Source organism: Nocardiopsis xinjiangensis YIM 90004, from assembly GCF_000341145.1.
Classification (GTDB): domain Bacteria; phylum Actinomycetota; class Actinomycetes; order Streptosporangiales; family Streptosporangiaceae; genus Nocardiopsis; species Nocardiopsis xinjiangensis.
The window spans coordinates 1-99,510 of the sequence record NZ_ANBE01000022.1 but is presented as its reverse complement, the minus strand read 5'-3'; the positions used below and the strand labels follow the sequence as shown (position 1 = coordinate 99,510).

Annotated in this window: 98 protein-coding genes and 4 pseudogenes; 42 read left to right on the top strand and 60 right to left on the bottom strand. The window is 70.1% G+C overall.

Translation table 11 applies throughout. The features are described from left to right. Nucleotides 1-68: 68 nt before the first annotated feature. The 3 genes from ispF to phoU all read right to left on the bottom strand — a co-directional run bounded on the left by ispF (nucleotide 69) and on the right by phoU (nucleotide 2,075). Nucleotides 69-548: a 2-C-methyl-D-erythritol 2,4-cyclodiphosphate synthase gene (gene ispF / locus D473_RS0111920; protein ID WP_193373272.1), complete on the bottom strand. Its 480-nt coding sequence runs from the start codon at nucleotides 546-548 to the stop codon at nucleotides 69-71. 152 nt (nucleotides 549-700) lie between these two features. Further along, nucleotides 701-1,183, bottom strand: coding sequence for a CarD family transcriptional regulator (locus D473_RS0111915; protein WP_026126868.1), 483 nt, complete (start codon nucleotides 1,181-1,183; stop codon nucleotides 701-703). Between the two features lie 229 nt (nucleotides 1,184-1,412). Then, on the bottom strand, nucleotides 1,413-2,075 hold the full coding sequence (gene phoU, locus D473_RS0111910) for a phosphate signaling complex protein PhoU (RefSeq protein WP_017609296.1): 663 nt from the start codon (nucleotides 2,073-2,075) through the stop codon (nucleotides 1,413-1,415). A 123-nt stretch (nucleotides 2,076-2,198) separates the two neighbouring features. Here phoU and D473_RS0111905 point away from each other — a divergent pair, with 123 nt between their 5' ends. Further along, on the top strand, nucleotides 2,199-3,407 hold the full coding sequence (locus tag D473_RS0111905) for a sensor histidine kinase (RefSeq protein ID WP_026126867.1): 1,209 nt from the start codon (nucleotides 2,199-2,201) through the stop codon (nucleotides 3,405-3,407). Beyond that, a complete protein-coding gene (locus tag D473_RS0111900; RefSeq protein WP_017609294.1) occupies nucleotides 3,404-4,102 on the top strand; it encodes a response regulator transcription factor in 699 nt (232 codons plus the stop codon). The genes D473_RS0111905 and D473_RS0111900 overlap by 4 nt, the downstream gene beginning before the upstream one ends. A 75-nt stretch (nucleotides 4,103-4,177) precedes the next feature. Here the strand turns inward: D473_RS0111900 and dtd are convergent, their stop codons facing one another. Both dtd and D473_RS0111890 read right to left on the bottom strand, forming a co-directional pair. Next, nucleotides 4,178-4,603, bottom strand: coding sequence for a D-aminoacyl-tRNA deacylase (gene dtd / locus D473_RS0111895; RefSeq protein ID WP_017609293.1), 426 nt, complete (start codon nucleotides 4,601-4,603; stop codon nucleotides 4,178-4,180). Between the two features lie 16 nt (nucleotides 4,604-4,619). Beyond that, complete coding sequence (locus D473_RS0111890; protein WP_017609292.1) at nucleotides 4,620-6,461, bottom strand: DUF2207 domain-containing protein; 1,842 nt, start codon at nucleotides 6,459-6,461, stop codon at nucleotides 4,620-4,622. Between the two features lie 153 nt (nucleotides 6,462-6,614). Here D473_RS0111890 and D473_RS0111885 point away from each other — a divergent pair, with 153 nt between their 5' ends. From D473_RS0111885 to D473_RS0111875, 3 genes are all read left to right on the top strand, one after another. After that, nucleotides 6,615-7,514 (top strand): neutral zinc metallopeptidase, encoded by a 900-nt coding sequence (locus tag D473_RS0111885; RefSeq protein ID WP_017609291.1) that lies wholly within the window; start codon nucleotides 6,615-6,617, stop codon nucleotides 7,512-7,514. 74 nt (nucleotides 7,515-7,588) lie between these two features. Next, nucleotides 7,589-8,593, top strand: coding sequence for a neutral zinc metallopeptidase (locus D473_RS0111880; RefSeq protein ID WP_017609290.1), 1,005 nt, complete (start codon nucleotides 7,589-7,591; stop codon nucleotides 8,591-8,593). 113 nt (nucleotides 8,594-8,706) lie between these two features. Further along, nucleotides 8,707-11,145 carry a hypothetical protein gene (locus D473_RS0111875; protein WP_017609289.1) on the top strand — a complete coding sequence of 813 codons (2,439 nt, stop codon included), beginning with the start codon at nucleotides 8,707-8,709 and terminating at the stop codon, nucleotides 11,143-11,145. Here the strand turns inward: D473_RS0111875 and D473_RS0111870 are convergent. The 3 genes from D473_RS0111870 to D473_RS0111860 form a co-directional block, all read right to left on the bottom strand. Then, nucleotides 11,133-11,429, bottom strand: coding sequence for a DUF2516 family protein (locus D473_RS0111870; RefSeq protein ID WP_026126866.1), 297 nt, complete (start codon nucleotides 11,427-11,429; stop codon nucleotides 11,133-11,135). The two genes, D473_RS0111875 and D473_RS0111870, sit on opposite strands and share 13 nt — an antisense overlap. Before the next feature lie 177 nt (nucleotides 11,430-11,606). After that, complete coding sequence (locus D473_RS0111865; protein ID WP_017609287.1) at nucleotides 11,607-12,551, bottom strand: M56 family metallopeptidase; 945 nt, start codon at nucleotides 12,549-12,551, stop codon at nucleotides 11,607-11,609. 5 nt (nucleotides 12,552-12,556) lie between these two features. Continuing rightward, nucleotides 12,557-12,919, bottom strand: a complete 363-nt coding sequence (locus D473_RS0111860; protein ID WP_083904662.1) for a BlaI/MecI/CopY family transcriptional regulator — start codon at nucleotides 12,917-12,919, stop codon at nucleotides 12,557-12,559. Nucleotides 12,920-13,054: 135 nt separating this feature from the next. Here D473_RS0111860 and D473_RS0111855 point away from each other — a divergent pair, with 135 nt between their 5' ends. After that, nucleotides 13,055-13,588, top strand: a complete 534-nt coding sequence (locus D473_RS0111855) for an O-acetyl-ADP-ribose deacetylase (protein ID WP_017609286.1) — start codon at nucleotides 13,055-13,057, stop codon at nucleotides 13,586-13,588. A 19-nt stretch (nucleotides 13,589-13,607) separates the two neighbouring features. On the opposite strand, the gene D473_RS0111850 is transcribed toward D473_RS0111855, so the two are convergent. After that, on the bottom strand, nucleotides 13,608-14,399 hold the full coding sequence (locus D473_RS0111850; RefSeq protein ID WP_017609285.1) for an SDR family NAD(P)-dependent oxidoreductase: 792 nt from the start codon (nucleotides 14,397-14,399) through the stop codon (nucleotides 13,608-13,610). 472 nt (nucleotides 14,400-14,871) lie between these two features. On the opposite strand from D473_RS0111850, the gene mshA reads away from it, so the two are divergent. From mshA to D473_RS0111835, 3 genes are all read left to right on the top strand, one after another. Then, nucleotides 14,872-16,173 (top strand): D-inositol-3-phosphate glycosyltransferase, encoded by a 1,302-nt coding sequence (gene mshA / locus D473_RS0111845; protein WP_017609284.1) that lies wholly within the window; start codon nucleotides 14,872-14,874, stop codon nucleotides 16,171-16,173. A 43-nt stretch (nucleotides 16,174-16,216) separates the two neighbouring features. Continuing rightward, complete coding sequence (locus D473_RS0111840) at nucleotides 16,217-16,723, top strand: YbjN domain-containing protein (protein WP_017609283.1); 507 nt, start codon at nucleotides 16,217-16,219, stop codon at nucleotides 16,721-16,723. An 81-nt stretch (nucleotides 16,724-16,804) separates the two neighbouring features. Next, nucleotides 16,805-17,551, top strand: coding sequence for a phosphoglyceromutase (locus tag D473_RS0111835; protein WP_026126865.1), 747 nt, complete (start codon nucleotides 16,805-16,807; stop codon nucleotides 17,549-17,551). A gap of 76 nt (nucleotides 17,552-17,627) precedes the next feature. Here D473_RS0111835 and D473_RS0111830 read toward each other — a convergent pair whose 3' ends face one another. Continuing rightward, entirely contained in the window at nucleotides 17,628-17,990 is a 363-nt protein-coding gene (locus tag D473_RS0111830; protein ID WP_026126864.1) for a DsrE family protein, read from the bottom strand. A gap of 5 nt (nucleotides 17,991-17,995) precedes the next feature. Continuing rightward, complete coding sequence (locus D473_RS0111825) at nucleotides 17,996-18,769, bottom strand: GIDE domain-containing protein (protein ID WP_017609280.1); 774 nt, start codon at nucleotides 18,767-18,769, stop codon at nucleotides 17,996-17,998. A 205-nt stretch (nucleotides 18,770-18,974) separates the two neighbouring features. Between D473_RS0111825 and D473_RS0111820 the strand changes: the two genes are divergently transcribed. Both D473_RS0111820 and ygfZ read left to right on the top strand, forming a co-directional pair. After that, entirely contained in the window at nucleotides 18,975-19,559 is a 585-nt protein-coding gene (locus tag D473_RS0111820) for a nitrobindin family protein (protein ID WP_017609279.1), read from the top strand. Nucleotides 19,560-19,927: 368 nt separating this feature from the next. Next, on the top strand, nucleotides 19,928-20,950 hold the full coding sequence (ygfZ, locus tag D473_RS0111815; protein WP_017609278.1) for a CAF17-like 4Fe-4S cluster assembly/insertion protein YgfZ: 1,023 nt from the start codon (nucleotides 19,928-19,930) through the stop codon (nucleotides 20,948-20,950). Nucleotides 20,951-21,149: 199 nt separating this feature from the next. On the opposite strand, the gene D473_RS0111810 is transcribed toward ygfZ, so the two are convergent. The 11 genes from D473_RS0111810 to D473_RS0111770 all read right to left on the bottom strand — a co-directional run bounded on the left by D473_RS0111810 (nucleotide 21,150) and on the right by D473_RS0111770 (nucleotide 30,689). Further along, nucleotides 21,150-22,070 carry an NADP-dependent oxidoreductase gene (locus D473_RS0111810; RefSeq protein WP_017609277.1) on the bottom strand — a complete coding sequence of 307 codons (921 nt, stop codon included), beginning with the start codon at nucleotides 22,068-22,070 and terminating at the stop codon, nucleotides 21,150-21,152. Between the two features lie 106 nt (nucleotides 22,071-22,176). Then, nucleotides 22,177-22,890, bottom strand: a complete 714-nt coding sequence (locus tag D473_RS0111805; protein WP_017609276.1) for a type 1 glutamine amidotransferase — start codon at nucleotides 22,888-22,890, stop codon at nucleotides 22,177-22,179. Between the two features lie 14 nt (nucleotides 22,891-22,904). Continuing rightward, on the bottom strand, nucleotides 22,905-24,161 hold the full coding sequence (locus D473_RS0111800; RefSeq protein ID WP_017609275.1) for a Mur ligase family protein: 1,257 nt from the start codon (nucleotides 24,159-24,161) through the stop codon (nucleotides 22,905-22,907). Between the two features lie 86 nt (nucleotides 24,162-24,247). Beyond that, nucleotides 24,248-26,344 carry a hypothetical protein gene (locus tag D473_RS0111795; protein WP_026126862.1) on the bottom strand — a complete coding sequence of 699 codons (2,097 nt, stop codon included), beginning with the start codon at nucleotides 26,342-26,344 and terminating at the stop codon, nucleotides 24,248-24,250. A gap of 322 nt (nucleotides 26,345-26,666) precedes the next feature. Next, the gene (locus D473_RS0111790) at nucleotides 26,667-26,972 is read right to left on the bottom strand and encodes a DUF1416 domain-containing protein (RefSeq protein WP_017609273.1); all 306 of its coding nucleotides are present in this window, start codon (nucleotides 26,970-26,972) and stop codon (nucleotides 26,667-26,669) included. Then, complete coding sequence (locus D473_RS0111785) at nucleotides 26,969-27,814, bottom strand: sulfurtransferase (RefSeq protein WP_017609272.1); 846 nt, start codon at nucleotides 27,812-27,814, stop codon at nucleotides 26,969-26,971. The genes D473_RS0111790 and D473_RS0111785 overlap by 4 nt, the downstream gene beginning before the upstream one ends. A gap of 325 nt (nucleotides 27,815-28,139) precedes the next feature. Further along, complete coding sequence (locus tag D473_RS28700; RefSeq protein WP_394296524.1) at nucleotides 28,140-28,226, bottom strand: putative leader peptide; 87 nt, start codon at nucleotides 28,224-28,226, stop codon at nucleotides 28,140-28,142. Between the two features lie 92 nt (nucleotides 28,227-28,318). Next, the gene (locus D473_RS0111780; RefSeq protein WP_017609271.1) at nucleotides 28,319-28,654 is read right to left on the bottom strand and encodes a TlpA family protein disulfide reductase; all 336 of its coding nucleotides are present in this window, start codon (nucleotides 28,652-28,654) and stop codon (nucleotides 28,319-28,321) included. A gap of 5 nt (nucleotides 28,655-28,659) precedes the next feature. Then, entirely contained in the window at nucleotides 28,660-28,980 is a 321-nt protein-coding gene (locus D473_RS28540; RefSeq protein WP_017609270.1) for an LmeA family phospholipid-binding protein, read from the bottom strand. Continuing rightward, complete coding sequence (locus D473_RS28535; RefSeq protein WP_017609269.1) at nucleotides 28,977-29,318, bottom strand: LmeA family phospholipid-binding protein; 342 nt, start codon at nucleotides 29,316-29,318, stop codon at nucleotides 28,977-28,979. The genes D473_RS28540 and D473_RS28535 overlap by 4 nt, the downstream gene beginning before the upstream one ends. Before the next feature lie 240 nt (nucleotides 29,319-29,558). Then, nucleotides 29,559-30,689, bottom strand: coding sequence for a putative quinol monooxygenase (locus D473_RS0111770; RefSeq protein WP_051043042.1), 1,131 nt, complete (start codon nucleotides 30,687-30,689; stop codon nucleotides 29,559-29,561). Nucleotides 30,690-30,935: 246 nt separating this feature from the next. Here D473_RS0111770 and D473_RS0111765 point away from each other — a divergent pair, with 246 nt between their 5' ends. Beyond that, nucleotides 30,936-31,721 carry an HAD family hydrolase gene (locus D473_RS0111765; protein ID WP_017609267.1) on the top strand — a complete coding sequence of 262 codons (786 nt, stop codon included), beginning with the start codon at nucleotides 30,936-30,938 and terminating at the stop codon, nucleotides 31,719-31,721. A gap of 1 nt (nucleotide 31,722) precedes the next feature. On the opposite strand, the gene D473_RS0111760 is transcribed toward D473_RS0111765, so the two are convergent. From D473_RS0111760 to D473_RS0111745, 4 genes and pseudogenes are all read right to left on the bottom strand, one after another. Beyond that, nucleotides 31,723-32,682, bottom strand: a complete 960-nt coding sequence (locus D473_RS0111760) for an NAD-dependent epimerase/dehydratase family protein (RefSeq protein WP_017609266.1) — start codon at nucleotides 32,680-32,682, stop codon at nucleotides 31,723-31,725. Between the two features lie 248 nt (nucleotides 32,683-32,930). Then, nucleotides 32,931-33,564 (bottom strand): annotated as a pseudogene (locus D473_RS0111755) (histidine phosphatase family protein); the annotation flags it as partial. Between the two features lie 45 nt (nucleotides 33,565-33,609). Then, on the bottom strand, nucleotides 33,610-34,908 hold the full coding sequence (gene hemL / locus D473_RS0111750; RefSeq protein ID WP_083917981.1) for a glutamate-1-semialdehyde 2,1-aminomutase: 1,299 nt from the start codon (nucleotides 34,906-34,908) through the stop codon (nucleotides 33,610-33,612). Between the two features lie 131 nt (nucleotides 34,909-35,039). Next, nucleotides 35,040-35,705: a phosphatase PAP2 family protein gene (locus D473_RS0111745; protein WP_017609263.1), complete on the bottom strand. Its 666-nt coding sequence runs from the start codon at nucleotides 35,703-35,705 to the stop codon at nucleotides 35,040-35,042. A gap of 254 nt (nucleotides 35,706-35,959) precedes the next feature. Between D473_RS0111745 and rraA the strand changes: the two genes are divergently transcribed. Beyond that, nucleotides 35,960-36,442 (top strand): ribonuclease E activity regulator RraA, encoded by a 483-nt coding sequence (rraA, locus tag D473_RS0111740; protein WP_017609262.1) that lies wholly within the window; start codon nucleotides 35,960-35,962, stop codon nucleotides 36,440-36,442. An 80-nt stretch (nucleotides 36,443-36,522) separates the two neighbouring features. Here the strand turns inward: rraA and D473_RS0111735 are convergent, their stop codons facing one another. Beyond that, nucleotides 36,523-37,227 (bottom strand): hypothetical protein, encoded by a 705-nt coding sequence (locus D473_RS0111735; protein WP_017609261.1) that lies wholly within the window; start codon nucleotides 37,225-37,227, stop codon nucleotides 36,523-36,525. 177 nt (nucleotides 37,228-37,404) lie between these two features. On the opposite strand from D473_RS0111735, the gene D473_RS0111730 reads away from it, so the two are divergent. Both D473_RS0111730 and D473_RS0111725 read left to right on the top strand, forming a co-directional pair. Further along, a complete protein-coding gene (locus D473_RS0111730) occupies nucleotides 37,405-38,682 on the top strand; it encodes a sensor histidine kinase (RefSeq protein WP_017609260.1) in 1,278 nt (425 codons plus the stop codon). Further along, nucleotides 38,679-39,326: a response regulator gene (locus D473_RS0111725; RefSeq protein WP_017609259.1), complete on the top strand. Its 648-nt coding sequence runs from the start codon at nucleotides 38,679-38,681 to the stop codon at nucleotides 39,324-39,326. The genes D473_RS0111730 and D473_RS0111725 overlap by 4 nt, the downstream gene beginning before the upstream one ends. A 93-nt stretch (nucleotides 39,327-39,419) precedes the next feature. On the opposite strand, the gene D473_RS0111720 is transcribed toward D473_RS0111725, so the two are convergent. From D473_RS0111720 to D473_RS0111685, 8 genes are all read right to left on the bottom strand, one after another. Then, a complete protein-coding gene (locus tag D473_RS0111720) occupies nucleotides 39,420-40,022 on the bottom strand; it encodes a bifunctional DNA primase/polymerase (protein WP_017609258.1) in 603 nt (200 codons plus the stop codon). Between the two features lie 140 nt (nucleotides 40,023-40,162). Continuing rightward, nucleotides 40,163-41,161: a porphobilinogen synthase gene (gene hemB / locus D473_RS0111715; RefSeq protein WP_026126860.1), complete on the bottom strand. Its 999-nt coding sequence runs from the start codon at nucleotides 41,159-41,161 to the stop codon at nucleotides 40,163-40,165. Nucleotides 41,162-41,210: 49 nt separating this feature from the next. Continuing rightward, the gene (locus D473_RS0111710) at nucleotides 41,211-42,896 is read right to left on the bottom strand and encodes a bifunctional uroporphyrinogen-III C-methyltransferase/uroporphyrinogen-III synthase (protein WP_017609256.1); all 1,686 of its coding nucleotides are present in this window, start codon (nucleotides 42,894-42,896) and stop codon (nucleotides 41,211-41,213) included. An 84-nt stretch (nucleotides 42,897-42,980) separates the two neighbouring features. After that, the gene (gene hemC / locus D473_RS0111705) at nucleotides 42,981-43,937 is read right to left on the bottom strand and encodes a hydroxymethylbilane synthase (protein ID WP_017609255.1); all 957 of its coding nucleotides are present in this window, start codon (nucleotides 43,935-43,937) and stop codon (nucleotides 42,981-42,983) included. After that, complete coding sequence (locus tag D473_RS0111700; RefSeq protein WP_017609254.1) at nucleotides 43,934-45,475, bottom strand: glutamyl-tRNA reductase; 1,542 nt, start codon at nucleotides 45,473-45,475, stop codon at nucleotides 43,934-43,936. The genes hemC and D473_RS0111700 overlap by 4 nt, the downstream gene beginning before the upstream one ends. A gap of 151 nt (nucleotides 45,476-45,626) precedes the next feature. Next, nucleotides 45,627-46,325, bottom strand: a complete 699-nt coding sequence (locus tag D473_RS0111695) for a redox-sensing transcriptional repressor Rex (RefSeq protein ID WP_017609253.1) — start codon at nucleotides 46,323-46,325, stop codon at nucleotides 45,627-45,629. A 223-nt stretch (nucleotides 46,326-46,548) separates the two neighbouring features. Further along, entirely contained in the window at nucleotides 46,549-46,815 is a 267-nt protein-coding gene (locus D473_RS0111690) for a glutaredoxin family protein (RefSeq protein ID WP_026126859.1), read from the bottom strand. Between the two features lie 34 nt (nucleotides 46,816-46,849). Then, nucleotides 46,850-47,107, bottom strand: coding sequence for a MoaD/ThiS family protein (locus D473_RS0111685; RefSeq protein WP_017609251.1), 258 nt, complete (start codon nucleotides 47,105-47,107; stop codon nucleotides 46,850-46,852). Nucleotides 47,108-47,217: 110 nt separating this feature from the next. On the opposite strand from D473_RS0111685, the pseudogene D473_RS26580 reads away from it, so the two are divergent. The 6 genes and pseudogenes from D473_RS26580 to pstB form a co-directional block, all read left to right on the top strand. Then, nucleotides 47,218-47,899: pseudogene (locus tag D473_RS26580) on the top strand (winged helix-turn-helix domain-containing protein); the annotation flags it as partial. 270 nt (nucleotides 47,900-48,169) lie between these two features. Continuing rightward, nucleotides 48,170-49,327: a hypothetical protein gene (locus D473_RS26055; protein ID WP_026126858.1), complete on the top strand. Its 1,158-nt coding sequence runs from the start codon at nucleotides 48,170-48,172 to the stop codon at nucleotides 49,325-49,327. Nucleotides 49,328-49,381: 54 nt separating this feature from the next. Further along, nucleotides 49,382-50,350 carry a mycothiol synthase gene (mshD, locus tag D473_RS0111670; protein ID WP_017609249.1) on the top strand — a complete coding sequence of 323 codons (969 nt, stop codon included), beginning with the start codon at nucleotides 49,382-49,384 and terminating at the stop codon, nucleotides 50,348-50,350. 221 nt (nucleotides 50,351-50,571) lie between these two features. Then, nucleotides 50,572-51,534, top strand: a complete 963-nt coding sequence (pstC, locus tag D473_RS0111665) for a phosphate ABC transporter permease subunit PstC (RefSeq protein WP_017609248.1) — start codon at nucleotides 50,572-50,574, stop codon at nucleotides 51,532-51,534. Next, nucleotides 51,534-52,604: a phosphate ABC transporter permease PstA gene (pstA, locus tag D473_RS0111660; protein ID WP_017609247.1), complete on the top strand. Its 1,071-nt coding sequence runs from the start codon at nucleotides 51,534-51,536 to the stop codon at nucleotides 52,602-52,604. Before pstC ends, pstA begins: the two co-directional genes overlap by 1 nt. Nucleotides 52,605-52,641: 37 nt before the next feature. Beyond that, the gene (gene pstB, locus D473_RS0111655; protein ID WP_017609246.1) at nucleotides 52,642-53,421 is read left to right on the top strand and encodes a phosphate ABC transporter ATP-binding protein PstB; all 780 of its coding nucleotides are present in this window, start codon (nucleotides 52,642-52,644) and stop codon (nucleotides 53,419-53,421) included. Nucleotides 53,422-53,481: 60 nt separating this feature from the next. On the opposite strand, the gene D473_RS0111650 is transcribed toward pstB, so the two are convergent. Beyond that, the gene (locus tag D473_RS0111650; RefSeq protein ID WP_017609245.1) at nucleotides 53,482-54,099 is read right to left on the bottom strand and encodes a DUF47 domain-containing protein; all 618 of its coding nucleotides are present in this window, start codon (nucleotides 54,097-54,099) and stop codon (nucleotides 53,482-53,484) included. A 336-nt stretch (nucleotides 54,100-54,435) separates the two neighbouring features. On the opposite strand from D473_RS0111650, the gene D473_RS0111645 reads away from it, so the two are divergent. From D473_RS0111645 to purM, 3 genes are all read left to right on the top strand, one after another. Then, nucleotides 54,436-54,873, top strand: a complete 438-nt coding sequence (locus tag D473_RS0111645) for a sterol carrier family protein (RefSeq protein ID WP_017609244.1) — start codon at nucleotides 54,436-54,438, stop codon at nucleotides 54,871-54,873. Between the two features lie 80 nt (nucleotides 54,874-54,953). After that, on the top strand, nucleotides 54,954-56,450 hold the full coding sequence (purF, locus tag D473_RS0111640) for an amidophosphoribosyltransferase (RefSeq protein ID WP_026126857.1): 1,497 nt from the start codon (nucleotides 54,954-54,956) through the stop codon (nucleotides 56,448-56,450). A gap of 101 nt (nucleotides 56,451-56,551) precedes the next feature. After that, nucleotides 56,552-57,613, top strand: a complete 1,062-nt coding sequence (gene purM, locus D473_RS0111635; RefSeq protein WP_017609242.1) for a phosphoribosylformylglycinamidine cyclo-ligase — start codon at nucleotides 56,552-56,554, stop codon at nucleotides 57,611-57,613. 161 nt (nucleotides 57,614-57,774) lie between these two features. On the opposite strand, the gene D473_RS0111630 is transcribed toward purM, so the two are convergent. Continuing rightward, nucleotides 57,775-58,002: a DUF3073 domain-containing protein gene (locus D473_RS0111630; RefSeq protein ID WP_017609241.1), complete on the bottom strand. Its 228-nt coding sequence runs from the start codon at nucleotides 58,000-58,002 to the stop codon at nucleotides 57,775-57,777. A 253-nt stretch (nucleotides 58,003-58,255) separates the two neighbouring features. On the opposite strand from D473_RS0111630, the gene D473_RS0111625 reads away from it, so the two are divergent. The 3 genes from D473_RS0111625 to D473_RS0111615 all read left to right on the top strand — a co-directional run bounded on the left by D473_RS0111625 (nucleotide 58,256) and on the right by D473_RS0111615 (nucleotide 60,522). Further along, entirely contained in the window at nucleotides 58,256-59,089 is an 834-nt protein-coding gene (locus D473_RS0111625) for a hypothetical protein (protein ID WP_017609240.1), read from the top strand. 695 nt (nucleotides 59,090-59,784) lie between these two features. Further along, nucleotides 59,785-59,988, top strand: coding sequence for a developmental transcriptional regulator BldC (bldC, locus tag D473_RS0111620; protein ID WP_013155387.1), 204 nt, complete (start codon nucleotides 59,785-59,787; stop codon nucleotides 59,986-59,988). Nucleotides 59,989-60,120: 132 nt separating this feature from the next. After that, nucleotides 60,121-60,522 (top strand): DoxX family protein, encoded by a 402-nt coding sequence (locus tag D473_RS0111615; RefSeq protein WP_017609239.1) that lies wholly within the window; start codon nucleotides 60,121-60,123, stop codon nucleotides 60,520-60,522. A gap of 10 nt (nucleotides 60,523-60,532) precedes the next feature. On the opposite strand, the gene D473_RS0111610 is transcribed toward D473_RS0111615, so the two are convergent. The 3 genes and pseudogenes from D473_RS0111610 to D473_RS0111605 all read right to left on the bottom strand — a co-directional run bounded on the left by D473_RS0111610 (nucleotide 60,533) and on the right by D473_RS0111605 (nucleotide 63,678). Beyond that, the gene (locus tag D473_RS0111610; protein ID WP_088177555.1) at nucleotides 60,533-61,843 is read right to left on the bottom strand and encodes a hypothetical protein; all 1,311 of its coding nucleotides are present in this window, start codon (nucleotides 61,841-61,843) and stop codon (nucleotides 60,533-60,535) included. Nucleotides 61,844-62,117: 274 nt separating this feature from the next. Beyond that, nucleotides 62,118-62,357 (bottom strand): annotated as a pseudogene (locus D473_RS26575) (IS30 family transposase); the annotation flags it as partial. 244 nt (nucleotides 62,358-62,601) lie between these two features. Then, nucleotides 62,602-63,678 (bottom strand): LPXTG cell wall anchor domain-containing protein, encoded by a 1,077-nt coding sequence (locus D473_RS0111605; RefSeq protein WP_017609237.1) that lies wholly within the window; start codon nucleotides 63,676-63,678, stop codon nucleotides 62,602-62,604. Nucleotides 63,679-64,145: 467 nt separating this feature from the next. On the opposite strand from D473_RS0111605, the gene D473_RS0111600 reads away from it, so the two are divergent. From D473_RS0111600 to D473_RS0111585, 4 genes are all read left to right on the top strand, one after another. Continuing rightward, entirely contained in the window at nucleotides 64,146-65,033 is an 888-nt protein-coding gene (locus D473_RS0111600; protein ID WP_017609236.1) for an N-acetylmuramoyl-L-alanine amidase, read from the top strand. A 243-nt stretch (nucleotides 65,034-65,276) separates the two neighbouring features. Next, nucleotides 65,277-65,942: a DivIVA domain-containing protein gene (locus D473_RS0111595; RefSeq protein WP_449406449.1), complete on the top strand. Its 666-nt coding sequence runs from the start codon at nucleotides 65,277-65,279 to the stop codon at nucleotides 65,940-65,942. 131 nt (nucleotides 65,943-66,073) lie between these two features. Further along, on the top strand, nucleotides 66,074-67,006 hold the full coding sequence (locus tag D473_RS0111590) for a M48 family metallopeptidase (RefSeq protein WP_026126854.1): 933 nt from the start codon (nucleotides 66,074-66,076) through the stop codon (nucleotides 67,004-67,006). 126 nt (nucleotides 67,007-67,132) lie between these two features. After that, nucleotides 67,133-67,393 (top strand): DUF6504 family protein, encoded by a 261-nt coding sequence (locus D473_RS0111585; RefSeq protein WP_017609234.1) that lies wholly within the window; start codon nucleotides 67,133-67,135, stop codon nucleotides 67,391-67,393. 65 nt (nucleotides 67,394-67,458) lie between these two features. Here D473_RS0111585 and D473_RS0111580 read toward each other — a convergent pair whose 3' ends face one another. The 3 genes from D473_RS0111580 to D473_RS0111570 all read right to left on the bottom strand — a co-directional run bounded on the left by D473_RS0111580 (nucleotide 67,459) and on the right by D473_RS0111570 (nucleotide 70,080). Beyond that, nucleotides 67,459-68,763, bottom strand: coding sequence for an RNA-guided endonuclease InsQ/TnpB family protein (locus tag D473_RS0111580; protein ID WP_017609233.1), 1,305 nt, complete (start codon nucleotides 68,761-68,763; stop codon nucleotides 67,459-67,461). A 179-nt stretch (nucleotides 68,764-68,942) separates the two neighbouring features. Continuing rightward, nucleotides 68,943-69,413, bottom strand: coding sequence for an NUDIX hydrolase (locus D473_RS0111575; protein ID WP_017609232.1), 471 nt, complete (start codon nucleotides 69,411-69,413; stop codon nucleotides 68,943-68,945). 79 nt (nucleotides 69,414-69,492) lie between these two features. Beyond that, complete coding sequence (locus D473_RS0111570; protein ID WP_017609231.1) at nucleotides 69,493-70,080, bottom strand: GNAT family N-acetyltransferase; 588 nt, start codon at nucleotides 70,078-70,080, stop codon at nucleotides 69,493-69,495. Between the two features lie 6 nt (nucleotides 70,081-70,086). On the opposite strand from D473_RS0111570, the gene D473_RS0111565 reads away from it, so the two are divergent. Both D473_RS0111565 and xylA read left to right on the top strand, forming a co-directional pair. Further along, nucleotides 70,087-71,346 (top strand): ROK family protein, encoded by a 1,260-nt coding sequence (locus D473_RS0111565; protein ID WP_033353230.1) that lies wholly within the window; start codon nucleotides 70,087-70,089, stop codon nucleotides 71,344-71,346. A 129-nt stretch (nucleotides 71,347-71,475) separates the two neighbouring features. Then, nucleotides 71,476-72,633 carry a xylose isomerase gene (gene xylA / locus D473_RS0111560; RefSeq protein ID WP_017609229.1) on the top strand — a complete coding sequence of 386 codons (1,158 nt, stop codon included), beginning with the start codon at nucleotides 71,476-71,478 and terminating at the stop codon, nucleotides 72,631-72,633. A gap of 60 nt (nucleotides 72,634-72,693) precedes the next feature. On the opposite strand, the gene D473_RS0111555 is transcribed toward xylA, so the two are convergent. The 5 genes from D473_RS0111555 to D473_RS0111535 form a co-directional block, all read right to left on the bottom strand. Next, a complete protein-coding gene (locus D473_RS0111555; RefSeq protein ID WP_152436819.1) occupies nucleotides 72,694-73,635 on the bottom strand; it encodes a sporulation-delaying protein SdpB family protein in 942 nt (313 codons plus the stop codon). Further along, complete coding sequence (locus D473_RS26570) at nucleotides 73,632-74,222, bottom strand: SdpA family antimicrobial peptide system protein (RefSeq protein ID WP_083917980.1); 591 nt, start codon at nucleotides 74,220-74,222, stop codon at nucleotides 73,632-73,634. The genes D473_RS0111555 and D473_RS26570 overlap by 4 nt, the downstream gene beginning before the upstream one ends. A gap of 137 nt (nucleotides 74,223-74,359) precedes the next feature. Continuing rightward, nucleotides 74,360-75,058, bottom strand: a complete 699-nt coding sequence (locus D473_RS24725; RefSeq protein ID WP_017609226.1) for a hypothetical protein — start codon at nucleotides 75,056-75,058, stop codon at nucleotides 74,360-74,362. A gap of 8 nt (nucleotides 75,059-75,066) precedes the next feature. Beyond that, complete coding sequence (locus D473_RS26050; RefSeq protein ID WP_017609225.1) at nucleotides 75,067-75,456, bottom strand: SdpI family protein; 390 nt, start codon at nucleotides 75,454-75,456, stop codon at nucleotides 75,067-75,069. Nucleotides 75,457-75,708: 252 nt separating this feature from the next. After that, nucleotides 75,709-76,392: a hypothetical protein gene (locus tag D473_RS0111535; protein ID WP_017609224.1), complete on the bottom strand. Its 684-nt coding sequence runs from the start codon at nucleotides 76,390-76,392 to the stop codon at nucleotides 75,709-75,711. A 308-nt stretch (nucleotides 76,393-76,700) separates the two neighbouring features. Between D473_RS0111535 and D473_RS0111530 the strand changes: the two genes are divergently transcribed. Genes D473_RS0111530 through D473_RS26045 form a run of 6 tightly spaced genes read left to right on the top strand, consistent with a single transcriptional unit; the run spans nucleotide 76,701 to nucleotide 81,796 of the window. Next, nucleotides 76,701-77,048 (top strand): DUF6507 family protein, encoded by a 348-nt coding sequence (locus D473_RS0111530; RefSeq protein ID WP_017609223.1) that lies wholly within the window; start codon nucleotides 76,701-76,703, stop codon nucleotides 77,046-77,048. Between the two features lie 48 nt (nucleotides 77,049-77,096). Next, the gene (locus tag D473_RS0111525; protein ID WP_017609222.1) at nucleotides 77,097-78,956 is read left to right on the top strand and encodes a hypothetical protein; all 1,860 of its coding nucleotides are present in this window, start codon (nucleotides 77,097-77,099) and stop codon (nucleotides 78,954-78,956) included. Nucleotides 78,957-79,010: 54 nt separating this feature from the next. After that, the gene (locus D473_RS27170; protein ID WP_152436818.1) at nucleotides 79,011-79,877 is read left to right on the top strand and encodes a DNA/RNA non-specific endonuclease; all 867 of its coding nucleotides are present in this window, start codon (nucleotides 79,011-79,013) and stop codon (nucleotides 79,875-79,877) included. A gap of 38 nt (nucleotides 79,878-79,915) precedes the next feature. Then, complete coding sequence (locus tag D473_RS28125; RefSeq protein ID WP_241474769.1) at nucleotides 79,916-80,344, top strand: hypothetical protein; 429 nt, start codon at nucleotides 79,916-79,918, stop codon at nucleotides 80,342-80,344. A 19-nt stretch (nucleotides 80,345-80,363) separates the two neighbouring features. Further along, complete coding sequence (locus tag D473_RS25700; protein WP_051043040.1) at nucleotides 80,364-81,416, top strand: DUF6177 family protein; 1,053 nt, start codon at nucleotides 80,364-80,366, stop codon at nucleotides 81,414-81,416. Continuing rightward, complete coding sequence (locus D473_RS26045; RefSeq protein WP_051043038.1) at nucleotides 81,401-81,796, top strand: DUF6177 family protein; 396 nt, start codon at nucleotides 81,401-81,403, stop codon at nucleotides 81,794-81,796. Before D473_RS25700 ends, D473_RS26045 begins: the two co-directional genes overlap by 16 nt. 60 nt (nucleotides 81,797-81,856) lie before the next feature. On the opposite strand, the gene D473_RS0111510 is transcribed toward D473_RS26045, so the two are convergent. The 6 genes from D473_RS0111510 to D473_RS0111485 form a co-directional block, all read right to left on the bottom strand. Then, a complete protein-coding gene (locus tag D473_RS0111510) occupies nucleotides 81,857-84,328 on the bottom strand; it encodes a PEP/pyruvate-binding domain-containing protein (protein WP_017609220.1) in 2,472 nt (823 codons plus the stop codon). A gap of 87 nt (nucleotides 84,329-84,415) precedes the next feature. Beyond that, nucleotides 84,416-85,075, bottom strand: a complete 660-nt coding sequence (locus tag D473_RS0111505; protein ID WP_017609219.1) for a class I SAM-dependent methyltransferase — start codon at nucleotides 85,073-85,075, stop codon at nucleotides 84,416-84,418. Nucleotides 85,076-85,081: 6 nt separating this feature from the next. Further along, on the bottom strand, nucleotides 85,082-85,453 hold the full coding sequence (locus tag D473_RS0111500; protein WP_026126853.1) for an STAS domain-containing protein: 372 nt from the start codon (nucleotides 85,451-85,453) through the stop codon (nucleotides 85,082-85,084). A 360-nt stretch (nucleotides 85,454-85,813) separates the two neighbouring features. Next, complete coding sequence (meaB, locus tag D473_RS0111495) at nucleotides 85,814-86,854, bottom strand: methylmalonyl Co-A mutase-associated GTPase MeaB (RefSeq protein ID WP_026126852.1); 1,041 nt, start codon at nucleotides 86,852-86,854, stop codon at nucleotides 85,814-85,816. 53 nt (nucleotides 86,855-86,907) lie between these two features. Next, nucleotides 86,908-89,124: a methylmalonyl-CoA mutase gene (gene scpA / locus D473_RS0111490; protein WP_017609216.1), complete on the bottom strand. Its 2,217-nt coding sequence runs from the start codon at nucleotides 89,122-89,124 to the stop codon at nucleotides 86,908-86,910. Next, nucleotides 89,121-91,049, bottom strand: a complete 1,929-nt coding sequence (locus D473_RS0111485) for a methylmalonyl-CoA mutase family protein (RefSeq protein WP_017609215.1) — start codon at nucleotides 91,047-91,049, stop codon at nucleotides 89,121-89,123. Before D473_RS0111485 ends, scpA begins: the two co-directional genes overlap by 4 nt. A 263-nt stretch (nucleotides 91,050-91,312) precedes the next feature. Between D473_RS0111485 and D473_RS24710 the strand changes: the two genes are divergently transcribed. Further along, nucleotides 91,313-91,990, top strand: a complete 678-nt coding sequence (locus tag D473_RS24710; protein ID WP_017609214.1) for a hypothetical protein — start codon at nucleotides 91,313-91,315, stop codon at nucleotides 91,988-91,990. Between the two features lie 542 nt (nucleotides 91,991-92,532). Here the strand turns inward: D473_RS24710 and D473_RS0111475 are convergent. From D473_RS0111475 to D473_RS0111465, 3 genes are all read right to left on the bottom strand, one after another. Next, nucleotides 92,533-94,035 (bottom strand): outer membrane protein assembly factor BamB family protein, encoded by a 1,503-nt coding sequence (locus D473_RS0111475; RefSeq protein WP_017609213.1) that lies wholly within the window; start codon nucleotides 94,033-94,035, stop codon nucleotides 92,533-92,535. A 127-nt stretch (nucleotides 94,036-94,162) separates the two neighbouring features. Further along, a complete protein-coding gene (locus D473_RS0111470) occupies nucleotides 94,163-94,783 on the bottom strand; it encodes a YigZ family protein (RefSeq protein WP_017609212.1) in 621 nt (206 codons plus the stop codon). A gap of 111 nt (nucleotides 94,784-94,894) precedes the next feature. Beyond that, nucleotides 94,895-96,490, bottom strand: a complete 1,596-nt coding sequence (locus tag D473_RS0111465; protein WP_017609211.1) for an SLC13 family permease — start codon at nucleotides 96,488-96,490, stop codon at nucleotides 94,895-94,897. A gap of 273 nt (nucleotides 96,491-96,763) precedes the next feature. Between D473_RS0111465 and D473_RS0111460 the strand changes: the two genes are divergently transcribed. After that, the gene (locus tag D473_RS0111460; RefSeq protein ID WP_017609210.1) at nucleotides 96,764-97,378 is read left to right on the top strand and encodes a superoxide dismutase family protein; all 615 of its coding nucleotides are present in this window, start codon (nucleotides 96,764-96,766) and stop codon (nucleotides 97,376-97,378) included. Between the two features lie 120 nt (nucleotides 97,379-97,498). Here D473_RS0111460 and D473_RS0111455 read toward each other — a convergent pair whose 3' ends face one another. Next, entirely contained in the window at nucleotides 97,499-98,221 is a 723-nt protein-coding gene (locus tag D473_RS0111455; protein WP_017609209.1) for a YidC/Oxa1 family membrane protein insertase, read from the bottom strand. A 212-nt stretch (nucleotides 98,222-98,433) separates the two neighbouring features. Next, nucleotides 98,434-98,733, bottom strand: coding sequence for a DUF6412 domain-containing protein (locus tag D473_RS0111450; protein ID WP_017609208.1), 300 nt, complete (start codon nucleotides 98,731-98,733; stop codon nucleotides 98,434-98,436). A 230-nt stretch (nucleotides 98,734-98,963) separates the two neighbouring features. Here D473_RS0111450 and D473_RS0111445 point away from each other — a divergent pair, with 230 nt between their 5' ends. After that, nucleotides 98,964-99,278: a hypothetical protein gene (locus tag D473_RS0111445; protein ID WP_026126851.1), complete on the top strand. Its 315-nt coding sequence runs from the start codon at nucleotides 98,964-98,966 to the stop codon at nucleotides 99,276-99,278. 46 nt (nucleotides 99,279-99,324) lie between these two features. Here D473_RS0111445 and D473_RS24705 read toward each other — a convergent pair. Beyond that, nucleotides 99,325-99,510: pseudogene (locus D473_RS24705) on the bottom strand (D-aminoacylase); the annotation flags it as partial.

The window sequence follows — 99,510 nt, the reverse complement described above, 5'->3', positions numbered from 1 at the left end:
GGCGCCCGCGAGCCCTCAGCTCACGGGCGCCGTTCCTGGTCGTCGATGCGGCCCGCGTGCCGTCCGTGTCAGTCGTCGGGCACGCAGAGCGCCGTGGCCACCGCCGCGATGCCCTCGCCCCGACCTGTGAGGCCGAGACCGTCCGACGTGGTCGCGGAGACGCTCACAGGCGCGCCCACGACCTCACCGAGGACCTTCTCCGCCTCCGCCCTGCGCGGAGCGAACTTGGGCCGGTTGCTGATGATCTGGATCGAGACGTTGCCGACCGCGAAACCGGCCGCACGGACACGGGCGACGGTCTCAGCGAGCAGGGACGCACCGGAGGCACCCTTCCACCGGGGATCGGAGGTACCGAAGTTGGATCCGAGGTCGCCCGACCCGCACGCGGACAGCAGGGCGTCACAGGCGGCGTGGGCAGCGACGTCGCCGTCGGAATGGCCGCTGACACCGTCCTCCCCCGGCCATTCCAGGCCGGCGAGAAAAAGCGCGTGGTCAGGAGAAAAAGGGTGGACGTCAGTTCCGACGCCCACCCGAGGAATTCGTGTCATGAGAAGTGATATTCCACAATCGCGCCCCGGCCGGTCCTTCGACCGAATACCGGGGCGGCGATCAGTTCGCCTGTGGGGCTCCAGTGCTGTGTCAGTCAGGGCTTGGCCCGTCAATGAGCGGCGCGACGGGGCGAACCTTGGCTGGTGCGGCACTAGGTGGTGAGGACCTCGTCGAGGAGTGCTTCGGCCTTGTCCTCGTTGGTCTTCTCCGCGAGCGCGAGCTCACTGACGAGGATCTGGCGGGCCTTCGCGAGCATGCGCTTCTCCCCCGCGGAGAGACCGCGCTCCTTGTCCCGGCGCCAGAGGTCACGGACGACCTCGGCGACCTTGTTGACGTCGCCCGACGCCAACTTCTCCAGATTCGCCTTGTAACGCCTGGACCAGTTCGTGGGCTCTTCGGTGTGCGGAGCCCGCAGCACCTCGAAGACCTTGTCCAGGCCATCCTGCCCCACCACGTCGCGAACGCCGACGTCCTGGGCGTTCTCAGCGGGCACACGCACCGTCAGATCGCCCTTGTCAACCCTCAGAACGAGGTAGGTTCTGTCCTCGCCCTTAATGGTGCGAGTTTCGATCGCTTCGATACGAGCAGCCCCATGATGGGGGTAGACAACAGTGTCGCCGACCTTGAAAGCCATGTGACAGGTACCCCTTCCGCTAGCACAAGGATACCACGAATCCGTGACTTAACGTACCTATTAGGTTTGCGAAGTTGCAGGTCAGGCCACACATTCCGAGGCTTGACAAAGTATACCCGAAGGTTACGACGTGCCTGGTCGGAGGGGACGCGGGGGCCTCTCGGCCCCCGCACTCGAGGAGATTGCGAACCGCAGCGACCCGCCGAACGCAGCCCCGCCCGGGAGGGGCTCACCCCTCCGGCTCGTAGTCCTCACGCCGGTCGCCCGTGACCATGTAGACGAGGTTGTCGGCCACGTGCACCGCGTGGTCGCCGAAACGTTCGTAGAACCGCCCGACGAGCGTGGCGTCCATCGTGGCCTCCACCCCGTACTCCCAACCGGGCGCGAGGATGCGCTCCAGGAGCTTGCGGCGCAGGCGGTCCATCCTGTCGTCGTCCTTGTCGAGCTCCCAGGCGGTGTCGGGGTCCTTCTCCGAGATGACCTCACCGGCCTTGGTGACGAGCATTTCGGCCTGGTGTCCCATCTCGAGCACGATCGAACGGAGCGGCTTGGGGATCGCCGAGTCGGGATGGCGCCGCCGGGCGATCTTGGCCAGGTGGACGGCGTGGTCGCCCATGCGCTCCAGATCACCGCGCATGTACAGCGACGTGATGATGAGGCGCAGGTCGGAGGCGACCGGCTGTTGACGGGCCATAAGACTGAAGGCCGTGTCCTCGATCTCCTGGTCCAGGCGGTTGATTTCCTCGTCGCCGGAGATGACCTCCTGGGCCGCGTTGAGGTCGCTGTCGAGCAGCGCCGTGGTGGCTCGGGCCACTGCATGCCTGGCCAGCCTCGTCATCTCGACGAGGCGTTCGCTCAGGCTGTCCAGACCCTCGTGGTAGGTATCGCGCATGAGTCAATGCTCCCAGTGGTAATTCGAAGTGGCGGCCAAGGTTCGGTGAACGATCGGCGAACCTCCGACGTGTCACATGCCCTGACCGGGTAAAGCCTCACCTCGCACGTTTACGATCGAACCGTGCAAGGGGAACTTCTCGCCGCTGTGGCGGGCATCATCGGGCTCGTACTCGGCGTCGTCATCGGCGCCGTGGTCAGCTCCGTACTCAGAGCCGGCGGCCGTCCGGGCCCGGGGCGCGGCAACAGGCAGTCGGTCGAACAACGCCGGGACGGCACCACACTTCCGCCGGGGATCGCCGAGGTCTTGTCGGCGTTGCCTTCCTCCGCGGTGGTCCTGGACTCGGCCGACCGGGTACTGCGGGCCTCCTCGGCCGCCCGTGCGTTCGGTATCGTGCGGGGCGAGGAACTGGTCATCAACGAGCTGCTGGCTCTGGCCCGGCAGGTACGCCGCGACGGGGTGATCAGGGAGACCGACATCGAGGTGGCGGTCCGCAAGTTCGGCCCCGACGCGACCTCGTTCGCCGTACGTGTGGCCCCGCTCGGCGGTACGGGCCTGGTGCTGGTGCTGGCCGAGGACCAGACCGAGCACCGGCGTCTGGAAGCAGTGCGGCGTGATTTCGTCGCCAACATCTCGCACGAGTTGAAGACCCCTGTGGGCGCTCTGTCCTTGCTGGCGGAAACGGTACAGGACGCCAGCGACGACCCCGAAGCCGTCCGCCGTTTCACCGAGCGTATGCAGACCGAGGCCAACCGCCTCACCGCGGTCGTCCAGGACCTCATCACGCTCTCCCGCATCCAGGGCGCCGAACCCCTGGCCGAACCCGCACGCGTGGATCTCAACGCCCTCGTGGAGGAGGCACTGGACACGGTGCGCATGCCCGCCGACGCCAAGGGCATCGACCTGGTGGGCAGCGGCGCCGAAGGGATCACGGTCATGGGCGACGAGGGCCTGCTCGGCACCGCGCTGCGCAACCTCGTCTCCAACGCCGTGGCCTACAGTCCCAAGAACACCCGGGTCGCGGTCTCGGTGGGGCGCTCGAGCTCCTCGGTCGACATCAGCGTCGCCGACCAGGGCATAGGCATACCGCAGCAGGACCTCGAACGGATCTTCGAGCGGTTCTACCGTGTGGACGCCGCTCGGAGCCGGGCCACCGGTGGCACCGGTCTGGGCCTGGCCATCGTCAAACACATCATGACCCATCACCGTGGAGAAGTGACCGTGTGGAGCAAGGAGGGCTCGGGCTCGACGTTCACACTGCGTCTTCCCAGACCCGAGGCCGGAGGGTATGGCACCCCCCGAAACACCGACCATCAGGAGGCGGCCCCGTGACGCGCGTACTCGTTGTCGAGGACGAAGAATCCTACAGCGACGCTCTGTCGTACATGCTGCGCAAGGAAGGTTTCGAGGTCGCCGTGGCCCCCACGGGGAACGCGGCCCTGGAGACCTTCGACCGCACCGGCGCGGACCTCGTCCTGCTCGATCTGATGCTTCCGGGGCTGTCCGGCACCGAGGTGTGCCGTGCCCTGCGGCAGAAGTCGAACGTCCCCGTGATCATGCTGACCGCCAAGGACTCCGAGATCGACAAGGTCGTCGGTCTGGAGCTGGGCGCCGACGACTACGTCACCAAGCCGTTCTCCTCCCGTGAGCTGGTGGCCCGCATCCGTGCGGTGCTGCGCCGCCGGGGCGAGGAGGAGGCTCCGCTGCCCGCGGCTCTGGAGGCCGGGCCGGTGCGTATGGACGTGGAGCGCCACGTGGTGACCGTGCGCGGCGAGGACCTCCAGCTGCCGCTGAAGGAGTTCGAGCTGCTGGAGGTGCTGCTGCGCAACGCCGGGCGGGTGCTCACCCGGATGCAGCTCATCGACCGGGTGTGGGGCGCCGACTACGTCGGTGACACCAAGACCCTCGACGTACACGTCAAGCGGCTGCGCGCCAAGATCGAGGGAGACCCCTCCCACCCTCGCTACATCGTCACCGTGCGCGGTCTGGGCTACAAGTTCGAGCCGGTCACGGTCGAAGCGAACTGAGCGCTCACGCGCCGCTCACAGCGCCCCGGCCCCCTCTCCGGACGGGGCGCTCCGTCTATCGGCCCCGGCGCCGCCTCAGGCCTCGATGATGACGGTGAAGGGGCCCTCGTTGGTGAGGCCGACGGACATCTGTGCGCCGAAGACACCGGTGGCGACCTCGGCGCCGAGCTCGCGCAGCTCCTTCACCACCGCTTCCACCAGGGGTTCGGCCACGGGACCGGGCGCGGCCGCCTGCCACGTGGGCCGGCGGCCCTTGCGGGCGTCGCCGTAGAGGGTGAACTGGCTGACGACCAGGAGCGGGGCTCCGATGTCGGAGCACGACTTCTCGCCCTCCAGGATCCGCAGCGTCCACAGTTTCTTGGCGATCTTGGCCGCCTCGGCCCCGGTGTCGGTGTGGGTGGCGCCCACGAGGGCCATGAGCCCCGGCCCGGTGATCTCGCCGACGGTCTGCCCGTCGACGGTCACCGACGCGTGCGAGACCCGTTGTGCGACCGCGCGCATGTCCTCGTCCTCCTGGTCATGAATCGGCCGTGAAGCTGTTGAGGGTACGCAGCCGCCGGGTGCTGGTGATGGCGCCGGTCAGGGTCACCAAGAAGGTGCTGACGGAGTCGGCGAGGTCGTCCTCGGGGCGCCATCCCTCCGGACCGGTGTACCAGTGGAGCCCGTCACCGTCGAGTTCGTCCCGGGCGAGATCGGTGCTCACCGCCTGGGCGAGGAGGGCGGCCCAGCGTTCGACGTCGTCGAAGATGACGGCGTAGGGCAGGTAGCGGGAGAAGAAGGTGACCCGCCGGTCGGCCGGCACCCGGGTGGCGCGCTCGCTGAACAGGTAGTCCCGGAAACCCATGGTGTGGGCGTACACGGAGCTGCCCAGGCGGGTCTTGGCGGGCATGTACTGGGCCCCGGCGGTGACGGCGGCACCGACGATGACGACGGCGAGGCCGGTGAAGGCGAAGCCGGTGAAGGCCGCGAGCACACCGGTGACGAGCACACCGCCGGCGGTGACGGCCATGCCCACGGTGGTCCACAGGCCGCGTTCCTGGTCGGGAGAGCGCGCGAACCAGCCCAGGCGGACCATGTCGCGGTAGAGCTGGTCGCGGACCCGGTCGATGCGTTCGGGGAAGCGCGGGGCCCTGCGTGCGGAGGCGAGCTCGGAGAGGGTGACGGTGCCGCCCTCTCCGAAGAGGGCCTCCATGAGGAGTTCCTCGGAGGGCAGGAGGGGTTCTTCGGTGTCGCCGTCCTCGCGTACCAGGCGCCAGTCGACGAACGTGAAGCGGTGCTGCGGGAGCTCCTCGATGCGCAGGTGTCCGCGGACGGCGAGGTCGAGGACGGTGGCGGTGAGGTCGGCGATGTCGACACGTTCGTCGATGAGGGTGCCGATCTGGCCGGGATGCACGTCGTCGGGGGCGTGGAAGCGGGGCAGGGCGCCGGGGCGGTCCTGGACGGGGTCGTCGGCGCCCGCGGCGGACTCCTTGCGCAGGGCGCGCTCGTCGCGGCCCCGGATGCGCACGAGGGCGACGAGCCCTGCCACGGGCACCAGGAGCAGGAGCCCGAAGAGGGTGGCGGTGGTGGGGTCGATGGCGAAGGCCGAGGCCAGGGACCAGCGCCGTTCGAGGTCGGGCGCGGCCTCGGCGGTGCCCTCGGGGTAGGTGGCGACGATGTCGAGCCGGTCGGTGGGGGCCATGTCGGTCTGGAGGAAGTGGGCGACGGAGGCGTCCATGCCCATGTCGGAGGCCGTGCAGTACATGGCGCTGCGGGGTTCGCCGGCCAGGCAGGAGAGCGCTTCGGGCGGCAGGGGCGCCCGGACGGTGACGTCGGTGCTCTCGACGGTGTGGCTGTAGGCGCTCACGGCGCGCCACTCCAGTTGGACCCCTCCGGTGACCTCGGTGACGGCTCCGGTGACGGTGTAGTCGAGCTGGACCTCGTCGCGACCGGCGGTGTCCATGTGGACGAGGAAGGAGGATCCCTCCTGTTCGGTCTCGACGGGCACGGTGCCTCCGTCGGGGTCGACCGCGCGGACACGGTCGATCTCGAAACGGCGGTCGTGAACCTCGTCGTAGAGCATCACCGTGGTGAGCGCGCGGCTGAAGGTCTCGGGGGCCTCGCCGTCGAAGGCGAGGGTCTCCTGCGCGGTGAGCACACCGTCACCGTCGAGTTCGAGCTGGATGTCGTTGGTGATGACGGGACCCTGGTCTGCGGCGCCCGGCGCGCTCCCCGGTACTGTGGTGGTCGGCGCGGCCGCGGCCCCGGCCCGGGGCGTTCCTCCTGCCCCGCCGAGAAGCGCGGCCGTGACCAGCGAACACAGCACGAGCAGGGCGGTCGCGCCCGCGACCGCCCGACGCCAGGAGTCGACCCACCACATGACGCGAGAGCCTATCCGGTCCCGTTGTGCGTCTCTGCCCGGGGTGCGTGCGTCGGTCGCAGATCACCCCTCGTGTGCGGAGGCCGTGGAGTGAGACCACGGCCCCTGCCCGACGCGGGGGGCTGGGCCGAGCGTCCCGGGCTCCTCCAGCGGATGGGCCTGGGGGTGGCGTTGACGCTGGGTGTCGGACTCGCCGCGGTGGGTGTCACGGGGTTCCTCGCGATCTCGGCGGCCTTCCCGCCGGACGGGCAGGGCTGGTCCGAGCCCGGTTTCACGGCGGCCGGCGGCCTGTCCCCGGACGAGGTCGACGTTGCGGAGCCGAGGGCCGATTCCGGCGAGGAACGGTACGGGGACGACCCTCTCGGGGACAACCCGCTGTACCGGGTCGGCGAGCTGGGCGAGGTGACGTGTACCGCACCGGAGCTGGACGAGTCCGACCCGGCGTCGATGGAGGAGTTCGCGCACTCCATCGCCGACTGCCTGGACGCCGCCTGGGCGGACTACTTCGAGGAGGCCGGGCTCGAGTTCTCCTCCCCCAACCGTGTGTACTGGCATGCGCCCGGACACAGCCCGTGCGGCCCCTTCCCCAGCGAGGGCACGGCGGCGTTCTACTGCGGTGCGAACGAGGGCCTGTACGTGGGTGTGGAGGACATCGTGGAGGCTTCGGCCGGCAACGACGAACCGGAGGCGTACACGTTCCTGCTCAGCCACGAGTACGGGCACCACGTACAAGGGCAGTCCGGGATGTTGGCGGAGCTGCACAGCGCCCGCGCCAGGGCGGGCGAGGACAGCGAGGACGAGCTGACCAGACGCAACGAGCTCCAGGCCAACTGTCTGGGCGGAGTGTTCCTGGGGGCCTCGGGAGACTCGCTCGGACACGGCCGGTCGGAGCAGCAGAATATCCTCGACGACGTCGAACGCCGCAGCGACAGCGGCGGCGCACACACGCACGGTTCACAGGAGAACGGGATCCTGTGGACCCTCCACGGCATGGACCGGTTGAACCCGGCCTCCTGCAACACGTGGGCGGCCGACGAACCGCTGGTGCGGTGAGTCGGGCCGGCGGCCGCGGCTTCCTCCCCCTCGGCCGGAGACGGTGACGGTGACAACAGGTGGGCGGACCAGGGGTGCACGCGGGCTTCGGAGAATCGTCCCGGGCCGAGACGGTGCGCAGGAACCGGCGCATCGATCGGCGGGTGTTCGCGCTCGTCACGGCCGTGTTGGTGTTGCTCCTGGCACTGGCCGTGCTGTCGTGGACGGCGGTGTCGGAGGAAGGGTCCGGCGACGCGTCCCAAGAGGAGGCGTCCCAAGAGCTGGAGGAATCGGGCGACGGTGACTCCCCGCCCGCCGACGAGACCGGCGTGCCCGGTGTCGAGGCCCTCCCGGGGCAGGGGGAGGGCCGGGACCGGCCGACGGGACGTGCGGCGCTGGTGGCCAATCCCCTCTACGAGTCGGGCCGGTTGAGCCCGCTGCCGTGCCCGATGCCGGAACTGGAACCGGAGGACCCCGAGTCGATGGAGGAGTTCCTCCACACGGTCGCCGACTGCCTGGACCAAACGTGGGGGACGCAGTTCGCCGAGGCCGGCCTCGGGTTCGAGGCGCCCGAGCGGGTGTTCTGGGAGGAGCCGGGGGTGAGCCCGTGCCGTCCCTATCCCTCCCCCGCAGGGGCGTTCTACTGCCGGGCGAGCGGGAGCATCTACATCGGTCTGACCGACGTGGTGGACAAGTGGAACGGGGCCACGCAGAGCGTCATCTACGCGTCGCTGCTGGCCCATGAGTACGCCCACCACGTGCAGAGCCAGTCGGGGTTGTTGGAGTACTACCACGAGCAGCGCCGGCTGGAGCCCGACGAGGCCGAGCGGAACTCGTGGACCCGGCGCAGTGAGCTGCAGGCCAACTGCATGGCGGGGGCGTTCCTGGGGGCGATCCGGGTCTCGTACCCGCTGACCGGCGGGGACCTGGACACACTCCTGACAGACGCCGCGGCGACGGCCGACCGTCCCGACGAAACGGCGGAGGAGCGCACGCACGGGTCGATCGACAACAGTGTGTCCTGGACCGAGCGGGGCTGGAAGGGGCAGGGGCCGTCCTCCTGCAACACGTGGGAGGCGCCCGAGGAAGAGGTCCGCTGACCGTTCCCCGCCGAACGGATCCGCATGCGGGACGGTGTGTCCGAGGGGCCGGGTGCGGCCGTTGTCCACAGGTGCGCGACCGGAGCTGTTTGCCGGAGGCCGGACACGGCAATATGGCGACCATGCCGGATCACTCCGTACCCCCCGGTCCCCGTATTGCCTCCCCCACGCCGGTCCCCGGCCCCGTACCCGACGGACCCGCCGCCGAGGCCGACCGTGTCGAGCTGCGCGTGCACGGGGTCAGCGGGGGCCGCCCCGAAGAACTGCTGGGCGTCGAACCGGCGGTACGGGTGGGCGGCGACCGCATGGCGGGGTTCTTCCGGTGGCGGCGCGAGCCGGACACCGAGACGGTGCCCGGAATGCGGCGGGAGATCTTCGCCTGGGGCAACCTCACCTCCGGCAACGCCTCCCGGGCGTTCTGGCTGCTGCTCCTTCCGTTCATGCTGGTCAACATGGCGTACTGGATGCGTCCGGGGCGGGTCGACCGCGGCCCGCGCGGGCTGCGGCGGGTGGCCAACAACCTGTACGGCGCCGGCGTGCGGCTCCTGGCGCTGTCTTTGACGGTGCTCATCGTGCTGGCGGCGGCCGGGATCGGCATGGACCTGGTGGCCTGGCAGTGCCCGGCACAGGCTCAGGAGTGCGTGCAGGCGCGGCCCTGGTTGGCCTTCCTGGCGTCCCCGGCCTCACCCTTGTCGGACCCGGGGTCGGCCCTGCTGATCGGGGCGCTGCTCCCGGCGCTGGTCGTGGTGGTGCTGTGGCGGCTCTCCCGGCGCACGGCCGCCGACTACGAGGTGGCCGACGGCAGGGTGCCGCCCGAGCCCACCGCGGCCGCGCCGCTGAGCAGGTCCGGTTTCTGGAACAACAGCGAGACCATGGCCCGGCTGCGGTCCGCCCACATCGCGGTGGCCATGGGAACGGTGGCGGTCCTGCTGCTGGTGCCTGCGGTCCGCTACGACCTGGAGGCACACGCGTCGGGTGAGCCGGTCCTGCCCGGCTCCTGGGTCCCGGGGGTGTTCTTGGCGGTCCTGCTGGCCGCGGTGATGGCGGTCGCGATCGTCAGTGTGCTCGTCCCCGGGGTGGATCCGCGCTGGAACGCCCGCGCCGACCTGGTCTGCCGGGTGCTGCGCGACCTCATGTCGGGGCTGACCGCGGTGGTGGCGCTGTACACGCTCTGGCCGCGTCCGGGGTGGGTGGCCGAGGGTCGCCTGCCCGGGGCCACGGAGATGCTCAACACCCTGTTCACGGTCCAGGGGGTCCTGGTGTTCGTACTGGTGGGGGCAGCGGTGGTGCTGCAGACGGCCGACCGGGCGCACGAGTTCACGGCGATGCGGGGCCAGGCCGGTCCTGCGACGGCGGCGCTGGGGGTCCTGCTGGGCGGCGCGTTCTCCGCGGCACTGGTCTTCCAGGGGTCGGTGTGGTTGAGCGGGTGCGGGTCGTTGGCGACCGAGGGGGCCGACTGCCTGCCGCTCACACCACCGGAGATCTATTCGTGGTTGCAGTTGACCATCGCGCTCGAGACCGTGGTGGTGCTCCTGGTCGCGGCGTTCCTGTGGATGCGGTTGCGGGCGGGCGAGCGCGCCCAGGCGCCCCGGGTGGCCGAGCACTACGGCCGCAGCGAGGACGCCCGCCGCACACACGACATCGCGCGCGCCTGGGCGGGCGGCCGCCTGACCGAGGTACTGCCGGGGGTGTTCCTGGTACTGCTGCTTCCGGTGCTGGCCCTGGTCGGGTTGGCGCTGCGCTCGGCGCTGACCGGCGGCATGGAGACCGGTCCGGCGCCCGTCGCGAGCGCCGTGGCCGGCGGCCTGCAGGGCGTGGCACAGGAGGCGATCAGCACCATGACCGGTATCGGTTCCCTGATCGGTACGGGCGCGTTGGTGGCGCTGGTGTGGATCGGCCGCAGCGCCTACAGCGACCGGCCCACCAGACAGGCGGTCGGTGCGCTGTGGGACGTGGGCACGTTCTGGCCCCGGGTGGCGCACCCGCTGGCCCCGCCCTCCTACGCCGAGCGGGCCGTCCCGCAACTGACGGTGCGGGTGTCCCACCTGGCCAGGGACGGCACGAACGTGGTGCTGTCCGGACACTCACAAGGGTCGGTCCTGGCGGCGGCGACGGTGTGGCAGCTGCCGCGCGACTGTCTGGGCAAGGTCGGGCTGGTCACACACGGGTCTCCGCTGGACCGGCTCTACGCGCGTTACTTCCCGGCCTACTTCGGCCCGCAGTCCTTCGCCGACCTGCAGAGACGGGCATCGGGATGGCGGAACCTGTGGCGGCGCAGCGACGCCATCGGCGGGCGCGTGCGGATGCACACCGATCCCGGCGACCGCGGGAGCGCACTGACGGTGGTGGAGCCACAGGAACCGTTGACCGACCCGACCGCCTACGGGGCCCCGCCGGGAGAAGCCCGCCGTCCGGAGATCCTCGGGCACTCCTCCTACACCGGCGACCCGGGCTACGCGGAGGCGCTGTGGCGGGTCTCGGTGGAGAGCACGGAGGCCGCAGGGCAGACGGTCCCGTCCGGGGACGGGGAAGGGCCTCCTCAGGGGCCGTAGGGACCGTTGTTGCGGCCCACGCCCTTGACCGCGGGGCGGACGTCGAGGAGGTAGATCAGCGTCACCACCAGGCAGGCGATGACGAGCACGCCACGGCCGGAGAAGACCGCGAGACCGGACAGCGCGGTCGCCGCGCCGGTGAGGATGACCCAGAGCTTCTTGGTCTGTTTGTCCATCACCTCGAACGCGGCGGCCGGCGTGCGTACCGCTTCGACCAGCGCGTACAGGCTGGCCACGAACGTGGCCAGGTAGATGGCGTACCAGATCAGGCCCACAAGGATCACTCTCCCGACAGCGCGTTGAGCGGGTGGTCCGCCCCGCTCCCCAAGGTCAACGGACACGGAGCACCAATCGTGCCCGAGGGAGCGCCCCGACAAGAGTGGCAGTGCTCTCGCTGCAGCGCACAGGCCCGAGTCGTGCGGGCTCCTTCGCGGGGCCGGAGAGCACCGGTCGGAGCCGCCTCAGACCGGGACGTGCCAGAGACAGACGACGGAGGCGAGCAGGAAGGCGGAGGCCCCCATCACGAACGCACCGGTGTGGTAGGAGAGTTCGTCGTCGGGGCGCAGCAGCCGGTTGACCCGCTGCAGGACCCCGGGCTGGGTCTGCTCGGCCACGGCCATCGCCCCGTCCGGGACCCGGACCGGGCCGGCCGCACCGACACGCAGCAGCGCGGTGGCCAGTTCACGCGGGGAACTGGTGCGGCGGGCCTGGTCGTCGGCGCACATCTCGATGAGCAGCGCGACACTCTCGTAGTAGGTGCGCACCAGCCGCACCTTGGGGAAGGCCCGCTTGAGGGAGGAGAAGGGCAGGAGCACCAGGTCGTGGCGCTGGCGCAGATGGGCCTGCTCGTGGGCGAGCACGGCCGCGAGCTCCTTGTCGTCGAGGACCTCCAGCGCACCGGCGCTGATGACGACCTGGGAGCGCAGGATCCCGGGCAGGCAGTACGCGGCGGCCACGGGGTGGTCGACGACCCGGGCGCCGGGTACGTCGGGGTGGTCTTCGGCCACCAGTTCCAAGAGGTCGTGGTGGCGTCGGCGAACCCGCACGACCTGCACGAACGAGGAGACCAGTCCGTAGAAGAGCACCAGGGTGAGGACGGTCGCGAGGACCACGGCCACGATGTGGCTGATCCCCTCGAGTCCTTGGGACAGTTCCGCCAGGAAGAGCTCGCCGGAGAAGAGGTCGCCGATCAGCGCCATGCTGCCGACCGCCGCGCCCTGCTGGTACGAGGACAGTCCGTAGGAGAGCAGCGCTCCGATGGTGGAAACGCCCCAGGCCAGGCCGAGGGCCTGCCAGGCGATGACGGCGGTGTAGGGGCCTCGGGAAGGCCATCGGGCCCGGTGCAGGGCCTCCATGGCCAAAAGACAGCCGACCGAGACCAGAGAGAGGAGGGCTGCACTGACCATACGGGCTATTTCCTTGGCTGCTCGGCTTCAGCGAGTGCGCGCCGGAGCGCTTCAGCCTCCTGGCCGTCCATGGATTGGACGAAGGCGGCCAGGGCGGCGTCGCGGTCGCCCGTCTGACCGAGCGCGTCGAACATCAGCTCAGTCACGTAGTTCTCTCGGCTCGCTGCCGAGCTGTACCGCCACGCACGTCCCTCACGTGCACGATCGACGACCTTCTTCTTGGCGAGCCGGTCGAGCACGGTCATGACGGTCGTGTGTGCCAGATCGCGGTCGGCCAGAGCTTTGCCCACCTCACGAACCGTCATTGGTTCGTTCCGTGCCCACAGTACATCCATCACTGCGCGTTCGAGTTCGCCGAGCCGATTCATACGAGCGAGTCTACCGGGGCTCCTACTACAGGCTGTCGTACCCCCACGTTAAATCTCGATGGCCTGCGGGCAAGGGGTTCTTGACCCGGACGACAGGGTCGTTGAGGTCTGTTCCCCGAAGGATAGGAATCGGACATGGCTACCGACAACCCCACACAGATCACTCTTCTGCGTGGCGACATCACAGAGGAACACGTCGACGCGGTCGTCAATGCGGCCAACAGCTCCCTCCTGGGAGGCGGCGGGGTCGACGGCGCGATCCACCGGCGGGGCGGTCCCGCGATCCTGGAGGAGTGCCGGGAACTGCGCGGCTCGCACTACGCCAACGGGCTCCCGGCCGGGCAGGCGGTGGCCACGACCGCCGGGGACCTGCCCGCGCGCTGGGTGATCCACACCGTCGGTCCTGTGTACAGCGCCGCCCAGGACCGCAGCGGACTGCTGGCCTCGTGTTTCACCGAGTCGTTGAGGGTGGCGCAGGAGCTGGGCGCGGACTCGGTGGCTTTCCCCGCGATCTCCACCGGGGTCTACAGCTGGCCGGTGGACGACGCGGCCCGAATCGCTGCGCGCTCGGTGCGCACGGCACAGCGGACCGTTCCCGACATCCGGTTCGTGCTGTTCGACGACCAGGCGCTGTCGGCGTTCGAGGCCGCGTTCGAGCGCGAGGCCTGAGGACCGCGTCCCCGTTCGGTCAGAGGGCGTGCCCTCCGGCCACCTGTAGGACCTGCCCGGTGATCCAGCGGGCCTGGTGCGAGGCGAGGAAGACCACGGCGTCGGCGATGTCCTCGGGTTCGCCGACCCGGCCCAGGGGCACGGCCGAGCGGGCGTGTTCGAGCGTCTCGCCCTCCAGCAGGCCGGTCTGCACCGGTCCCGGAGCCACGGCGTTGACGCGGATCCCGGTGTGGCCCAGGTCCAGGGCCATGCCCCGGGTCAGGGCCTCCAGAGCCGCCTTCGAGCTGCCGTAGGCAACCTGGCCGGGGAATGCGCGGGCGGCGTCGGTGGAGACGTTGACGACGCAGGGCGGATCGTCGGCGTCCTCGACAGCTCCTCGCCGACGGGCGAGCTGGGAGATGAGCACCGCGGGCGCGACGGAGTTGACCCGGTAGGTGCGCTCCAGGGTGCCCGCGGTGAGCGTGTCGACTGTGTCGGGGCCCTCGCAGTGCGCGGCGTTGTTGACCAGAACGTCGACCGGCCCCAGGAGGTCCTCCACCTCCTCCCAGAGACGGCCGGGACCGTCGGGGGCGGCCAGATCGGCGGTCACGGAGACCGCGCCGGGCAGGTCGGTGACCAGGTCGGCAACGTCCTCACCGTCGGGGACGGCGTGGTTCCAGTGCACACCCTCGGGTTCGGGCCCCGAGCGGCCCAGGTTGTGCACGGCCACGCGTGCGCCCTGGGCGGCGAAGGCACGGGCGACAGCCGCCCCGATGCCGGCCCCGGCGCCGGTGACGAGGACGTTCCTGTCCCGCAGACCGGTATCGATCATGGTGTCCCCCGTGCGTGTCGGTCCCGAATACGCGACCGATCCTAACGAGGCCCCGCGTCCGGACCCGGGGTTTTCACCCCGGACTCGGGGCCGGCGGTCGGCACCTGGGCCCCTCAGGGGCGAGTCCTCCTTCCGGGGCCTGTGCGCCCGGTGCCCGGGCAGATCGACGAGCCGGTCGACTCCGAGCGCGGGCGCGCGGATGTGCCGCGGCGAGGCCGGGCGCTTCGCGGGGCTGCTCGACGAGCACGATATGACGGTCGCCACCGGCCACCCCGCCGGAGACACGACCTCGACACCTGGAAGAGCGCCGTGCCCACCGTCGTGTACCTCCTCGTCTCCGGGTGGAGTGCAACACCCTGATCCGTCCCGGCCGTCAAGACCCGGCCCCTCCGATGACCCCGTCGGGAACACTGTGTACCTTCGTCGCTGTTGACCACAGCGGTTGATGGCACGACTCGGAAGGGACCCACCGGTGGCTGGAAACGTTCTCCTGGGAGATCGGGCGGCGGTCCCGTCCCGGGTCGCGACGGTCAGCCTGCACACCTCCCCGCTCGACCAGCCGGGAACCGGTGACGCAGGTGGCCTCAACGTGTACGTGGTCGAGGTGGCCCGCCGCATGGCCGAACGGAACGTGGCCGTGGACGTGTTCACGCGCGCCACCGACCCCGACCTTCCTCCGGTCGTCGAGCTCGTTCCCGGCGTGAACGTGCACCACATCCCCGCCGGCCCCTACGGACACCTGGACAAGAACGCCCTCGCCAACCACTTGTGCCCCTTCATCTTCGGGATGCTGCGCGCCGAGGCCGAGGGCGCACCCGGCCACTACGACCTCGTACACGGCCACTACTGGCTGTCCGGGCGCGCCGGAGTGGCCGGCGCCCGCCGCTGGGGCGTACCGATGGTGCAGACGATGCACACCATGGCGCGGGTGAAGAACGCCGCGCTGGCCGAGGGGGACAGCCCCGAACCGGAGCTGCGGGTCAAGGGCGAGGACCAGCTCGTACGCCAGGCCGACCAGCTCATCGCCAACACCGACGACGAAGCTCGCCAGCTCGTCCACCACTACGGCGCGAGTGAGAACCGCATCAGCACGATCCCACCCGGTGTGGACCTGGAGACCTTCGCCCCGGGCGACCGCCGTTCCGCGCTGCGCAGCATCGGGCTCCCCGGAGACACCGAACTGCTGCTGTTCGTGGGCCGGGTCCAACGGCTCAAGGCACCCGACGTGCTCATCCGCGCGGCCGCGGAGCTGATCGAACGCGATCCCTCACTACGGGACCGGCTCGTGGTCGGTGTGGTCGGCGGGCTCTCCGGCGGGGGCATGCGCGAACCCGGCCTGCTCACCGACCTGGCGCGTTCGCTGGGGGTCGCCGACGTGGTGCGGCTCGAACCCCCGCAATCGCGCTCCCGCCTCGCCGACCACTACCGGGCCGCCACCGCCACGGTGGTGCCCTCCTACTCCGAGTCCTTCGGGCTGGTGGCCGTGGAGTCGCAGGCCTGCGGTACCCCGGTGGTGGCCGCACGTGTGGGCGGGTTGTCCACGGCGGTGGCCGACGGTGTCTCCGGTGTGCTGCTGGAGGGTCACGACCCGGCCGAGTACGCGGCCGAACTGCACCGGCTCATCGCCGAACCGGCCTGGCGTGCGAAGCTGGCCGACGCGGCACCCCACCATGCCGCGACCCTGGGTTGGTCGCGCACGGTCGACGAACTGCTCGACGTGTACGGGCAAGCCCTCGCGCCCAGCGCACCACTCCCCATGGCCGCGTGCCGCTGAACCGGCACGGACGGCCGACGCCGATGAGGAAGGGATCCCACAAGTGACCAGCAACGCCACGCACGAGGCCGCGACCGAGGCGATCACCGAGGCCGTGGCCGAGGCAGGACTCGACGTGGAGATCCCCCGCGAAGGCTCCTTCCTGGTCACGATCCCGGGCAACGCCAAGCTCAAGACCCTGGTGTGGTTGGAGGTGGGCCCGCACAGCCTCACCCTGACCTCGTTCTTCTGCCGGCAGCCCGACGAGAACCACGGAGATTTCTACCGGTGGCTCATGCAGCGCAGTGCGGACATGTTCGGCATGGCCTTCACCGCGGACGAGGTCGGTGACGTGTACCTGCGCGGGCGGCTGCCGCTGGCCGGGGTCACCCCGGAGGAGGTCGACCGCCTGCTCGGGTGTGTGCTGACCTACACCGACGAGAACTTCAACGCCGCTCTGGAACGCGGGTTCGCCTCGGCGATCCGCAAGGAGTGGGCCTGGCGCACCGAGCGCGGCCACGACACCCGCAACCTGCGCGCGTTCGCGCACCTGGCCGAGCAGCCCGAGTGACCCGGGCGCCCGCCCGCGTGTTCGCCGGAAGAGCGGAGTGAGCGGCCCGGCCCCTGTCCGGGCATGGCTAAGGTGGGCGGTATGGGAACTCTGGTACTGCTGCGACACGGTGAAAGTGTCTGGAACGCGAAGGGCCTGTTCACCGGCTGGGTGGACGTGGACCTGTCCGCTGCGGGCGAGGAGGAGGCCCGCCGCGGCGGTGACCTGCTCAAGGAGGCCGGCGTACGCCCGGACGTCGTGCACACCTCGCTGCTCGTGCGCGCCATCCGCACCGCCAACCTCGCGCTGGAGAACGCCGACCTGAGCTGGCTGCCGGTCGAGCGCTCCTGGCGTCTCAACGAGCGGCACTACGGCGCCCTCCAGGGCAAGGACAAGGCACAGACCCGTGAGGAGTACGGCGAGGACCAGTTCATGGTCTGGCGCCGCTCCTACGACACTCCGCCGCCGGTCATCTCCGACGACGACACCTACTCCCAGGTGGACGACCGTCGCTACTCCCAGCTCCCCTCCGAGCTCATGCCGCGTACCGAGTGCCTCAAGGACGTGCTCGAGCGCACTCTCCCGTACTGGTACGACCAGATCGTCCCGGAGCTGGCCGCCGGTTCCACCGTGCTCGTGGTCGCGCACGGCAACTCGTTGCGCGCGCTGGTCAAGCACCTGGACGGCGTGAGCGACGAGGACATCGCCGGACTGAACATCCCCACCGGCATTCCGCTGCGCTACGACCTGGACGACAACTTCCGCCCGACCGACCCGGGCGGCACCTACCTGGACCCGGAGGCCGCGAAGGCCGCCATCCAGGCTGTCGCGAACCAGGGCAAGAAGTAGTCCGGTCCTGCTCCGGTTGCGGGCCCGCGCCCCTGGGCGCGGGCCCGACGTGTGTCCGGGCGCCGGGTCCGGGCGGTCAGTAGACGAGGGCCTGGGCGCCCTCGGTGAGGGACTCCTCCACGAAGGTGGGGGCACCGGCGATGCGTACCCCCTCCAACAGGTCTTCCTGGGTGAGGTCCCGGCGGGCGGCGCACTGCGTGCAGACCGTCACCGTCCCCGCTTCCAGTACCGAGCCCAGCAGATCGGACAGCGGCGCAGCGTGTGGCAGAGAGAAGCCCTCCGCTCGGCCGGGTACGGCGAACCACGCCGCATCCCCGGTCAGCCACAGCGAGACCTCGGCCCCGCTCGCCAGGGCCGCCGCCGCGACCGTGAACGCCTGATTGCACCGCTCCGGCGCCTCGGCGCCGGCGGTGACCTTGATCACCAAGGAACGAGCCATGGGCATCAGCCTACCGAGAGCCCCAGCGCCAGCAGCACCGCCCCGGCCACCGTGCACGCGGTGAAGGCGGCCGTGAGCGAGAAGGCCTCGGTGCGGCGGGGCGGCGTACGGACCGCCTGGGTGTCCACGTCCGGCTCGATCAGGAGCTTTCCGCCCTCGGGTGCGGTGATGACCACCTGCCCGTCGCGCACGGTCGGCACCCCGGTCACACGCACGTTCCGGCCCGGGCGGATCACCCACTCGCGGTACTCGAACTCGATGGTCTCGCCGCGGAAGATGCCGGAGATGCGCCCTTTGACCCGAGGCAGCAGATCGTCGGCGACCGTGGCGACACCGGGCTGGGGCCGCCCCACGAGGCGTTGCAGGCACAGCTCGGCGCCGCGCTGCTCGCAGTCGGCCGGGTCGACGAAGACCCGCTCGCCCTCGGTGTCCGCGCCTTCGGCGACCAGCCCGAACAGGTCCTCGGACGTGTAGTCGGCGATGGAGTCGCAGGCACGCTCGCGGACCGCGGAGTCACCACCGTCGCGGTTGAGCGGCCAGTAGTGGCGCAACACCTCGTGGCCGTGCCAGACACAGTCGGTCCCCGCCAGACCCGAGCTGACGGTTCCCTGCGGGCCCGGGGCCGTGACACCGGTCGATGTGAGGCGTTCGCCCTCGTGGAGGGCGAGCGCGGCGGGGCGCAGCCGGGCGACCCCGCGTTGGCGCAGCCAGCGCCGCAGACCGATGACGGTCAGCGGCAGGAGGACCACAGCGGCCACGAGCAGCGCCGAACCGATCACCAGTAACACTGTCCGCCCCTTATGAACGCGTCGAATCTCTCAAGCCGACGGTGGATCGAGCACCCCGTGACCACACCGCGTACGGTGACAATCTTTACCAGTTCTTCAGGAAAGCGGGGCCAATTGGGCGTATCCAGCCGGTGGCCGCGAGCCGCTCCCCGGTGGCGGTCCCGGCACCCCCTGGACGCGGCTACCCTCGGGTGCTATGGACGCTGCGGTACACCCTGATCTGGCGAAACTGTCCTTCCTGATCGGTCGTTGGGAAGGCGTCGGCGTCGCCGGCTACGCCGAAGAGGAAGAATTCCAGTTCGGCCAGCGGGTCGAGTTCACCCCGCGTGAGGGCCTGCCCTACCTCGACTACCGGGCACGGGCCTGGCGGATGAACCCCGACGGCACGCTCGGCGAGCTGGTCACGGAGGAGTCCGGCTACTGGCGTGCGCTCTCGGAGGGCGACACCGCGCAGTACGCCGAGGGCGACGAGAAGAACATCATCCACCTCGAGGTGCTCATCTCGCACAACGAGGGCTTCATCGAGTCCTATCTGGGCAACGTCTTCGCCAACCGTGTGGAGATGGCCACGAACGCGGTCATGCACACCATCACGGGGCTCGAGGTCACGGCCTCGCACCGGCTCTACGGTCTGTTCGGTGAGGACCGGCAGACCCTGGGCTACGCCTGGGACCTGGCGGCCCGCGGCCACGACCTGCGCTCGTACATGTCGGCGCAGCTGAAGAAGGCCGAGGGCGAGAACAGCGGGGAGAGCGCTCCGGCCGGCGTCGAGCAGAGCTGAGACGGGCCGAGCGGAACAGGGGCGAAGGTCCCGGGGCGCGGCTTCCGGTGCGGTGATCCGACCCCGGACACGGGCAGACCCCGGGCCTTCTCCCTCCGAGGAGGGGCCGGTCGGACGAGGCCGGCAGCCCGGGGTCCGGGTGTCCGTCTGGTATTCGCGTCGGACCGAGACCGCGCGAACGTCGGTGTCGCCCTAGCGGACGGACACCTCGCAAGTCCTAAGATCACTCATTCTTCGGACCACCTCCCTTCTTGCTGTCTCCGACACTACGTCCGTGCCCAAGGGCAGGGCAAGAGATTTTTCTCTGGACGAAACCGCAGCTCAGAGCCGCGTTTTCCGCCTGTGGCCCGGACGGATAATCTCAGAGCATGACTTCGCCTCTGCTGACCACACCTGGTGCCGTGAATGCCGAATCCACAGACGACGGGGTGGCTGCCCACTACGGGGACCCCACGCGTGAAGGGCGTGCCATCGAACGTTCCGGCGCTTGGGTGGACCGTTCCAACCGCGGCGTGGTCAAGGTCTCCGGCCCCGACCGCCTGAACTGGCTCAACGACCTCACCAGCCAGCTCACACAGGGGCTGCCCGCCGGTGCCGGCACCGAGGCGCTGGTCATGGACACCCGGGGCCGTCTCAAGCACCATCTGTCCCTGGTGGACGACGGTGAGGCCACCTGGATCCACACCGAGCCGGACGGCGGCGCCCCTCTGGCGCAGTTCCTGGACTCCATGCGGTTCATGCTGCGGGTCGAGATCGAGGACCTGTCGGACAGCCGTGCGGTGCTGACCGTGCTCGGCCCGGACCGCGACCGCCTCGTGGACACCCTCGACACCGCGGACGTGCCGGTGCGCGCTTCCGAGTACGAGAGCGACCTGTTCGTGCCCGCCGAGCGGCTCAAGGAGACCGCCGACGCGCTCGCCGGCGCAGGGGCCGCGCCGGCCGGCATGTGGGCCTACGAAGCGAACCGGATCGCCGAGCACCGGGTTCGTCCCGGCGTGGACACCGACGAGCGCACCATCCCGCACGAGGTCGACTGGGTCGGCCGCGCCGTGCACCTGGAGAAGGGCTGCTACCCCGGCCAGGAGACCGTCGCCCGTGTGCACAACCTCGGCCGTCCCCCGCGCCGTCTGGTCATGCTGCACCTGGACGGCACCGCCGAGCGCCTGCCCGAGGTCGGCGCCGACATCGAGCTGGAGGGCCGCAAGGTCGGGCGTGTGGGCTCCTCGGCCCGCCATCACGAGCTCGGCCCCATCGCCCTGGGTGTACTCAAGCGCAACGCCCCGACCGACGCCGAACTGACCGTCGAGGAGATCGCTGCCGGCCAGGAGGTCGTCGTCGACCCCGAGACCGGTGCCAACGCCCAGATCAACCTGCGCCGCCGCCCCGACTGAGGCACCGCCTCCGCCCGTGGGCACGCGCGGCCGTGCGGGCCCACGGGCGGGACCCGGGCGCGGCGCCCGGGCCCCGGTGAGCGGCGCTGAGCCGGACGTGCCCGGACCTGCGCCCCGAACGGGACGCGGGCCCCGCAGCGGGTCTGCTCCGGGCCGGAAACGGCCCGTGTGGAACGCCGGTTCCGCCCGGCCCGCCGGATCAGACCGTGAGGACGATCTTGCCCCGGGTACGGCCCTCCTGGTTGAGGCGCCAGGCGTCCGCCGCCTCCGCGAGCGGGAAGGCGCGCTCGACGTGCACCGAAAGCTTGCCCTCGTCTGCCAACCGGGCCAGTTCGGCCAGGTCACCGTGGTCGGGGCGCACCCACAGGTGGTGACCGCCGTGGTCGGCCACGGACGGGTCGGTGATCGAGACGATGCGGTGCGTCTTCTTCGCGACGGGCAGGGAGGCCTCGACGGCGCCGTCGCCCACGAAGTCGAACACCGCGTCCACCCCCTCGGGGGCCAGGGCGCGGACCCGGTCCGTGAGGCCCTCGCCGTAGGTGACGGGTTCCGCGCCCAGGGAACGCAGGTAGTCGTGGTTGCGTTCACTGGCGGTGCCGATGACCCTGACTCCGCGGGCACGGGCGATCTGCACGGCGAAGGAGCCCACACCGCCGGAAGCCGCGTGGACGAGCGCCGTCTCACCCGAGACCGGGGCCACGCGATCGATGGACTGCAGCGCGGTCAGAGCAGCCAGAGGCACCCCGGCTGCCTGCTGCCAGTCCAGGGAACGGGGCTTGTGCGCGATCATCCGCACGCTCGCCGACACCAGTTCGGCGTAGGTGCCGTTCTGCGCCCAGTCCTTACGGACGTAGCCGTAGACCTCGTCCCCGACCCGGTACTCGGGAACGTCGAAACCGGTCGCCTCGACGACACCGGCCACGTCCCAACCCGGGATCAGCGGGAAGTGGGCCACCATGACGGGGTCGAGCCCGCCCGAGGCGAGCTTCCAGTCGACGGGGTTGACCCCGGCTGCGCGGACCCGGATCAGGACCTCTCCTGGGGCGACCTTGGGATCGGGGAGTTCGGTCTCGGTGAGCTCGTCGGCGGTTCCGTAGTTACTCAGTGCGATTGCCTTCATGTCCAGCAACAGCGACGGATTCCGCCAGGGCATTCCGCAGGCCCCGACACGGGTGTGCCCGCGGCACCCCGAAGGTGCTGCGGGCACACGGAACGAACGCGGCAGGTCAGCGCGAGGCGGCGGCCAGACGCTCGTCGTGCAGGCGCTCGCCCCACGCCGGAGGCAGCGGGTTCAGCTGACCCACGCGCCAGCGCAGCAGCAGGTCGGCCAGCTCCGGATTGCGGGGCAGCGCCGGGCCGTGCAGGTAGGTGCCCAGGATCTGGCCCTGGTAGGCACCCTCGGTCCGGTCGTCGTTGCCGATACCGCGGGTGACCGTCGACAGCGGACGGGCGGACGGACCGACCGCGGTACGGCCCCGGTGGTTCTCGAAACCGGTGATGCGGCTGACGCCGAGCGCCGGGTCCATGTCGGCGACGATCTCCCCGACCGCGCGGGTCTCGCCGCGGTTGCTGCGGATGTCGAGGATGCCCACGCCCGGGAGCGGGTTGGCCTCCTCGTCGCCGTAGCTCTCACCGATGATCTGGTAGCCGGCGCAGACGGCGAACACGCACGCCCCGTTGCGCGCGGCGCGGGCCAGGCCGCCGCCGGCGCGCAGGCGCTCGGCCGCCAGGATCTGCGGGCGGTCCTCACCACCGCCGAGCAGGTAGACGTCACCGTGCTCGGGCACCGGGTCGCTGGAGTGGACGTGCACGACCTCGGTGGGGATGCCGCGCAGTTCGGCACGGCGTTTGAGGATCAGGACGTTGCCCTGGTCGCCGTAGGTGCTCAGCAGGTCGGGGTAGATCCACACGATCCGAAGAGCGCTGCTGGTGTCGGTCATGGTCGTGAACTCCCCTACTGGACTCGGCCGTACGCCGTGCGGATCTGCTGGAAGGCGGTGTAATTGGCGATGACGTCGACCTTGGTGGTGTCGGGACGCTCGGACTTGAGCCGGCCCAGGACCTCGTCGACCCGGTCGGCGACCTCGAAGGGCACACCGTCGGTCTCCAGACGCAGCGCGAGGTCGGTGCGGCGCTCGCCCGTCACGAAGACGCGCCGGTCCCGCAGCACCCGGTAGTCGACGTCCCACAGCCACGAGGTGTCCTTGCCGTCGGGCACCTGGGCGTTGACCCCGAGGATCACGGGCACACGCGGCGGGTCGAGGACGGCGAAGGACTCCAACCATCCGGCCGGGTTCTTGGCCAGCAGCAGGCGGACCTCGACCCCCATGGTGACCAAGGAGGTGTAACGCCCGGCCACGGACTTGATCTCGCGGAGGCGCTCGATGGTGCGCTCGGGGTGCATGCCGTACCCGGCGGCGGTGGCCGCCGCGATGGCCGCGTTGGCGCGGTTGGCGTCACCGGGCAGGTTCAGCTGCAGCTTGATGCACTGGCCGTCCGGGGCCACGAGGGTGTCGGCGTCGTTGTCGATGGTCCAGGAGGTCTGCGGGCGCGCCAGACCGCACTCTGGGCACTCCCAGTACGGGTCGGCCTCACGCTTGAGGTGGGCACCGCACTCGGGGCAGCACCAGGAGTCCTCCTTCCAGCGCTGGCCCGCCGAGACCCAGGTGGCGTTGGGTGCGCCCAGTCCCGCCCACGCCACGAGCGGGTCGTCGGCGTTGGCGATGACGTGGGCATTGCTCTTGCCGAGAGCGGTACGCCATTTCTTGGCGAGGAGGTTGATCTCCGAGGCGCGGTCCATCTGGTCGCGGCTGAGGTTCATGAGCACGACGAAAGCCGGCTGGGTGGCCTCGATGACCTGGGGAAGGTACTTCTCGTCGACCTCCAGCACACCGTTGACCGCGGACTTATCGGCCGAGAGCGCGGTGATGTGGCCGGTGGGCATGTTCGCGCCCTGCTCGTTGGTGGCCACGGCGCCGAACTCGCGCAGGGCCTGGGAGATGAGCCGGGTCGTGGTGGTCTTGCCGTTGGTGGCGCTGACCAGGGCCAGACGTCGGCCACGGGAGAGCCTGCCGAGCAGGTCCGGCTGGACCTTGAGCGCGACACGTCCACCGATGACGGAGCCGTCACCGCGTCCGGTGGCACGGGACAGGCCGGCTGCGCTCCTACCCAGTACCGATGCCAGTTGGGCACGCAAGGGAAGTTCGCTCATCTCAACTCCACGATCGCTCGTTCACCCGGTGTCGCCGGGCCCGGGGCTTGGGTGACGGTCGGGCCAAGCTTAATGTCCACCACCGGTCAGGCCCGCCAGTCCAGACGCTCGGGCGGCGGCCCGAGGTTGGGCGGGACCTGTTCCGAGAACCNGGTGTCGGCCCCCGCCGGGGTCGGGTGCCGTTCCGGCTCCGGGCCGTGCCGTTCACCCGCTTCGTCGGGCCCGGTGGCCGGCGCCGTGCGGACGTTCCGATCCCCCGTCCGCGGCCCGGGGGAGACGGCAGCACCGGGCGCACCGTGCCCGGCGCCCGGCCCCTGAACGGCGTTCCGGGAGTCGTCCACCGTGGCCAGAGTGGCTGTGGACAGGGTGAGGATACCCGGGTTGGTGTCGGCCAGAACCGGGCCGGAAGGATCGAGGACCAACGCCGTGGTCTCGGGGAGTGCGCGCAGGGCCGCGGCGTCGGTCCCGCTGGTCCGCACGGGCGATCGTCCCGCTCCCTCGTCCCCGGGCGGAGCGTCGGCGTCCCGGGCCCGCGCGGTCACTCTGCCCCACTCCGTGGCGGATCTCACACGGCGCAAGAGGTCGAGCGGGGCCACGGACGCGGCGGCGTTGCGCACCACCGCCCCGGAGTCGGTGTGCGGTGAGGGGAACAGGCGTTCGTCGTCGGTCTCGGTGTCGTTCTCCGGTTCGGCCTGCTGCCCGACGGTCTCGCTGAGCCGGTGCACCGCGAGCCGTCCCGGGTCCCCGCCGGGGTGCTCTGCGACGGCCTGCGCGAGGCGGTCGGCGCCCTCCTCCGGCCGCATCACCACCGGGAGGCAGCGGGGGTCGTCGAAGCGGGCGAGGACCGCCTCCGAAGGTTCCCGGAACAGCAGTACGACCTCCACACCGCTGCCCTCGGCCACGGACAGGACCTGCTCGCTCTCACCCGCAGGCAGACGCTCGGCTCCGCACACCACCACGGTGCGCCGCCGCGCCGATACGGCCGCCCCCGCACCGGTGGGACGCTCACCCAGGAGTTCGCTGAGGGCCGCCACCGCGTAGGTGCCGTAGGAGCGCGCTGCCTCCTCCCCCGAGGCCCGGTCCACCGAGATGATCTTGACCTGAGCGTAGGCGGCGCCGTCGGCCCGGGTCCCGACCGCCTCGAAAGGGGCCAGGCGGCGTTCCAGCTCCCAGGCGCGCGCCCACACGTCCCGGTCCTCGCCGCACCGCGCCCGCACACGGTCGCGCCGGTCGCGGGAGAGCAGGCAGAGCGCGGGGTCGTCCCCGGCGGAGTCGTCCGCACGGGTGAGCAGGGCCCGCAGACCGCCGATGATCTCACCCACCCCCGCATGCGGTCCCAGGACCTCGAGGAGCCGGAGCAGGAGCGTCTCGTCCGCGTCGGCGCCCTCTCCCCGTCCCCCGGCGGCGGCCACCGCCGACAGGATGCGGGCACGTTGCCCGGCGTCGAAGTCGGTGCCGAGAGTGACCGACGGAAGGTCTGCGGGCAGCACCCAGTGCCGGGGGGCGACCGCACACCTGTGGGCCAGGCGCCCGAGCTCCCGCGAGACCCCGTGGCCGGTGAGGTCGACGACGGTGAGGTCGCCGCCCTCTCTCAGCCGGGACAGTCCGATCGTGGTGAGCAGGGCCGACCAGCCCGCGTCGGTGCCGCCGGCCACGATCACCGAGTCCACGCCGTCGGGGACGGTGACCCCGTACCAGTGCGGCTGGGCCTCGTAGGCACGGGAGGCGCTCCGCCAGGCGGTGTAGGCATCGGCGTGCTCGCGTTGGCGCTCGTGCAGCAGGCGTTCGCGTTCGTCGCGTTCCGCGGCCAGGCGTTCTTGTGCCTGCCGTACCTGTTCGGAGACCACGTGGCGCCCCTGCAGGAGTGCGACGGCCACGGGGGCGGCGATGGTCACGCAGGCGAACACCCCGGCGAGGGCGAGGATGCCCGGCAGGATGCGCAGTGCCCCCAACAGCGGGCACAGCAACGCGAAGAGCCCGAGCCCGGCCAGCGCGACGTAGAGGGGGCGATCGGTGTGGGTCTCGTTGCCGCGTTCGGCCCCGGCACGTTCCTCCCGGCACTCGACGTCCTCCGGCGCCGGCCGGCGCGGGGCCTCACCGGGGTGCGGGATGAGAACGGCGGTCCGCCATCCCACATAGGTCCGTGAGGTTCGCGCGCGGGGCGCACGTGAGGGGGTGGACATCGTCCCGACACCTCCTGACCGACCGTGAGTGCCTCAAGTCAAGCAGGCCCCGTCACGCTCTTCCAGCCCCGGACCCACGCCTGTGGACAAGCACCGTGGGCTCCGCCGCGAACAGGGCAGAAGCCCTCGCACCGACACGCCCGGAGGGCCCCGATCCCCCCTCACGCAAGAGCTGCGCGGGTTGCGCCGTGTCCGAGCGCCCGCTTCCTCCGTGGGAGCGGCCCCGCACGAAAAACGGCGCCGGCGGGGACGTCGTCCGTCCCCACCGGCGCCGTTCACACGCCGACACCGGCGCGGGCCGCGGCCCGCGCATTCGACGAGGTCAGGCGTTCACCTGGATGTCGATGACCTTGCCGACCCCGGCGGTCACCCGGTACTCCCCGGTGAACCCCTGGGAGGCCAGCACACGCACCTTCCAGTCACCGTCGGCGGCGAAGAAGCGGAACGTGCCCTCCTCGCCGGTGGCCACCTCGCCGACGAAGTCGTCGGAGGCGTTGAGCAACCGGGCGTAGGCGCCGCGCAGCGGCTGCCCGTCCCGGGTCACCGTGCCCTGGATGACGGCCTGGCTGCCCGCGTCCACGTCGGCGAGGGCGACGCCGCCCTCGGGGGCTCCGCAGCTGTCACTCACTTGGCCTCGGCCTCCCCCACCTCGACCGGAACGCCGACCAGGGAGCCGTACTCGCTCCAAGAGCCGTCGTAGTTCTTGACGTGGGGAACCCCGATGAGCTCACGCAGCGCGAACCAGCTGTGCGAGGAGCGCTCGCCGATACGGCAGTAGGCAATGATGTCCTTGTCCAGGTCCACACCGGCCTCGGTGTAGAGCTCGCGCAGTTCCTCGGTGGTCTTGAAGGTGCCGTCCTCGTTGGCGGTCTTCGCCCACGGGATGTTGCGCGCCGTCGGGACGTGCCCGCCGATCTGGGCCGCCTCCTGCGGCAGGTGCGCCGGGGCGAGCAGCTTGCCGGTGAACTCGTCGGGCGAGCGGACGTCGACCAGGGCCTTGGTGCCGATGGCGTCGACGACCTCGTCGCGGAAGGCGCGGATCGAGGTGTCCTGCTCCTCGGCCTTGTACTCGGTGGTGGCCCGCTCGGGGACCTCCGTGACGAGTTCGCGGGAGTCCAGCTCCCACTTCTTGCGGCCGCCGTCCATCAGGCGGACGTTCTCGTGACCGTAGAGCTTGAAGTACCAGTACGCGTAGGCGGCGAACCAGTTGTTGTTGCCGCCGTACAGGATGACCTGGTCGTTGTTGCCGATGCCCTTGGCGGAGAGCAGGCTCTCGAAGCCGGCCCTGTCCACGAAGTCGTGGCGGACCGGGTCCTGGAGGTCGGTCTTCCAGTCGATCTTGACGGCGCCTCGGATGTGGCCCTTGTCGTAAGCGGACGTGTCCTCGTCGACCTCGACGAGAACGACGCCGGCGTCGTCCAGGTGAGACTCCACCCAGTCGGTGTCCACAAGGACGTCGGAGCGGCTCATGGGGAACCTCCTGCTGTTCGTCGTGCGGTGTCACGTGTGAATCGTCTTGGTGCCCCGGGCTTCTGCCCTGTCAGGGGCGGGGATCAGAGGGTCCGGGCGGTCACCGTGCCGGTCTCACATACCTGGACGCGGGGGTTCCTCTCAGCGGGTACCAGAAGGTGCCCCTGGGGCCGGTGCGGCCCGGGGCGCGTAGGTGTTACCCGTGGTGTGCGAGAGGGATGTCGCGAGGAGGGTTCGCGGCATGCATGATCTGCTGTCCCTGCTTCGTCGCGGACGTGATGACCGGTCGGCACGGCTCGGCGTGGGCCTCAGGGGCCCGACCGCCCTAGGGACACGGACAGAGCGCGCCGGCGACGCGGCAGAAGTCCACTGCCCGTCGCTTCGTCAGATACGCACTCGTCAAGGAAGTCACGTCTTCGACGGTACCGGCACCGCCCGGGCCTTGTCACTGGTGGCGTGGGTCACAGACGCACCACAGCAGCGCGGGACGACACGGGCACCGGTTCAGCGGACGGCTTCGCCGAGCGCGGCGATCACGTCGGGCTTGCGCGGCTGTCCGCCGGCCCGGCGCACCACACGCCCCTCGGCGTCCAGCACGAATACGGTGGGTGTCCCCGTGATACCCAGGTCGCGCACCAGTTCCAGGTGGGACTCGGCGTCGACCTCGACGTGCACGACGCCCTCGACCATGCCGACCACGTCCTCGAGAATCCGACGGGTGGCACGGCAGGGCTGGCAGAAGGCCGAGGAAATCTGTACGAGGGTCGCACGTTCCCCGAACGGCGCCCCGATCTGCTGGGCCGTGAGCACGTCGCCCACGGCCCCCTGCGTACGCTCCATCCTGATCAGGCCGCCTCCTCGCTCATGATCGGGGCGTCCTGCGCGGTGCCCTCGACCCGGACACCGCCGGCTGTGGGGTCCACATCGGTGATCTGCAGACCGTAGGGCAGGTCGGGGATCTGGATGCTGAACGCGAGCATTCCGGCGACGCTGTCGGCGACCTGGGAGGGGGCACCGTCCACCTCGACGTCGACCGGGGTCACGTTGAGGGTGCCGTCGTCGATCTCGAACTCGGCCCCGGAGGAGATCTGGGTGCTCAGATCCAGCTCGGTGATGGCGAGCTCACCGGACATGCGGGCCTCCTCTCCTTCGTTGTTGATGGTCACGCCCTCGGGGAGCTGGGAGTTGAGGTANCGCGGGGCCCCCCGCCGATGAGGTCGGGCAGCGGGGCCTGAACATCGGTGAGGGCGACGCGCACCTGTTCGACGTCCACGTCCTCGACGGTGGCGCTGTCGGTACTGAGACGGATCTCGGAGTAGTCGCCGCTGATCGCCTGGGGCAGGAAGGCCCAGCCCTCGACGGACACATCCGGCTCCTCCGGCATGTTCATCTGTTCGGCGGTCTGTGCGGCGATCGTGTTCTGCGCGAAGCTGCGGGCCAGAACGTCGCCCACGATCACCACGAGAGCCAGGAAGATCAGGAAGACCACAAGGAACTTACGCATCGGAAACCCCAGAACACTCTCTCTTGCTCCGGCGCGCGTTTCGGCAGGGTGGTCCGGCCGTCTTGGTCACACGCCATCGGCACCATGTCGGCACCGGTCGGGAAAACCCGTTGGGAACGGTACTTCACTCGGTCTTGGACGCCGTCGGGGCCGAGGCGGTTCGACACGGCGGGACGAAGTGACACGCTCGATCCGCCCAGGGTCGGCACGGGCTCACACCGACCGTCGCGACCGGGCCGGTCAGCGCGGCATGAGCATAGCCGCGAGGCCCTCGCCGGCGGCCGCCTCGGACAGGGAGAGCTCGATCACGTTGGTGGCCACGACGACGCCGGCGCTGCGGCGCTGGAACTCCAGCACGTGCGGCTGCTGTTCGTGCTCCTCGCGGGCGAGTTCGTCACGGTAGATCGCGTACACGATGCGCTGCTGCGGTGCACTGGCCACGGTGTGGGCGGCGAAGAGCAGGGCCTCGGGTTCGTTGCGCGAGACCTCGGAGACCACCGCGCCCGCGAGCTGGTCGAAAGCGGGCACCTGACCGTCGGCGATCGTGTAGATGGTGATCACGCCCCGGGCGTTGGAGCCCTGGGAACGTCGCGGCGATCCGTCGTAGAGGTCGTCGTAGGGCTCGGCGTTGCGGCGCTTTCGGCGCACGGGCTCCTCCGGGAGATCTTCGAAGTCGTCCTCGTCCGCGTCGTCGTACTCGTCGTCGTAGTAGTCGTCGTCCCTGCGCGGGTTGATCGCGAAGGCGGCGGCACCCCAGAGGGCGGAGACCGCGCCCAGCATGAGCAGCGGCCCGAAGGCGCCCAGGCCGAAATAGCTGACGAGGACCGAGAGCAGCACGCTCAGGGCGACCAGGCCGACGGCACCGAGGCCCGTGTTGCGGGTGGCCGGGCCGCGCCGGGCGACCGTGACGAGGGCGGCCACGAGGAGCACCGCGGCGAACCCGTGGACGAGGCCGGCGAGGGCACGCGGGATGAGGTCGTAGTGGTCGGCGAAGGCGGGGAAGGTCGAACCGAATTGCCCGCTCAACCGGTCCACGCCGAACACGACCAGCGGAATGACGGTGAAGGCGCTCAGCAGCAGGCGCGAGGTGAACCGCGCCCTGGGCCCCCGGACGGTGAGCTCGAAGGCGCCCCAGGCCATGTAGAGCGGCCCGAGGAGGCCGATCCCTGTGTGGAGCAGTCGGAACGTGAGCTCGCCGAAGTCGAAGATCGCGCCGATCACGGCCGCGCTCAGCCCGACCGTCATACCCAGTGCGGCGGTCAGCCAGGCGACCGCGGCCACACCGGGACGGCGCTGTGCGTACGCGGCGAGAGCGGCGGTGCCGCTCCAGCCCACCAATGCGCTTATGAATGCCAGTCCTACCGTCACCATCACGAACAATGATGCTTCACGTCAGTGGGTGGATGTGCACCACGTGCGCTGATTCGGGACCCTCGTCAGGGGAGATCCCGCAGAACGGAGGCCACTCACGGCTTGAAGGATGTGATCTTACTCACCTGTTTTTCCTTCATGTCCCTCTGCCGGTTCACCCGCGTCCTGGGGGCTTAGGCTCACAACACACGGGATCCCGCCCCCGACGACGGAGGGTAGCTTCCCTACCCGAGCCAGGAGTAAAACGTGTCACATGCCGTCCGGCCGGGAGCCGCCTTCTTCGACGTGGACAACACCCTCCTGAGAGGTGCGTCCATCTACCACTTCGCCCGCGGTCTGGCCGCCCGCGACCTGTTCACCACACGTGATCTGGTGCGTTTCGCATGGGGTCAGACGGTCTTCCGCATCACCGGGAACGAGCAGCCCGAACACATCAACGCGGCACGGGAGTCGGCGCTGGCCTTCGTCGCCGGCCACGACGTGGACGACCTCGTCACCCTGTGCGAGGAAATCTACGACCACACCATGGCCGACCGGATCTGGGAGGGCACCCACGCCCTCGTGCGCCGCCACCTGGACGCCGGGCAACCGGTGTGGCTGGTGACCGCCACCCCGGTGGAACTGGCACGCATCATCCAACGCCGCCTCGGGCTCACGGGGGCGCTGGGTACCGAGGCCGAACATTCCGGCGGTGTCTACACGGGACGACTCAACGGCGACCTCTTGCACGGTCCCGCCAAAGCCGTCGCGGTGCGGGCCCTGGCCGAGGAGCAGGGCCTGGACCTGGAGCAGTGCTCGGCCTACAGCGACTCCTACAACGACCTTCCGCTGCTGTCCCTCGTGGGAGACCCCCACGCGGTGAACCCCGACGGTGACCTGCACCGGCACGCACGCACGCGGCACTGGCCCGTGCACGACTTCCGCCACCACCGCCGCGCGGCACGGGTCGCGCTTCCGGCGGCCGCCGTCGGTGCCACGGCCGGGCTGGTGGCGTTGAGGATGGTCCGCCACCGCGCCGCACGCCAGCGCTGACTCAGTCGGAACGGCCCAGAGTGGCGCGGGCCAACGCCAGCACGTGGACCGGACGGAGCCCGGGGCGAGGCGTGGAGTGGTCGCGGCGCCGGAGGCGTCCCCGCGCACCGGCGTAGTCCTCGAAGGCCTGCGCGGAACTGTAGGAGGGCCGCCAGCCCAGAGCGTGCTCCAGGGAACCGGTGTCCATCGAGCGGCCGCTGTCCGCCGCGTGCACGGTCTGCTTGGCGCTGAGGTCGGCGTAATCGATGCGGCCACGCTTGGCGGCACGGCGTAGGACGTCGAGTCCGCGCGCGGGCACCGGCAGGCGTTGGCCGCCCACGCGGCGCAGGCAGTCGGAGAGCGGGACCGTGTCGGCGCCGGCGACGTCGAAGAGCCCGCTCTCTTCGGACAGTGCCATACGTGTCAGGGCCTCGGCAGCGTCGTCCTCGTGCAGGAACCGGACGCAGGGGTCGGTGCCCAGGACGGTGGGCACCACACGCTGGTCCAAGTAGCGGGTGAGGGGGGTCTCGACCGAGGGGCCGATGAGGTTGGCCAAGCGCAGCACGGCCACCGACATCTCGGGGCGGCGGCGCTCCAGGGCGCGTGTGTGCTCCTCGACCTGGGCGGCGTCGTCGGAGCCGAGGGTGACCCCGGCGCGCACCACCAGGCGGCGTACGCCCTCGGTGCGTTGCAAGGCCGACAGCATCCGCACGGTGCCCAGGACGTGGTTCTCACGGTTGGGGCCGCGTTCGGTGTCCAGGCCCAGGTGCAGAACGGTGTCCGCGCCGGTCTCGGTGACGATGCGGGCCAGGCTCCCGTCGTGCAGGTCCACGTGTGCGAACTCGAAACCCTCGGAGCCCGGGGCCGGTGGCGAGGAATCCGCACCGATCACCCGGCGCACACCGGCGGACCCGCTGAGGGACCGGGCGACCCCGGCGGCCAGTGGGGTGGAGACCCCGGTGACGAGTACGACACGAGTCATGGCGACACGTTCCTTGAGGGAGACGAAAGTGCGTCCGGGCCACCTCGGGCGGTGCCCCGACGGGACCGCGGAGGCCCTTCCCAGAGCGATGGGACGGCGTCCGCGCTCCGTGGGACACAAACAGCATCCCACCCAAAAAATTCCACCCCGCCGGTCAATCACCCGTCAACCGGCGGGGTACACGAAGCGCCCCGGGTGCCCGCACACGCCCGGTCGGGCGAGACGGACACGGGGACGGCGCCGGGTCGGGCGCCCGCAACACCGGGGCCGTCACCAATACAGCGACGCGGCGGGCTCGGCGTAGCTGACGCTGGCCAGACGCTGCTCCACGAAGGTCAACGACGTGACACTCGCAAGGTTGCACTCACGCAGGTCGGGGCGGTGCCAGAGGCGTTTGCCCTCGGCGGCGCGGCGAGCCATCCAGATCGGCAGCTGGTGGCTCACGCACACAGCCTCGCGGCCCCAGGCAGCACGCCGCGCGACCTTGATGACCTCGACCATCCGCTGGACGATCTCCGAGTAGGCCTCACCCCACGAGGGCCGGAACGGGTTGTAGACCTTCGACAACACATAGGGATCGCGCACCGAGCGGGTCGACAGCGACATGCCCTCGAACCGGTTGGCCGCCTCGATGAGCCGGTCGTCGAGGGTCACCGGGAGATCAGCCCGCTTCTGGACCGGTTCGGCCGTCTCCTGGGTCCGGTCCAGCGGCGAGGAGAACAACGCGGCGATGTCGTGGCCCTCGAACCAGTCGGCGGCCATGTCGGCCATCTCACGGCCATGGTCGCTGAGGTGGAAATCGGGCATGCGCCCGTAGAGGACCTTGCTGGGGTTGTACACCTCACCGTGCCGAAGCAGGTGCACGACGGTGGTCGTGGTCATCGGGTACGTCTTCCTGTCGTGTGTTGGATCATCTCGTGGCCGGGATCACTGGCCCTGGGCCTCGGCGGCGGCGCGAGCGGCACGGGGCAGTGCGGAGACCACCTGCTCGATCGCGGCCTCGTCGTGCGCGGCGGAGAAGAACCACGCCTCGAACGCCGCGGCGGGCAGGTACACACCCTGCTCGAGCATGGCGCCGAAGAACGCAGCGAAGGCCGCGGTGTCGGTGGTGCGAGCGGTGTCGAAGTCGACGACCTCGTGGTCGGTGAAGAAGACCGTGAAGAGGCTGCCGCCGGTCTGGACACGGTGGGACACACCCTCGGCGCTCAGGGCCTTGGACACCTCGGACCCCACCTGGGCGGAGACGCGGTCGATGTGCTCGTAGACCTCCGGGGTCGCGCCACGGAGCGTGGCCAGGCCCGCGGCGGTGGCCAGCGGGTTTCCGGACAGGGTGCCGGCCTGGTAGACGGGGCCGCCCGGGGCGAGGTGGTCCATGACGTCGGCACGCCCGCCGAAGGCCGCGGCCGGCAGACCGCCGCCCATGACCTTGCCGAAGGTCACGAGGTCGGGGGCCACGTTCTCGAGGCCGTACCAACCGGAGGCACTGACCCGGAAGCCGGTGAGGACCTCGTCGAGGACGAGCAGGGCCCCGTGCTCGTGCGCGATCTCCTTGAGGCGGGCGTTGAAACCGGCCTCGGGCGGGACCACGCCCATGTTCGCGGGGCAGGCCTCGGCGATGACGCAGGCGATGTCGTCGCCGTGCTCGGCGAAGGCCTGCTCGACGGCTTCGACGTCGTTGTAGGGGAGCACGAGGGTGTCGGCCGCGCTCGCGCCGGTCACACCCGGGGAGTCGGGCAGCGCGAACGTGGCCAGGCCGGAGCCGGCCGAGGCCAGAAGGGCGTCCACGTGGCCGTGGTAGTTGCCCGCGAACTTGACGACCTTTCCGCGTCCGGTGAACCCGCGCGCGAGTCGGATCGCGGACATGGTGGCCTCGGTGCCCGAGTTGACGAGGCGGACCTTCTCGACCGGGGTGCGCTCGGAGATGAGCTCGGCCAGCTCCACCTCGCCGGGGGTCGGGGCGCCGTAGGAGGTTCCCGCGTCGACGGCTCCGTGGAGGGCCTCGACGACGCTGGGAGCCGCGTGCCCGAGGATCAGCGGCCCCCAGGAGCAGACGAGGTCGACGTAGCGGCGGCCCTCGGTGTCGAAGAGGTAGGGTCCCTCGCCCTTGACGAAGAACGGCGGGGTCCCGCCGACGGCGCCGAAGGCGCGGACGGGCGAGTTCACACCGCCGGGAACGACGGCGTTGGCCCGCCGGAAAAGCTGTTCTGAAGTCTGTTGAGTACCCACCTCACCAGTGTGTCAGGTGTGGCCGGACGGGTGCCCGTGCCCCGCCCCGGACGTCCCGGGCGCCCCGGGCCCCACCGGTCAGGGACGCCTGACCGCCTCGATCAGCCGGTGCGCCCCGAAACCGGAAGGACTCAGACGCGTGCGTCGTTCCCCGGTTCCCGCGCGGGGGCCTCCGCTACGGGGCCGTCGGGGCCCTCGGCCCGCAGGAGCGGACGCAGGCGGCCGATCCCGGAGAGGCGGTCGACCAGGCCGGTGAGCGGGCGGGCCATGGCCAGGGAGAGGAGGGTGGCCACGACGGCGCCGATGATGAGGCCGGCGGTGACGTCGTGGGGGTAGTGGGCGCCCACGAGGACGCGGGAGAAGGCCTCGAGCACGGCGAGGAGGGCGGCGGGCAGTGCCATGCGGTGCCAGGTGATGATGATGGCGGCCGCGGCAGCGCCGGCGATGGCGGCGTGGTTGCTGGGGAAGGACCAGTCGCCGATGGGGTCGCAGGTGGCGATGGTACTCAGGTCGGTCATGGCCTGGCAGGGCCGCATCTGCTCGAAGAAGGCCTTGATCGTGCGGCTGACCAGGTAGGCGATGACGGTGGCGACCGGGGCGAAGAGCGCCAGACCCACGGTGCGCGAGCCGAGGGGACGCGCGCGCCACCAGGCGGCCAGGAAGAGCACCGCGAAGGCGATGAGCAGCAGGTCCGTGCCGAACTCCGTAACGGTCTGCATCCAGGGGTCGAGGCCCTCGGCGAACTCGATCAGCGACCGGGACCAGGCAGCGCTGACGGCGAAGATCTCGGAGGTCATCTTGCTCCATCGGGGTCGTGCGGGGAGTTTCGTGTCCGTCAGGGGGAGGGGCCCGGGCGATGCGCCGCCTGAAGGTGACGGGCCGCCCACGGGCCGATGACGGGAAAGCCTTGCTGAATGACCAAACTAGCCGTTCCCGTGAGCTCCCGCGTTCGATCGCGGTGAAAGAGACCGGGGCCACGGCCGCTCCCGACCGATACCGCTGAGTAACTTGGTGGGTGTCAGAACCCCCACCCACAGATCCGGAGCAGCCCATGACCGGGAACTTCACCACGGCAGACCTGATCGACGACCACGGGGAGACTCTGCGCAGCTGCGCCACCCAATTCCGCCAGTACGGCGGCCACGCGGTCTTCTCCGGACCCGTCCGCACGGTGCGTTGCCACGAGGACAACGGGATCCTCAAGCAGCTCCTCAACGGCCCCGGGGAGGGTGCGGTCCTGGTCGTGGACGGCAACGCCTCGATGCGCACGGCCCTGATGGGCGACATGATCGCCGAGTCCGCCGTCGCCAACGGCTGGTCGGGTGTGGTCATCAACGGCGCCGTGCGCGACACCGCCGCTCTTGCCGGGCTCGAGCTGGGTGTCAAGGCGCTGGGGTCCAACCCCCGCAAGTCCGCGAAGGACGCCGCCGGGCGCCTGGACGAACCGGTGGTCTTCGGCGACGTCACCTTCGTTCCGGGCGAGTGGCTCTACAGCGACCACGACGGCATCGTGGTGAACGCGGAGATGCTCTGACCGGAACGGGCGGAAGCCCTGGCCGACATGTATGCGACACGACGGTGACGGGCGCCCGGGGCCGCCCGTCACCGTCGTGTTCACCGTTCGCCGCCCCGCAGCCGGAGCCCGTGCCGGAGGAAGGGCCAGGCGAAGGCCCCCGCCGTCGCGGGCAGGAGGAGCAGCGGCGGCAGGGTCGCCAGGAACACCTCGTCGGCCACCACGGCCACGACGATCTGGACCACCCCGACACCCGCCACCGCCACGCCCAACGGCCGTGCGGTCCGCGCGAAAATCAGGGCCGCACCCTCCTCCCCGTGCTGGAGGCGGGCGATACGCGGCAGTACGAGTCCGAGCAGTACGAGCCCCGAACCCACGCTCAGTCCCACGGTCAGCACGACCGGCACCTGCTGACCGGACGCGTTCAGCACGACCATCGCGTGGAGCGGGGTCAGCATGAGCGCCATCATCCCCATGACGGTGTCGGCGGCCATGCGTGTGCCATGCGCCGAGCCCCGCAGAGCGGCCGGCAGGTGCGGGCGCGTCCTGAGGCCGAGGAACGCCAACACGAGGAAGAGGGCCCCGGTACCCACCAGCGTCAGGGGCATGGCGGCCACCAGCAGCCCCCTCGGTGTGGCCTCGCCACGCGGCCCGACCCCGCTCGTGTCGTTGTCGATCACCGCAGGCAGGTCGTGCCATACCGTCCACCCGAGCACCGCCATGGCCGCCGCCCCGGCCGCCGTCGCGCCGAGCCCGATCCAGGGCGGGCCCGCCGTGTCCCCGTCCGTGTTCACAGTGTCCGTCATCGTGCACCTCCGCTCGCCGTCCCAGCACACGGCAACGACGTTAGGGACAGCGTCAGGGCCGCCGCATCGGGCGCGGAGCACGCCCGGGTCATGGTGCGCACGTGCCGGAGGTCATGGCCGGACGGCATGACCCCTGGACCCATGGCCGCCCGGTACGGGCCCGCTTATCATCGGCACATGAGCGTCGGCCCCCTCCCCGGCCCCTCTCCCTGGGTCGCACTCCACCCCGACCGTCCCCCGCGGGTCCTGCAGGTCCTGTTCTGGGGCAACATGGCCGCCACCTTCGCCATGTTCGGCTTCACGGCCTGGGAGGAGGGCGCCCAGATCCATGCAGCTCCACCGGAGATCATCGCCGTGGTCGTGGCGGCCACGGCGACCGCGGTCCTGTGTTGTGTTCTGTGGCCCCTGCTGGCCTGGTCCCCGGACGCGTCCTCCTGGCGCCGTGCCGCCAGTGTCGCTTTCCTCTGCGCGGCCGTTCTGTGCACCCTCACCGGCAACAGCACCATGTTCCTGTTGGTGTGCGTGGCTTCGGCCAACGCCGTGGCGGTGTTCGGGATGACGGGCGGGATCGTCCATGCGGCCCTGGTCGCCGCGCTCGCCCTGCTGACCGGCGTACTCGTCCCGGAGGTCCCGCTCTGGGTCGGCCTGTACACGGCCGCCACGATGTTGTTCCTGGCCGCCGTCTCGGGTGCCCTCTTCCTGGCACTGTCGGTAGCGGCGCAGCGGGCCGAGCGCACCCTCGAGCTCCTCGCCGAGCTCGAGGACGCACACGAGGAGCTCCGGCTGCGCAACCGGCAGGTGCGCGAAATGACCCTGGCCGAGGAACGCGCACGCATGTCCCGCGAGATGCACGACAGCACAGGCCACCACTTGACCGCGCTGGCCATGACCCTGTCCAACGCCCTCCGGTTCCGGGTGCACCGCCCCGATGCGGCGTGGAACGAGGTCGAGCAGGCCCGTGACCTGGCGCGCGAGGCCCTCGACGACACCCGGCGCTGGGTACGGGCCCTGCGTCCGCTCACCTTGGAAGGGTTCTCGGGCCCGGAGGCGATGCGCGCCCTGGCCGGGTCCTTCGACGGCACGGGGCCGCAGGTGGACCTCACCGTCGAGGACACCTGGCCCGATCCCCCGGAGGAGACGGAACTGGTGTGTTACCGCGCGCTTCAAGAAGGTCTGACCAACGCGGTCCGGCACTCCGGCGCGAACCGGGTCCGGGTGCGTCTGCGTTCCACCCCGACCACCCTCACCCTCACGGTCGACGACAACGGCCGCGGCGCCGACTCCGCACGGACGGCGCGCGGGTTCGGCCTCCGCGGGATCGCCGAACGGGCCGAGGCGGTCGGCGGCACCATGGCGGCCGGGAACGGCGCGGAGGGCGGTTTCCGGCTCCGGGTCGATGTTCCTGTCGCCGTACCCGCCCCCGAAGCCCTCACGATGCAGGAGGGCGCCGTATGAGCGCGGTGACGGTGGTGGTCGTGGACGACCAAACACTCATGCGGCAGGGCCTGCGCAAACTGCTGGAGATCGAGGAGGACGTCGACGTGGTCGGTGAGGCCGCCGACGGCGTCGAGGCCCTGGAACTGCTCGCGGCACTCCCCGAGCCGCCGGACGTGGTCCTCGTGGACGCGCGTATGCCCCGTATGGACGGCCTGGAGCTCGTTCGCCGCATGCACGGGGCCCATCCCGGCGTGCGGGCCCTGATCCTGACCACCTTCGACGAGGACGAACTGGTGCTGGAAGGTCTGCGCGCAGGCGCACGCGGCCACCTGCTCAAGGACGTACCACCCGAGGAACTCGTGCAGGCCGTGCACCGGGTCACGGCCGGACAGACGGTACTGGGCGGCCAGGCCACCGCCCACCTGGTCGCCGCGCTCCGGGAAACCTCGGGTCCCTCTCCCGGTGATCCCTCACCCGACCCACTCTCGGACCGCGAGCGGGAGGTCGCCCGCATGGTCGGCGGGGGCGCCACGAACCGGGAGATCGCCCGTGCCCTGTTCATCACCGAGGGCACCGCGAAGAACCACGTGACGGGCGCCCTGCGCAAGCTCGGTCTGCGTGACCGCACCCAGCTCGCTCTGTGGGTCGGCGAACGGGACTGAGCGCGCACACGGACTCCGGGACCGCCTCGCGCAGGAACGCGTGCTCGACCGCCGGTCCGTCGATCCCGGACCCCTCCCGCCCGGAGACCGCGGTCAGCGCGAGAACTCCTCGCTGGTGTCGGCGAGGATGTCCAGAACCGCGATCGGATCGGGAAGGACCACCGACCCGTCACCCTCGCGCGGGCTGCGGATCCAGGTCACCCGGCCACCGGAGGCCAGGGCCGAGGGCGCGCCGAGTACGAAACTGTCCCGGCAGTGCCAGCGCAGTCCCGGCATCTCCTCGACCGCTTCGGGGACACAGTCGAGATGGCAGGACCACCACTCCTGCTCGTCCACGGGCGATCGGGTGGCGACGAAGAACAGGTAACGGCCCTGGAGAGCTGCCACGGGACCGGCGGGCAGACCAGAGCGGCCCATGCGGGCCAGAGCCATGACACCGGCCTCGCGGGGAACGTCGAGCACGTCGAAGACACGGCCGGTGGGCAGGACCACATTGGCGTGCGGGTCGGCGGCCCACCACCGGCGCAGGGTGTCGGCCTCGGTGCTGGCCTCCACACCCCAGGCGGCGCTGACCGGGTGGGCGGCCGGGTCGGGACAGCCCATCCGGTCACAGGTACACGCCCGGTCGTGGCCGGGAGAGGTCCCGCGGACCACGGGCCAGCCCAGATCGGCGTAGCCCAAGGCGGACGTCAGCATGCTGTCCGTCGCGTGCCTGCGTTTACGTCGGTACAACACATCCGCCATGGGGCCTCCCGCGGTCGCCTCGAATCCGGTCGCGGCCTTCGGAGGGGTGCCCGGCCCCGGCGGCCGCGACCGGGGCGTGCAGGCCTCTCGCGTCAGCGCAACAGCCGGGCCGCCTCGGTCGCCCAGTAGGTGAGGATCTGTTCGGCCCCCGCCCGCCGGTAGGAGGTGAGTACCTCCACGATGGCCCGGTCGCGTTCCAACCATCCTCGCTCGGCTGCCGCCTCGATCATGGCGTACTCACCACTGACCTGATAGGCCGACACGGGTACCGGCGAGGTCTCGGCGACCTTGGCCACCACGTCCAGATAGGCCAGGCCGGGTTTGACCATGACCATGTCGGCGCCCTCGGCCACGTCGAGGGCGACCTCCCGCAAGGCCTCGCGCACGTTCGCGGGGTCCTGCTGGTAGCCGGAACGGTCGCCGGACTGCGGGGCGCCCTCGGCGGCCTCACGGAACGGTCCGTAGAAGACCGAGGAGTACTTGGCCGCGTAGGCCAGGACGGGGACCTGCGTGTGTCCTGCCCGGTCGAGGCCGGCCCGGATCGCCGCGACCTGACCGTCCATCATGCCGCTGGGAGCGACCACGGCCGCGCCCGCATCGGCCTGCGCGGCGGCGATGGAGGCGTAACGCTCCAGGGTGAGGTCGTTGTCGACGTGCCCGTCCGCCTGCAGCGGACCGCAGTGCCCGTGGTCGGTGTACTCACACAAGCACAGGTCGGCCATGAGCACGAGGTCGTCGCCGACCTCGGCGGACAGGTCGCGCAGGGCCTCCTGCACCACACCGTTCGGGTCGTCGGCCTGCGTGCCGGCGGCGTCCTTGTGCTCGGGGACACCGAACAGCATGAGGCCGCCGACACCGGCCTCGGCGGCCTCCGCGGCCGCCTTGCGCAGGCTCTCCTTCGTGTGCTGCACCTGCCCGGGCATGGAGGAGATCGGGACCGGCTCGGTCAGCCCCTCCTTGACGAACATCGGCAGAATCAGGTTCTCCGGGCGCACCGCGGTCTCGGCGACCAGGCGGCGCATCGCCCGGCCACGGCGCAGACGTCGGGGCCTCGCGGCGGGGAAGGCGGCGTCGGGGCTGGAAGCGGTCACGTGGAACCCCCGGTTCGGTGGTCTCGGGTGGGTGGTCGTCGCAGCGGGCTCAGAGCTTGCGGCGTCGGCCGCGGCGCTTCTGACTCGGCTTGAGCACGGGCTTTCCCGCCTCGATGGCCTCGCTGCGCCTGGTGATGCCGTACTCCGCGAGTGCCTCCGCCAGCGCCGTGATCGACGGTTTCGGTGCGACGACGTCGACGCGGAGCCCGAACTCCAGGGCCGTCTTCTCGGTCTCCTGCCCGATCACCGCGATCGCCGTCGTGTTGTGCGGCTTGCCGGCGATCCCGACGAGGTTGCGCACCGTCGAGGAGGACGTGAAGAGCACCGCGTCGAAACCACCGCCCTTGATCGCCTCTCGGACAGACTGCGGCGGAGGCGCGGCACGCACGGTGCGGTAGGCGGTGACGTCGTCGACCTCCCACCCCTTGTTGGTCAGCCCCGAGGACAGCGCCTCGGTGGCGATGTCGGCGCGCGGCAGCAGCACCCGTTCGATGGGGTCGATCTCCGCGTCGTAGGGCGGCCACACCTCCGCGAGCCCGGCACCGGACTGCGAAGGGCCCGCGGGCGGGGCGAGGTCGGGCTCGATGCCGAACCTGCGCACGGCGTCCGCGGTGGCATCGCCCACGACCGCGACCTTGACCCCGGCGAACGCACGCGCGTCGAGCCCGTAGGACTCCAGGCGCTCGCGGATGGCCTTGACCGCGTTGGTGGAGGTGAAAGCCACCCACTGGTAGCGGCCGGTGACCAGACCGCGCACTGCGCGCTCCATCTGCTGCGGGGTGCGCGGGGGTTCCACGGAGATGGTGGGCACCTCCTCGGGCACCGCGCCGTGCTCGCGCAGCTGCTCCGACAGTGAAGCGGCCTGCTCCTTGGTGCGGGGCACCAGCACACGCCAGCCGAACAGCGGGAGGGTCTCGAACCAGTTCAGTTCGGGCTGGCGGGAGACCGGCCGGCCCACGATCATCAGCGCCGGTTCCACGAGGTGGTGATTCTTGGCGTCCTTCTGCTTGAGCTCGGCCACGAGCCGCGACAGCGTGGACGTGACGGTGGTCTGGCGCGTGGTGCCGCCGGCGCGGACCACGGACACGGGGGTATTGCCGGGGCGTCCACCGGCCACGAGGGACTTGCAGACCATGTCGAATCCGGGACCCTGGTGCTCGGGGTTCTGTCCGACGGGTGCGTCCGCTCCCAGCACCACCAGCGTGGTCTCACTCGCGGCGGCCTCGGCCCAGTCGATCGTTCCGGCCCCGCGGGCGTTGATCACCCGGACCTCGGTCTCCTCGCCGGCCAGCAGCGGGACACCGGCGAAGGCGGGGCCGGCGGTGATGGGGGACAGCCCGGGGGCGACCTCCACCTCGATGCCGCTCTCGCGGCAGGCGGCCACGAGCTCGGCGCCCCGGCACACCACGAAGGGATCCCCCGAGTACAGGCGCACGACCCGGTTGCCCTCGCGGGCGTGGGAGAGCGCGACCCCGTTGAGGTCGTCGCCGCAGGTGTCGGCCTCGACCACGGACACCTCGGGCGGGCAGTGGTCGAGGAGCTCGGCACGGAAGCCCGCGAGCTCCTCGTTGGCGGGTTCGCGCAGCGTGATGACCACGTCGGCGCGGCGCAGCAGCTCGGCACCGCGCAGCGTCAGCAGGTCTGCACTGCCGGGACCCGCCCCGACGAGGGCGACCTGCCCGGGCCGAGCGGCGGCACGCTGTTCCTCCGGTTGGGGGTTGGCGTTGGCGTTCACGTACTGGCTCCTCTGTCTGGATCGCCCCCTGCGCCGGCACGGTCGGGAGGGCGCCTACGGCGGGGCTGGGCCGTCGGCTCCTGCTCAGGCCTCGTCCCTCTCGGCGAAGGCGTCGGCCACGATTCGGTCGGCGCCCTCGGCGATCATCCGTCGGGCCAGGTCGCGTCCGAGACCGACGGCGGCCTCGATGTCCTCGGGTGAGGGGATCTCGACCGTGCCCTGGCGGCGGACGGCCTCGCCACCGTCCGTGGCGACGACGTTGGCGCGCAGGCTCAGCTGTCCGTTCTCGTACTCGGCGTAGGCACCGACGGGGGCCGCGCACCCGGCTTCCAACTCGGCCAGGACGGTGCGCTCGGCCACGGTCGCCAGCCGGGTGCCGGGGTGGTCGACCGCCGTCAGGAACCCGAGGTCGCCGGCGAGGCGTTCGTCGCGGCACTCCACCGCCAGGGCGCCCTGGCCCGGTGCGGGGAGCATGACCTCGGGCTCGAACACGTCGGTGACGGCCTCCTGACGTCCGACGCGGCCGAGACCGGCGTGTGCGAGCACCACGGCGTCCAGTTCTCCGGAGCCGACCTTGCCCAGGCGGGTCTCGGCGTTGCCGCGGATCGGCACGAAGACCAGGTCGGGGCGGGCCAGACGGAGTTGGGCGACGCGGCGCGGCGAACCGGTACCGATCTTGGACCCGGCGGGCAGGTCATCGAACCCGAGCCCGTCGCGGGCGCACAGGGCGTCCCTGTGGTCGTCGCGTTCGGGGACGGCTGCCAGCACGAGGCCCTCCACCGGGGTGGTGGGCAGGTCCTTGAGGGAGTGGACGGCGAAGTCGATGCCCCCGGACTCCAGCTCGTCGCGCAGCGCGTTGACGAACACGCCGGTACCGCCGAGCTGGGTCAGATGCGCCTTGGTGACGTCACCGAAGCTCGTGATGAGCGACAGCTCGACCTTCCGGCCGGTGCGCTCGGTGATGGCATCGGCCACCACCTGGGACTGGCTCGTGGCCATGGTGCTGCGCCGGGTGCCGAGTTTGGCGGATGTGCCGGTCATGCCTTCTCCTGTGCGGCCGACACCGGCGAGCCGGTGCGATCGGCTCGCTCGTCGGCCGAGGCCGTTTGCGGATCGTCGAGGTCGAACAGGCGTCGCAGAGCGTTCTCGTAGGCCTCGCCGTCGGGGTCGGCCGCGAGCTCCTTGACGCGGACAGTGGGGCTGTGCAGAAGCTTGTCGGCCACGCGGCGCATCGCGCGGCCGATCTCCTCGCGGGCTCGGTCGTCGAGGTCGTCGGGCAGGCGGCCCATCAGGCGGGCGAGCTCGTTCTGCACCACGCTGTGCCCCTGAGTGCGCAGAGCGACGACGGTGGGCGCGACCTCGTTGGCGCGGCGCACGGAGCGGAACTCCGTGACCTCCTCGTCGACGATGCCGCGAGCCAGGGTGAGGGAGTCGGCGCGGGCCTGCTCGCCGGTGCCGTGGGCGGAGGCCTGGCGCAGGTCCCCGATGTCGACGACGCCGACCCCGTCGAGACCGCGGGCATCGGGGTCGATGTCGCGGGGCAGGGCCAGGTCGAGCAGGACGAGCGGCCGGGTGCGGCCCTCGTTGGCGGCGGCGATCCGGTCGGCGGTCAGCACCAGGCCCTGGGCTCCGGTGCAGGAGACGACGAGGTCGACGTCGGCGAGGACGTCCGCGGCCTCGGCGAAGGGGATCGCCTCGGCGTGCACGCTCTCGTAGGCCTCGGTGAGGCACTCGGCCAGGCGCGCGGCCCGCTCGAAGGTGCGGTTGGCCACGATGACGCTCGCCGCGCCCTGGCGGGCGACGGTGTTGGCCGACAGGGCGCTCATGGACCCGGCCCCGAGGACGAGTACGCGGATACCGGTCAGGGGCCCGGGGGTGCTCAGGGAAGTACCGGTGGCGCTGAGGGGGCCGGTGGTGCTCGCGGGGGGTGCGGTGTCGGCGGAGGCGGAGGTCTCGGCCTCGGTGGCCCCGGACATCGGGCAGCCGACGGGCGGGGTGGCGCTGCTGTCGGGAGCGCCACCGGGGATGCTCGCGCCGGGGAAGGCGGCCAGGTCACGCAGGGCTACGGTGAGACCGAAACCGACCATGTCGGCGCCGGCGTGGTCCAGGTGCGTCTCGGTGTGGGCGCGCTTGCCGACACGCAGAGCGCGCTGGCCGAGGTCGTTGAGCACGCGTCCCACGGAACCGTTCTCCTGCCCCTCCTTGAGGGAATCGCGCACCTGGCCGAGGATCTGGCCTTCACCGACGACCATGGACTCGAGGCCGCAGGAGACGGAGAACAGGTGCTCGACGGCACGGTCCTCGTAGTGCACGTACAGGTGGTCGGAGAGCTCGCTGAGCGGGACACCGGTGTGCCAGGACAGGAGTTCGGTGACGGCGGCGACCCCGCCGTGGTAGGCGTCGACGTCTGCGTAGATCTCGGTGCGGTTGCAGGTCGAGACGACCATGACTTCGCTGACGGGGTCGGAGCCGAGTATCTCCGCGACTGCATTGGCCCGTGTCTCCCCGTTCAGCGCGACACGTTCGAGCAGCTCGACCGGCGAACTCCGGTGGCTCAAACCCACGGCCAGGACACTCATCCGCGTACTCCCATGTCGGCACTATGTCTCACAGTGCTTCCCCATACTCGACCACGATGACAGGAAGCCGCGCACAGCCCCTCGGACTCTGCGCGCTGTTGCTTCCGGGGTCGCCCTCGGTTCGGCCGCCCCAGTTCTCGTGCTCCGATCGTCAGGTCAGTTCCAGTCCCGTCCGGTCTGCCGGTGCGCGGCCGTCCCCGTCGGCCCGCCGTTGGGCGTGGAAGGCCAGGATCTGGAGTTCGATGGACAAGTCGACCTTACGCACATCCACCCCTTCCGGCACATTGAGCACGACCGGCGCGAAGTTGAGGATGCTGGCCACCCCCACCTCGACGAACCGGTTGGCGACGTGCTGTGCCGAGCCGGCCGGTGTGGCGATCACACCGATGGACACACCGTTGTCGCGTACGGCCTCTTCCAAACTGTCAATATGCCCCACACTCAGGCCCGCAACGCTCTGTCCCACCATCGTGGAGTCGGCGTCGAGGAGGGCCGCGATGCGGAAGCCCCGGGTACCGAAACCCCCATAATTGGCCAGCGCCCGACCGAGGTTTCCGATTCCTACGATCGCCACGGACCAGTCCTGCGTGAGACCAAGCTCACGGGAGATCTGGTAAACGAGGTACTCCACCTCGTAACCGACCCCGCGCGTTCCGTAGGAACCGAGGTGCGAAAGATCCTTGCGGAGTTTGGCGGAGTTGACCCCGGCCGCGGTCGCGAGCGCCTCGGAGGAGACCGTGAGCGTCCCGCGGTCCTGCAGGGCCTGGAGGGCGCGCAGGTAGACCGGGAGCCGGGCGACGGTGGCCTCGGGTATTCCCCGGTCCCGGGGCCGAGGCGGGCGACTGATCAAGGTCTGGCACTCCTGCGGCGGTCGGTGCGGGCGGGGGTGCGGGCCGTGCGGCTCCGCTCGGAAGCCGGTGTGGTGGGGTCCCCGACAGGTCTGCACGTCCCAGGTTACGCGCTTGTGAAACTACGCACAAAGTGGGAGGCCGTGTGACCCCCGCTCCACGACTTCCCACGGGCCACCACCATGTGGTTTTGTGAAAAAGCGCGGTCGCAGAAGTTCACATTCATCACGAATTGAGGACGGAACGGAGCCTTCCTTCGTCCACGCGCCAGAAATCGTGCCGTTCACCATCGACGAAGGTGACCGGAATCTTGTCCCAGTAGTCCTCGCGCTCGGGCTCGGAGACGTCGTGCAGCGACACCTCGGCGCGAGTGGCACCGAACTCGTCGGTGACACGCTCGACGACCCCCCATGCGTCCGCGCACAGATGACAGCCCGGCTTGCCGAGCACCACCACACGGGCAGAGTTCGTCCAGCCCCCTGCTTCAGCCATGTTTCCTCCTGGCTCCAGACTCCCGGTCGTGCCTCTACCCGCCGGCGAAGGGCGGCAGGACCTCGATCACACTGCCCTCCGCGACCACGACCTCACCATGGGACCGGGAGCCGACCGGCTTCTCGTCCACCAGAAGCGACGAGATCCCGAGAACCCTCCGGAAACGGTCGTCCCCCCGGAGGTGACGCACCGTGTCGAGGGCTTCCTGGAGAGTGTTCGCCTCGACCGTCTCCTCACCCGTTCCCGCCGCGTCCTTGGCCGCGGCCCAGTACCTGACAGTGCACTTCGCCATGTGTTGATTATCCTTGGTGTTACTCGGAGGCGACATATAGAGGAATTCTTCACCGAGGGCAACGGCGCCTTCGTTCGCCCGCTCGGAACGGGCTTCACGAGAAGAGACGCATGAGCCATCTGCTGCTACTGACGAACTCGAACGAACCGTCCGACCACGTTCTACCCTCCCTCGGGCTCCTCCTGCACTCGGTGCGGGTGGCCCCCGCCGAGGCCGGCGCCCTACTGGCCTCGGGGGCGACCGGTTCGACCGGTACCCCTGTCGACGCCATTCTCGTCGACGCGCGAACGGACCTGGCCGCCGCCCGCAACTTCTGCCGGCTCCTGGACACCACCGGACTGGACTGTCCACTGTTGGTGATCCTCACCGAAGGCGGCCTCGCCGCGCTGACCCCCGACTGGCAGNGCCGTCGGCTCCGCCGAGTCCACGGCCGACGACCCCGACGAGATCCGCCGGGGCGAACTGGTCATCGACGAGGCCACCTACATCGCCCGCCTGCGGGGCCGCATCCTCGATCTGACCTTCAAGGAGTTCGAACTGCTCAAGTTCCTGGCCCAGCACCCGGGCCGGGTCTTCACCCGGGAGCAGCTGCTCCAGGAGGTGTGGGGGTACGACTACTTCGGCGGCACCCGCACGATCGACGTCCACGTACGGCGCCTGCGCGCCAAACTCGGCTCGGAACACGAGTCCTCGATCGGGACCGTGCGCAACGTCGGGTACCGCTTCGTGCCGGAGTCGACCGCCAAGTCCCAGGTACAGNCCCCCGGCGCCCCGCCCCGCCGAGGCAGACCAGGGCTGACCCGGTCCGCTCCCTCCACCCGGGTCGACCACCCGAACCGGGCGCCGCTTCCCCGGACGGAGGCGGCGCCCCTTCAGCATTTTCGGACACCGTGCGTACGCTGGAGATCCACAGATCGTGCTCGGACCCCCTCGTGCTCAGCGCCACCAGGTCCTAGGATCTGGGATGCATCCGAAAGCTGGGGAGACTTCAGGCGCGGCGGGAACCTCGCGGCCGGGTGCGGCCGACTGTCCCGGCGCGCCAACGGAGGTTGAGGACCCACCATGCCCACCGCTTCGACGACGCCCCCGTCCCCCGCCGTCCGCCGCCGACCGGGCCGTTTGCGCACGTTCGGTGCCGCGTTCGCCGGCTCCACACTCATCGCCGTGACGGCTGCTCCGGGTGCCTGGGCGGCCTCGACTCCGACCGTGGCTCTGGAGTCGTCGGTGAGTTTCATCGGGCCGGGAGAAAGCGCGGGCCCCAACCCGGTGAACGTGACCAACCCCTGGAGTGACCCGCTCTGCCTGTTCGGCCTGTCCGCCTCCTCCGGCGCCTTCTCCGTGGAGGACCACGGGCAGAAGAAGGTGGCGCCGGGCGAGAGCCTGCAGGCCGGTTCCCTCAACGGCACACCCGAGGAGAGCACCTCCGTCACCGCGACGCTGGCGCACGCGCTCGCCGACGAGGAAGGCAACTGCCCCGGCGGGGCGACCGATTCGAGCGACGTGAACTGGTCGGTGACGGTGACCGAGCCCCCGGAGGAGCCGGAGCCCACCGAAGAGCCCACGGACGAGCCCACCGAGGAGCCCCCGGAAGAGCCGGAGCCCACCGAAGAGCCCACGGACGAGCCCACCGAGGAACCCCCGGAAGAGCCGGAACCCACCGAAGAGCCCACGGACGAGCCCACCGAGGAACCCCCGGAAGAGCCGGAACCCACCGAGGAACCCACCGAATCGGACGAGCCCACCGAAGAGCCGACCGACACCCCCACCGAGACGGACCGTCCCACCGCCACCCCGACGGACGGCGGCGGTCCCCCCTCCGAGGATCCTCGTCCCGACCCCGAGGACGGCTCCCGGAGCGACGGCACCGGTTCCACGCCCCAGGGCGGTGGCGGTGGCAGTGGCAGTGTCGACAGCCCGCCCACCAGCGATGCGGACATCCCTACCCTGCCCCGTGACGACGCCGACCTGCCCGACATCTCCCCCGAGGGTGAGGACCTCGCCGAGCTCCCGCTGGTCAGTCCCGGCCAGGGTGAGAAGGACGACGACCTGGACGGTACCGAGGTCGCCTCCGACCACGACCGAATGGGCGCCGGCGTGGCCCCGGCGGCGCTCCTGGGCGCACTCCTGGTCGCGCTCCTGCTGGCCACCCCGATCATGCCGTCCCGGCGTGTCCGCACGGCGTTCGAGGGCGGGTACCAGGGCAAGCGCCGCAAGGGCTGACGCGGCCCCGACCTGACACGCTTTTTACGGGTCCGGCGTCGTAGGCTTCGGGCCATGAGCACCGTGAACGTCACCGACACCCTGTCCCCGGAACTCGCCGACCGCGTCCTCGCCCTCGCCGAGGACGCCCTGTATGCCGACGGCGTCGCCGCGCTGTCGGAACAGCCGCTCCTGCGGGTGCGCCACGGCGCCCCCGCAGGGAGCGTGCGCTTCCACGTGCTGACCGACGGAGAGGAGGTCGTGGGGGCGGGGGTCGTCGAACGTGCCGGGGGCGAGCCCGACTCCGGCGAGCTCGTCGTCGCACCCGCGCACCGCAGCAAGGGCCACGGGGCGGCCCTCCTGCGGTCCTTGCACGAGGACGCGGGCACGGACGGCGTCCGCGTGTGGGCCCACGGCCGGCTGCCCGGAGCCCTCGCCCTCGCCGCGTCCGCCGGGTGGGACACCGCCCGTGAGCTCTACAAGCTGCGCATGCCGCTGCGCGACCTGACCGCCGACGAGCGCGGCGGCCCCTGGACCGCCCCGGAGCTGCCCGAGGCGACGATGCGCCCGGAGATCGCCGACCGGGTCACCGTGCGCCCGTTCGAGGTGGGGCGCGACGATCAGGCCTGGCTCCGCACGAACGCACGCGCCTTCGCCGAGCACCCCGAGCAGGGCCGGCTCACCCAGGAGGACCTGCGCCAGCGGCAGGAGGAGGACTGGTTCGACCCGGCGGGCTTCTTCCTGGCCGTGACCGAGCAGGGTGACATCGCGGCCTTCCACTGGACCAAGGTCCACTCCGACGGCGCCGGGCTCACCGACGGCGAGGCGGTCGGCGAGGTCTACGCCGTGGGTGTGGACCCGGATTGGCAGGGCACTGGGCTGGGCCGCACTCTCACCCTCGCCGGTCTGCACCACCTGCGCGACTCCGGGCTGCCGTGGGTGCACCTGTACGTCGACGGCGAGAACACGGCGGCGGTGCGTCTGTACGAGACGTTGGGCTTCTCCGTGTGGGAGACCGACGTGATGTACGCACCGGGCGTGTGATCGGTCACCGTCCCCACGAGGCCCCGGGGGCGGGTGGGGGTGATCACATTCACCGGCCACATCCCCTGCGGCCACGGTGATGCGACACCCAGTTCACCCACCGTTCACCTCTTCTGGGAGAACTGGTCATCTCCGCCGCCTACCTTCGCATTCGGCGCGGCACGTCCCTTTCGCGCGCCTGGGTGATCCGACCCGCAATCCATTCCCAACGGAGCCACTCCATGACGACCACGGACGCGCCTCAGGCGGCACCCCCGCCCTCGGGCAAGCGCCGGATCGGCGACGTAGTCTTCGCCGGGCTCGCCCGAAGCTCGGGCATCCTCATCCTGCTGATCCTGGCAGGTGTCGCAGCCTTCCTGATCGTCCAGGCATGGCCCTCACTGTCCGCCAACACCCAGAACTTCCTGACCACCCGGGAGTGGGACGCCAACGTCCGCGAGGAACCGGCCTTCGGTGTCGCGGCCCTGGCGTTCGGTACGGTCCTGGCCGCCCTGATCGCCCTCGTCATGGCCACCCCGGTGGCGATCGGCATCGCGCTGTTCATCGTCTACTACGCGCCGCGCCGGCTGGCCTCCCTGCTGGGCTACCTGGTGGACCTGCTGGCCGCCATCCCCAGCGTCGTCTACGGCCTGTGGGGCATCGGCTTCCTGGCCCCCCAACTGGTTCCCGTCTTCGAGGGCATCAGCCGCTACCTGGGCTGGATCCCCCTGTTCGCCGGACCGCCCTCCCCCTCCGGCCGGACCATCCTCACCGCGAGCATCGCGCTGGCCGTCATGATCCTTCCGATCATCACCGCGATGTCCCGGGACGTCTTCCACCAAGTGCCGCAGGGCCACCGCGAGGCCGCCCTGGCCATGGGGGCCACCCGTTGGGAGATGATCCGGCTGGCCGTGCTTCCCTTCGGCAAGTCCGGCATCGTCGGCGGCGCCATGCTGGGCATGGGCCGTGCGCTCGGCGAGACGATGGCGGTGGCGATGATCCTCTCCCCGTCGCTGATGATCTCCTGGAACGTCCTGCAGAGCGGTAACCAGACCATCGCCGGCCACATCGCGCTCCAGTACCCCGAGGCCACCGGCTACGGAGTCTCGGCGCTCATCGCCGCGGGCCTGGTGCTGTTCGCGATCACGCTGTTCGTCAACATGGCGGCCCGCTACGTCGTCGCGCGTGGAAACAAGGAGGCCTGATGAGCACGACGACCACGCAGCCTCCCGAGCCGGAGACCCGCGCCCAGCTGAGCCGCGGATCGCTGCCCCGCTACTTCTCACCCGTCCTCCTGGCCGCATCGGCCGCCGTGGTGGCCGGCGTTCTGCTGGCCTTCTCCTCCTTCGGGGTCATACTGTGGGCCCTGCTCACCGCGGTCGCCTACCTGGTCATTTCCGTGACCGCCTCCGTGCGCGTGGAGGGCGCACGCAAGGCCAAGGACCGGTTCATCACCGCGATCGTCTACGGGTGTTTCCTGCTGGCGATGGCCCCGCTGGTGTCGGTCCTGTGGACGGTCGTGCAGAACGGCATGAGCCGGTTCGACAGCTACTTCCTGTCCGTGTCGATGAACGGCGTCCTGCCGAGCATGGACGCGGGCGGTGTCTACCACGCGATCGTCGGCACCCTGGCGATCACCGGCATGGCCACCCTCATCTCGGTGCCCATCGGTGTGCTCACCGCGGTCTACCTCGTGGAGTACGCGGAGGGGCGCCTCAAGAAGGTGATCACCTTCTTCGTCGACGTGATGACGGGGATCCCCTCGATCGTCGCCGGTCTGTTCGTGGTCGCCCTGTGGATGGTGCTGCTGGGTCCCGGACACCTCAACGGCGCTTCCGGCGCGCTCGCCCTCGCGGTCCTGATGATCCCGGTCGTGGTGCGCTCCAGCGAGGAGATGCTGCGCCTGGTCCCGCTCGAGTTGCGGGAGGCCTCCTACGCCCTCGGCGTGCCCAAGTGGCGCACCATCACCAAGGTGGTGCTGCCGACCTCGGCGAGCGGACTGACCACCGGAATCGTGCTCGCCATCGCCCGTGTTATCGGAGAGACGGCACCGCTGGTCCTCACCGCAGGGTCGTCGGCCGTGTCCATCAACTGGAACCTGTTCGACGGGCAGATGATGAACCTCCCGGTGTTCATCTACTCGCAGGTCCGCATGGGCGGGGCCGTGAACTACGAAAGGGCTTGGGCCGCGGCGCTGACGCTGATCCTGGTGGTCATGCTGCTGTTCTTCCTGGCCCGCATGATCGGCCGCTTCTTCGCGCCGAAGACCCGCTGACCACCCGACCCACGCTCTGACTCACGAGGAACATCCAGTGGCGAAACGAATCGACGTCTCCGGACTCAACGTCTACTACGGCGACTTCAAGGCCGTCGAGGACGTCTCCATGACCATCGAGCCGCGGTCGGTGACAGCGTTCATCGGTTCCTCCGGCTGCGGCAAGTCCACCTACCTGCGTGCTCTGAACCGCATGCACGAGGTCACCCCCGGCGCCCGCGCCGAGGGCAAGGTCCTCCTCGACGACCTGGACATCTACGGCCCCGACGTCGATCCCGTCATGGTCCGCGGCGAGATCGGGATGGTCTTCCAGAAGGCCAACCCCTTCCCCACCATGTCCATCTACGACAACGTCATCGCGGGGGCCAGGCTCAACAATTCCCGCATGTCCAAGTCCGAGGCCGACGACCTGGTCGAGGAGTCACTGCGCGGCGCGAACCTGTGGGAGGAGGTCAAGGAGCGCCTCAACAAGCCCGGCGCCGGCCTCTCCGGCGGTCAACAGCAGCGCCTGTGCATCGCCCGCGCCACCGCGGTCAAGCCGTCCGTCCTCCTCATGGACGAGCCCTGCTCGGCGCTGGACCCGATCTCCACGCTCGCGATCGAGGACCTCATTCACAACATGAAGGAGGACTACACGATCGTGATCGTCACCCACAACATGCAGCAGGCCGCGCGTGTGTCCGACCGGACCGCGTTCTTCAACCTCTCCGCCCCCGGCAAGCCCGGCAAGCTCATCGAGATGGGCGAGACCAACCAGATGTTCACCCGTCCCGATCAGAAGGAGACGGAGAACTACATCACCGGCCGTTTCGGGTAGACCCGAGCGCATGCGGCAAGGGCCGGGGCCTCCCGCGAGGCGCCCCGGCCCTTCTCGTGCTCAGCCGTTCTTGACCACGATCGTCTCGACCGTGTTCGCCACGTGCTCGAACGCGTCGGCGGCCGTCTCCAACTCCTCGATGACGTCCTTGAGCTTGAGCACCGTCAGAGCGTCGTACTCGCCGCTGAACAGGTGGGCGAGGAGCTTGCGGTAGATGCGGTCGGCCTGGTTCTCGAGCTGGTTGATCTCGATCCAGTACCGGGTGAGGTCCTCGAGGTCGCGCAGGCGCGGCATGGCCTCGGCGGTCAGCTCGGCGGCGCGCTCGAGCACCTCGATCTGGTCGATGATGCCCTTGGGCATGCGGTCGAGCTCGTAGAGCCCGATGAGGTCGACGGCCGCCTCCATGGAGTCCATGACGTCATCGAGGTTGGAGGCGAGACGATAGATGTCCTCACGGTGTATGGGGGTCGCCGAGCTCTTGTTGAGCCGCCGCATGATCGCGTGGGTGGCGTCGTCCCCGGCGTGCTCGCAGGCGCGCATCTTCTCTGTGATGGCCTCCCGGTCGGCCCCGTCACTCATCAGCTCCACCAACAGGCGGGCCGCGATGACCAGGTTGTTCGCCGAGTCGGTGAACATCTCGTAGTAGCTGTCATCACGCGGGCGCAAACGCAGGCGCACGTCGTCTCTCCCGATGGTGCGGTGGTCTTCCTTGGTGGATATTACGGGCGCTGACCATCTGCTTCAGCGCGACAGCGCGCGGTGTGGCATCCGGCTGGGAGCCGGGAGGCCAGGGACGCTACCGTCTCCGGCGCTCTCGGGCCAGTGTGGCCCTGAGACAGGAATCACCCGGCCGGGGAAGCGGTGATCGACTCCGCAAGTGCCTCTCGGTGTCCACCTTCAGGGCATTTTCGCCCGCTGACAAGTATCGCTGTCGTTCCGTGACCTGATCGTCCCGGGGGTACGTGAAGCGTTCCTCCCCGACCGGGCCGGCTTCCGGGACCGTACGCTGGCCCCATGCCGACCGCACTGACCGCGAGCGCCCTGAGACGCCTGCGCACCGCACTCGACGACCAACGTGCCGCCCTGGGCGAGGATCCGTTCGAGGGCGGAGACGAGGAAGCGGTGGCGGCGTGCGCCCGCGCGGTGCTGCGTGCCCCCGAGCCGCTGCGCCCGGCGGTCAAGGCGGCCGTGCGCGGCTCCCTGGCGGTCCTGGCCGAGCGGGCCCCGGGCAACAGCCTGGAGGTGCGTGTGCCGCCGTACGGGGCCGTGCAGGCGTTGGAGGGCCCCCGGCACACGCGGGGCACACCGCCGGGTGTGGTGGAGACCGAACCACTCACCTGGCTGCGTCTGGCCACCGGCGCCCTCACGTGGGAGGAGGAGCTCGGGGACCACCGGGTCAGTGCCAGTGGCGCCCGTGCGGATCTGTCCGCACATCTGCCGCTGTGGCCGTGAGATGTGCTCTCGCGGCCCCCGCGGAAGGTGATCCGACCCCGAGTGGCGTGCGGTCGGCGGGCAGGCACTAAACTGTGCACGTGCCGTACTCCGACGGCCGGCTCTCCATGGACCTCGATCCGCATGAACGCGGCCCGCAGGACGCCTGCGGTGTCTTCGGGGTCTGGGCACCCGGCGAAGAAGTCAGCAAGCTCACCTACTTCGGTCTCTACGCGCTCCAACATCGCGGGCAGGAATCCGCGGGCATCGCGCTGAGCGACGGGGAACGCATCGTCGTCTACAAGGACATGGGACTCGTCTCCCAGGTCTTCGACGAGGCCACCCTCGAGAACCTGCGCGGGCACATGGCGATCGGCCACTGCCGTTACTCCACGACCGGTTCACCCGTGTGGGAGAACGCCCAACCGACCTTCGCCCGGGAGGGCGGCCTGGCGCTCGGGCACAACGGCAACCTGATCAACACCACCGAGCTCGCCGCGCGGATGCGGGGCCCGCAGCGCGCCACCACGGACACCGAGATCCTCACGCAGCTCCTGGCCGACCGCGCCCACAACGACCCCGAGGTCTCCATCGAGGACGCCGCGATGGAGCTCCTGCCCCAGGTGCACGGAGCCTTCTCCCTGGTGTTCATGGACGAGAACACCCTCTACGCCGCACGCGACCCGCAGGGCATCCGCCCGTTCGTGCTCGGCCGCCTCGGAGAGACCTCGGGCGCCGGCGGCTGGGTCGTGGCGAGCGAGACCGCCGCCCTGGACATCGTGGGTGCCGAGTTCGTCCGCGAGATCGAGCCGGGCGAGTTCCTCACCATCGACGAACGGGGTCTGCGTTCGCGCAGCTTCGCCCCCGCCGACCGCAAGGGCTGCCTGTTCGAGTACGTCTACCTGGCCCGCCCCGACACCACGATCGCCGGCCGCAACGTCAACACCACCCGGGTGGAGGTCGGCCGCCGTCTGGCCGTCGAGCACCCGGTCGACGCCGACCTGGTCATCCCGGTCCCGGAGTCGGGCACCCCGCCCGCGGTCGGGTACGCCGAGGCCAGCGGGATCCCCTTCGCCCAGGGCCTGGTGAAGAACTCCTACGTGGGACGCACCTTCATCCAACCCAGCCAGACCCTGCGCCAGCTCGGTATCCGGCTCAAGCTCAACCCGCTCCGCGACGTCATCGAAGGACGCCGGCTGGTGGTCGTGGACGACTCGATCGTGCGCGGCAACACCCAGCGCGCCCTGGTGCGGATGCTGCGGGAGGCCGGCGCCACCGAGGTCCACGTGCGTATCTCCAGCCCTCCGGTGCTGTGGCCCTGCTACTACGGGGTGGACTTCGCGACCCGCGACGAGCTCATCGCGGCGAACCTGTCGACGGACGAGATCGCCGAGTCCATCGGCGCCGACAGCCTCGCCTACGTGAACCTCGACGAGCTCACCGCCGCCACGGAGGTCCCCTCCGGTCAGCTCTGCCGGGCCTGCTTCGACGGTGTGTATCCGCTGGAGATCGACACCGGTTCCCAGGGCAAGCACATGCTGGAGAAGACCTGTGGCACCCCTGAAGGCTCCACCGTGGCCGTGGGCGGTTCCCACTGACCTCTGGGGCTTCTTTCGCGTTTCACCCGGGTGCCGCTGTGCCCGAAGCCGAAGCACGGCAGCGCCCGGTACCACCGAACACATCATGAGGAGTAACTCGCGTGGCAGCCGAGAACACGGGGGCGGGCGCGTACGCGGCCGCGGGCGTCGACATCGCCGCGGGTGAGCGCGCCGTCGACCTGATGAAGCGCCACGTCGCGCGGACCCGCCGCCCGGAGCAGGTCGATGACGCCAGCGGCTTCGCCGGACTGTTCCGCCTGGACACCGCCAAGTACCGCGACCCGGTCCTGGCGACCTCCACCGACGGGGTGGGCACCAAGGTGTTGCTCGCCCAGCAGCTGGACCGGCACGAGACCATCGGCATCGACCTGGTGGCGATGGTCGTGGACGACCTGGTGGTCAGCGGGGCCGAGCCGCTGTTCATGACCGACTACGTCGCGACCGGAGCGGTGGTGCCCGAGCGCATCGCCGACATCGTCGGCGGGATCGCCGAAGGCTGTCACCGGGCCGGGTGCGCACTCATCGGCGGGGAGACCGCCGAGCACCCGGGCGCGATGGAACCGCACGAGTACGATCTGGCCGGCGCCGGGACCGGTGTGGTCGAGGGTGACGCGATCCTGGGTCCGGACCGGGTCCGCGAGGGCGACGCCCTGATCGCGATGGCCTCCTCCGGACCGCACTCCAACGGGTACTCGCTGATCCGGCGCATCGTGGACGAGGCCGACCTGGACCTGTTCGGCGAGGTCCCGGAACTGGGCGGGACCCTGGGCGAGGCACTGCTGACCCCGACCCGCGTCTACGCGCAGGACTGCGTGGCCCTGACCGCCGAGGTGGAGGTGCACGCCTACTCCCACATCACCGGGGGCGGGCTCGCCGCGAACCTGGCACGGTCCCTGCCCGACCACACCGACGCACACGTGGACCGCGGAACGTGGGCCCCGGGCCCGGTCTTCGACCACCTCGCCGAGAAGGGCGGGGTGGACCGCGAGGACATGGAGGCCACGTTCAACATGGGCGTGGGCATGGTCGCGATCGTCGCGGAACAGGACGCCGAACGGGCCTCGGCCCTGCTTGCCGGACGCGGGGTCCAGGCCTGGCGCCTGGGTGAGGTCACTGCCGGGTCGGGCAACGCCGTCGTCACGGGCGAGTACCGGTCGGCGTGAGCGCACCGGCTACTCGCGCACGGGGGGCGCAAACATAGCCGGTGCGAACCACAGGAGTGGTTCGCACCGGCTATATCCACCTGTACACGGTGTCCCCGGGACATCGGGGGCTGCCACAGGCTCGGTTGTTGCTGTCCGAACGGTCGAAGACCTCGGTCGACCTATGTGTCGGAGTCCGAGTGCTTCTCGGCGAGATCGGCGTAACGGTCGATCAGGTCGTCATGAGGTTCTCCGTAGGAGTCCTCCGGGCCCGACGGACCGTTCTGAGACCCCTGCCCCTCAGCGACACCCAGCTCCGACCGCAGCCGATCGAGGTCGGTTCCACCGGTGCTGTACTTGAGCTTCCGGGCGACCTTCTGCTGCTTGGCCTTGGCTCGGCCGCGCCCCATTGGCTCGACCCCCTCAACGATGGGGTTCGGATGAACCCCAGTTCTCTCAATTAACCCGAACTGTCGGCTGACGGCCGTCAAACGCGACTGACGACTCGCGCCAGCTTACGTACACCTACAACCGTACCTGGTCGGGCCCCGCCGTGCCTACGCCACCCGTGCCCGGCGAAGGCGGACAGCGACCGGATTCCCTTCCCACCAGGGGTTTTCGACGGTGCGTGTCCGACAGGAGGATCTGTGCCACGATGCGACCGTGTTGCCCTACAGCGCCTACCTCCGTGTCTATCAACCACTGGACGCCTTCTCCCCGCAGGACCGCCGGAGATGGGAGGAGTACGCGCTCTCGCCGGACCGCCCGCGGCGCATCCACGCCCTGAGCGCCGAGCAGCGCGAGAGCCTGGGCCGGCTCCTGGCCTCACCTCCGCGAGTGGCCCCTGAGGAGGAGAGCGAGCACGCCTACCTGCGGGTGGTCCAGGGCCGCTTGTACGTGTGCCCGTGGCAGACCCGGTTGCGGTCCTGGCGTGCCTACGACGACTTCAGCAACACGGTGCCCTTCGCGGTGAGCGAGTCCTTCGTCCCGGCCCCGGAGGCCGACCGTGTGGAGGAGGCCTACCGTTCCTGGCTCGACTCGGGCGCGGTGATGCGGACGGGGATCCTGTCGAGCAACTGGACGATCCCGGTCCCGTGGTTCGTGCCGTTCGAGGACGACGAGCGGTGCCTGGTGCTGTCGAATCAGGACACACGCACGCTGCTGTACCTGACCCGGTACTCGCCGGCACTGCGCCGCCTGGAGCACACCTCGGCGGTGCTGCGCGAACACGTCGGGAAGAACACGGCCTCCGGCGGGCTCGAGCGGGTGAAGGACTGGTTGGCCTCGACCGCGCATCCCGAGGCGCTCGTGGAGCTCGACTACGGGGGCCTGCCGTACCTGCTGAGCGATGACCATCTGCACGCGGACCGGTCGGTCGCGGAGGTCTCGGGTGCGGTCGCGGCGCTGGCCGAGGGCGAGAGCGGACAGGTGCGGGAGATGCGTGAGCGGCTACTGGGGCGGTGGAGGTCTGTGCGCGCCCTCCAGCACGCCAACTGAGTGTCACGGGACCTTCAGTTTTTCGGCGACATGCTCAGGCCGTTCGTCGTGAAGAAGACACCCCGACACGCCGTACACCAACCTGGTACGCCAGGTTTCTCAACCTCTTCAGAGAGCCTTTTCCCACGTGAGGAAGGCAACCCGGGGCGCGGCTCCACAGCTTCTCGCCAAGCTCTCAGAAATTGGGCATAACGCCCGTTAGGGATGGACGTACACTGTAGTGAGCCGATCACGGAGTGCACGCTCCGTAACCAGAGAAGCCCTGCCACGCGGGCGATCCCGCATGGCCCGACCGCTCGGGTCGAAGGGAACGGCCTTCCTCCGCACACTCCGGCGATCCGACAGAACCAGCGGACCGACCAGCGCGACGACCCCGGGGCCGTCCCCGTCGACCGGGTTTCGGTCAGCCACCCCCTAGCACTTCGGTCGCTCCGGATCGAGAAAAACGAGGCCGGAGAACGAAGTTTTGACCGAATAGACCACATGCCACTAAACGTGTCGCTAGAATCACTTAGCGTGACGCGACCACGGGCGGCTTTCTTTGGCCTCCCACGTGCAAAGTTGCTTGGAGTGGTCGCATAATCACCTCGGGTGGTGCCAATGCCCCGCAAATCGGGGATATTGGACATCCGGGCCAAGTGCCAGGATTAAGGCTCAAGGATCGGCACACAGATCCAGGAGGAGAGGCCGTACACATGTCAACTCGCACGCCCGAGGCGGAGCCCCTGTTGACCCCCGCCGAGGTTGCCACCATGTTCCGCGTGGACCCGAAGACGGTCACACGTTGGGCGAAGGCGGGCAAGCTGACCTCGATCCGCACCTTGGGCGGACACCGCCGCTACCGCGAGACTGAGGTCCGCGCCCTGCTGGCCGGAATCCCCAGCCAGCGTACGGAGTGATCTCCCCGGTCTGAGCCGGTTCCGGGGGGAACGGCCGGGCGGTCTCCGGCTGACGACAAGAACCGAGGGCGGGCCCGTCGGGCCCGCCCTCTTCCGTGTCCGCAGGGAACCCGTTGGCAGTGGAGGGTCCACATGGCAGAGGAACGACCGACCCGTGCCCTGTCACTCACCGTCACCTCGTGGGTGTTGCAGGCCGTCGGAGCCGCCGTCTTCCTCCTCGTCGGCGCCGGGAAACTCTTGTCCTGGCCCGATCACGTCGCCACTTTCACCGAGATCGGGGTCGGGCAGTGGCTGCGCTACGCCGTCGGTGCCGCGGAGGTCGTGGGTGGTGCGATACTGCTCGTTCCGCGCACCTCCGGGCTCGCCGCGCTGGGCCTGGCCGTCATCGCGGCCGGCGCCGCCCTCACCCACGTGTTCGTGCTCATGGACCAGGGCTGGGCGCTGCCGCTGGCGCTGACCGCAGCGATGGCCGCGGTCGCATGGATCCGCCGACCCGAGACGGCACGGCTGATCGGTCGCGGCACCGTGTTCTGAACGCTCCGGCTCAGTCCTCGATGCGGTCGTCCATCGCGGTGGTGCGCCCGCGCGCGAGGTAGGTCGCCGCGCAACCGCCGCCGACGGCGACACACGCCGCCGTCACCAGCGCGGCCAGGGAGCCGCCGCCTGTCGTGGGCAGGCGGCTCACCGGCGCCTCTTCCGCAGCGGTCTCGCCGTCCTCGCCCTCGGACGGGGACGGACCGCTCTCGGAGACGTGTGTGGAGCCCAGGGCCCAGGAATCGGCCAGCTCCACGGCGAACCCGTTCTCCTCCCCGGGCTCGCCGACCTGCACCCAGACGGTGAGCCACGAGCGCGCCCCCTCCCCCTCCCACTCGGGGTCCTCGTCCTCGAAGTTCGACTCGTTGACGACGAAGTGCACACTCACCGGGATCTCCTCGCCGGGCCCGCCCTCGGTGTCGGGCACCTCGAGCACGTCCGTGACGGTCGTGCCCTCCCCTCCCTGTTCCAGTTCGCGGACCGGTTCACCGAACGCGGTGATCTCTCCGTGCTCGAAATCCGTCCGGGTACGGCCGCCGTACTCGGCCCTGACGGTGGCGCGGACGTCGGCGACGGTGAACTCGACGCCGCCGGTACCGCCGGTATCGGAAGCGGCGGCCGTGTCCAGGGGCATCAGACGCGCATCCCCGCGGATCGGGGACTCGGTGGCCCCTACCTCGGGGCTCTCCTCCGATTCGGGGGACTCCTGGTCCTGCGGGTCACCCTCGCCCTCGTCCGTTCCTTCTCCGCCCGCGTCCTCCTCCGGGCGCGGCGGGGGCTCGGGGCTGGGGACCGCTTCGGGTTCGTCCGCCTCGGTCCAGTGCTCGGTCTCCTCGGCCGGTTCGTCGTCCTCGTCCGGGGCGGCCTGGTCCTCGAGGGTCGAGGGCTCGTCGGCCTCGTCCTCCTCCTCGGTTCCGTTCCGGCCGCCTTCGCCGCCCTTTTCGGGCTCGGGGACGTCGATCATGCCGAGGTCGACCAGGTCCTCGACCTCCAGTCGGAACACCGCCGAGTCGACGGCGGAGACGGCGTGTGCGCCCTCGTCGTCGACGAGAGCGTAGCTGCTGCCGCTGATCTCGGCGTACTCGGCGAGGGGACCGGAGATCTCCTCGGCGTCGGCCTCTTCCTCGTGGGCGTCACCGTGGCTGATCGCGGTGGAGTACCCGCTGACGGCGTCCCCGTCGGACACCCAGGCCTGTGCGTTGCCCCAGACCAGGGGCGAGGCGCTCGCGGGGGCGGCGGTCCCGACGGTGAGAGCGCCGAACACCGCGCACAGGACACCGCCGCCGAGGAGGCGACGCACGATCGGCTTGGTGGAAGTCACCACAGCACTCCTGGTTGTTCTGGGGGATGCCCGGCCCGTCGCGGCCCCGTCGGGAGAAACAGGCACAGGGCGTCGGGAGTGTGACCGGGCGATGTGCGGAGCGGTTGAGCGGGCCCCTCCCGCCCCGGAGGGGATCCGGACGGTGGGTGCACAAGTACCCACAGAGCGAGCCTAGCCCGTGGAGCCCGAATCGGGAACCGTGTTCGACGGCCGGCACACGCGAACGGCCCCGGGGCGCGGGCGGATTCTTGGGGTCCTCGCAACACCTGACGGTCTACGTGGTCGTCAGTAGATCACGCAGGCGCTCGGCTGGGGTTGCCCAGCCGAGCGTTTTGCGTGGCCGGCCGTTGAGCTGCTGGGCGACGTGTTCGAGGTCTTGTGGGCTGTGCACGGACAGATCGGTGCCTTTGGGGAAGTACTGCCGCAACAGGCCGTTGGTGTTCTCGTTCGATCCGCGCTGCCAGGGCGAGTGCGGGTCGCAGAAGTAAACCGGAACCCCCGCGACCGCGGACACCAGCCTTGCGCGCCCACACAGCCGCCGTGTGCCGATTCGCCCCGACTGCTCGGGCAGCTCCCGAGACGCTGCCGTTCTCCTTATCCAGTGCCTCGAAGAACCTCGCCTTGAGTGCCTCAAAATCCACGGTCCCCGCAACTCCCTGAACTCCAGGGTGTTGCGGGGACCGCTAGAACCCGAGGCGTGCCCCGGGACCGTGGACGACCGGTCACCGCGGACGGGAACGCCCTGGTGACGGCGGAGATCAGCTCTCGTCGGCTGCCTCGCCCCCGGTCACCTCGTTCTTCTTGCGGCGCGTGAAGTAGAGGGCGGCGCCACCACCGGCGGCCACGGCGGTACCGGCGGCGATCAGGCCGGCCAGGGCACCACCGGTGACGGGCAGGCTGCCTTCGCCTTCGTCCTCGCCGTCGCCCTTGCGGCCGTCCTTGTCGTCCTCACCCTCACCGGGGTCCTTGCCATCCTCCTGGCCGTCCTCTTCCCCGCCGTCCTCGTCGTCCTCGTCTTCCTTGCCGTCCTCACCCTCGCCGGGGTCCGGGTCCCCGTCGTCCCCCTCACCAGGGTCGCCGTTTCCCGGGTCCTCGTCGTCGGCCTCGACCTCGGCGGTGCCGGTGAGGACCTCGGCGAAGGCGAAGTCGAACCCGGCCACACCCGCGTCGAAGGAGGCGACCATGCCGCCGAAGGACGCGTCGAAGAGGAACTCCTCGTCCTCGAGGGAGGGGACCTGTTCCTGGCCCTCGACGGAGGTCAACGAGACCTCCATCGGGAGGAAGGTGTGGTTCACCTGTACCTGGCCCTCGGCGAACTCGACGGTGTACTCGCCGTCCCAGCCCTGGGTGACCTGGATGCTCGCGTCAGTGAACTCGACGTCGATGGCGTAGTCCTCGTCCTGGGTGTCCAGGGTCCCGGCGGACTCGCCCCGGAGTTCCTCGATCGTGCCGAAGCTCTGGACGTCCTCGGTGTCCTCCTGGGCGAGGATCTGGCCGAGGTCCTCCTCGGTCAGCTGCGCGTGGACGCTGCCGACCTCGATGGAGGAGTGGAGGCCGTCGGCGTCCACGGTGCTGGTGCCCGTCAGGTCGACGTCCAGGTACGGCTCGGGCCGACCCTGGTAGTGCTGGGTGTCGCTGCCCTCCTCGCCCTGCGCGACGGAGGGGACGAGGGAGACACGCTCCTCGAGTACGGCGCTGTGCGCGGTCCCAACGGTGATGGTCTCGGCCTGGGCCGGCATGGCGGCGGCCAGGGTCAGGCCGCCGAAAGCGGCGAAGGTGGCGCCGGTCTGGAGCATGCGGCGCGCGCTGATGGTGGGGGAATGCGTCAAGATCATCCTCGTTCGGATCGTCCCGACCCGCGCTGCCGGGTCGGGTGGCCACGTGATCCACCGCCGTGACGGGCGGGAGCGGGACGCGAAAAACGCGGACACGAGCCAATGTCGGGTGTCTACGACACGGCCTGGGGGGCCGATGTCCGTGTGGTGCCTGGCAACGGGGGGATCAGCGGGTTCACCTGGTCGGGGACGCCCGCACTGGGGGATGCGCACCCCGGTGCCTCCATTCCGGAGCTTATCCATAGAAATGCCGGAAAAACACGGCGAGCCGGGTTACGGAAATGTCACGATCAACATTCTCCCAGTTCAGGCCAGAAAAGTACACAATCCCTTTCTTGATTCACGTAATTCTTGTAAACCGACGCGCGTATCATGCGTCCATGAATCCGAAGAATCGAACATTCGGTGACAGACGGCCACATGGAGGCAGGTGCCGCGCACAGGCCGAGGGCCGCTATTTTGAGGACATGCCCGCTTCGACCGAGCAGAGGCCCGGCGGCCGCACCGTCCGTGCTCTGTCCCTGACCGCCCTGGCCGCCCTGCTCTGCGCCTCGTGCGCGACACCACCTGGGGAGGAACCCAACGGCGACCCCACCGCCGCACCGCCTCTGCCCGGCCCCGGCGACGCACAGGCCTCCGGTCCCGACCAGGCCCCCGGCGGGCAGGAGGAACCGGTCGGCGACGGCCCCTTGCACAGCCGCGTGGTGGTCATCGACCCCGGACACAACGGCGGCAACGCCCAGGACCCCGACAGCATCAACGAGAACGTCCCCGCCGGCCCCGCCGGCGAGGAGAAGGCCTGCGACACCGTCGGCGCCGAGACCGCCGACGGCCTGTCCGAGCACGAGTTCAACTGGAAACTGTCGCTGCTGGTCCAGGAACGCCTGGAGGCCGACGGAGCGACCGTGATCCTGACCCGCGAGGACAACGAGAGTGTGGGCCCCTGCATCGACGAACGCGCCGAGATCGGCAACGAGGCCGAGGCCGACGCCGCCGTGTCGCTGCACGCCGACGGCGGACCGGAGAGCGGGCGCGGGTTCCACGTGATCCATCCCGGACCGATCGACGGCCACACGGACGAGATCGCCGAACCCTCGCAGCTCCTGGCCGAGGACCTGCACCGCGAGTACGAGGAGGGCACCGAGATCCCCGTCTCGGACTACCTGGCCGACGACGGGTTCGACGAGCGCACCGACCTGGGCGGCCTCAACCTGTCGACGGTGCCGAAGGTGTTCCTGGAGACCGGGAACATGCGCAACGAGGAGGACGCCGAGATGCTGTCCGACACCGAGTGGCGCGAGACGGCCGCCGACGCCATCGCCCGCGGGCTCGCCACTTACCTCATGCGCAGCTGAGAGGCACCGGAACGACCACACCCGGTCACGGGTACCGGCCGGTATGGCCAAGCGCCCTCCCCTCCCGGCATAATGCCGCCATGAACAGCCGTATCCCCCGGACCGAGTTCGGCACCGACCTGGGCGGCCCCGTCCGCCCCAGGTCACGGAGTTCCTGGACGCCATCGTCCCCGTGACGGGGCGAGGCCACGAGCCCCGCCCCGGAGCGACCGATGGCCCATGCCGACTGCACAATTGGTGACCATGCCTCTGACACCGGCGGACATCCGCGACAAGAAGTTCCACACGGTGCGTCTACGCCCCGGTTACAACGAGGATGATGTCGATGCTCTCCTCGACCGGATCGAGGCGACCCTGATCGCACTCGACGGCGGTCCACGCAACGGTGAGCTGCTCACCGCCGACGCTGTGCGCGAAGCCCGCTTCCGCACCACCCGATTCAGCCCCGGCTACCGCGAGGACGAGGTCGACGCCTTCCTCGACCGCGTCATCGCCGAGCTCGCCGGACGCGGGCTGGGGCGTGCGGCCCCCTCGGGCCCTCCCCCGCTGCCGCCACGTCCCGTTCCCACCCCCGAGCCCGCACCGGCGCCGCGCGCGACCACGGCCTCCGAACCCGCCGTCCCAGGGATGAGCGCCGAAGCGGTGCGCAACAAACAGTTCACCATCACACGGCTGACCACCGGGTACAACGAGGACGAGGTCGACGACTTCCTCGACCACGCCGAGTTCACCCTCACCATGCTGACGGGAGGGCGTCCCGACCGGGCCACGCTGACCGCCCGTGACGTGGAACGGGTGCAGTTCGCGACGACACGGGCGCGCCCCGGTTACGACCCCGAGCAGGTGGACCTGTTCCTGGACGCGCTGGCCGAGGAGCTGCGCCGCTACGAGGGTGAGAGCGAGCAGTGAACAAAGCCCGCACACGGACACGCCGCCCTCCACCATCCCTGCGCAAGGGAAGCGGAAAGTAATATTCAACCACAGGGAGTAACAACTCCTCGTGGTTCACGCACCGCGGCCCAGGGGGGGGGAGAGACGGTATGTCACCGACGACACCACCGGAGAGTCACCCGGCCACCGGCTCGATCGGGAGGTTGCGCAGCTGCTCCCTCCACGGCGGCCACCATCCGAGCGAACCCCTCTCCCGCCCGCGGGCCGCGCAGCCCGTCGAGCCCGCCGACGACCACGAGGACCTGCTCCCGGCGCCGGCCCACCCGTGGGAGTTCCCGCTGTACGCGGTGTGCGTCGGCCTCACCCTGGCACTGGCCGCCGTGGCCCTGCACCTGCTGTGGACGGTGACCGGTTCCCCGCTGTGGACCCTGGCGCCCGTGCCCGCCCTCTTGGCCGCGTGCTGGGTCGCCCGCGGGCTGCGGTACGCCCGCCACCGCGCCGAGTCGGTCAAGGTATCCCCCACCCAGTTCCCCGAGACCCACTGTCTGGTGGTGTCGCTCTCGGAGGCCATGGGGCTCGCCCGTCCGCCCGAGGCCTACGTCAGCACCGAGCGGCGGCCCCGGCACACCGACGCGTCCGCGCACGGGCTACGCCGCTACCTGGTGCTCTCCCACGACGTGTTCCACGCGGGCGAGCACGAACGCGACCCCGAGGCCCTGGCCTTCCTCGTCGCCCACCAGATCGGGCACGTGGCCGCCGGCCACACGGGATACTGGCGCCGGGTCGCCACACTCGGCGCGGAACTCCTGCCCGGCGCCGGTGCCGCGCTCTCCCGCGTGCAGGAGTACACCGCGGACAACCATGCCCACGCCCACCTGCCCGAGGCCGCGCACGCCGTCCGCCTGCTCGTCGGCGGACGGCACCTGTACCGGCGCGTGAACATGGGTGAGATGGCCGACCGCACCCGCACCGACCGCGGTGGCTCGTTGCTGCTGTACCACCTGCTGGCCCGGCGTCCCGGCAACGCCCGGCGCATGGCGGCGCTGCGGGACCGGTCCCGTCGGGGCCGGGTCTTCCTGTAGGGATACGACACGCCGAAGGGCGCGTGCGCTCGATCCAGCCGGGGGCCTAGGGTGTTCGGCGTCCCACGGTCCGCCCCATTCGGGAGACACCCCTCTCTCGAAAACATGTTCGATAGGCTGTCCCGCGTGAGTCTTCTGAACGAACAGATCGACGTCCGCTCCACCACCGGTGGAAACCCCGCACAATTCACCTGGCGAGGCCACACCTTCCGGGTCCGGCGCATCATCAGCGACTGGCCGGTGCGCCCCGAGGCCCGGGATCAGGAGACCACGCCCGGCCACCTGCTGCGGGTCTCGGCCGAATCCGACGCCGGCGAGGCGAGCATCGTCGAGATCGCCAAGGACACCGGTTCCGACCGCTGGACCATGCGCCGCCAGTGGAACTGAGCCGTTGACTTCCTCCCCGGTGTGGAGAACGGGGATTGCGATACACGCTCACGCGTGCATGGGCCTTACGGCCCGGCCCTCACAAGCCCGGTTTCCTGCTTCACCGCCGACCGCGGAAGGACGAATCCGTGCCGTCTGATGTCAGCTCCCGCCCCTACTGTGTGGGCTCCGCCAGTGTCACACAGCGGGGGCCCGGCCTCACCCGAGATTTCCTCCCGGGCTGCGGCTCGACCAGCCGCAAGGATGTTCTTGGCCGCGTTCACGTCCCGATCGTGTCGGGTGCGGCAGGACGGGCACGTCCAGAACCGGGTGCCCAATGACAGTTCCGCGAGCACATACCCGCACTCCGAACAGGTCTTGGAGGAGGCGAACCAGCGGTCCACCACCGCCACCGTGCGGCCCGCACGGGCGGCCTTGTACTCCAACTGGCGGCGGAACTCCCCCAGGCCGGCATCCAGAACCGACCGGTTCAGACCCCGTTTCTGGGCCACGTTACGACCCGGCTCTTCCATCGTGCCGCGCGCGGAGGCAGTCATACCCCGGATGTTGAGGTCCTCGATCGCGATCACATCGTGCTCGCGCACCAGTCGGGCCGTGGCCTTGTGCAGGAAATCCTGCCTCGCGTGGCGGACCTTGCGGTGGGCCGCTGCGACCTTGCGCTTGGCCTTGCGCCGGTTGTGGGACCCGCGCTGCTTGCGGGCCATCATCCGTTGGTAGCGCTGAAGCCGATGGGCCTTGCGGTGAAGGTGGCGGGGGTTGGCGATCTTCTCACCCGTGGACAGGGTGGCGAAGTCCTTCACCCCCAGGTCGATGCCGACCTCGGAGCCGGCCTCGGGCGCGGGTTCGGGGTCCTCGGTCTCCACGGCGAAGGTCACGTACCAGCGCCCGTCCGCCTCGCGGGAGACGGTGACCGTGGTCGGGTTCAGGGCGGCCGGGTCGGTCTCGGGCCAGGACCAGGCCACTGGCAAGGGCCGGGTCTGTTTGGCCAGGACCAGGCCCCCGCCCCGGATGCGGAAGGCCGAGCGGGTGTAGTGCGCCGATTGGCGTCCGTTGCGGGACTTGAACCGGGGGTATTTGGCGCGCCCTGCGAAGAAGTTCGCGAACGCGGTGTGCTGGTGGCGCAGGGTCTGCTGCAGCGGGACCGAGGACACCTCGGACAGGAACGCCAGGTCCTGGCCGCGTTTCCACCCGGTCAGGGCCGCGTCGGTGGCCTTGTAGGAGGTCTTCTCCCCGCGCTGGCGGTAAGCGTCCTGGCGTGCGCTCAGGGTCTTGTTCCACACCAGGCGCACACATCCGAACGTGCGGCCCAACTGGGCCGCTTGCTCGGGATCCGGGTAGGCCCGGCACTTGTACGCCGTCCGCGTACACACAGTTTAAGGGGAGCTACGGTATGAGTATGACCGTTTCCGGATTCCTGCCCGGCCTGAAGGCCGGGGCATCCTCCGGAAGACAACAGGTGAACACAGGCGCCGCGCCCGCCCGGTAGGAGTCCGGGCGGGCGTTCGTGTGTCCGGGGTCTTCGTGTGTGGGACAGGTGCCTGCGCGCGGGTCAGCCCACGTAGAAGGGCCCGGTCCGGTCCGCTACGGCGTGGGCGATGCGGTCGGTGATGCGCACCGACATCGGCGGGAGGGCATCGCGGTCGAACCAGGCCACGTCGAGGCTCTCGTCACCGTCGACCGTGGGGGTACCGCCCACCGCCCGGCAGCGGAAGGCCAGGTCGAGCATCTGCACCCGGTCACCGTTGGGATAGGTGTGGGGTTCGTGACCGAGGACACTGGCCAGGCGCTCGACGACGACTTCCACCCCCGTCTCCTCCCGGACCTCCCGCACGACCGCGGGGGCCGGCTGCTCGCCCGGTTCCAGGATGCCGCCCGGGGTGGCCCACCGGCCGTCGTCGGAGCGGCGGTGCAGCAGCACACGCCCCGCGTCGTCGAGGACCACACCCGTCACCCCCACGAGCGGGAGCAGGTCGTGGCCCACGTGGCTGCGCAGTTCACGGAGGAAGTCAGGTACCGGCATGCCCCGAGCCTACGGCGTCCCGGTGGAGCCCTGTGGGCCGCTCGGGGCCGGATCCGGGCCCGGTGCTCCGGCACCGGATTCAGCGGTGCGGGTCGTCGGCGTGGAACTCGGCGTACTCGTGCGCCAGGACCGACATGAGGACCGCGTCGTGCCACTGTCCGCCCCAGTACAACTGCTCGCGCCACACGCCCTCCTCGCGGAACCCGGACCGGGCGTAGGAACGGCGTGCGGGCCCGTTGAACTCGAAGACCTCCAGGCCGACCCGGTGCAGGCCCACCTGCTCGAAGGCGTACCGCAGGACCAGGTCGGTCGCGGCCGTCCCGAACCCGTGGCCGGTCCGCTCCATACGGAAGAGGGAGATGCGGTAACCGGCGTTGGCGTTGTGGTGGTCCAGGTCGAGCAGGGCGCACTCACCCACCGCCTCCCCGTCCTCCTGGGAGAAGATCACCCAGTCGGCACGGTCGTGGTGATCGGGAAGGCTCCCGGTCCAACACCGCAGTTCCTCCTCGCCGAAACTCCGATGGGTACCGGTGAGGCGGCGCAGCCGCGGGTCCATGTCGACGTAGTAGCGGACCAGATGTTCCCCGGTGCGGGCGTCCAAGGGTTCCAACCAGACCCGGTCCCCGGCGAGGGCCGGTTGGTCGCGCAGCGCGTCGGGAGCGATCATGCTCGCATGAGAACAGAAACGGAGGGCAGGAGCAACGGTGTTTCGGTCAGTACCGTGCGGGAGACCAACCTCCAGCTCGTGCTGCGCACGGTCCGCGAGCTCGCGCCCTGTTCCCGGTCGGCGGTGGCCTCGGCCACGGGATTGAACAAGACGACCGCGTCGAGCCTGGTCGCCGACCTCATGGCCCGCGGTCTGGTGCGCGAGACCGGGGAGACCTCGCGACCCCGGGTCGGGCGGCCGGGGGTGCTCCTGGCGTTGGACGAGACCTCGCTGACCGCGATCGGGGTGGAGATCAACGTCGATTACCTGTCCGCGGTGGCCGTGGACCTGCTCGGCCGGGAACTGGCGACCCGGCACGTGCATGTCGACGCACGTGCGGCCGGGCCCGAGGCGAGTGTCCGGCTGGTGGCCGAGACGGTACGGGAGACCGCGTCCGCCCCAGAGCTCGCCGGACGGCGGATCGTGGGCGTGAGCGTGGCCGTACCCGGGCTCGTCGACCCCTCGGGAACCGTCACCCTGGCCCCCAACCTCGGTTGGCGCGACGTGCCGCTCCGCGACCGCCTCACCGCGCTCCTCGACGACCCGGGGCTGCCCACTCAGGTCGACAACGACGGCAACCTCGGTGTGATGGCCGAGTTCCGCGACGGCGCCTGCGCGGGCACCCCGGATCTGGTGTACGTGACCGGGGAGATCGGCGTGGGCGCGGGCGTGCTCTCCGGGGGCACCCTGTTGCGCGGCGCCTCGGGGGCGGCCGGGGAGATCGGGCACCTGTGCCTGGATCCGGACGGGCCGGAGTGCGCGTGCGGGCGGCGCGGGTGCCTGGAGGCGCTGGCCGGGATCGGGACGATCGTGGCCGCGGCCGTTCCGGACCTGGCCGCCGGCGGGCGCCCGTGGACGGGACCGGAGGTCGCCGGGCTGGTCGAGGCCTCCGTGTGGCGGGCGCAGGAGGGCGACGCGGCCGCGGTGGCGGCGATGGAGCGGGCCGGGGCGTGGTTGGGCCGGGGTCTGGCCGGACTGGCCAACGTGGTCGGCCCCGGTGTCGTGGTGCTCGGCGGATACTTCGTGCCGATGGGCCCGTGGCTGCTGCCGAGCGTGCGCGCCGCCCTGGCCGAGCACACGTTCGCCCCGGACGCGGGCGGGTGCCGGGTGGAACTGTCCGAGCTGGGGTTGGGCGCGGCGGCACGCGGGGGTGCCGCGGCCATGGTGCACGCGCTCGACACCGGGCGCCTTCCGTTGCCCGAACCGGCCGGGGGCCAGGGGAAGTGACCGCGGCGGGAGCGGATCGGGAACAGGATGCCCGCGAGGCCCGTCCACATCCATTGACACTTAGTTGTGGCTCTGGACAAACTAAGGGCGCAGCTTCCACCGCCCCTCCGCCCCACCCCGGGAGAGATCATGAGCGATCACCGGCCCGTGCCCGCCGACAAGTTCACCTTCGGCCTCTGGACCGTGGGCTGGCAGGGGGTCAACACCTTCGGTGACCCCGTCCGCCCGCGCTTGGACGGCGCCGATGCGGTCCGCCGCCTGGCCGAGCTGGGCGCCCACGGCATCACCTTCCACGACGACGACCTCGTTCCGCCCGGCAGCAGCGCCGCCGCACGCGACGACATCGTCGAACGTTTCCGCGGTGCCTTGGACGAGACCGGCCTGGCCGTGCCCATGGTCACCACCAACCTCTTCAGCCACCCCGTCTTCCGCGACGGCGGGTTCACCTCCAACAGCCGCGACGTGCGCCGGTACGCCCTGCGCAAGGTCATGCGCAACATCGAACTGGCCGTGTCCCTCGGCGCGAAGACCTACGTGTGCTGGGGCGGGCAGGACGGCGCCGAGAGCGAGGCCGGCAAGGACGACGCCGCCGCTCTGGACCGGCTGCGCGAGGCCTTCGACATCCTGTGCTCCCACGTGCGCGAACAGGGCTACGACCTGCGCTTCGCGATCGAGCCCAAGCCCAACGAGCCGCGCGGGGACACGCTCCTGCCGACCGTGGGCCACGCACTGGCCTTCATCAACGGGCTCGAGCACCCCGAGATGGTCGGCGTCAACCCCGAGGTCGGCCACGAGCAGATGGCCGGGCTCAACTTCACGCACGGGGTCGCACAGGCGCTGTGGGCGGGCAAGCTCTTCCACATCGACCTCAACGGCCAGCGCGGCGTCAAGTACGACCAGGACCTGCGGTTCGGCGCCGGCGACGTCAAGGAGGCCTTCTTCCTCGTCGATCTGCTGGAGCGCGCCGGCTACGACGGCCCGCGCCATTTCGACTTCAAGCCGCCGCGCACCGAGGACATGACCGGCGTGTGGGAATCGGCGGCCGCGTGCATGCGCAACTACCTGATCCTGCGGGACAAGGCCGCCGCGTTCCGCGCCGATCCCGAGGTCGCGGAGGCCCTGGCCGCGGCCCGTGTGCCCGAGCTGTCCGAGCCCACGCTGGGCGCTGGGGAGTCCCTCTCGGACCTGATGGCGGAGGAGATCGACCTCGGCGCGGTCGGCGAACGCGGGTACCACTTCGAGCGCCTGGACCAGCTCGCCCTGGAGCACCTGTTCGGGACCCGCTGACCCCACGCGCGCACGGGTCCCGGGTGGCGCGCACCCGGGCCCGTGCCACCTACGGGGCGCTCAGGCCTCGGCCCTCTCCCCCGGACCTCCGCGACGCGCGGCCGGGCCCCGGCGTGCGCGGGAGAGAGCAGGAGCCAGGTTCGGAGCCGTGGCGCACACGATCACACCCATCATGACAAAACCGAAGCTGACGATACCGATCTGGACCACGATCACCAGATGTAGGCACACGCTCAGAGTCGTCGCGATGAGCTGCTTCCGCCCGTTCATCAGGACGAGCACCGCGATGGCCGACTCCGCGAGGATGGTCCCCCACGTCGTGGCCAGAGCAACCAGGGGCAACGCCGTCAACCAGAGGGCCGGATCGGTGAGAACACCGGTCGTACCGAAGGTCTCCATGCGGGTCACGTAGTAGGTCGCAGTGCCGTCCTGCCACTGCTCCACCGACAGCTTGGCCAGGGCACTGTTCAAGTAGATATAGGCGACCTGCAGGCGCAGTCCCCAATGGCCGGCCCAAGCAATCCCCTGAAAGACCGACCCTGGGTGGGATGTCCCTTCGAGCGAGGCCTGCCAGTGCCACGTCCGGCGGTCGTTGACGCATGCCAGAACAAGGAAGAGGGTGCACACTTGGGCGACTGTCTCACCTCCGTCGGGGAGCGAGAACGACGTGTGGATCGACAGTGCGGCCCACAGGTGCAGAACGGAGGTGTACCTCGGGAGGAGGCCTGAAGCGACCACGAGCAGGATCGCCAGCATGATCCAGCTGATGACCTGCCGGTCAACCCCGTCGAAGAGACAGTATGCGGTGACGGAGCGGATCGCGCTGTCGCACTGGATCTGCGCCTCGTGCCCTCCCACAGGCACAAAAAGATGTGAAGCAGGCGTGAACAGAAAAACCGTCGCCTGCGCAAGAGCAATCACGGTCCGCCCGAACCCGAGGACCCGTGATTCGGCGTTGAAGGAGGCGATGGAGCTCCCGATTCTTCGGGTCAATGCATTCATCCGCACTCCGCTTCGATCATGACGGCCTCCTTGTCGAGGCGCCAACCGTCGTAGTTCTCCCTGTATGACCACGGAACCGGCTCGGTCTGTACCAGGACCACAGGACCGCACAGGGTCGCCACCGGGGAGGAATTGTGGATCGTCTGCACGGCGCCCTGCTCGACCACTGTCTCGATGCAGCGGTCACGATTTTCGGAACAGTCGACCCACTCCTCGACCTGGTTCGCCATGTTCGCCATTTCCGGACCTTGCGCCCTCTGCTCACGCGACAATCCGAAGATATTGTCCGACCGACCATTGGGGAACTGGGATGCGAACTCGACCGCCTCACCCCCACGAACGCTGTAGGGGATAACTTCCGCGTCGTTGGGTGGTTTCGTGAAGAATGGCCAGTTCTGCGGAAGGAGTTCCACAGAAAATGTTCTTACAGCTCCTCCGTCACGAACCGACAGAACGTTGCTGGGGAACGAGAAGAAAATGGACCCCAGAAGCAAGGAGGAAACCAGGACCAGTGTTGCGAGTCCGGCAACCGTAGCCTTCTCGCCTGCACGTTCACCGACCTTTTCGCCCGTACCTCTGTCACCCATGATGATGTACTCTCCGTGCCTCTTCCCGCCCCCTGAAAGGGTCGACGGCCGACCGCCGGGCGTCCGCCGCAGGGGGCGTGACTCCTCGGCGGCCGACTTCTTACTGGTGACAAGCCCCGTCCGACCGGGGTAGCTGTCTACGAACCGAAGGCCGTGGCGAACTCGTTGACGAAGTGCTCCCGCTCGAACCCGGCGCCCTGGGGCCCGGAATCGTCGAGGTAGAGCTTGACCACGGCGACGGCGGCCAGAGCGAAGGTGGCCACACCGGCGTTCGTGTAACCCACGACGTTGGCGACACCGAGTGCGTTCGCGTAGATGGCGACGTTTGCGCCCTGCCACGTCCACCCGGCACCACTCGCCTGCTCCTCCCAACCGTCGCCGAGCTCTTCGGCGGAGACCTCCATGAACTCCATGAAGGACCCCGTGAAGGCCATGAGCGCACGGTCGACCTCGTCGGGGTCGCCGGACTGGAGCGGCTGGGAGACGAGCTCGTCGAAGTCCGGTTCGAACTTCAAGTACTCGTCGATGATGACAGCGAGCCCCTCCGTGTCGGTGTGGGGCTTTTCCTCGTCGAAGCCCAGGAGCCGCGGGAGTTCGGGGTGGTCCTCGGCGATCGGCCCTTGCGCGGCCAGCAGGAGCTGCAAAATCTCTTGGTCGCTGTAGTCGGCGATCGGGGAGAGGTCCTCTTTCAGTTCCGCCCGCCCCGGGTTCTGTTCAGTGACCTGCTGTTGGACGCTGTTGGGCGCCGTCCCGGCAGTGGCGGGTACAGCGACGACACCGCCCACCCCCAGCACGAGAGACGCGACCGTCGATACGGCGATGAAACTCTTACTCATCTGATGCCCTACTGTTGGTTCGCTTCTGCCTCGGCCCCGGACTTGTTCGCGATCCGTGTGGCGACGATGAGGGTCACGCACACGGCCAAGAATCCGGATCCGGGCACGAGCAAAACGGCCGGACCGAGAGAGTCGGAGAGAGCGCCGAACACCGTCAGCGCAGCCGAAAGCAGCGCCATGAAATACCCGGTCAGCGCACCTCCGAGCAGCCAAGGTCCAGCCGCGAGATGCCCCGCCTCCCAAGCCACATCCGAAGAAGTGGTGATTTTGGTCCTGATTCCGATCGCGGAATTCTTGTCCAATGTTCCGTTCTTCGTGGCCACCTTGATGAAATGCACGACCCCTGAAAGGAACAGCAGCCCTACAGCCGCACTGATGATTCCACTGAGGTCTTCCACTGGTACAACCTTCCCGATACCGCTATCACGAAGTGACACATGGAACCATGACGGAGACACATGCACCTCGTCGCCAGAGGGGGGCTCCAAGAAGGTACAGGAACAACACCGGAACGCGCCGTGATGTAATATTTACACAGCGTCGGAGGCCCGGGATAGGCCCCGGGGCAACCCCAAGGATGATCAGGGGTTTCCGACCTTTTCAGACCTCCCCAGGGAAACAGAACGCAGATCGGTTCTGACCGGATCCGGTCATTCTTCTCGGCGTTCCGGAGCCCCACAGATTCCGGCACGGCCGTAACGCTCGTCGTAGGCCTTCCGCAATGCCTGTGCCCTGCGGCGGCGCCGACAGGCCAACAACGGGAACGCGACCAGAAAGGCGAGCGTGATCACCACCAGCATCGCGTGTGCGGCGGTCACCGGCCCCCGAGCCATCTGCAGCCCCAGGTTCAAAAGGTTCACGAGCATGAGGGCCATGAACAGCGCCACGTAACGGAGCGACGCCACGCGCTCGGCCTGCACGCTCAGACGGCGCGCGAGTGCGTCGACCTCGGGGTGCCCGCTGAGCCAGCCCCGGCGCACCTGCCGGTTCGCCGCCTTCCGGTGGTGCGGTCCCGCATCCTCCGGGGAGGCCTCGACCCCGAGCACCCGGCGGAACATCCTCTGGAACAGGTGGAAGAGCCCTGCCCCCAGGAGCGCGACCGCGGCCAGTGCTCCCACGGCCGGCCATGCGAGTTCCGGTGGGATGCCGTCGCGGGGCAGTAACAGCAGCAAGGCCGCAGGGACCACGAAGAGCAGCACGAGGCCGGCGGAGACCAGGCCCGCTCGCCTGGCGTACTGGCGCGGGTTGTTCTGCCCGTAGGCCTGTATCCACCAGAGGTGGCGTTCGGGGGGCGCAGCCTCGCGGCTCGGGGGCTCATCCGTGTTTTCCGCCATCTCCGACCCATGGCCGTACGACGGAGCAGCAAACACACTCGTGCCCGGCGGCGGGCTCAGGGACCCGCTGCTCGTGCCCGCCGGCCCTGTCCGTGTCCGGTGTCACATACGCCCCCTCCATTCTGGAGGTCGGGGCGTCGTCCCTGGTCGGAACAGGCCCCCTCCATGAGGCACAGGACGAACGTGAAAGGCCCACGAAACACCTCAAAGACATTTCCACACACAGTGCGACACAATCCCCACACGGGGTCGGTCCTGCGAACCGGCCCGTGTTTCGTTCGGTCGGCAAACAGGCGCAGGGAGGTTGTGTGTCCGCTTGGAACATCCAGGTCCCCGAGGTCCGAGGGGTCCTGACGACCGTCTCCGGCCATATCGGCGACGAAGACGGAAGCAGCGGCCTGACCGGGGACTCCGTGGCTCTGGGCGAGGCCACCACCGAGGCCGAGGCGGCCGCCTCGAGTGTGCCCATCAGCGTGGCCCTGGGCGAGTTCTCCGAGTACGTCTCCGGTCTCGTCGGCGGCATCGTCGAACTGACCGCCTCGGCCGTAGGGGGCGCGAGCGAGGCCACGGGCCACTACGTCGCGGGCGACCTGGAGATGGCGAGCGAGGCCCAAGGCAACATCGGCGAGGTCCCCGACCCCCAGTACTCCGACTGAGCCGACCCGCTCGCGCCTGCCCCTGAAATCCCCCACCCCCCTGAGGACATGGACGACGCCCCCTCCTCTTTCGACATCGGCCCCTGCGCGGCCCCGGCCTCGGACGGCGGGGTCAGCCCGTCGATGATCCCCATCCCGAAGATCGACCCCGATGAGCTCGAGACCGCCGCCTCGGACCTACGCACCGCCGGCGAGAACATCGAGGAGACCGCCGGCGACATCAAGGCCTCGTGGGGAGCGCTGACGCCGGTCTACGAGGCCCCCGAGTCCGAGACCCTGTTGGGCGCTCTCGACCCGGTCACGGTGGACGCCTCCGACGTGGCCACCGTCACCGAGGACGCGGCATGGGCCCTCGAAGGCTTCGCCATCAACGCCCGTTCCATCAAGCAGACCCTCATCGGCCTCAAGGAGGAGGCCGAGGAGTTCCGCGCGGAGGTGGGCTGGGACGACGAGTGGCTCGACGACGAGATCCACCGGGCCACCAACAACGGGATCAACAACCGTGTGGCCGAAGCGGTCCAGGCCTACCAGGAGGCCGAGCGCGAGTGCGCCAACGCCATCGGCGCGCACTACGACGGCACCCTGTTCAGTGGTTACTCCGACAAGGCGCGCCACGACCAGACCGAGATGCCCGGAGAGCGCGACAAGGAGCTCTACGGGGTCTCGGGCGACACCGTGGACCAGGCCAACCCCTGGGGCAGTTCGGTCGCGGAACCCACCGGACACATCGAGGACAGCCTGGCCGGTGTGGGCACCTTCATCGTGGGTCAGGCCGTCGGGGTCGGAATGGCGACCGGGGTGTGGCGCGACGGCCAGGCCGCCTACCCCTTCGGGACCGAGTGGGGCGAGAACATGGGCGCCAACCGGTCCGACGCCCAGGAGACCTTCTGGGCCGTGCTCGGCTCCAACGCCCGAGGGGAGTGGGAAGACCCGGGTGGTTGGCAGGCCCAGTGGGAGAACAGCCAGGCGGCTCTGGCCGAGATCGGTGACTCCATCGTCCCGGTCAGCGAATTCGACGACCGGCCCGGCTTCACCGTCACCAACGGCACCCTGAACGTGCTGTCGATGCTCTCGCCCACCAGTTGGCTCCGGGTCTCGGGCGACACGTCCGGTGGGTTCGACACCGGCACGCCCGACGCGGACGGAACCGGCGGTGACAGAGGCGGTCAGGGGACCTCGCCCACCACACCCGGGGGTGCGGGCGGCACCGACACCGTGCCCTCACCCGAGCCTCCGGCCACCCATCCCGATCTGACGTCGTCGCTGCAGAGTATGGACGAGTCACTGCAGCGGCTGGAGGACCAGCTGGGCGGTGGCCAGGGTGGCGCTCCGGACCTGGGCCCCGGACCGGGACCGGAGGCACCGACCCCGCCGGCTACGCCCGAAGGCCCCGGCCCGGCGAGCCCCGGCGATGGGAACGGGGCTGGTTCGGAGGGCCGCGGGGACGGGTCGTCCGGAGAGCAGACGCCCGCACCGACGCCCCATGACAGCACGCCCGGGGAAGGCGGGAGTGACTCTTCCGGTTCCACGACGCCCGAGGACGGTCCGGGACAGGGTGAGACCGATGGAGGGTTCCGCAGCGAACCGGGGGCCGGCACGCGAGACGGCACCGACACCCCGCCGCGCGACGTTTCCGACAGCGGCCGGCGTGAGGGGGCACAGGACCGTTCCGGAACGGAACCCGACCCCACCGGCCAAGAGCTGCGCGAAGGCACCAGGGACGCGGGCGCGGACCGTTCCGGTGACCCCTGGACCACGTCCCCCGACGGGCAGAACCCCTCGCCCGAAGCACCGGCCCTGCGCGACCCCGACGAGGAAGGTTCCCGGACTCCGACCGTCGACGAAGGTGGCACCAGTAGCACCAGTGGAGACCTGGGACCTCCGTCCTCTGGCAATGGGAGGGGCTGAGGTTCCGACAACGGGTCGAGTGCGCCGGTACACGTCGGCCCCGACGACTCCCTCATGCCGGGTCCTACGGAGCGCTTCGGCGACGGCGCCGACCTGGAACCCAACCGCACCTACGAGATCACCGATTCAGAGGGGCGTTCGAGTACCTACTTCACCGACTCCGGCGGCAAGATCACCGAGATCCACACGGATGCGCGGACGCGTGGAGCAGACCATCCTGAGTTGCTCAACCCTCACAAGGATGCCAAGTACGTGGTCCGGACCGGCGGAACGGAGTACACCTACTACACCGACTCCAACGGCCGCACGGTCCGCGCAGAAGGCGAGCTCGACTATGGAAAACATGACCGAAACAAGGACGCCCAAGACAAAATCGGCCAATGGGCAGATGAATATTTCACGGAACTTAATCATCAAATCATTGAAGACTTCAAGGCGGACCACGGGCGCAATCCAAACCCCGGAGAAGTAGAGCTTTGGAAGACAGGGTCAAAAACATGGAATGGCGGACACCTCTACGCATCAGGTAAACTTCATGGCCCGGGAGAACACCTTAATCAGGTCGCCATGCTTACGGAAGTGAATCAGCATCGCGTAGCAAATGGAGGAATAACAGGAAATTACAGGAATGCAGAGCGGACATGGGAAGCCCTCCTAGAAGGAAAAGAGCATTTGCTCAGGGGAATTCTCAAGCAAGACTACGATGAAGTAATGTCCACTCTAGGGCCAGCCCTAGAATCCGGCCCGAGGCCTCCCAAGATCGAGACCAGCATCCGGATGACCGATGATCCAAATCTGGAACCAATCACCCTGAAAGATGGGACTGTAAGATATCCTCCCCCGAGTGACATCCGAGTGGACTGGAAGGTCAACGGAGTACCGCAAAAGAAATTGCACTACGAAAACCTACCCATTCAGTAACACAAAGGGAAAATATGAGGCCGCCAAAAGTTGGCAACATGACCCCTGAAGAGCAAGAAGAAATTCTGATTAGAATTGGACGATCTTTCCTGGAGGCAGCAACAAGGGAGTGGGAGGAACTTACTTATGAATGGGACGGCCTGAAGGGGTTCTCCACCGACGGACTCTACCTTCGAAGTCCCAATGGAGAACGAGACCTCGTCCCCTTTCCTGAAGTAATCATCGACGTCAAGCGCCTCCGCTCTGGCATGTACCAAAAAGGCCGGGGTACCTGGTTCTCGATGCGCTATACCATCACCCCACCCACCCACTACGACGTCACCTTCAACTACGACGACCCACCCAAATTCCTCTTCAGTCCCTCACCCCACGGCTATGCCGACGACCTCGCGCGCTTTCCCCGGGATCCAGAGCACATTCCCGCCTGGCTCCAACAAAAAATCGACGAAGCCAACAACGACACCTGACACCCATGAACCAAGCCCCATGAGCCTCACTCTCACTGCCCTCCTGGAACAGCCTCCCGGCATCGACGGCCTCACGCGCGCGCTCGTGGCGGCCGGCCCCGCGCTCCGGGTCCGGCTCGTCGCCGACGGCGCCCTCGTGCAGCTCCGGGACGAGGACGGCCACCTCGTGGCCACGGTCCGCGCGGCCGAGTGGCAGGCGACCTCCGCCGAAGCCGAGCGCGTGCTCGACGTCCCGCTGCCCGACGAGACCCCCGCACAGCCCTGGTGGGTGGAGGCACGGGCCACCACTCTGGGCAGGGCCGAGTACGGCGCTCGTGACGTGGTCCGGCGGTTCGGTAACTACCTGGTCGAACACCACGGAGGGGTGGTGCGGGAGCCGCTGGAACACCTTCCGCCTTTGGAGAGCTTCCTGCGCGCGGGCACGGACGACCCCGTCACGGCAGCGGTCACCGAGCACACGGCGGTCCTCGTGGAGGACCGTCCTCTGGTGTCGGCGTCGCCTTGGCTCATGGAGGCCTTGGCACTGCACGCGCGCGCACGCCGCGGGCTGCAGATCGTGACCCCTCCGGGGGCGCGGGTGACCCGGCCGATGGCGGAGCTGTTGACCACTCCGCTGGTCCGGTGGGTGGTGGCCGAGGGCACGGGCCACCGGGACGGGCTCTCCGCCGAACCGTTGTCGTGGGACCCCGGGTACGGGTTCGTCTCGCTCCGCCCCGGAACACGCAGGGCCTTTCCCCCGCGCTCCGAACCCGCCCCGGACGAGGACGAGCACCAGCTCCTGGTGTCGTTGAAGACCGTCCACCCCGCGGACGCCGATCTGGAGTTGGGAGCGGCGGTGGAACTCCTCGCCGAGCACCTGGCCGGCGGTCCGCCCGCGCTCCTGGGGGTGAACGAACCGCTGTCGACGGAATGGGACCCGGCGGTACTCACACGCATCGCACGGCGACGGGCGCCCGGGCCGGCCTGGATGGCGTTCTCCGGCGCCCCGGGCCCTGTGCGGGCGGGTGGCACGCGTCGTTCCAGGGCACGGTGCGCACGAGGCGGGTCCCTGACGGGGTGCGCGAGACGGTGACCTTCTCGGTCTCCTTCCCGGGAGAGGAGGCCCCATCCCTGGACCCGGTGGCCGAGGCGGCGTCGGAGCTCGTCCAGAACGGTTCCCTGCACGCGATGGAGGTACGGCGGGGACGCGGTCCTGCGGACCTGACGCGACGCCCCTTCCTTACCGGGGCGATGGCCCCGGCTGCGGTCGCGCTGGGGGTGGAGCCGCTGGAGCGCCTGGGCCGTTCCGAGATGCTGAACGGTCCGGTCCCCGGCACGCCCTTGGGCCCGTGGCTCGCCCCGGGCGCCTGGTACGACCTGCAGGACCGGCAAGCGCAGACACCGGACCCCTGGTACCGGATGAGTCTGCTCCTGGAGCAGCTGCGCCGTCCTCCCGCCTCCGCTCACCGGTGAGGACGCCTCCACCAAACCCTTCGCTGCGCCAAGAACGGTGACCCGTCGTCCGCGCCGCCCTCACCCCGCTTCCCCGGTGTCGTCGACGCGGACGGTCCCGGCGTAGCCGTCCACCGTCACGGTCTGGCCCTCGCGCAGGGTCTCGGTGGCCCCGCGCAACGAGATGACCGCGGGTATCCCGTACTCGCGGGCGACGGTGGGGCCGTGGGCGACGGTCGATCCGGTCTCGACGACGAGCGCGGAAGCGGTCATGAACAACGGCGTCCATCCCGGGTCGGTCGTGGGTGCGACGAGGACGTCTCCGGGGTTCAACGAGGCGCCCAAGGGGTCGCGGATCACACGTACCCGCCCGGTGGCCGTCCCCGGCGCGGCCGGCACCCCGACCAGGAGCCCGTTCTCCGGCTCGGGCGCGGGAAGGGCGGCCTCCAGGTCGGTGCCGTCGGACAGCAGCAGCGGCGGAACGTGGCGGCGCCGCAGTTCGCGCCGGTACTCGGAACGGCGGCGGGTCACCGTCGCGCGCGGATCCTCGCCCATGACGGCGCGGCCTGCCTCGGCCAGGTCGAGGAACATGATGTCCTCGGCGCTTTCGAGGCGCCCGCGTTCGGCGAGGTCGGCGCCGACGCTCAGCAGTTCCCGACGGGTCTCGGCGATCGCGTACAGCCACACGAACTTGGGGTACTCGCGCAGGCCGCCGAGCTTCCGGGCCCGGTCGAGGAAGAAGTCGGCGACGGCGGCGCGCCACGGGGACCGGCGGCGTGCGCGGGCGACGAGGTCGGCGCGGGTTCGTTCGGCCTCCCGTGCTGCGCGTTCGAAGCGCCGGTCGGGTGACTCCTCGGCGCGGGTGACCCTCAGATAGTTGGCCAGGAGCGTGAACACCGGGGTGGGGTCCTCGGTCCAGCGGGGCACACCGACGTCGATCTCCGCGGCGCTGCGCCGTCCGTACCGTTCGAGGAAACCGTCCAGACCGATGTCGGGCAGGCGTCCCTGCCGGTAACGGGCGGCGAGCTCCTCGGGGTCGTGTCCGAGGAAGAGGTCGCTGTGGTCGGCGGCGCGCCGGGAGACCCGCCACAGGTCGAGGTCCATCTCGGTGGTGACGTTGTGCGGCATGCCGCGCAGAACCGTTTCGGTCTCGCCCTCCTCGGCGATCCCGGCGAGCACGGCGCGGGGCAGCATCGCGGCGACGAGGCCGGCGTAGACGGGGCCGAGCATCCCGGTGATGGTCTCCAACGCCCGGTGTTGGAGTGTTTCGGAACGGTGGAGGCGGGCTGCGGCCCCGTCCGGTTCGGCGGGATCCCGGACGGTCTCGGCGCCCAGCTCCTCACCGAGCCGGAACAGGTGTTTCCGGGTCCCCTCGGGGTCGACGAGGGAGGAGACCGCGTCCCGGAGTACACCGGCTGCCAGGGGCAGGCACCGCAGGGCCGCCCGGGTGGCGGTGGTGAGGGCGGGACCTGCGGGCAGGGGCGTGAAGCGCGGGTCGGACAACAACCGTTCGAAGGCGTGCCCGGCCCTGGGCCCGTACAGTTGCATGGATCCGGGCAGGGCTCCGCGGATCCACGGTGTGCGCACGAGGCGGGTCACGTCGAGGTAGAAGCGGCCCCCGATGTCGGCCACCAGGGCCCTGGCACCCGCGGAGGAACTTCCGAGCCCGGTCGAGGCGACCCAGGTGCCGGTGACCGAGCGGAGCACGGACATGCCCATGGGGGTGAAGGGCCGCAGCATCCCCTGCATGTGTCCGCCCTCGAAGTAGACCCGGCTCTCCTCGCTTCGGGGCGGGAGGGGGAAGAGGGTGGTGACGGCGCGGGACTGCAGGATCCACCGGGTGCCGTCGGCGTCGAAGGCCCACTCGATGTCGCGCGGACCGTGCTGGGCGGTCTGGAGGCGCCGGCCGGCATCGTGCAGGGACTCGACCTCGGTACGGGTGAGGCAGCCGTCGTCGGGGCCGGTGATGTGGCCGTCGGTGCCGCGCACGTAGTGGTCGGGGTGTGCGGTCCCGTCCACGACACCGGTCCCGAGTCCGCGCGTGGCGTCGACGACGGTGGTGTCGCGGGTTCCGGTGACGGGGTCGGCGGTGAACAGGACGCCGGCGGTACGGGGTTCGAGCATGCGTTGCACGACCACGGCCATGCTCACGGAGCCGTCGGGGATCCCGAAGTCCCGGCGGTAGGCGACGGCGCGTTCGGTCCACAGGGAGTCCCAGCAGCGGCGGATCGCACGGACGATGTCCTCGGTGCCCCGCACGTGGAGGTAGGTGTCCTGCTGTCCGGCGAAGGAGGCCTCGGACAGGTCCTCGGCTGTGGCGCTGGAGCGCACCGCGACCGTGCCGCCGCCGAGGCGCTCGTAGGCGGCGGCCACGGCCTCCTCGGGGACCTCGCGTGAACGGTGGGCCCCGGTGGTCACGCAGAACCCCGCAGGCACGTTCTCGCCGGCCCGGAGGACCTCGGCGAGCCCGGTGGCCTTGCCCCCGACCAGGTCGCGCATGTCCGGTGTGATCGCATCGAGGTCGACGACGTGCCCGGGTGCGTGTTCGCTCATGTGCCCATGATCCTCATGGGCTGCCGCGATTCCCAGGTTTCATACCGGGCGCGTCCGGCCCACAGCGGGCATCGGACCTCTCGGGCCTCACTCCGGGCGGGTCCATACCAGGCTGTAACGCCAGAACAACAAGCGCCGCACCCGCGCCCCGGGCAGGCGTCGGGCGGCCTCGGCGCGGATCTCGGGCAGGGACTCCACCGGGTCGCGCACGCGCATGGGCGCCTCGGGCACGGCGGGCGCATCGGGCAGGCGAGCCAGTGTGCGTCCGACCCTCAGCCCTGCGCCGATGAACCACTGGGGTCCGAGGGCGGCCACGCTCGTGGCGAGGTCGGCCGGGTGGGCCTCCCGGTACAGGCCCAGCACCAGGAGGGTCCCGCCGGGCGCCACGGCGCCGGCGAGACGGTCGAGGCCGGGTCCGAGCGGCATGTGGTGGAGCGCGGCGACGGCGGTGACCGCGTCGTATCCGCGAGGGTCGAGGAGGGCCTTCTCGAAGGGGACCGCGCGGTAGTTCACGCCCAGACGCGCAGGGGTCAGGGCGCGGGCGCGTGCGATCACGGCAGGGTCGGCGTCGAGGGCGTCCACGGTCGGTCCGAGGCCGGCCAGGGTGCGGGCCAGGCGCCCGTCGCCACAGCCGACGTCGAGCACACGGGCGGCGTGCTCGGGGAGCCGGCGGATCACATGGCTGTGGTAATGGCTGTTGTGGTCCCAGGACAGGTCGAGGGCGCTTCCGGGAGGTCGGTGCGGCACGGTGGCTCAACCGGCCTGGCTCTTGGCCTCCAGGGCGTCCATGGCACTGACGGCGGCGGCGACGTTCTGGTGGACGGGGACCTGGCGGTGGAGCCCGACCAGGCGCACGACCTTGGTGACCCGTTCGTTGAGGGCGGCCAGCGACAGGGAACCGCCGGCCTCACGCACGGAACGGTAGGTACTGATGATGACGTTGAGTCCGCTGGAGTCCATGAAATCCAGCGCGGACAGGTCCAGGATCAGCCATGGCCCGTGCTCGTCCATGGCCTGCTGGACGTGTTCCCGGAGGTCGTCGGCGGTCGCGATGTCGAGTTCTCCCTCGATCGCGACGATCACGCTGCGGCTCTCCGCCCGCGTGCTCAGTCCGAGCCTGTGCACGTTCACTCCTCCCGGCCCCACGTGGCGATGTTGAGGGGTCCCTTGCTTCACCTTATGCAGACCGGGCAACCACGCCCGCCAGGGCCGAGGTCCACTCCCACCTCGTCGTCCCCGGCGCGGGGAAGCGCTCGACGTGTCCGCTCGATCTGGTAGGTCGGACACTCACGGTATAAGCGAACCGCCGCTTCGGGAATGGTGTCCAGGAAGAAATTTCGTCTCCTGGTCACGAACCCGACCCGCAAAGGCCTGGTATCACCCATTCACCGTGGGTCATTTAACGACATGACGCACGCTCTTGCGGATACCGGACAGTATCTCAGGCCTTTTCCCACCGTCCTGCACCGCCCCCGTGCCGACGGGTCAGGCCTCCGGGAAGCCATCACGTTGGGTGAAGGCGCGGAGCAGGCGGCGGGCGGCGAGCGTGGCGGTCGTCTCCCCCGAACGCACCTCCTCCTCGGCCCCCGGGACGAGGCCGCTCACCTCCGGGTCGTGCAGGAACCCGTCCATGAGCTGGTCGCGGATCTGGTCCCACATCCAGCTCACACGTTGGCGGCTGCGGCGCCGGTCCAGCTCACCCGAGGCCGACAGCACGTCCCGGTGCTCGCCCACGGTCGACCACACCCGGTCGAGCCCCTCCCCGGTCATCCCGCTGCAGGTCAGTACCGGCGGGCGCCAGTCCGGGTGGAGCGGTTGCAGCATCCGCAGCGCACGGGAGAGCTCCCGGGCGGCCTTGCGGGCGTCGGCGGCGTGCGGACCGTCGGCCTTGTTGACCGCGACCACGTCCACCAGTTCCAGGACACCCTTCTTGATGCCCTGGAGCTGGTCACCGGTGCGCGCCAGCGTCAGGAAGACGAAGCAGTCCACCATGTCGGCGACCGTGATCTCGGACTGGCCGACCCCGACCGTCTCCACCAGGACCACGTCGAAACCTGCGGCCTCCATGAGCAGCATGGTCTCGCGGGTCGCCCGCGCCACCCCGCCGAGGGTCCCGGCCGTCGGGGAGGGCCGGACGAACGCGTTCGGGTCGTTGGCCAGGCGTTCCATCCGGGTCTTGTCCCCGAGGATGCTCCCGCCGGTGCGGCTGGGGGAGGGATCCACCGCCAGCACCGCGACCCGGTGCCCGTCCTCGGTGAGCATGGAACCGAACGCGTCGATGAACGTCGACTTGCCGACGCCGGGCACCCCCGTGATGCCCACCCGCTGCGCCTTCCCGGTGTGCGGGAGCAGCCGGACGAGCAGATCCTGGGCGGCGCGCACGTGGTCCGGGCGGCGCGACTCGACCAGCGTGATCGCCCTGGCCAGGGTCGGCCGGTGCCCGGACAGCACACCTTCGGCCAGCGCGGGCACGTCCACGGCACGGCGCCGTCGCGGTGTGTTCGGCGTGGAAGCGGCCACGCTCACTCCCCTTCTCTGTGGCTCGGGGCCGGCGGTCCCCCGAACAGACCGGTGCCGGTTCACGCCTGTTCTTCGACCTGTTCCTCCAGCTGGTCGAGGAGGCCGACCGCGGCCTCGGCGATGACGGTCCCGGGTGGGAACACCGCCGCCGCGCCGGCCTCGTGGAGGGCCTGGACGTCGTCGGGCGGGATCACACCGCCCACCACGACCATGATGTCGGGACGGTCCAGCTCCGCGAGCTCCTCCCGCAGCGCCGGGACCAGGCTCAGGTGCCCGGCGGCCAGGGACGACACCCCGATCACGTGCACGTCGGACTCCACCGCCTGGGTGGCGACCTCCTTCGGGGTCTGGAACAGCGGACCCACGTCCACGTCGAAACCGAGGTCGGCGAAGGCGGTCGCGATGACCTTCTGGCCGCGGTCGTGCCCGTCCTGACCCATCTTGGCGACCAGGATGCGGGGGCGGCGGCCCTCGGCATCGGCGAAGTCGTCGACCCGCTGCGTCACCCGGTCCATGAGGCCGGCGGCGTCCTCACTGTGGGAGGCCTCGTCCTTGTACACACCCTGGATGGTACGGATCTGCCCCGAGTGACGGCCGAAGACCTTCTCCATGGCGTCGGAGATCTCCCCCACCGTCGCCTTGGCGCGTGCGGCGTCCACGGCGGCGGCGAGCAGGTTGGACTCCAGGCTCTGGTCCGCCTTCGACTCGCGCGAGGCCGCCTCGGACAGGGCGTTCAGTGCGGAGGTCACGGCCTCCTCGTCGCGTTCGGCGCGCAGCAGCTCCAACTTCTCGAGCTGTTCGGCGCGTACCCGCGAGTTGTCGACCCTGAGCACCTCGATGTCGTCGGGTGTGTCCGGGCGGTACTTGTTGACGCCGATGACGGGCTGGCGTCCGGAGTCGATGCGCGCCTGCGTGCGGGCGGCCGCCTCCTCGATACGCATCTTCGGCAGGCCGGCGTCGATCGCGGCGGCCATGCCCCCGGCCTTCTCCACCTCCTGGATGTGCTCCCACGCCTTGGCGGCCAGCTCCTGGGTGAGGCGCTCGACGTAGTAGCTGCCGCCCCACGGGTCGACCGTGCGCGTGGTACCCGATTCCTGCTGCAGCAGGAGCTGGGTGTTGCGGGCGATGCGCGCGGAGAAATCCGTCGGCAGCGCCAGCGCCTCGTCGAGGGCGTTGGTGTGCAGCGACTGTGTGTGGCCCTGGGTCGCCGCCATCGCCTCCACACACGTGCGGGTGACGTTGTTGAACACGTCCTGCGCGGTCAGCGACCACCCGGAGGTCTGCGAGTGGGTGCGCAGGCTCAGCGACTTGGGCTCGCTCCCGCCCAGGTCGCCCACCAGGCGGGCCCACAGCAGGCGGGCGGCGCGCAGCTTGGCGACCTCCATGAAGAAGTTCATCCCGATCGCCCAGAAGAACGACAGGCGCGGCGCGAACGCGTCCACCTCCAGCCCCGAGCTCTGCCCGGCCCGGATGTACTCGACCCCGTCCGCGAGGGTGTAGGCCAGCTCCAGATCGGCCGTGGCCCCGGCCTCCTGCATGTGGTAGCCGGAGATCGAGATGGAGTTGAACTTCGGCATCCGCTGCGACGTGTAGGCGAAGATGTCGGAGATGATCCGCATCGACGGCTGCGGCGGATAGATGTAGGTGTTGCGGACCATGAACTCCTTGAGGATGTCGTTCTGGATGGTCCCCGAGAGTTTCTCCGGGGGCACACCCTGCTCCTCGGCCGCCACGATGTAGAGCGCCAGGACCGGCAGCACCGCACCGTTCATGGTCATGGACACACTCATGCGGTCCAACGGGATCCCGTCGAACAGCCGGCGCATGTCGTAGATGGAGTCGATGGCCACACCGGCCATGCCCACGTCACCGGACACACGCGGGTGGTCGGAGTCGTAGCCGCGGTGGGTCGCCAGGTCGAAGGCGACCGACAGGCCCTTCTGCCCGGCGGCGAGGTTGCGCCGGTAGAAGGCGTTGGACTCCTGGGCCGTGGAGAACCCCGCGTACTGGCGGATCGTCCACGGCTGGTTGACGTACATGGTCGGGTACGGGCCCCGCAGGTACGGGGCGATGCCGGGCAGGCCGTCGACGAAGTCCAGGCCCTCGCGGTCGGCGGGGGTGTAGAGGGGCTTGACGCCGATGCCCTCGGGGGTCTCCCACTCCAGGGCGCCGGGGGCCTTGCCGGTACCGGCCTCGACGGCGGCGCTCCAGTCGGCGGCGCCCTCACCGGAGAACGCGGGCGGCTCCGCGGCCACCTCGGACAGATCCGGGATCATGCCTTCTCCCCCTCTTCGTGCACGGCCTGTGCCGGCGGGTCGGTGTACAGCAGGTCCACCAGGTCGGTCAGGATCTCGACGGCGTCGCAACCCTGGTGCGCGAAGGCGTCCACCCCGGCCTGCCGATACACGTCGCGGGGCGTGCCCGCGAGCAGCACCCGGCGGGCACCGGCGCCCTTGAGGGCCCTGGCGGCGTCCTCGGCGTGCTCGGCGTAGAGCTCGTCGGAGCCGCAGAGGACCGCCACGCGCGCCCCGGAATCCGCGAAGGCGTGCGCGGCCGCCTCGGCGCTTTCCGACGGACCGGGGTCGAGGGCGGCCACACCCCCGGCGGCCAGCAGGTTCGTGGCGAAGGAGGCGCGGGCGGTGTGCGCGGCGACGGGACCGAGCGTGGCCAGGAACGCCGTGGGGCGCTGCCCGGTCATGCGCTCCTGCGCGTCGGCGCGGTCGCGCAGCGCCTCGAAGTCCTGGGCGTAGCGACGCTGCGGGAACCCGTCGGGCACCGGCGACCGTGCGGGATCGGCGGGGCGCTCCAGTGGGATCTCGGCGGCGTCGGGGAACTCGCTGACGCCGGTGAGCGGGGACCTGCGGTGGGCGATGTCGGAGCGGCGGCGCTGCCACACCTCGTCGACGCCGGCGCGCAGCACCCCGTCGTCGAGGGCACGGGCCGCGCCTCCGGAGGCCTCAATGTGCCGCAGGAACGCCCACCCGGCCTCGTAGAGGTCCTTGGTGAGGGACTCCACGAAGAAGGACCCGCCGGCCGGGTCGATGACCCGTGCCAGGTTCGATTCCTCCTGGAGGATCGCCTGGGTGTTGCGGGCGACGCGGCGCGCGAAGTCGTCGGGCAGGCCCACGGCGGAGTCGAAGGGTTCCACCGTGACGGTGTCGGCGCCCCCGATCCCGGCGGCGAAGCAGGCCACGGTGGTGCGCAGCATGTTCACGTGCGGGTCGCGGCGGGTCGTCATCGCTTCGGACGTGGTGGCGTGCAGTCGCATGGTGCGCCGGTCGGGGCTCACCCCGCCGGTCGCGAGGACCTGGTTCCACATGGCACGTGCGGCGCGGAGCTTGGCGATGCCGGCGAACTGGTCCGCGCTCACGGCCAGGCGGAACTCGATGCGGTCCGCGGCCTCGTCCGGGTCGATGCCGGCCTCGTGCAGGGCGCGCAGGTAGGCGGCACCGGCCGCGAGGGCCCATCCGAGTTCCTGTGCGTCCGAGCCGCCGGCGTTGTGCACGACGGTGCCGTCGGCGGCGAGGAGCCCCAGGCGGGGGCGGCCGCGGGCCCGGTCGGCGGCGAAGCGTACGGGGCCGGTGACGTCGGTGGCCTCGCCGGTCCGGGCTGCGGTGCCCAGCGGGTCGATGCCCAGGTGGGAGAGGACGCGCCCGTCGGGGACCCCGGCGTCGGCGTGTGCGGCGAGCAGGGCGTCGGCGGCCTCCGCGTAGGAAGGTCCCGCGTCCAGCAGGACCGGGGCGAGGTCGAGGTGGACGTCGGTGAGGGCCTCTCCGAGGCGGTCGGCGGGCACTCCGTCGGCCCCTGCGGTGATCCACAGAGAGCCGGCGCCGTTCATGAGGTCCTCGTGCACACGGCGGCGCAGGAGGACCGGGTCGGTGTCGGTGTGCCGGGCCCGCACGTCCCACCCTGTGGCGACGTTGCCGTCGGCGCGGTACCCCCGGGTGAAGGGGGGCGCGCCCGGGAAACCGGGGTCGGCGGCGGGCGGCTCCGAGGTGTGGAGGGGGGCGATCCCGAACCCGTCGTAGGAGGTGGCGGCCAGCACCGACTCCGGTGCGTCGGCGAGCCGTTCCTCGGCGACACCGCTCTTGCGCAGCACACCCGCGACGAGTTCCCGCCACCGCTCGGTGGTGGCGTCGGGGAACCCTTCGGCCAGGTTGGGGGCGCCCGCTGCGGCGGCCCCGTTCTCAGGGAGGTCCATACTCCGGATGGTAGAGAATCACGTTCGGTTTCGGGACCACGGGGGCGCCGATGCCGTGCCGCCGCAGGCCACCGGACCGCCACGGGACCACCGTGGCCCGTCTCCCGCCATGGTCCCACGAGAGCGTGCGCCGCGTCACACACACGTTCGGTGAACGGAACGGGACTCTCGGGGGTCCCACACCACGCCGCGGGCACGTCGAGGCCCCACGCCTTGCCCGGCCCGCCTTCCGACCGACCCCACGATCGAGAGACGACACGAGCATGAAGACCCCCGCACCCCGTCGGCGCCTGCCCCTCGCCCTGACGGCCGTCGGCACTGCCCTTGCACTGGCCGCCTGCGGGGCCGAGGAGGCCTCCGAGGAGGACGGAACGCCCGCCGAGGAGGAGCAGCAGGAAGCCGCCGCCGACACGGTCGAGTGGCGCAACGGCCCGATCCCGGACGAGGAGCCCGGTGTGGCCCCCGAGGAGCTGGACGAGCTCCGGCCCGAGGGCAGCGACGACCTGGCCGAGACGCTGGGCGCACGGGCCACCGACGAGCTGACGCGCACGGCCGGTGTCATCGACGAGGACGCCACGTGGGACTGCCCCTCCTTCGAACACGAGGAGGGCGAGCAGTTCACCTGCACCGTCACGTTCCTGGGCGAGGACTTCGAACAGCACGTGGAGCTCGGTGAGGTCGGCGGATACACGACCCGGTACCAGAGCGCTCTCACCGAGATGCCGGTGGTACGCGACCACGTCGAGGACTCGATCCGTCACCAGGCCGAGGCCGAGGACGTGTACTGCGACATGGATCCGCTGGTGCGCGTCTCCCAGGAAGAGCAGGACGAGCTGGACACGCTCGACATCGACTGCCACGCCCTCGTCGACGGAGAGGCCGACGAGTGGGTGGTCGCACCCCACATGCAGGGCGGGATCGTGGTCGCTCCCGGGTACTGAGCACGGGCCGTCCCCGGCTCCGCCGGTCCACCGTCGGAGCGCGCCGGGCTTTTCTCTGCACCGAGCGCCTCCCGGAGAGAAAAGAAAACGGGTGCATTCGGGCCAATTGCAACAATGCGGGGTTGTTGAATTCTGAACCTCGCCCTCGCGCGCAACCCCGCCGAGCCGGGAAAAACCCTGACCCTTTTTGGAACCGGCTTCCGCAGCCGCCCGAGGAAGGATCGGTGAACCACAACTGAAAACACGGTGACCCGCGACGGCTAACGTGCCGCCCGGGGCCGTGGCCGGCAACTCGTTTCCTGCCGCATCCCGGCCCCACGCATCCCGGACCCGCGCGACCGTGAGCGTCAGGGGCGGCAGCGCCGGCCCGCCCGTCTCTGAACCGAGGCTCCTCCGTTCGGTGGCCCGGAAGCGTGGTGCCACCATCCCCTGGAGGAGGCCGCCCGAAGGCTTCACTCCTGGACCGGCCCTTCCTCACGACCGTCGGGTACCGAGCGAACGCTGGTACGGCCTCCGGTCGACGGGACGGAGTCCCCCGGGCCTCAGTCCTCCTCGGGGGACTCCGAGGCCTCCTCCTCATCGGTGTCCTCGCCCGGAGGCGGGCCGTGGACGAAGCGCTGGCGGTCCTGGACGAGGATCGCGTGCCCGCTCCCGGTCACGGCCTCCACCCGCGCGGAGAGTTCGTCGTCGACGACGTCCATGGTGACGGCGTCCAGCACCAGCTGGGAACTGTCGGTGTCCCCGCCGCGCTGGTCTCCGTAGACGAGCCCGTCGTGGGCGAAGGCGGGGGAGATCGCGGTGTCTTCGTCCTCCAGGCCCCAGCGTTCCTCCCCCTCGGCGAGGTCGACGGCGATGGAGGATGCGGCTCCGCTGGCCTGCTGCAGCAGCAGGGTCCCGGTCTCCTCGTCGTAGAGGCTTCCGGTGGCGCCTGCGGCGGCGAAGGGTTCGGCGGCCGGGTTGGTGCCGGGCTCCTGGAGCCTCCACCGGGTCTCGCCGGTATCGAGATCGTGGGCCGACAGGATGGAAGGTGCCTCGGGTTGGGCCCAGCGCAACAGGAGCAGGCCGTCGTCGGGGCTGTCCTGGTCGCTGTCCTGCGCGCCGTCCCCGTTCCCGTCGGTCCCGTCGGTCTCCTCGGCGTCCTCGTTTCCGGGAAGGTCGTACTGCCCGAGGATCTGCGGGACGGCGCCGGTGGCGGTGTCGGGCAGGTCGAGCTCCTCGTCCTGGCCGGTGACCGACCACAGGTCCTCGCCGGCCTCGTCGGGGTCCAGGGAGTGGGCGCCCAGGGCGGAGTCACCGTCGCTCAGCAGCACCGTGTCGTCCCACGCGGCCACGGGAACGCCCAGGGGCGGTCCGGTGCCCTCGTCCTCGGAGTCCCCGCCGTCACCGTCCTCAGAGCCCTCGTCGGAGTCCTCGCTGGAGTCCTCCTCGGAGCTGCCCCCGTCCCCGCCCTCCTCGGAGCCGTCCTCGGGGGGCTCGAAGTCGTAGCTCCACAGCTCGTCGCCGTCGGTGTCGGAGACGGTGAAGGCACCGCCGGGTTCCTCGGCGGACCACTCGTCGGGGTAGTCGACGGCCCGCCCGTCCAGGTAGACCTCGTCGGCGTCCTCGGCGGTCCACACCTGTTCGCCCTCGGGATCGAGCACGAAGGGCACGTCGTCGGAGTCGGCCATGAGCAGGACGGGGTCTCCGGCGGAGTCGGAGGCGAAACCGCGGAACCCGGCCTCGCCCTCCCACAGGGCCTCGCCGGTCGCGGCGTCGTGCAGGAGGTGCTGGTCCCCGCCGTCGGAGCTGATGAGGAAGGCGCCCCCGACAGGGCTGATACGCACGCCCCCGTCGTCGAGCACGGGGTGCACGTCCGCGTCCTCACCGTGCAGGTGGCGCAGGATCTCCCCGTCCAGCCCGGGAGGCACCTCGCCCCGGAACTCGGTCGGCGGCGGCGAGGGCTGCTCATCCCCGCCCTGCGGTTCGGGTGGCTCGGGGTCATCCGTGCAGCCGGTCACCAGCAACACCGCGATGCCACAGGCGAGGGGCACGCGTGAGCTGCGCATGGTTCGTCACTCCCCATGAACGATGACGTATCACGGCAAATCCTAAGCCGAGCGCCGGAGGATCGACACACACCGGTCCCCGCTCGTTACCGCCCCTTGGCCGGGGTTCCGGTGCGCGCCAGGGGTTCTAGGGTTCGACCTCCACGACGGTGGTGCCCTTCACCTCGTGGTCGGCCCTGCCCCCGGTGATCTCGGCGAGCCACACCCCGAACTCCTCGAGTCCGTCCTCGGGCAGGGCGACCCCGATGCATACACGCGCCTCGTAGGAGACCCCGCGGACGGTGTAGGGGGAATCGCGCAGGTCGCTCTCCAATCGCCCGCCGAGCACGTAGTCGGCGAGGACGTCCACCAGCAGCAGAACACGCCGTTCCAGGACCCCGAACTCGTCGACGGCGGCCGACACGGAGTTCCCGTAGGCACGGATGAGACCGCCGGCGCCGAGCTTGATCCCACCGAAGTAGCGCGTGACGACGGCGACGGTGTCGGTGAGTGCGCGGTGGCGCAGGACCTCGAGCATGGGTACACCCGCAGTGCCTCCGGGTTCACCGTCGTCGCTGGAGCGCTGCACGTCGCCGTCCTCGCCGAGCACGTAGGCGGTGCAGTTGTGGGCGGCGCTCCAGTGCTCCTTGCGCCGGTCGGCGATGAACGCGCGGGCGGCGTCCTCGCTGTCCACCCGTGCCAGGGCACAGATGAACCGGGACTTCTTGATCTCGGTCTCGTGTTCGCCGCCGCGTCTGATCGTTCGCATGTCGCCTGTTCAACGAAGGTCGTGGTTGCACCAGTCTGCCGGATCCCCGCGGCGGGCCGTGCCCCGGTACGGCCCCGCTTCCGCCCTGGCACGGACGGGGAACGGGGGTGTTCACAGGCCGAAGACCCAGAGCACGGTCGTGTACATGGTGGCGAGCACCAGGAAGAGGGACACGATGTTCAACAGGATCCCGGCCTTGACCATCTGTCCGATACGGATGTAGCCGGTCCCGAACACGATCGCGTTCGGCGGGGTGGCGACCGGCAGCATGAAGGCCAGGCTCGCCACGAGCGCGGCCGGCACGACCAGGGTCAGGACCGGCAAGTTCAGGCCCAGGGCCACACCCGCCATGACCGGGACGAAGATCGATGCCGTGGCCGTATTGCTGGTCAGCTCGGTCAGCAACAGGACGATACCGGCGACGATGAGGATGAACACCCAGCCGGGGACCTCGCCCAACCCTTCGACCCGTTCACCGACCCACAGGCTCAGGCCGCTGGAACCGAACTGGGCGGACAGGCTCAGCCCGCCGCCGAAGAGCAGGAGCACGCCCCACGGCAGTTTGACGGCCTGTTCCCAGTCGATGGCGCGCACACCGCGGCGCCCGTCGACGGGGATGATGAACAGGACGACGGCCGCTGCGATGGCGATTCCACCGTCGGTGAAGTTTCCCAGCCACGGCAGTGCCCCGCCGATGCCCTCGGTCCCGGCCAGGAGCGGGATGAAGATCCAGGCCGCAGCCGTACAGACGAACACGGCCAGGACGGTCCACTCTCCGCGCGACATGGGGCCGAGGCCGCGCAGTTCCCGACGGATGTGCGAGTGGGCCTCTCCGAGGTCCTTGGTCTCGGGCGGGTAGACGATCTTGGTCAGCAGGATCCAGCACAGGACGAGGAAGAGGGCCGCGAGCGGGGCGCCGACGATCATCCACTGACCGAAGCCGAGGGTGATGTCGTGCTCCTGTGACAGGTAACCGGCCATGAAGGCGTTGGGCGGAGTACCGATGAGGGTGGACACCGAGCCGATCGACGAGGCGTAAGCGATGCCCAGCATGAGGGCGGTCGCGAAGTTGGCGTCGGTGCGGCCGTCCCTGAGCTGGGTGACGAGACCGATGACGGCGAGGCCGATCGGCAACATCATCATGGCGGTCGCCGTGTTGGAGACCCACATGGTGATGAAAGCGGTGGCGAGCATGAAGCCGCCGATGATGCTGACCGGCCCGGTTCCCACGGCGGCGACGATGGAGAGCGCGACCCGTTTGTGCAGGTTCCACCGCTGCATCGCCAGTGCGATCACGAACCCGCCCATGAACAGGAAGATGATGTCGTTGGCGTAGGGAGCGGTGACGTCGTCGATGGAGGTGCCCTCCAGGACGATGGGGAAGACCGCCAGGGGCAGCAGTGCCGTGGCCGGCAAGGGTAGGGCCTCGGTCATCCACCACACGGCCATGATCACGGCGACGGCGGCCACGATGGCGGCGTTGGGCGACAAGTCACCGGTCGGCGCCATGGACCCGTCGTCGCCTTCGACGGGCAACGGGATCTCGGGCATCGCCATGAAGACGGCCAGGCCGAGCAACGGGCCGAGCAGGAGGCCGATCACGCGGCGCACGATGGTGTTGCGCTCGAGCTCTCCGTCGGCGGCGGCTTCGGTGTTCGCGGGGTTGTCGGTGCTCCCGGGCGTCGGTGGATCTGGTGGCTGGCTCACGCTTCACACCCTTCAATGTGATATCCGTTACATAATTCACCCCCGCCTGCATGCCGAAACCCCGCCCCAGGGCCGGATCCGAACCGCGATCAACCCCCCGCCAAGCATGCCGAGCGTGACCGGTAGTATCCGGAGCGTCGCACCCGAGGGTCCCGCATCGGGCGCGCACACCCCTCGGAACCTCCGAGGCAGACATTTCGCACGCACAGTTATCAGATAAACACCTTGGGTAACACTGCGGACAGCCGTCGAGAAGACACCGGGAGTCCCGCCATGCGCACGATTCAGGTCGCCACCGGCCTTGCCCTGACCGCACTGCTCGCCGCAGGGTGCTCGGACGAGGGGCCCGACACCAGCGGCGCCGCGGGGGACGAGGAATCGGTCGCCGAGCCCACGAGCTCCCCCAGCGTGACCGCCGCGACCTTCCTCCCGCCCGGCGAGGGCGCCGGCGCGGTCACCTACGACGAGATGGCCGTCCCGGAGGGCGCCACCGCCGACGTGCAGGTCAGCACCACGGAGGAGGAGAGCGAGGTCCAGTTCACCGCGACCGGGTTGGAGCCCGACCGCGACTTCGGTGCCCACGTGCACACCGAGCCCTGTGGCGACGACCCCGGCGACTCGGGCCCGCACTACCAGGACGAGGTCGACCCGGCCGCCGACGAGGACAACCCCTCCGCCGACCCCGAGTACGCCAACCCCGACAACGAGGTGTGGCTGGACTTCACCACCGACGACAGTGGCAACGGTGACGCAACGGCCACCGTCCCGTGGCAGTTCCGCGAGGGCGAGGCGCAGTCCCTGGTGTTGCACGAGGAGCACACCGGCACCGAGGAGGGCGAGGCCGGCCAGGCCGGCGACCGGTTGGGCTGCGTGACCGTGGAGTTCTGATCCACGGACGCAGAACCGGCCGAACCGGAACCGGCCGGGACAGAACCACCGGTGCCCGGGGCCGAGCGGTCCCGGGCACCGCTGTCTCGGAAAGGGCCCGGCTCCCGGCCCGCCCGCGGATCAGTCCGGCAGCACCCGGCGCAGCACGAGCCGCTCCCCCAGCGCCCACGCGGTGGAGACCAGCAGGTAGAGCCCGGCCGCCAAGGGCACGAACGCGGCGATCACCGCGGTCACGTAAGGCATGTAGGTGAGGAGGCCCGGCATCGGCGGCCGGCCCTGTCCGTCCGCGGTGGGGTCGGTCCGCATCGTCGGAAGCATGACGTAGGTGCGCTGGGCCCAGGCGACCAGGGCGAGGAAGGCGATGAGCAGCGCGAAGACCGGTTCCACCGAGACCCCCTGGGCGAACGGGATCAGGGCCGACCCGAGCTCGACGCCGCCGAAGGTGTGGGACAGCAGGGGATCCGCGCCCCCGGAGGCACCGATGAAGACGCCGTACAGGGCCAGGACCACGGGCATCTGCGCGAGCGCGGGCAGGCAGCCGGCGAAGGGTGAGGAACCGGCCTCGGAGTAGACCCTGCGCTGTTCGGCGAGCATCTTCTCCGGGTCCTCGCGATGGCGGGAGCCGATGCGCGCCAACTCGGGTGCGATGCGGGCCCGCACCTTCTCGGCACGTACCTGGGCGATGCCGACAGGGACCAGCAGCAGGCGCACCCCCACGGTCAGGAGCACGACGGACAGGCCTGCCGCGGCGGCGGGAACGACGGGGGTGAGCAGTGCGGTGAGGGCGGCCAGGGCCGAGGAGACCAGGTCCATGGCGGCCGCGATGGGAGCGAAGCTGTACAAGGGTGGGGCCCTTCGTCCGGAACGGATGCGGTAGGGACGTCGGACCGCTCACTCCCACGCCTCGGGCGCAGGCTCTTCCGAACAGGGTTCCCCCGGGAACGCACTCTCCGGATGAGAACTGCCCGATCAGGCACTTCCCCGGACACGGCAGCACGGGAACGCCCGATGAGGGCGCGGCTGCATGCGAGGGTTCCGGCGGGACCGGGCGGAGGTCAGCGAGCGGTCGCGGGGACCGCTCCTGGCGCTCTGGGACGGGGCTTGCCCGCTGCCGCGGGATCGCACAACGTGACGACCTGCAGGCGTTCGGACCTACGGCGCATCGCACGTGCGGCGTCCGCGGCGGCCTCACCGGTGGGCCAGGGCGTCAGGCCCCGAACCAGGTACAGGACGAGGCAGGACGCGGCGGCGACCGCCACCAGGGCGAGGGTTCCGGGGGCCAGCGCGGTGACCAGGTCGGAGGGCAGGGCCCCCAGGGCCAGGAACTCCATGGCGAGGAGCAGGACGTAGTACACGTGCTCCTCCTCCGGTGTTCCGGCCTCCGACGGGCCGCGACGGCGCTCTGGGCAGATTTTAGAGGATCCGGGCCGCGTTGCCAACGGTCCGTCACCGGAGAAATTGGCCGACACTCCGCCTGAGCTGCGCCTGTTCTCCACACCCCTGTAGCTAAATGACACGGAGTAACCAACTCCGTGCGCGGCTGGGACCTCCGTGCCTGGAAGGCCCGGCAGAAAAGGGGAACCCTGTGCCGATTCGCCCTGCGAACCTCGCCACCATGTCCGCCACCATCGCCGGTGCGATCTCGGGGATGTCGAACAAGGACGACAAGAACACGATCCGCGTCGTCTTCGAGTCCGGCCACGAGCAGATCGTCGAGAACGGCGGCTGCCGGCCCCTCGAGACCGGTCAGGGCGGGGTCGTCACGATCAACAGCGACAGCAAGGTGCGGTTCGCCCTGTTCGCGGGGACGAGCTGCCAGAGCAGCCGGGCCCTCGCCTCCGGCCATGGTTCGGTGAGCTTCGGCGATCCGGTCCTGGCCGGAGCGGTCGTCATCGGCTGAGGGCCGCGGCGGGCGCGGGCCGGTCGGGGGCCGGGCCCTCGCTCGGTCACGGCCCGTTCCGGCGCACGGAACGCCCCGGGAGCCGTTCGGTACGCCGGCCGTCGCGGACCGTGAACTCACCACTGACCAGGACGTGCTCGATACCGACCGGCGTACGGCACGGGTCGTCGAAAGTGGCGCGTGCGGCGATGGTGTCGGGATCGAACACGACGAGATCGGCGACGGCACCGGC

Coding starts and splice junctions, on each gene's coding strand:
- ispF (WP_193373272.1), bottom strand. CDS start 548: ATGACACGAATTCCTCGGGTGGGCGTCGGAACTGACGTCCACCCTTTT.
- D473_RS0111915 (WP_026126868.1), bottom strand. CDS start 1,183: ATGGCTTTCAAGGTCGGCGACACTGTTGTCTACCCCCATCATGGGGCT.
- phoU (WP_017609296.1), bottom strand. CDS start 2,075: ATGCGCGATACCTACCACGAGGGTCTGGACAGCCTGAGCGAACGCCTC.
- dtd (WP_017609293.1), bottom strand. CDS start 4,603: ATGCGCGCGGTCGCACAACGGGTCTCGCACGCGTCGGTGACCGTCGAC.
- D473_RS0111890 (WP_017609292.1), bottom strand. CDS start 6,461: ATGTGGTGGGTCGACTCCTGGCGTCGGGCGGTCGCGGGCGCGACCGCC.
- D473_RS0111885 (WP_017609291.1), top strand. CDS start 6,615: ATGGGCCTGGGGGTGGCGTTGACGCTGGGTGTCGGACTCGCCGCGGTG.
- D473_RS0111875 (WP_017609289.1), top strand. CDS start 8,707: ATGGCGACCATGCCGGATCACTCCGTACCCCCCGGTCCCCGTATTGCC.
- D473_RS0111865 (WP_017609287.1), bottom strand. CDS start 12,551: ATGGTCAGTGCAGCCCTCCTCTCTCTGGTCTCGGTCGGCTGTCTTTTG.
- D473_RS0111860 (WP_083904662.1), bottom strand. CDS start 12,919: ATGAATCGGCTCGGCGAACTCGAACGCGCAGTGATGGATGTACTGTGG.
- D473_RS0111855 (WP_017609286.1), top strand. CDS start 13,055: ATGGCTACCGACAACCCCACACAGATCACTCTTCTGCGTGGCGACATC.
- D473_RS0111850 (WP_017609285.1), bottom strand. CDS start 14,399: ATGATCGATACCGGTCTGCGGGACAGGAACGTCCTCGTCACCGGCGCC.
- D473_RS0111835 (WP_026126865.1), top strand. CDS start 16,805: ATGGGAACTCTGGTACTGCTGCGACACGGTGAAAGTGTCTGGAACGCG.
- D473_RS0111830 (WP_026126864.1), bottom strand. CDS start 17,990: ATGGCTCGTTCCTTGGTGATCAAGGTCACCGCCGGCGCCGAGGCGCCG.
- D473_RS0111820 (WP_017609279.1), top strand. CDS start 18,975: ATGGACGCTGCGGTACACCCTGATCTGGCGAAACTGTCCTTCCTGATC.
- ygfZ (WP_017609278.1), top strand. CDS start 19,928: ATGACTTCGCCTCTGCTGACCACACCTGGTGCCGTGAATGCCGAATCC.
- D473_RS0111810 (WP_017609277.1), bottom strand. CDS start 22,070: ATGAAGGCAATCGCACTGAGTAACTACGGAACCGCCGACGAGCTCACC.
- D473_RS0111805 (WP_017609276.1), bottom strand. CDS start 22,890: ATGACCGACACCAGCAGCGCTCTTCGGATCGTGTGGATCTACCCCGAC.
- D473_RS0111800 (WP_017609275.1), bottom strand. CDS start 24,161: ATGAGCGAACTTCCCTTGCGTGCCCAACTGGCATCGGTACTGGGTAGG.
- D473_RS0111785 (WP_017609272.1), bottom strand. CDS start 27,814: ATGAGCCGCTCCGACGTCCTTGTGGACACCGACTGGGTGGAGTCTCAC.
- D473_RS0111780 (WP_017609271.1), bottom strand. CDS start 28,654: ATGGAGCGTACGCAGGGGGCCGTGGGCGACGTGCTCACGGCCCAGCAG.
- D473_RS0111770 (WP_051043042.1), bottom strand. CDS start 30,689: ATGGTGACGGTAGGACTGGCATTCATAAGCGCATTGGTGGGCTGGAGC.
- D473_RS0111760 (WP_017609266.1), bottom strand. CDS start 32,682: ATGACTCGTGTCGTACTCGTCACCGGGGTCTCCACCCCACTGGCCGCC.
- D473_RS0111745 (WP_017609263.1), bottom strand. CDS start 35,705: ATGACCTCCGAGATCTTCGCCGTCAGCGCTGCCTGGTCCCGGTCGCTG.
- rraA (WP_017609262.1), top strand. CDS start 35,960: ATGACCGGGAACTTCACCACGGCAGACCTGATCGACGACCACGGGGAG.
- D473_RS0111735 (WP_017609261.1), bottom strand. CDS start 37,227: ATGACGGACACTGTGAACACGGACGGGGACACGGCGGGCCCGCCCTGG.
- D473_RS0111730 (WP_017609260.1), top strand. CDS start 37,405: ATGAGCGTCGGCCCCCTCCCCGGCCCCTCTCCCTGGGTCGCACTCCAC.
- D473_RS0111725 (WP_017609259.1), top strand. CDS start 38,679: ATGAGCGCGGTGACGGTGGTGGTCGTGGACGACCAAACACTCATGCGG.
- D473_RS0111720 (WP_017609258.1), bottom strand. CDS start 40,022: ATGCTGACGTCCGCCTTGGGCTACGCCGATCTGGGCTGGCCCGTGGTC.
- hemC (WP_017609255.1), bottom strand. CDS start 43,937: ATGACCGGCACATCCGCCAAACTCGGCACCCGGCGCAGCACCATGGCC.
- D473_RS0111700 (WP_017609254.1), bottom strand. CDS start 45,475: ATGAGTGTCCTGGCCGTGGGTTTGAGCCACCGGAGTTCGCCGGTCGAG.
- D473_RS0111690 (WP_026126859.1), bottom strand. CDS start 46,815: ATGGCTGAAGCAGGGGGCTGGACGAACTCTGCCCGTGTGGTGGTGCTC.
- D473_RS0111685 (WP_017609251.1), bottom strand. CDS start 47,107: ATGGCGAAGTGCACTGTCAGGTACTGGGCCGCGGCCAAGGACGCGGCG.
- D473_RS26055 (WP_026126858.1), top strand. CDS start 48,170: ATGCCCACCGCTTCGACGACGCCCCCGTCCCCCGCCGTCCGCCGCCGA.
- mshD (WP_017609249.1), top strand. CDS start 49,382: ATGAGCACCGTGAACGTCACCGACACCCTGTCCCCGGAACTCGCCGAC.
- pstC (WP_017609248.1), top strand. CDS start 50,572: ATGACGACCACGGACGCGCCTCAGGCGGCACCCCCGCCCTCGGGCAAG.
- pstA (WP_017609247.1), top strand. CDS start 51,534: ATGAGCACGACGACCACGCAGCCTCCCGAGCCGGAGACCCGCGCCCAG.
- D473_RS0111645 (WP_017609244.1), top strand. CDS start 54,436: ATGCCGACCGCACTGACCGCGAGCGCCCTGAGACGCCTGCGCACCGCA.
- D473_RS0111630 (WP_017609241.1), bottom strand. CDS start 58,002: ATGGGGCGCGGCCGAGCCAAGGCCAAGCAGCAGAAGGTCGCCCGGAAG.
- bldC (WP_013155387.1), top strand. CDS start 59,785: ATGTCAACTCGCACGCCCGAGGCGGAGCCCCTGTTGACCCCCGCCGAG.
- D473_RS0111615 (WP_017609239.1), top strand. CDS start 60,121: ATGGCAGAGGAACGACCGACCCGTGCCCTGTCACTCACCGTCACCTCG.
- D473_RS0111605 (WP_017609237.1), bottom strand. CDS start 63,678: ATGATCTTGACGCATTCCCCCACCATCAGCGCGCGCCGCATGCTCCAG.
- D473_RS0111600 (WP_017609236.1), top strand. CDS start 64,146: ATGCCCGCTTCGACCGAGCAGAGGCCCGGCGGCCGCACCGTCCGTGCT.
- D473_RS0111595 (WP_449406449.1), top strand. CDS start 65,277: ATGCCTCTGACACCGGCGGACATCCGCGACAAGAAGTTCCACACGGTG.
- D473_RS0111590 (WP_026126854.1), top strand. CDS start 66,074: ATGTCACCGACGACACCACCGGAGAGTCACCCGGCCACCGGCTCGATC.
- D473_RS0111575 (WP_017609232.1), bottom strand. CDS start 69,413: ATGCCGGTACCTGACTTCCTCCGTGAACTGCGCAGCCACGTGGGCCAC.
- D473_RS0111570 (WP_017609231.1), bottom strand. CDS start 70,080: ATGATCGCTCCCGACGCGCTGCGCGACCAACCGGCCCTCGCCGGGGAC.
- D473_RS0111565 (WP_033353230.1), top strand. CDS start 70,087: ATGAGAACAGAAACGGAGGGCAGGAGCAACGGTGTTTCGGTCAGTACC.
- xylA (WP_017609229.1), top strand. CDS start 71,476: ATGAGCGATCACCGGCCCGTGCCCGCCGACAAGTTCACCTTCGGCCTC.
- D473_RS0111555 (WP_152436819.1), bottom strand. CDS start 73,635: ATGAATGCATTGACCCGAAGAATCGGGAGCTCCATCGCCTCCTTCAAC.
- D473_RS26570 (WP_083917980.1), bottom strand. CDS start 74,222: ATGGGTGACAGAGGTACGGGCGAAAAGGTCGGTGAACGTGCAGGCGAG.
- D473_RS24725 (WP_017609226.1), bottom strand. CDS start 75,058: ATGAGTAAGAGTTTCATCGCCGTATCGACGGTCGCGTCTCTCGTGCTG.
- D473_RS0111535 (WP_017609224.1), bottom strand. CDS start 76,392: ATGGCGGAAAACACGGATGAGCCCCCGAGCCGCGAGGCTGCGCCCCCC.
- D473_RS0111525 (WP_017609222.1), top strand. CDS start 77,097: ATGGACGACGCCCCCTCCTCTTTCGACATCGGCCCCTGCGCGGCCCCG.
- D473_RS27170 (WP_152436818.1), top strand. CDS start 79,011: ATGCCGGGTCCTACGGAGCGCTTCGGCGACGGCGCCGACCTGGAACCC.
- D473_RS28125 (WP_241474769.1), top strand. CDS start 79,916: ATGACCCCTGAAGAGCAAGAAGAAATTCTGATTAGAATTGGACGATCT.
- D473_RS25700 (WP_051043040.1), top strand. CDS start 80,364: ATGAGCCTCACTCTCACTGCCCTCCTGGAACAGCCTCCCGGCATCGAC.
- D473_RS0111510 (WP_017609220.1), bottom strand. CDS start 84,328: ATGAGCGAACACGCACCCGGGCACGTCGTCGACCTCGATGCGATCACA.
- scpA (WP_017609216.1), bottom strand. CDS start 89,124: ATGATCCCGGATCTGTCCGAGGTGGCCGCGGAGCCGCCCGCGTTCTCC.
- D473_RS0111485 (WP_017609215.1), bottom strand. CDS start 91,049: ATGGACCTCCCTGAGAACGGGGCCGCCGCAGCGGGCGCCCCCAACCTG.
- D473_RS24710 (WP_017609214.1), top strand. CDS start 91,313: ATGAAGACCCCCGCACCCCGTCGGCGCCTGCCCCTCGCCCTGACGGCC.
- D473_RS0111475 (WP_017609213.1), bottom strand. CDS start 94,035: ATGCGCAGCTCACGCGTGCCCCTCGCCTGTGGCATCGCGGTGTTGCTG.
- D473_RS0111470 (WP_017609212.1), bottom strand. CDS start 94,783: ATGCGAACGATCAGACGCGGCGGCGAACACGAGACCGAGATCAAGAAG.
- D473_RS0111460 (WP_017609210.1), top strand. CDS start 96,764: ATGCGCACGATTCAGGTCGCCACCGGCCTTGCCCTGACCGCACTGCTC.